The 110,521-nt window shown below is 64.7% G+C and carries 112 protein-coding genes and 5 tRNA genes (2 of these 117 cut by a window edge); 67 read left to right on the top strand and 50 right to left on the bottom strand.

Annotation, left to right across the window (positions count from 1 at the left end; translation table 11 throughout):
• Window positions 1-562, top strand: the 3' end of a protein-coding gene (pmbA, locus tag FAZ69_RS23225) for a metalloprotease PmbA (protein ID WP_136897436.1). The gene continues 809 nt to the left of window position 1, outside the view; only the last 562 of its 1,371 coding nucleotides appear in the window; its start codon lies off the left edge, out of view; it ends in the stop codon at window positions 560-562.
• 459 nt (window positions 563-1,021) lie between these two features.
• On the opposite strand, the gene FAZ69_RS23220 is transcribed toward pmbA, so the two are convergent.
• The 10 genes from FAZ69_RS23220 to FAZ69_RS34035 all read right to left on the bottom strand — a co-directional run bounded on the left by FAZ69_RS23220 (window position 1,022) and on the right by FAZ69_RS34035 (window position 10,606).
• A complete protein-coding gene (locus FAZ69_RS23220; RefSeq protein WP_136897435.1) occupies window positions 1,022-1,594 on the bottom strand; it encodes a hypothetical protein in 573 nt (190 codons plus the stop codon).
• A 465-nt stretch (window positions 1,595-2,059) separates the two neighbouring features.
• Window positions 2,060-2,566, bottom strand: a complete 507-nt coding sequence (locus FAZ69_RS23215; RefSeq protein WP_136897434.1) for a dihydrofolate reductase — start codon at window positions 2,564-2,566, stop codon at window positions 2,060-2,062.
• Between the two features lie 96 nt (window positions 2,567-2,662).
• On the bottom strand, window positions 2,663-4,174 hold the full coding sequence (locus FAZ69_RS23210; RefSeq protein ID WP_136897433.1) for a sigma-54 dependent transcriptional regulator: 1,512 nt from the start codon (window positions 4,172-4,174) through the stop codon (window positions 2,663-2,665).
• Window positions 4,174-5,598: a hypothetical protein gene (locus tag FAZ69_RS23205; RefSeq protein WP_439654791.1), complete on the bottom strand. Its 1,425-nt coding sequence runs from the start codon at window positions 5,596-5,598 to the stop codon at window positions 4,174-4,176. Before FAZ69_RS23205 ends, FAZ69_RS23210 begins: the two co-directional genes overlap by 1 nt.
• A gap of 167 nt (window positions 5,599-5,765) precedes the next feature.
• Window positions 5,766-6,590, bottom strand: a complete 825-nt coding sequence (locus FAZ69_RS23200; RefSeq protein ID WP_136897431.1) for a peptidase C39 — start codon at window positions 6,588-6,590, stop codon at window positions 5,766-5,768.
• Window positions 6,591-6,596: 6 nt separating this feature from the next.
• The gene (locus tag FAZ69_RS23195) at window positions 6,597-7,307 is read right to left on the bottom strand and encodes a C39 family peptidase (protein WP_136897430.1); all 711 of its coding nucleotides are present in this window, start codon (window positions 7,305-7,307) and stop codon (window positions 6,597-6,599) included.
• A gap of 131 nt (window positions 7,308-7,438) precedes the next feature.
• Complete coding sequence (locus FAZ69_RS23190; protein WP_136897429.1) at window positions 7,439-8,836, bottom strand: FapB/FapC family functional amyloid domain-containing protein; 1,398 nt, start codon at window positions 8,834-8,836, stop codon at window positions 7,439-7,441.
• A 23-nt stretch (window positions 8,837-8,859) separates the two neighbouring features.
• Entirely contained in the window at window positions 8,860-9,504 is a 645-nt protein-coding gene (locus FAZ69_RS23185) for a FapB/FapC family functional amyloid domain-containing protein (protein WP_136897428.1), read from the bottom strand.
• Window positions 9,501-9,992: a FapA family amyloid fibril periplasmic chaperone gene (locus FAZ69_RS23180; protein ID WP_136897427.1), complete on the bottom strand. Its 492-nt coding sequence runs from the start codon at window positions 9,990-9,992 to the stop codon at window positions 9,501-9,503. Before FAZ69_RS23180 ends, FAZ69_RS23185 begins: the two co-directional genes overlap by 4 nt.
• 116 nt (window positions 9,993-10,108) lie before the next feature.
• Complete coding sequence (locus FAZ69_RS34035; RefSeq protein ID WP_240702428.1) at window positions 10,109-10,606, bottom strand: hypothetical protein; 498 nt, start codon at window positions 10,604-10,606, stop codon at window positions 10,109-10,111.
• A 547-nt stretch (window positions 10,607-11,153) separates the two neighbouring features.
• Here FAZ69_RS34035 and FAZ69_RS23170 point away from each other — a divergent pair.
• Both FAZ69_RS23170 and FAZ69_RS23165 read left to right on the top strand, forming a co-directional pair.
• The gene (locus tag FAZ69_RS23170; protein WP_136897426.1) at window positions 11,154-12,518 is read left to right on the top strand and encodes a sigma-54 dependent transcriptional regulator; all 1,365 of its coding nucleotides are present in this window, start codon (window positions 11,154-11,156) and stop codon (window positions 12,516-12,518) included.
• A gap of 170 nt (window positions 12,519-12,688) precedes the next feature.
• Window positions 12,689-13,660 (top strand): thymidylate synthase, encoded by a 972-nt coding sequence (locus FAZ69_RS23165; protein ID WP_136897425.1) that lies wholly within the window; start codon window positions 12,689-12,691, stop codon window positions 13,658-13,660.
• 100 nt (window positions 13,661-13,760) lie between these two features.
• Here FAZ69_RS23165 and FAZ69_RS23160 read toward each other — a convergent pair whose 3' ends face one another.
• Entirely contained in the window at window positions 13,761-16,421 is a 2,661-nt protein-coding gene (locus tag FAZ69_RS23160; protein WP_136897424.1) for a DUF6600 domain-containing protein, read from the bottom strand.
• Between the two features lie 174 nt (window positions 16,422-16,595).
• The gene (locus tag FAZ69_RS23155; protein WP_136897465.1) at window positions 16,596-17,312 is read right to left on the bottom strand and encodes an ArsR/SmtB family transcription factor; all 717 of its coding nucleotides are present in this window, start codon (window positions 17,310-17,312) and stop codon (window positions 16,596-16,598) included.
• 248 nt (window positions 17,313-17,560) lie between these two features.
• Here FAZ69_RS23155 and FAZ69_RS33380 point away from each other — a divergent pair, with 248 nt between their 5' ends.
• The gene (locus FAZ69_RS33380) at window positions 17,561-17,710 is read left to right on the top strand and encodes a hypothetical protein (RefSeq protein WP_169708737.1); all 150 of its coding nucleotides are present in this window, start codon (window positions 17,561-17,563) and stop codon (window positions 17,708-17,710) included.
• 66 nt (window positions 17,711-17,776) lie between these two features.
• Here FAZ69_RS33380 and FAZ69_RS23150 read toward each other — a convergent pair whose 3' ends face one another.
• A complete protein-coding gene (locus FAZ69_RS23150; protein WP_169708736.1) occupies window positions 17,777-20,020 on the bottom strand; it encodes a PAS domain-containing sensor histidine kinase in 2,244 nt (747 codons plus the stop codon).
• A gap of 235 nt (window positions 20,021-20,255) precedes the next feature.
• Between FAZ69_RS23150 and FAZ69_RS23145 the strand changes: the two genes are divergently transcribed.
• Together FAZ69_RS23145 and FAZ69_RS23140 are read left to right on the top strand one after the other, a co-directional pair.
• The gene (locus tag FAZ69_RS23145) at window positions 20,256-21,284 is read left to right on the top strand and encodes a GlxA family transcriptional regulator (RefSeq protein ID WP_136897422.1); all 1,029 of its coding nucleotides are present in this window, start codon (window positions 20,256-20,258) and stop codon (window positions 21,282-21,284) included.
• 71 nt (window positions 21,285-21,355) lie between these two features.
• Complete coding sequence (locus FAZ69_RS23140) at window positions 21,356-21,859, top strand: acyl-CoA thioesterase (protein WP_136897421.1); 504 nt, start codon at window positions 21,356-21,358, stop codon at window positions 21,857-21,859.
• Between the two features lie 103 nt (window positions 21,860-21,962).
• Here the strand turns inward: FAZ69_RS23140 and fumC are convergent, their stop codons facing one another.
• The 4 genes from fumC to FAZ69_RS23120 all read right to left on the bottom strand — a co-directional run bounded on the left by fumC (window position 21,963) and on the right by FAZ69_RS23120 (window position 27,231).
• Window positions 21,963-23,363, bottom strand: coding sequence for a class II fumarate hydratase (fumC, locus tag FAZ69_RS23135; protein ID WP_136897420.1), 1,401 nt, complete (start codon window positions 23,361-23,363; stop codon window positions 21,963-21,965).
• Window positions 23,364-23,727: 364 nt separating this feature from the next.
• On the bottom strand, window positions 23,728-25,119 hold the full coding sequence (locus FAZ69_RS23130) for an MATE family efflux transporter (protein WP_136897419.1): 1,392 nt from the start codon (window positions 25,117-25,119) through the stop codon (window positions 23,728-23,730).
• 126 nt (window positions 25,120-25,245) lie between these two features.
• Entirely contained in the window at window positions 25,246-25,467 is a 222-nt protein-coding gene (locus FAZ69_RS23125) for an RNA-binding S4 domain-containing protein (RefSeq protein WP_136897418.1), read from the bottom strand.
• A gap of 81 nt (window positions 25,468-25,548) precedes the next feature.
• Window positions 25,549-27,231 carry a SulP family inorganic anion transporter gene (locus FAZ69_RS23120; RefSeq protein WP_136897417.1) on the bottom strand — a complete coding sequence of 561 codons (1,683 nt, stop codon included), beginning with the start codon at window positions 27,229-27,231 and terminating at the stop codon, window positions 25,549-25,551.
• A gap of 305 nt (window positions 27,232-27,536) precedes the next feature.
• On the opposite strand from FAZ69_RS23120, the gene glnH reads away from it, so the two are divergent.
• From glnH to glnQ, 3 genes are all read left to right on the top strand, one after another.
• The gene (gene glnH, locus FAZ69_RS23115) at window positions 27,537-28,289 is read left to right on the top strand and encodes a glutamine ABC transporter substrate-binding protein GlnH (protein WP_136897416.1); all 753 of its coding nucleotides are present in this window, start codon (window positions 27,537-27,539) and stop codon (window positions 28,287-28,289) included.
• Window positions 28,290-28,377: 88 nt separating this feature from the next.
• Window positions 28,378-29,034, top strand: a complete 657-nt coding sequence (gene glnP, locus FAZ69_RS23110) for a glutamine ABC transporter permease GlnP (RefSeq protein WP_136897415.1) — start codon at window positions 28,378-28,380, stop codon at window positions 29,032-29,034.
• A complete protein-coding gene (gene glnQ / locus FAZ69_RS23105) occupies window positions 29,031-29,759 on the top strand; it encodes a glutamine ABC transporter ATP-binding protein GlnQ (RefSeq protein ID WP_169708735.1) in 729 nt (242 codons plus the stop codon). The genes glnP and glnQ overlap by 4 nt, the downstream gene beginning before the upstream one ends.
• Before the next feature lie 54 nt (window positions 29,760-29,813).
• On the opposite strand, the gene FAZ69_RS23100 is transcribed toward glnQ, so the two are convergent.
• From FAZ69_RS23100 to FAZ69_RS23090, 3 genes are all read right to left on the bottom strand, one after another.
• On the bottom strand, window positions 29,814-30,323 hold the full coding sequence (locus FAZ69_RS23100) for a DUF1269 domain-containing protein (RefSeq protein WP_136897414.1): 510 nt from the start codon (window positions 30,321-30,323) through the stop codon (window positions 29,814-29,816).
• A gap of 387 nt (window positions 30,324-30,710) precedes the next feature.
• Complete coding sequence (locus FAZ69_RS23095; protein WP_136897413.1) at window positions 30,711-31,859, bottom strand: branched-chain amino acid ABC transporter substrate-binding protein; 1,149 nt, start codon at window positions 31,857-31,859, stop codon at window positions 30,711-30,713.
• A 48-nt stretch (window positions 31,860-31,907) separates the two neighbouring features.
• Complete coding sequence (locus FAZ69_RS23090; protein ID WP_136897463.1) at window positions 31,908-33,140, bottom strand: NAD(P)/FAD-dependent oxidoreductase; 1,233 nt, start codon at window positions 33,138-33,140, stop codon at window positions 31,908-31,910.
• A 352-nt stretch (window positions 33,141-33,492) separates the two neighbouring features.
• On the opposite strand from FAZ69_RS23090, the gene FAZ69_RS23085 reads away from it, so the two are divergent.
• The gene (locus tag FAZ69_RS23085; RefSeq protein WP_136897412.1) at window positions 33,493-34,914 is read left to right on the top strand and encodes an aminotransferase-like domain-containing protein; all 1,422 of its coding nucleotides are present in this window, start codon (window positions 33,493-33,495) and stop codon (window positions 34,912-34,914) included.
• 55 nt (window positions 34,915-34,969) lie between these two features.
• Here FAZ69_RS23085 and FAZ69_RS23080 read toward each other — a convergent pair whose 3' ends face one another.
• The 9 genes from FAZ69_RS23080 to fdxA all read right to left on the bottom strand — a co-directional run bounded on the left by FAZ69_RS23080 (window position 34,970) and on the right by fdxA (window position 39,967).
• Window positions 34,970-35,737, bottom strand: coding sequence for a DUF4088 domain-containing protein (locus FAZ69_RS23080; protein ID WP_136897411.1), 768 nt, complete (start codon window positions 35,735-35,737; stop codon window positions 34,970-34,972).
• Between the two features lie 258 nt (window positions 35,738-35,995).
• Entirely contained in the window at window positions 35,996-36,319 is a 324-nt protein-coding gene (locus FAZ69_RS23075; protein ID WP_136897410.1) for an AzlD domain-containing protein, read from the bottom strand.
• Entirely contained in the window at window positions 36,316-36,987 is a 672-nt protein-coding gene (locus FAZ69_RS23070; RefSeq protein WP_136897462.1) for an AzlC family ABC transporter permease, read from the bottom strand. The genes FAZ69_RS23075 and FAZ69_RS23070 overlap by 4 nt, the downstream gene beginning before the upstream one ends.
• Window positions 36,988-37,120: 133 nt before the next feature.
• Window positions 37,121-37,990, bottom strand: coding sequence for a helix-turn-helix transcriptional regulator (locus FAZ69_RS23065; protein ID WP_136897409.1), 870 nt, complete (start codon window positions 37,988-37,990; stop codon window positions 37,121-37,123).
• 30 nt (window positions 37,991-38,020) lie between these two features.
• Window positions 38,021-38,614, bottom strand: coding sequence for a DUF4865 family protein (locus tag FAZ69_RS23060; protein WP_136897408.1), 594 nt, complete (start codon window positions 38,612-38,614; stop codon window positions 38,021-38,023).
• A gap of 70 nt (window positions 38,615-38,684) precedes the next feature.
• Complete coding sequence (locus tag FAZ69_RS23055; protein ID WP_136897407.1) at window positions 38,685-39,167, bottom strand: CreA family protein; 483 nt, start codon at window positions 39,165-39,167, stop codon at window positions 38,685-38,687.
• Window positions 39,168-39,311: 144 nt separating this feature from the next.
• Window positions 39,312-39,387 (bottom strand) — tRNA-Asn (locus FAZ69_RS23050).
• Window positions 39,388-39,465: 78 nt separating this feature from the next.
• Window positions 39,466-39,541 (bottom strand) — tRNA-Asn (locus FAZ69_RS23045).
• A 102-nt stretch (window positions 39,542-39,643) separates the two neighbouring features.
• Window positions 39,644-39,967 (bottom strand): ferredoxin FdxA, encoded by a 324-nt coding sequence (fdxA, locus tag FAZ69_RS23040; RefSeq protein WP_136897406.1) that lies wholly within the window; start codon window positions 39,965-39,967, stop codon window positions 39,644-39,646.
• A gap of 300 nt (window positions 39,968-40,267) precedes the next feature.
• On the opposite strand from fdxA, the gene pncB reads away from it, so the two are divergent.
• The 5 genes from pncB (at window position 40,268) to FAZ69_RS23010 (ending at window position 46,331) form a co-directional block, all read left to right on the top strand.
• Entirely contained in the window at window positions 40,268-41,467 is a 1,200-nt protein-coding gene (gene pncB / locus FAZ69_RS23030; protein ID WP_136897405.1) for a nicotinate phosphoribosyltransferase, read from the top strand.
• A 123-nt stretch (window positions 41,468-41,590) separates the two neighbouring features.
• A complete protein-coding gene (locus FAZ69_RS23025) occupies window positions 41,591-42,253 on the top strand; it encodes a LutC/YkgG family protein (protein WP_136897404.1) in 663 nt (220 codons plus the stop codon).
• Window positions 42,254-42,325: 72 nt separating this feature from the next.
• Window positions 42,326-43,750, top strand: coding sequence for a sodium:proton antiporter (locus tag FAZ69_RS23020; protein ID WP_136897461.1), 1,425 nt, complete (start codon window positions 42,326-42,328; stop codon window positions 43,748-43,750).
• A gap of 107 nt (window positions 43,751-43,857) precedes the next feature.
• Entirely contained in the window at window positions 43,858-44,847 is a 990-nt protein-coding gene (locus FAZ69_RS23015; RefSeq protein WP_136897403.1) for a 2-hydroxyacid dehydrogenase, read from the top strand.
• Entirely contained in the window at window positions 44,844-46,331 is a 1,488-nt protein-coding gene (locus FAZ69_RS23010) for a DNA recombination protein RmuC (RefSeq protein WP_136897402.1), read from the top strand. The genes FAZ69_RS23015 and FAZ69_RS23010 overlap by 4 nt, the downstream gene beginning before the upstream one ends.
• 81 nt (window positions 46,332-46,412) lie before the next feature.
• Here FAZ69_RS23010 and FAZ69_RS23005 read toward each other — a convergent pair whose 3' ends face one another.
• The 6 genes from FAZ69_RS23005 to FAZ69_RS22980 all read right to left on the bottom strand — a co-directional run bounded on the left by FAZ69_RS23005 (window position 46,413) and on the right by FAZ69_RS22980 (window position 53,710).
• The gene (locus tag FAZ69_RS23005) at window positions 46,413-46,919 is read right to left on the bottom strand and encodes a GNAT family N-acetyltransferase (protein WP_136897401.1); all 507 of its coding nucleotides are present in this window, start codon (window positions 46,917-46,919) and stop codon (window positions 46,413-46,415) included.
• A complete protein-coding gene (locus tag FAZ69_RS23000; protein WP_136897400.1) occupies window positions 46,919-47,194 on the bottom strand; it encodes a hypothetical protein in 276 nt (91 codons plus the stop codon). Before FAZ69_RS23000 ends, FAZ69_RS23005 begins: the two co-directional genes overlap by 1 nt.
• 42 nt (window positions 47,195-47,236) lie before the next feature.
• The gene (gene moeA, locus FAZ69_RS22995; RefSeq protein WP_136897399.1) at window positions 47,237-48,559 is read right to left on the bottom strand and encodes a molybdopterin molybdotransferase MoeA; all 1,323 of its coding nucleotides are present in this window, start codon (window positions 48,557-48,559) and stop codon (window positions 47,237-47,239) included.
• Window positions 48,560-48,676: 117 nt separating this feature from the next.
• Window positions 48,677-49,294 carry a molybdenum cofactor guanylyltransferase MobA gene (gene mobA, locus FAZ69_RS22990; protein ID WP_136897398.1) on the bottom strand — a complete coding sequence of 206 codons (618 nt, stop codon included), beginning with the start codon at window positions 49,292-49,294 and terminating at the stop codon, window positions 48,677-48,679.
• 23 nt (window positions 49,295-49,317) lie between these two features.
• Window positions 49,318-50,421, bottom strand: a complete 1,104-nt coding sequence (gene moaA, locus FAZ69_RS22985) for a GTP 3',8-cyclase MoaA (protein WP_136897397.1) — start codon at window positions 50,419-50,421, stop codon at window positions 49,318-49,320.
• A gap of 169 nt (window positions 50,422-50,590) precedes the next feature.
• The gene (locus FAZ69_RS22980; RefSeq protein WP_136897396.1) at window positions 50,591-53,710 is read right to left on the bottom strand and encodes a ribonuclease E/G; all 3,120 of its coding nucleotides are present in this window, start codon (window positions 53,708-53,710) and stop codon (window positions 50,591-50,593) included.
• Between the two features lie 721 nt (window positions 53,711-54,431).
• Between FAZ69_RS22980 and FAZ69_RS22975 the strand changes: the two genes are divergently transcribed.
• Genes FAZ69_RS22975 through FAZ69_RS22960 form a run of 4 tightly spaced genes read left to right on the top strand, consistent with a single transcriptional unit; the run spans window position 54,432 to window position 57,556 of the window.
• Window positions 54,432-55,433 (top strand): RluA family pseudouridine synthase, encoded by a 1,002-nt coding sequence (locus tag FAZ69_RS22975; protein WP_136897395.1) that lies wholly within the window; start codon window positions 54,432-54,434, stop codon window positions 55,431-55,433.
• A gap of 33 nt (window positions 55,434-55,466) precedes the next feature.
• Entirely contained in the window at window positions 55,467-56,126 is a 660-nt protein-coding gene (locus FAZ69_RS22970; RefSeq protein ID WP_136897394.1) for an HAD family hydrolase, read from the top strand.
• Window positions 56,123-56,527 (top strand): Rieske (2Fe-2S) protein, encoded by a 405-nt coding sequence (locus FAZ69_RS22965; protein ID WP_136897393.1) that lies wholly within the window; start codon window positions 56,123-56,125, stop codon window positions 56,525-56,527. Before FAZ69_RS22970 ends, FAZ69_RS22965 begins: the two co-directional genes overlap by 4 nt.
• 6 nt (window positions 56,528-56,533) lie before the next feature.
• Window positions 56,534-57,556 carry a S49 family peptidase gene (locus FAZ69_RS22960; protein ID WP_136897392.1) on the top strand — a complete coding sequence of 341 codons (1,023 nt, stop codon included), beginning with the start codon at window positions 56,534-56,536 and terminating at the stop codon, window positions 57,554-57,556.
• Between the two features lie 43 nt (window positions 57,557-57,599).
• Here FAZ69_RS22960 and FAZ69_RS22955 read toward each other — a convergent pair whose 3' ends face one another.
• Window positions 57,600-58,319, bottom strand: coding sequence for an SAM-dependent methyltransferase (locus FAZ69_RS22955; RefSeq protein WP_136897391.1), 720 nt, complete (start codon window positions 58,317-58,319; stop codon window positions 57,600-57,602).
• The gene (locus tag FAZ69_RS22950; RefSeq protein WP_136897390.1) at window positions 58,316-58,930 is read right to left on the bottom strand and encodes a Maf-like protein; all 615 of its coding nucleotides are present in this window, start codon (window positions 58,928-58,930) and stop codon (window positions 58,316-58,318) included. Before FAZ69_RS22950 ends, FAZ69_RS22955 begins: the two co-directional genes overlap by 4 nt.
• A 235-nt stretch (window positions 58,931-59,165) precedes the next feature.
• Here FAZ69_RS22950 and FAZ69_RS22945 point away from each other — a divergent pair, with 235 nt between their 5' ends.
• The 22 genes from FAZ69_RS22945 to nagZ all read left to right on the top strand — a co-directional run bounded on the left by FAZ69_RS22945 (window position 59,166) and on the right by nagZ (window position 79,238).
• Complete coding sequence (locus FAZ69_RS22945) at window positions 59,166-59,807, top strand: DUF177 domain-containing protein (RefSeq protein WP_136897389.1); 642 nt, start codon at window positions 59,166-59,168, stop codon at window positions 59,805-59,807.
• Window positions 59,808-59,916: 109 nt separating this feature from the next.
• The gene (gene rpmF / locus FAZ69_RS22940) at window positions 59,917-60,096 is read left to right on the top strand and encodes a 50S ribosomal protein L32 (protein WP_074263835.1); all 180 of its coding nucleotides are present in this window, start codon (window positions 59,917-59,919) and stop codon (window positions 60,094-60,096) included.
• A gap of 226 nt (window positions 60,097-60,322) precedes the next feature.
• Entirely contained in the window at window positions 60,323-61,429 is a 1,107-nt protein-coding gene (gene plsX, locus FAZ69_RS22930) for a phosphate acyltransferase PlsX (RefSeq protein WP_136897387.1), read from the top strand.
• A complete protein-coding gene (locus FAZ69_RS22925) occupies window positions 61,429-62,418 on the top strand; it encodes a beta-ketoacyl-ACP synthase III (protein ID WP_136897386.1) in 990 nt (329 codons plus the stop codon). Before plsX ends, FAZ69_RS22925 begins: the two co-directional genes overlap by 1 nt.
• A gap of 74 nt (window positions 62,419-62,492) precedes the next feature.
• The gene (gene fabD, locus FAZ69_RS22920; RefSeq protein ID WP_136897385.1) at window positions 62,493-63,425 is read left to right on the top strand and encodes an ACP S-malonyltransferase; all 933 of its coding nucleotides are present in this window, start codon (window positions 62,493-62,495) and stop codon (window positions 63,423-63,425) included.
• A 72-nt stretch (window positions 63,426-63,497) separates the two neighbouring features.
• Window positions 63,498-64,247: a 3-oxoacyl-ACP reductase FabG gene (fabG, locus tag FAZ69_RS22915; RefSeq protein WP_136897384.1), complete on the top strand. Its 750-nt coding sequence runs from the start codon at window positions 63,498-63,500 to the stop codon at window positions 64,245-64,247.
• Between the two features lie 149 nt (window positions 64,248-64,396).
• Complete coding sequence (gene acpP / locus FAZ69_RS22910) at window positions 64,397-64,636, top strand: acyl carrier protein (RefSeq protein WP_004197638.1); 240 nt, start codon at window positions 64,397-64,399, stop codon at window positions 64,634-64,636.
• Between the two features lie 179 nt (window positions 64,637-64,815).
• Window positions 64,816-66,054 (top strand): beta-ketoacyl-ACP synthase II, encoded by a 1,239-nt coding sequence (gene fabF / locus FAZ69_RS22905; protein ID WP_136897383.1) that lies wholly within the window; start codon window positions 64,816-64,818, stop codon window positions 66,052-66,054.
• A 4-nt stretch (window positions 66,055-66,058) separates the two neighbouring features.
• Window positions 66,059-66,517 carry a hypothetical protein gene (locus FAZ69_RS22900; protein ID WP_136897382.1) on the top strand — a complete coding sequence of 153 codons (459 nt, stop codon included), beginning with the start codon at window positions 66,059-66,061 and terminating at the stop codon, window positions 66,515-66,517.
• 102 nt (window positions 66,518-66,619) lie between these two features.
• Entirely contained in the window at window positions 66,620-67,219 is a 600-nt protein-coding gene (gene rpoE, locus FAZ69_RS22895; protein ID WP_136897381.1) for an RNA polymerase sigma factor RpoE, read from the top strand.
• A 92-nt stretch (window positions 67,220-67,311) separates the two neighbouring features.
• Complete coding sequence (locus FAZ69_RS22890; protein WP_136897380.1) at window positions 67,312-67,935, top strand: sigma-E factor negative regulatory protein; 624 nt, start codon at window positions 67,312-67,314, stop codon at window positions 67,933-67,935.
• Window positions 67,936-67,939: 4 nt separating this feature from the next.
• Window positions 67,940-68,983, top strand: a complete 1,044-nt coding sequence (locus FAZ69_RS22885) for a MucB/RseB C-terminal domain-containing protein (protein ID WP_136897379.1) — start codon at window positions 67,940-67,942, stop codon at window positions 68,981-68,983.
• 20 nt (window positions 68,984-69,003) lie between these two features.
• On the top strand, window positions 69,004-70,524 hold the full coding sequence (locus FAZ69_RS22880) for a DegQ family serine endoprotease (RefSeq protein ID WP_136897378.1): 1,521 nt from the start codon (window positions 69,004-69,006) through the stop codon (window positions 70,522-70,524).
• A complete protein-coding gene (locus FAZ69_RS22875) occupies window positions 70,524-70,790 on the top strand; it encodes a glutaredoxin family protein (RefSeq protein ID WP_136897377.1) in 267 nt (88 codons plus the stop codon). Before FAZ69_RS22880 ends, FAZ69_RS22875 begins: the two co-directional genes overlap by 1 nt.
• Before the next feature lie 201 nt (window positions 70,791-70,991).
• On the top strand, window positions 70,992-72,785 hold the full coding sequence (lepA, locus tag FAZ69_RS22870; protein ID WP_136897376.1) for a translation elongation factor 4: 1,794 nt from the start codon (window positions 70,992-70,994) through the stop codon (window positions 72,783-72,785).
• 18 nt (window positions 72,786-72,803) lie between these two features.
• Entirely contained in the window at window positions 72,804-73,697 is an 894-nt protein-coding gene (lepB, locus tag FAZ69_RS22865; protein ID WP_136897375.1) for a signal peptidase I, read from the top strand.
• 153 nt (window positions 73,698-73,850) lie between these two features.
• Window positions 73,851-75,107: a ribonuclease III gene (gene rnc / locus FAZ69_RS22860; RefSeq protein WP_136897374.1), complete on the top strand. Its 1,257-nt coding sequence runs from the start codon at window positions 73,851-73,853 to the stop codon at window positions 75,105-75,107.
• Between the two features lie 88 nt (window positions 75,108-75,195).
• Window positions 75,196-76,095 carry a GTPase Era gene (gene era, locus FAZ69_RS22855; protein ID WP_136897373.1) on the top strand — a complete coding sequence of 300 codons (900 nt, stop codon included), beginning with the start codon at window positions 75,196-75,198 and terminating at the stop codon, window positions 76,093-76,095.
• Window positions 76,082-76,930, top strand: a complete 849-nt coding sequence (gene recO, locus FAZ69_RS22850; RefSeq protein ID WP_136897372.1) for a DNA repair protein RecO — start codon at window positions 76,082-76,084, stop codon at window positions 76,928-76,930. Before era ends, recO begins: the two co-directional genes overlap by 14 nt.
• Complete coding sequence (gene pdxJ, locus FAZ69_RS22845) at window positions 76,927-77,691, top strand: pyridoxine 5'-phosphate synthase (RefSeq protein WP_136897371.1); 765 nt, start codon at window positions 76,927-76,929, stop codon at window positions 77,689-77,691. Before recO ends, pdxJ begins: the two co-directional genes overlap by 4 nt.
• A 9-nt stretch (window positions 77,692-77,700) precedes the next feature.
• On the top strand, window positions 77,701-78,108 hold the full coding sequence (gene acpS / locus FAZ69_RS22840; protein ID WP_136897370.1) for a holo-ACP synthase: 408 nt from the start codon (window positions 77,701-77,703) through the stop codon (window positions 78,106-78,108).
• Between the two features lie 101 nt (window positions 78,109-78,209).
• Window positions 78,210-79,238, top strand: a complete 1,029-nt coding sequence (gene nagZ, locus FAZ69_RS22835; RefSeq protein ID WP_136897369.1) for a beta-N-acetylhexosaminidase — start codon at window positions 78,210-78,212, stop codon at window positions 79,236-79,238.
• Window positions 79,239-79,307: 69 nt separating this feature from the next.
• On the opposite strand, the gene FAZ69_RS22830 is transcribed toward nagZ, so the two are convergent.
• The 3 genes from FAZ69_RS22830 to earP all read right to left on the bottom strand — a co-directional run bounded on the left by FAZ69_RS22830 (window position 79,308) and on the right by earP (window position 82,919).
• Window positions 79,308-80,693: a sigma-54-dependent transcriptional regulator gene (locus FAZ69_RS22830; protein WP_136897368.1), complete on the bottom strand. Its 1,386-nt coding sequence runs from the start codon at window positions 80,691-80,693 to the stop codon at window positions 79,308-79,310.
• A 370-nt stretch (window positions 80,694-81,063) separates the two neighbouring features.
• Entirely contained in the window at window positions 81,064-81,621 is a 558-nt protein-coding gene (gene efp / locus FAZ69_RS22825) for an elongation factor P (protein WP_136897367.1), read from the bottom strand.
• 83 nt (window positions 81,622-81,704) lie between these two features.
• The gene (earP, locus tag FAZ69_RS22820; RefSeq protein WP_136897366.1) at window positions 81,705-82,919 is read right to left on the bottom strand and encodes an elongation factor P maturation arginine rhamnosyltransferase EarP; all 1,215 of its coding nucleotides are present in this window, start codon (window positions 82,917-82,919) and stop codon (window positions 81,705-81,707) included.
• Between the two features lie 161 nt (window positions 82,920-83,080).
• Here earP and uvrC point away from each other — a divergent pair, with 161 nt between their 5' ends.
• From uvrC to FAZ69_RS22790, 6 genes are all read left to right on the top strand, one after another.
• The gene (gene uvrC / locus FAZ69_RS22815) at window positions 83,081-85,246 is read left to right on the top strand and encodes an excinuclease ABC subunit UvrC (protein WP_136897365.1); all 2,166 of its coding nucleotides are present in this window, start codon (window positions 83,081-83,083) and stop codon (window positions 85,244-85,246) included.
• A gap of 118 nt (window positions 85,247-85,364) precedes the next feature.
• Window positions 85,365-85,955 carry a CDP-diacylglycerol--glycerol-3-phosphate 3-phosphatidyltransferase gene (gene pgsA / locus FAZ69_RS22810; RefSeq protein ID WP_136897460.1) on the top strand — a complete coding sequence of 197 codons (591 nt, stop codon included), beginning with the start codon at window positions 85,365-85,367 and terminating at the stop codon, window positions 85,953-85,955.
• Window positions 85,956-86,068: 113 nt separating this feature from the next.
• A tRNA-Gly gene (locus FAZ69_RS22805) sits at window positions 86,069-86,144 on the top strand.
• 64 nt (window positions 86,145-86,208) lie between these two features.
• Window positions 86,209-86,284: transfer RNA gene (locus FAZ69_RS22800), tRNA-Gly, on the top strand.
• A gap of 115 nt (window positions 86,285-86,399) precedes the next feature.
• A tRNA-Cys gene (locus tag FAZ69_RS22795) sits at window positions 86,400-86,473 on the top strand.
• A gap of 160 nt (window positions 86,474-86,633) precedes the next feature.
• Window positions 86,634-87,827, top strand: a complete 1,194-nt coding sequence (locus FAZ69_RS22790) for a site-specific integrase (protein ID WP_136897364.1) — start codon at window positions 86,634-86,636, stop codon at window positions 87,825-87,827.
• A gap of 29 nt (window positions 87,828-87,856) precedes the next feature.
• Here the strand turns inward: FAZ69_RS22790 and FAZ69_RS22785 are convergent, their stop codons facing one another.
• The 8 genes from FAZ69_RS22785 to FAZ69_RS22750 form a co-directional block, all read right to left on the bottom strand.
• Entirely contained in the window at window positions 87,857-88,210 is a 354-nt protein-coding gene (locus tag FAZ69_RS22785; protein WP_240702427.1) for a helix-turn-helix domain-containing protein, read from the bottom strand.
• Entirely contained in the window at window positions 88,207-89,124 is a 918-nt protein-coding gene (locus FAZ69_RS22780) for a hypothetical protein (protein ID WP_206171232.1), read from the bottom strand. The genes FAZ69_RS22785 and FAZ69_RS22780 overlap by 4 nt, the downstream gene beginning before the upstream one ends.
• Window positions 89,121-89,567: a hypothetical protein gene (locus tag FAZ69_RS22775; protein ID WP_240702426.1), complete on the bottom strand. Its 447-nt coding sequence runs from the start codon at window positions 89,565-89,567 to the stop codon at window positions 89,121-89,123. The genes FAZ69_RS22780 and FAZ69_RS22775 overlap by 4 nt, the downstream gene beginning before the upstream one ends.
• On the bottom strand, window positions 89,564-91,087 hold the full coding sequence (locus tag FAZ69_RS22770; protein WP_136897363.1) for a ParB/RepB/Spo0J family partition protein: 1,524 nt from the start codon (window positions 91,085-91,087) through the stop codon (window positions 89,564-89,566). Before FAZ69_RS22770 ends, FAZ69_RS22775 begins: the two co-directional genes overlap by 4 nt.
• Complete coding sequence (locus FAZ69_RS22765) at window positions 91,087-91,536, bottom strand: ACP synthase (RefSeq protein WP_136897362.1); 450 nt, start codon at window positions 91,534-91,536, stop codon at window positions 91,087-91,089. Before FAZ69_RS22765 ends, FAZ69_RS22770 begins: the two co-directional genes overlap by 1 nt.
• Window positions 91,533-92,132, bottom strand: coding sequence for a hypothetical protein (locus FAZ69_RS22760; protein WP_136897361.1), 600 nt, complete (start codon window positions 92,130-92,132; stop codon window positions 91,533-91,535). The genes FAZ69_RS22765 and FAZ69_RS22760 overlap by 4 nt, the downstream gene beginning before the upstream one ends.
• Window positions 92,129-92,485: a beta-hexosaminidase gene (locus FAZ69_RS22755; RefSeq protein ID WP_136897360.1), complete on the bottom strand. Its 357-nt coding sequence runs from the start codon at window positions 92,483-92,485 to the stop codon at window positions 92,129-92,131. Before FAZ69_RS22755 ends, FAZ69_RS22760 begins: the two co-directional genes overlap by 4 nt.
• 227 nt (window positions 92,486-92,712) lie before the next feature.
• Window positions 92,713-93,075, bottom strand: a complete 363-nt coding sequence (locus FAZ69_RS22750; protein ID WP_136897359.1) for a hypothetical protein — start codon at window positions 93,073-93,075, stop codon at window positions 92,713-92,715.
• A gap of 748 nt (window positions 93,076-93,823) precedes the next feature.
• On the opposite strand from FAZ69_RS22750, the gene FAZ69_RS34470 reads away from it, so the two are divergent.
• Window positions 93,824-94,222: a LysR family transcriptional regulator gene (locus FAZ69_RS34470; protein ID WP_136897358.1), complete on the top strand. Its 399-nt coding sequence runs from the start codon at window positions 93,824-93,826 to the stop codon at window positions 94,220-94,222.
• Between the two features lie 27 nt (window positions 94,223-94,249).
• Here the strand turns inward: FAZ69_RS34470 and FAZ69_RS33375 are convergent, their stop codons facing one another.
• Window positions 94,250-94,810, bottom strand: coding sequence for a helix-turn-helix domain-containing protein (locus FAZ69_RS33375; protein ID WP_169708730.1), 561 nt, complete (start codon window positions 94,808-94,810; stop codon window positions 94,250-94,252).
• On the opposite strand from FAZ69_RS33375, the gene FAZ69_RS22735 reads away from it, so the two are divergent.
• The gene (locus FAZ69_RS22735; protein WP_136897356.1) at window positions 94,754-95,044 is read left to right on the top strand and encodes a transcriptional regulator; all 291 of its coding nucleotides are present in this window, start codon (window positions 94,754-94,756) and stop codon (window positions 95,042-95,044) included. The two genes, FAZ69_RS33375 and FAZ69_RS22735, sit on opposite strands and share 57 nt — an antisense overlap.
• Before the next feature lie 7 nt (window positions 95,045-95,051).
• Here FAZ69_RS22735 and FAZ69_RS22730 read toward each other — a convergent pair whose 3' ends face one another.
• Window positions 95,052-95,300 (bottom strand): hypothetical protein, encoded by a 249-nt coding sequence (locus FAZ69_RS22730; protein ID WP_136897355.1) that lies wholly within the window; start codon window positions 95,298-95,300, stop codon window positions 95,052-95,054.
• A 254-nt stretch (window positions 95,301-95,554) separates the two neighbouring features.
• On the opposite strand from FAZ69_RS22730, the gene FAZ69_RS22725 reads away from it, so the two are divergent.
• The 18 genes from FAZ69_RS22725 to FAZ69_RS22640 form a co-directional block, all read left to right on the top strand.
• Window positions 95,555-96,082 (top strand): phage regulatory CII family protein, encoded by a 528-nt coding sequence (locus FAZ69_RS22725; RefSeq protein WP_136897354.1) that lies wholly within the window; start codon window positions 95,555-95,557, stop codon window positions 96,080-96,082.
• Between the two features lies 1 nt (window position 96,083).
• Window positions 96,084-96,467, top strand: coding sequence for a hypothetical protein (locus tag FAZ69_RS22720; protein WP_136897353.1), 384 nt, complete (start codon window positions 96,084-96,086; stop codon window positions 96,465-96,467).
• Window positions 96,468-96,625: 158 nt separating this feature from the next.
• Complete coding sequence (locus FAZ69_RS22715) at window positions 96,626-99,124, top strand: virulence-associated E family protein (RefSeq protein WP_136897352.1); 2,499 nt, start codon at window positions 96,626-96,628, stop codon at window positions 99,122-99,124.
• Between the two features lie 214 nt (window positions 99,125-99,338).
• A complete protein-coding gene (locus FAZ69_RS22710; protein WP_136897351.1) occupies window positions 99,339-99,926 on the top strand; it encodes a DnaJ-like cysteine-rich domain-containing protein in 588 nt (195 codons plus the stop codon).
• 784 nt (window positions 99,927-100,710) lie between these two features.
• On the top strand, window positions 100,711-101,280 hold the full coding sequence (locus FAZ69_RS33370) for a MarR family transcriptional regulator (protein WP_169708734.1): 570 nt from the start codon (window positions 100,711-100,713) through the stop codon (window positions 101,278-101,280).
• Window positions 101,165-103,231, top strand: coding sequence for a phage terminase large subunit family protein (locus FAZ69_RS22700; RefSeq protein ID WP_369407761.1), 2,067 nt, complete (start codon window positions 101,165-101,167; stop codon window positions 103,229-103,231). Before FAZ69_RS33370 ends, FAZ69_RS22700 begins: the two co-directional genes overlap by 116 nt.
• Before the next feature lie 13 nt (window positions 103,232-103,244).
• Entirely contained in the window at window positions 103,245-103,451 is a 207-nt protein-coding gene (locus FAZ69_RS22695; protein ID WP_136897348.1) for a phage head-tail joining protein, read from the top strand.
• The gene (locus FAZ69_RS22690) at window positions 103,448-104,941 is read left to right on the top strand and encodes a phage portal protein (protein WP_136897347.1); all 1,494 of its coding nucleotides are present in this window, start codon (window positions 103,448-103,450) and stop codon (window positions 104,939-104,941) included. The genes FAZ69_RS22695 and FAZ69_RS22690 overlap by 4 nt, the downstream gene beginning before the upstream one ends.
• On the top strand, window positions 104,931-106,025 hold the full coding sequence (locus tag FAZ69_RS22685) for a head maturation protease, ClpP-related (RefSeq protein ID WP_136897346.1): 1,095 nt from the start codon (window positions 104,931-104,933) through the stop codon (window positions 106,023-106,025). The genes FAZ69_RS22690 and FAZ69_RS22685 overlap by 11 nt, the downstream gene beginning before the upstream one ends.
• Window positions 106,026-106,037: 12 nt before the next feature.
• Window positions 106,038-106,382: a head decoration protein gene (locus FAZ69_RS22680; protein ID WP_136897345.1), complete on the top strand. Its 345-nt coding sequence runs from the start codon at window positions 106,038-106,040 to the stop codon at window positions 106,380-106,382.
• A gap of 70 nt (window positions 106,383-106,452) precedes the next feature.
• Window positions 106,453-107,448, top strand: coding sequence for a major capsid protein (locus FAZ69_RS22675; protein ID WP_136897344.1), 996 nt, complete (start codon window positions 106,453-106,455; stop codon window positions 107,446-107,448).
• Between the two features lies 1 nt (window position 107,449).
• Window positions 107,450-107,740 (top strand): head-tail joining protein, encoded by a 291-nt coding sequence (locus FAZ69_RS22670; RefSeq protein WP_136897343.1) that lies wholly within the window; start codon window positions 107,450-107,452, stop codon window positions 107,738-107,740.
• A 5-nt stretch (window positions 107,741-107,745) separates the two neighbouring features.
• Window positions 107,746-108,273, top strand: a complete 528-nt coding sequence (locus FAZ69_RS22665) for a phage tail protein (RefSeq protein ID WP_136897342.1) — start codon at window positions 107,746-107,748, stop codon at window positions 108,271-108,273.
• Window positions 108,266-108,793, top strand: coding sequence for a hypothetical protein (locus FAZ69_RS22660; protein ID WP_136897341.1), 528 nt, complete (start codon window positions 108,266-108,268; stop codon window positions 108,791-108,793). Before FAZ69_RS22665 ends, FAZ69_RS22660 begins: the two co-directional genes overlap by 8 nt.
• Entirely contained in the window at window positions 108,790-109,467 is a 678-nt protein-coding gene (locus tag FAZ69_RS22655) for a phage baseplate assembly protein V (RefSeq protein ID WP_136897340.1), read from the top strand. The genes FAZ69_RS22660 and FAZ69_RS22655 overlap by 4 nt, the downstream gene beginning before the upstream one ends.
• Before the next feature lie 63 nt (window positions 109,468-109,530).
• On the top strand, window positions 109,531-109,737 hold the full coding sequence (locus tag FAZ69_RS22650; protein ID WP_136897339.1) for a hypothetical protein: 207 nt from the start codon (window positions 109,531-109,533) through the stop codon (window positions 109,735-109,737).
• On the top strand, window positions 109,734-110,078 hold the full coding sequence (locus tag FAZ69_RS22645; RefSeq protein ID WP_136897338.1) for a GPW/gp25 family protein: 345 nt from the start codon (window positions 109,734-109,736) through the stop codon (window positions 110,076-110,078). The genes FAZ69_RS22650 and FAZ69_RS22645 overlap by 4 nt, the downstream gene beginning before the upstream one ends.
• On the top strand, window positions 110,075-110,521 hold the beginning of the coding sequence (locus tag FAZ69_RS22640) for a baseplate assembly protein (protein WP_136897337.1). 447 nt of this gene lie beyond the right edge of the window; the window shows 447 of its 894 coding nt (coding positions 1-447); its start codon is at window positions 110,075-110,077; its stop codon lies off the right edge, out of view. The genes FAZ69_RS22645 and FAZ69_RS22640 overlap by 4 nt, the downstream gene beginning before the upstream one ends.

Raw genomic sequence — 110,521 nt, 5'->3', positions numbered from 1 at the left:
GCTCTACCGCAAGACCTCGTTCCTCGTCGACAGCCTCGGCAAGCCGGTGTTCGCGCCGCACGTGCAGATCACCGAAGACCCGCACGTGGCGCGCGCGATGGGCAGCTCGCCGTTCGACGAAGAGGGCGTTCGCACGAAGCAGCGCGCGGTGGTGAAGGACGGCGTGGTCGAAGGCTATTTCCTGTCGACGTATTCCGCGCGCAAGCTCGGCATGCAGACGACGGGCAACGCGGGCGGCTCGCACAACCTGTCGCTGACGAGCTCCGCGACGCGTCCCGAGGACGACTTCGAGGCGATGCTGAAGAAGCTCGGCACGGGCCTGTTGCTGACCGAGCTGATGGGGCAGGGCGTGAACTATGTCACGGGCGATTATTCGCGCGGCGCGTCGGGCTTCTGGGTCGAGAACGGCAAGATCCAGTATCCGGTCGAGGAGATCACGGTCGCGAGCACGCTCCAGGAGATGTTCCGGCACATCGTCGCGATCGGCGCCGATACGATCGTGCGCGGCACCAAGCAGACGGGCTCGGTGCTGATCGAACGGATGACGGTGGCGGGACAGTAAGGCAATGGGCGCTGCCGCGTTACGAATGCCGAGCCCATTCAGATCGCGGATAGTCCGGGCAAGCGCGCGCTTGCCCGGACACGCAAAACGGCCAAAGCTTGGGGGCGACCACGACGGTCGACGTACCGTTGATCTGCGAGAAGCCGGCGCCGTGGCTGGCATGCAGTGAGGAAATTCGCTTGAGTCAATCCGGCCGGCACCATCGTATCGGTCGCAGCTTGACCTAGCTAGGTAACGCCCGGAGATCAGCGTTCCGCTCAGCAAGACGGCCTGATTACCGTTTGCGAAATTGACCGTGACGTTATAACTGAAGGCGCTCGTTTCACCATCCGACCATAGGTACGTGATTTGACCGGGGCCTCCGGCAAGCAGGTCGGTGCAGGAAATTGTCCGCGTGACGGAGTAGTTGGCGGACGCACTTCTTATGCCGGACCCGTCCTAAGAGCGTGCCGCAGGACACTACAATTTTGGCGCGATCACAAGCGTTGCTGTGCCCCTGAGCTGATTGATGCCGGGGCCGGCACAGGCACTGAGGGCATTCGCCTGGCTTAGTCCGCTGCTGATAACGAAAGTGGTGATGGCCGTTTGACCGAGGTAACGCCCCGCCGTGATCGTTCCGCTGAATAAAATGACGGCGTTGCCCGCTGCGAAATTATCCGAAACGGTGTAACTGTACGCACTGGTCTCGCCGTCCGACCACTGAATCACATGCATTCCCGGGCCGCCGGTAACGTCCGTGCAAGCGAGATTCCGTGTTACCGAGTAATTGGCGGAGGCGCCGGTAATGCCGGAGCCATCCAGTACCTCGCACTTTGAATATTGTTCCGATACTTGAATTTGCTCCGATTGCTCGGTATTGATCAGCGGTGGGGAATAGGTTGCTAAATCCGTTCCGTTGCATACCACGGGATTTAGCGTAATTTGTGCGAGTGCCGGCGTCGTGAGGCTTGCGAGGCCAAGCAAAAGCAACGGGACGCATAACACTGCAGCAGTGGCCTTTACAATCCGCATGCATAGGGTGCTCATCAGCATGATCGACTCCTGAGTAAGGCTGAGGCATTAAGCTGATTTCGGTCTCGGCATTAGGCGGCGCAACTGCGGATGTGACAACCAAGGATTCTCCGTCAGCCGCGCCGTGCTCGTTCATGACGCAAAGCGAATCAATTCTCCCGGCTTCGAGCGTCCAATCGATAAGTAAATGCTCGTTAAAATCTCTTCGGATGAAAAGCCGAAATGAAATGCTTGATGGTAAATTGAAATGTGAAAAGACGTGTTTGTATCGTTGAGGTTGCGGCTATTTGGCGAGGTTTGTAAGCGCGTAGTGCTGGTTGCGGACGAGTCGAAATATAGCAGGTAATTTATCGAAGTAAAGATAAAGCTCGCCGATTTAATTCGCGTCGGCGAGCGGAAGTGATTGTTGCGTAAAATTGGATTGATGGTGAATTTGATGCGGCGGGTGAAACGACCGGTTGGCAAGCCGTCTTTGCCGCCTGACGTTCAATAGCTGCGGCGCTTGCGCCGATAAACCACGAACGCGTAATCGAAGTTATTCGGCGCGTGCGCGTGATGCGCCTCGCGCGACACCTCTTCCCATTCGTCAGGGTCCGGCGACGGAAACGTCGCGTCGCCGTCGAAGTCTTCGAGGATCTCGGTGATGATCATCTTGTCCGCCAGCGCCGCGCCTTCGGCGTAGAGCTGCGCGCCGCCGATCAGGAACGCCTCGGGCGCCTGGTCCTCGGCCGCGAGCGCCAGCGCCGCGCGCAGATCGGTGACCGTATCGCAGCCGTTGAAGCGCCGCGCCGCATCGCGCGTCACGACGACGTTGCGCCGTCCCGGCAGCGGCCGGCCGATCGATTCGTGCGTCTTGCGTCCCATGATGATGGGCGCGCCCATCGTCGTGCGCTTGAAGTGCCTGAGGTCTTCAGGCAAGTGCCAGGGCAGCTGGTTGTCGCGGCCGATCACGCCGTTGCTGGCGCGAGCGACGATCAGGGTCAGTGTCGTCATCGAGAAAATAGGGAGCCGTAATCCTGACGATTCTACCCGAGCCGATGAGCGCGCCCGGCGCTCGCCCGGCCGCGCCCGCCTTCGCACCGATTTGCGTCACTTGTGGGCGTCGCCATCCCCGTCGCCCGCGGCGGGCGGTTTGTCTTCCGAGGCCGTCGCGTCGCGCAGCCCGTGCGCGCCCATCAGCCGGTACAGCGTGACCCGCGAGATCCCGAGGTCCTGCGCCGCCTCGTTGAGCCGGTGCCGGTGCCGCAAGAGCGCCGATTCGATCGCGCGCTTCTCGGCGGCCTCGCGCGCCTGCGCGAGCGTCATCGCTTCCTGCCCGCTGTACTGCTCGAGGTCGAGGTCTTCGGCCGAGATCAGCTTGCTTTCCGCCATCACGATCGCGCGCCGCACACGGTTGATCAGCTCGCGCACGTTGCCGGGCCAGCCGTAGTTGTGCAGCGCCTCGATCGCCGATGGCGCGAAGCCGCGGATCTTGCGCGAGCTGTCGGTCTTGAACTTGTGCAGGATGTGGTGCGCGAGGATTTCGATGTCCTTGCCGCGCGCGCGCAGCGGCGGCTCGTCGACGCGCAGCACGCACAGGCGATGGAACAGGTCCGCGCGAAAGCGTCCGTCGCGCATCGCGGCGTCGAGGTCGACGTGCGTCGCCGAGATCACGCGCACGTCCACCGGAATCGATTCGTGGCCGCCGAGCCGCTCGATCTTGCCTTCCTGCAGGAAGCGCAACAGGCTCGCCTGGCTTTCGAGCGGCAGGTCGCCGATCTCGTCGAGAAAGAGCGTGCCGCCGTTGGCCGCCTCGACGCGGCCGATCTTGCGCTGGTTCGCGCCGGTGAACGCGCCGCGCTCGTAGCCGAACAGCTCCGATTGCAAGAGATGGTGCGGGATCGCGCCGCAGTTGATCGCGACGAACGGCGCCTTGCGCCGCGGCGAGCGCTCGTGGATCGCGACCGCGGTCAGCTCCTTGCCCGTGCCCGACTCGCCGGAGATGAAGACGGTCGCGTCGGTGTTCGCGACCTTGCGGATCGTGCGAAAGAGCTGCTGCATCGCGTCGCAGGTGCCGACCATCTCGTCGTCGCCGGCGCTCGCCACGCCGGCGACGAAGTCGAGGTCGCAGAGCGTCACCATGCCGTACGCGTGGCCGACGAGATAGTCGATCGTCGGGCTCGCAGCCGGCAGCTTCACGAAGTCGAAGCAGTAGTGACGGATGATGCGGCGCACCTCGCCGTCTTCGAGCTGCCCGGGGTCCGCGAGCGCGATCCAGCCGACCTGCTGCTGGCGCAGGCTCCCTTCGAGGCACGTCAGCTCGCGCGTGGTCATGCGCGTGACGTCGACGATCCCCGCATACGGCGCATCCGGCCGGATGGCGCGGGCGGCATCGGCGGCCGAGCGGGCCACCGACACGTGCCAGCCGCGCGAGCGCAGATGCTCGAGCAGCGCATCGTCGGGCACGCGCGCCACGTAGATCAGTGCTCGTTCGGCTTGCCCATTCACGTTCCGGACTTCCTTGGGATGCGCGATCGACAGGTGGGAAGGTGCCCCCGCGAACGGCGCTGCCGATGTCAAATGTGGTGATTCACGCACGATGACCCCGTTGTCGTCAGACATCAAAAAGTGTAGGGAAACCGCACGCCGACCACGAAGTTCGGCGCGTCGGGCGTGAGGCCGATCGACACCGATCCTTCGATGGTCAGGTGCTTGTTGACCACATGGTTCAAGCCGAAATTCAGGGCCGAGGCGACGGTCTCGCTGCCCGGCACCTTCTGCCATCCTTGCCCGGGCGCCTGCGTCTCGCTCTCGGGCTCGATCGCCATGGTGTAGGAGATGCTGGCCGAGTCCTTGTCGGAGAACGCGATGGCGACGCCGCTGCCCCACTGGATGATGTCGCCCAGCTTCACCTTCGCGGGCTCGACCTGGCCTTGCACCGCCGAGATGTCGGAGAACGAGCGCGCGACGTTGTACGTGTACGAGAGACTGCCGAACAGCACGACCGGATCGTAGGTCTTCAGCAGCGATACGCCCGCCGTGATGTTCCAGAAGCCGGTGCCCGTGGGCAGCTTGGAGGGCGCGACGAGGCTCGTGTTGTTCGGGTCGACCTGCTCGAGCTTGATGCCGAACGGCGACGTGCCCGTCGGCGCCTTCACGCGCAGGCTGCCGACCACGTCGGGCAGGTTGTTGGTCTCTTTCAGGAACTGGTAGTAGATCCCGAAGTTGACGTCGCCGAGGTTGCTCGATGTCGCGGACGCGTCGGACAACTGGCTCGCCGCGCCGCCCGCGCCGCCGACGATGAAGTTGCTGTGCCGGTAGACATAGGGCACGTCGACGTCGACGCTCAAGCGGTCGGTCAGGCCGTAGCGCGTGTCGACATCGGCCATCAGCTGGTGCGACTTCGTCTCGCCGAGGTTGATGTTGCCGAGGAAGATCGCATCGAGCGCGAGGAAGCCCGACAGCTGCAATTGGCGGCGGTCGTAGTAGGTGTCGCTGATCCCCCAGTCCACCGTGAGCTTGTGATCGAAGAGCGGTGCATGCTCGCGCTGCACGACGGCGTTTTCCGCCTCGGTGCGCTGCGGCTCCGCGGCCTTCTGCGTGGTGCCGATGGTGCCGTCGGAGGGAGCCGCCGCCGCGCTGCCGCCCGATTGCGGCACGGGCGGGTTGGCTTGCACGCCGGTCGCCGTGCTGGTGCCGCCGCTCGGCCCGGGTGCGCCGGGTGCGACCTGCGCGATTTGCGCGAGCGGCGGCAGCGGCGCCGGCAAGCCGTCCTCGCCGGGAGGCGCGGCGACTGCGGCGTTTTCGTCGGCCGCGCCGCCAGTCAATCCGCGTCCGCGCTGTGACATCTCCAGATTGGTCACCTGGCGCTCGAGCACCTGGATCTGCCGCTGCTGCTCGTCGACGACGCGCATCAGCGTGTCGAGCCTGTCCTCCAGCGATTGATTGCCGAGTGCCTGCGCGTGCGCGCCCTGCGAGAGCGCGAACAGCAGCACCGCTGCTGGTATTGCCGCCAGCGCGCTTGACGGCGCGCGCCTTGCTGACATCTTGGTCATTGTGTTCCCCCCGGTGGGCCGGCGGCTCGCCGTCAGGTCTCCTCTCGTGCGCGCCGCCGCCATTGACTTTTTGTTGCCGTACTACCCGGTCCTGCCATCGGTCCTTCCTGCTGCCCGGTCCTTAGTGCCATTGGCGGGTTGCGGCCCGCCGAGCGTGGTCATCTCCCCGGCATCGAGCGGTTCTGCAGTGCCTGCATCACGCCGAGTTGCCGCAGCAGGTTGCCCGACATCTGCTGGGTCTGCAGGTGCAGTTGCAGCGCATTGCTGACGGCCTGGTTGTTGCCCGCGATCTGCAGCAACTGCGCGACCGCCCCGGCTTGTTGTGTGTTGTTGGGGGCGACGCTCTGTGCGGCGAGGCCGGCCGGCGTCTTTAGCGCAACCGTCACGCCGCCGCTGTCGAACGCGATGCTGGCCTTGATGCTGCCGGATGCGTTGCTGGCGTTGGCGCTAGGCGAGTTCGCGCCGCCCGGTATCGACGGAATCGATGCGTTACTGAAATCGATGGTCGTCGAGTTCGAGCCGACGTTGCCGTTGCCTGCCACTTGAGTCACTTGCGAGACGCCGTTGACCGAGATGTTCTGGCCGCCGGTCGCGATCGCATGCGGGTTGGCGCCGTTCGAGCCGGCGTTCGTACGGTCATGCACGTGCGCCGACGTGCGCACTTGCGCCGACATCTGGTCGTCGGCGTTGGCGGTCACGGCAAGCGAACCTTGCGCGACTGCCGTCGCGCCGTCTGGCAAATGCCATTGAGAAAGCAGGTTCAGGACGAACCCGGAAATCATGGATGAGCCGGCGTATTTGCCGGTCTGGCTGGCGAGCACGTCGTCGTCGACCGCCTGCCATTTGACGGCTTGCGATGCAGCTCCGGTCGACAGGAATCCGGGCGACGCCATCGCGGTGTTCTCCGATGCCGACACACCGCTTGCGACGCTGCACGCCGAGAGGCAAAGCGCGAGGCCGAGAGGCGAAAATGGGTGCTTCATGGTGGTTCAGAACCAGTCTGCCTTGGACAATCCGTAATCGACGAAAGGCGTCGCGGCCGAGCTGGTCGCCAGTGCGCTTTCGCGCAGCTTCAGGGCCAGCGACACGTTGTCCTGCAACAGCGGGGAATCCTCCCTGAACGGTTTGCCGAGGACCGCGAAGACGAGTCCGTTCCAGGTCTTCACGAAGTCCTCTTCCAATACGACGCGATTGCCGAGCGCCGGGTCGGCGATGAAGATGCGGCCTTCCTCGGCATGCTTGACGATGACGAAGTGCTCGTAGCCGTTGATGTCCATCAGCACCATGACGGGAATCTGCAGGTGATACAGCGCATCGGCGTTGACCCGGAAGCCGCGTCCGCGCAGCCCGATCGTCTCGACGAACTTCTTCATGTCGAGCATCGAGAAGCCGTTCTTCACGACGACTTCGGGCGTGGAGAACGCCATCATGCGGTGAATCAGTTCGGTTTCCGGAATATCGATGCCGTAGCCGTACTTGAGGAGCGTCGCCAGGGCGGCCGCACCGCAGCTGTAGTCGAACTGCTGGCTGACGATGTGGCCATAGCGGATGTCTCGCATCGAGCGCACCGTTTTCGTGAGAGGCACGCCTGCAAGATTAGTCGTATCGATGGTCGACTGTGAGTGGCTTGCCGCACACATCAAGCTGCAAGCCATCCCCACAGCGAGCCGCCATGCCGAGAACCGGTCAAGCCCGGACATGCTGGTCTCCATACTCTGGTCCCATGCAACGCTGTCTTCTGTGCGCCGGCCCTCGTAACGAAGGCCGGCGCGAACTCCCGACCGCTTAGGTCACAGCTGCGCTACCGCTGACGCGGTGCCGATCGACTGGCTCAGTGGCTCATGCTCGTCGAAGCGATGGCAAGCCCGTTGTGCTGGACGTTGCCCGCGCCGCCGGCGATGTTGATGCCGATGTTGCCTTGCGCGCCTTGCAGCGAGCTGGCGCCGAGCCTGGCCGTGCCGCCCATCGAGCCGGAGAAGTCCATGCCGGCCTTCTGGTCGTTGTCGTCGGTGGCGACCATCGCGACGGCCGAAGCGCTACCCGGCGACACCATCGAGGTCGACGCGGCAAGGCTGTTGTTCTGCGCGTTGCCGACACCCGAAGCCACGTTCACGCCAACGTTGCCGGACACTTGACCGAGCGAGTTGTCGCCGATCGACGCGTTGAACACGTATTTATCCACATGTGCTTTGCCACCGGTGCTCTGATTGCTGAAGATCTGCGCGTTGCCGAACACATCGCCGACATCGACTGCGGCGAGCGACACGTCGTTGCTTTGCGCGTTGTCGACGCCTTCCGTGATGTTGAGGCCGAGGTTGCCCGATATGCCGCTGCCCGCGTTATCGCCCGTGGTTGCCGTCAGCGTGGTCGGGTCGCGCGTGTCGATGTAGGTCGTGACACTGCCGGAGACGGAGACGCTCGACTCATCGATGTTCTTGCTGAAGCTCCAGGACTTGCCTTCGCTCTCACGCGACTTCATGGATTCGACTTCATAGCCCGACGACTTCTCGGAGTACGATTGGCTGCCCGAGCCCGACTCGTTCTCGTAGCTCCAGCTGTTGCGCTCGCCAGAGCCTTCCGCGGCGTTGAACTTGCCATGGATGCCCGACTCGTTCTCATAGCTCGATGCCTTGTAGCCGGCCGAGAAGCCGCCTTGCGCATGGAAGCCATTGACGGTATGGCCCGGATCGTTGTCGGAGAAGGTCGTCACGACGCCGCCCGCCTTGCCGCCCGCCGAAATGTGCGCGCCCGAGCTTTCCTTCTCCTTGCTGAACCAGCCGCCGATCGACGCGTTCTGCTCGCTGTAGTTGTACCCGCCGCCCGAGGCTTCCTTGCTCTTTTCCGAATAGGAGTAGGACGACGACTTCGAATAGCCCGAGGCTTCCTTCGATGCGTAGAAGCTGTTGCTCCATTCCGTGCTGGACTTGGAGCCGCTGCCGCTGACCGAGGAATGGCTGACGTCGAACGTGGTCGTGACCGAACCCTTCGTGTAGGAGCCCGACAGCGGGTCGAGGTCGACATTGGCCCAGACGCTCTGGTTGTTCTGGATCACGGCGCCCGCGGTGCTCGACACGTTCACGCAGCCGAACAGCGCGACCCAGCCTTCGATGCCGACCCTTTCGCCGACCGCGGTGTAGTTGAAGATGAACGAGTCTTTGTCACGGTCATGCGCAAACGCGCTGCTCGTGGCGATCGCGAGGACTGCTGCTGCAATAAGAGTGCGCTTCATGATGACGCTCCGATACGACTAAGTTAAAAAAAAGTGCCCGCCGGGGGACGGAGCACAAAACTATTTGCCGTGGCATTACCGGCGCCGGCCGTCTGGTTGATTTGCGCGACTCCGTTGACGTTCTTGAAGGCGTCGTTGCTGATGATCGCCTCGCGTGCGTCGTGGGCTCCCGCTCGTGGCCCCAGACCTCCTTGCTTGGGGGCCGTCGCGGACAGCTCGCTGTCCGAGACGGTCTCCATCCCTGACACTGCAGCGCCAAGGCCGACGCTGTTGCGCTGGAGATTTGCTGCGCCCGCAGACTGGTTCACCATCACCGCTCCGGACGTATTCGAAAATGCGTTGCCTTCTATGCTTGCGTGCGCGCTTGTCACGCGCGCCGCCGCGCTCGCGCTTTGCGAGCCGCCGTTGTAGACGCCGCCGTTGGGCGTGCCGCTGACGATCGCCAGTTGATTGCTTTGCGCGTTGTTCAGGCCGGCGGTCTCGTTGACCGTGAGCGCGCCGTTTGCGCCGTTCAGCGCGCCCGGCGCAATCGACGCGTCGCCGGTGACCACGGCGGCTTGCGCGAGGGCGTGATGGGGCGCGGCGAAGGTGAGGGCGGCAACGCCCGCAAGGCAGGTCAGCGCGCAGTTGGCGAGCCGGCGGCGCTCGGTGGTGAGCGGTGCTTTCATTTCAACGCTCCCAGCGCGGCGCCGAGCGGCGCGAGCGCGCCCGTCACCGACATCGAAATCTGTCCACCCACGCCCACGCTCGGCTGCGGCAGCGCATTGGCGCCCACCGCGACATTGCTGCCCGTCGCCGAGCCGGACAAGAGCTTGGTGATCCCCTGCAGGCCGGCTTCGCTGCCGTTCAGGTTGCCGGCCGACACGCCGTTCGAGCCGTGCGCGTTGGTCAGGTCGAGATCGGAGACGACCGAGGCCATCATCGGATTGAAGGTCGTGGCCGGGAACGTCGTGGCCCTGACCGCGACCGGGTCCTGGTTTCTCGGCACCGGAGCAAACGCGTCGCGCGGCGTGACAGTGCGCTCGACGATGATGTCGCCGGGATTGCCGCTTTGCTGGGCGTCGGCGCTCTGTGCCGCGCCGGCGAGTGCGGTGACGAGCGTGGTGACAAGCGCGAGTGCACGAGGCGCGCGCTTGGGAAAGCGTGAGGCGGTCATGTCGTATTCCCCCGCAACGGCCGAACGTGTCGGTTTCTTGTTGCTGTTGAAAAATCGGTCCCGCGAGTTCGTCTGGTTACTTTCCGTTCCTTGCTTGTTGCTGCTCGTTGCCGCGCCTACTTGCGCGTGTAGCTCGCGACGTTGCCTTGCGCGGAGCGTCCCTGGTCGACGGGAACGGGCAGCGGGGCGGGCGGGGCGATTTCGTCCCACAGCGTTACGGCGTTGGCGCCGTGCATCAGCTGCGGCGTCGCGGCGATCATCACCATGCCGACTCGTCCGCCGCGCTGCCGCGACAGCACTTGGTCGTCGAGCTGCGGCGTGTCGAGCGGCACGGCGCTGCCGTTGTCGGCGCCGGCTTCGAGCGCGTCGCCGTCTTCGGTCATGGCCGGTGCGGCGTCGAACTCCAGCACTGCGGGCGTCGCGGCCAGGCTGTGCGGCAGAGGCGCCAGCATCGGCCAGGCGCTCGCGACGGCGAGGCTCGCGGCCTGCACCGAACTCGCATCGGCGGCTTCCTGTGCGCCGGCCGCGAGCGGCAACGCAAACGGGACGAGCGCGGCGAGGAGTCTTGCCAGGGCGAGACGCTTACGCAGAGAAAGGAAGGAAACGATGGACATGGCGTTGTCTCCGGTGTGCCGGATATTTAGCGAGAGCCATGCCATCGGCCGCAAACCGTTGCCGCAATTGACGGCCCGAAAAATGCCGCAATGCGGAATGCAGGAAAATCAGGGAAAGTGTTTCAGCGCTGAAACGGGGACAAATTGCACTGCAATTTCATATTGGCGAGTGCTTACAAAATCACTTCGAGCCGTTCCGGGATTTCGGGGAAAAATGCATTTATTAGTTGTATGAAGAATGATGGATTTATAGCGGAGACGCTTATGGGCAGGGCCTTTTCGAATAATTTCTTCGCATAATTGTGTTCGTGGACTCGGCGGTATAGTAAGCTCTCAAAACAGCTTCAGCCTTCTAAATAAGACCATTTCGATGGTCATCAGCGTTACACACGCCGCTTACGGGGATCCGCTTTCCACACGGAATGGAATGGAAAGGCCGTTCGGTATTCGTATTCATATACGAATACCGAGGAGTTTCAGCGGGCTCGCGCCAGGTGATTCGAGCGCGTCGTCATCCTTGGCGTTTGTCGACGAGAGGATCTGAAGAATGGAATCCGCAATGCGGCAACTGATTTATGTGACTCGGGACCCCAGCGCACGGCTGAATTTGGAGTTCCACCAGCGCGGCTGGCATGTGGATGTCGCCGGCAGCGCGCGCGATGTGCGTCGCGCTGTGCGCAGCGACATGGCGGCAGGAGGCCTGCTGGATCTTTCGAGCCGCTTTCAGCAGCACGAAATCGTCGCGTTCGAGTCGTGCCTGACGATGCCCAACGTCGGCTGGGTCGCGACCACTTCGCCCGGCCAACTGCAGGACGCCGCGGTGCGGCGCTTGATACGCGACTACTGTTTCGATTACGTGACCATGCCGTACGCCGAGGATCGCATCGTCGATTCGGTGGGGCACGCATATGGGATGGTGTCGCTCGACGAGGCTCCGGCGTCGAACGATGCGGCGCGTGTCGGCGAAGGCGAGATGGTCGGCTCGTGCGACGCGATGATGGCGCTGTTCCGCTCGATCCGCAAAGTCGCGTTGACCGATGCGCCCGTGTTCATCTCGGGTGAATCGGGCACCGGCAAGGAGCTGACGGCGGTCGCGATCCACGAGCGCTCGTCGCGGCGCGCCGCACCGTTCGTCGCGATCAACTGCGGCGCGATTCCTCCTCACTTGCTGCAATCGGAGCTGTTCGGCTACGAGCGCGGCGCGTTCACGGGCGCGAACCAGCGCAAGATCGGCCGCGTCGAGGCGGCCAACGGCGGCACGCTTTTTCTCGACGAGATCGGCGACCTGCCGCTCGAAAGCCAGGCGAGCCTGTTGCGCTTCCTGCAGGAAGGCAAGATCGAGCGGCTCGGCGGGCATGCGTCGGTGCCGGTGGACGTGCGCATCATCTCGGCGACGCACGTCGACATGCATCAGGCGATGCTCGAAGGGCGTTTTCGCGCGGACCTCTATCACCGCCTGTGCGTGCTGCAGATCGACGAGCCGCCGCTGCGCGCGCGCGGCAAGGACATCGAGCTGCTTGCGCGGCACATGCTCGAGCGCTTCAAGAAGGACGCGAGCCGGCGCTTGCGCGGCTTCTCGCCCGACGCGATCGCCGCGCTCCACAACTACGGCTGGCCCGGCAACGTGCGCGAGCTGATCAATCGCGTGCGGCGCGCGATCGTGATGTCGGAGGGACGCTCGATCACGGCGCACGACCTCGAGTTGTCCGAGTATGTGGAGATCGTGCCGGTGTCGCTCGCGCAGGCGCGCGAGGCGGCCGAGCGGCAGGCGATCGAGCTGGCGCTCCTGCGCCATCGCGGACGCCTGGGCGACGCCGCCCAGGAGCTCGGCATCTCGCGCGTGACGCTGTATCGCCTGCTGTGCGCGCACGGGATGCGGCATATGGAGGAGGAATCGGTGTCGGGCCGATGAGGCTTCGGTGACGTGTCGATGCGGCGCGTGCGGCGCTGTTCACCCGCTCGCGTGCGGTGAGCGTTGCCGCGCCGCTTGTTAGAATCGGGGCTATCGCTAAAAAAGCCGTGGCCGCCTCGCGCCGCGGACCGCCTGCGCGGCCTCGCGCGCCGCGCCGAAGGAAACCCCGAATGAAACAGTACCTGGACCTCGTCCGCACGATTCTCGACACCGGCACCTGGCAGGAAAACCGCACCGGCATCCGCACGATCAGCATCCCCGGCGCGATGATGCGCTTCGATCTGCAGCAGGGCTTTCCGGCTGTCACGACGAAGAAGCTCGCGTTCAAGTCGGCGATCGGCGAGATGATCGGCTTCCTGCGCGCATCGCGCAGCGCCGCCGATTTCCGCGATCTCGGCTGCAAAGTATGGGACGCGAACGCGAACGACAATCCGCAGTGGCTGGCCAATCCCTATCGCGAAGGCCCCGACGACCTTGGCGACGTCTACGGCGTGCAATGGCGCCGGTGGCCGGCCTACAAGCTGCTGAACGCGGATGCCGCCGCGCAGATCGCCGACGCGACCGCGCGCGGCTATCGCATCGTCACGCAGTTCGACGAGGACGGGCAGGGCAAGGTGCTGCTCTACAAGGCCGTCGACCAGTTGCGCCAATGTCTCGACACGATCATGCAGAACCCGGGCGACCGGCGCATTTTGTTTCACGGCTGGAATCCCGCGCTGCTCGACCAGATCGCGCTGCCGGCGTGTCATCTGCTCTACCAGTTCCTGCCGAACGCCGCGCGCCGCGAGATTTCGCTGTGCCTGTACATCCGCAGCAACGACGTCGGCCTGGGCACGCCGTTCAACCTGACCGAAGGCGCGGCGCTGCTGTCGCTCGTCGGACGCTTGACGGGCTATGCGCCGCGCTGGTTCAGCTATTTCATCGGCGACGCGCATATCTATGAAAACCAGCTCGACATGCTCAGGCGCCAGCTCGAGCGCGAGCCGTACGAAAGCCCGAAGCTCGCGATTTCGGAGCGTGTGCCGAGCTACGCCGAGACGGGCGTCTACGAGCCCGAGTGGCTCGAGAAGGTCGAGCCGGCGGATTTTTCGCTGGTCGGCTACCGGCACCATGAACCGTTGACGGCGCCGATGGCGGTGTGATGCCGGCGATCGGCTTGGAATAAGCCGCGATGTAGCGGCAGCAAGATGCAAAAAGCCCGCGGACGGTGCCGCGGGCTTTTTGCTGTTTACAACGCGCGGGTCACTGTTGCTTGTGCTCGTCGCGACCGCCGGCGGCGTGCTGCTCCGGATGCGGCTGGGGCTGCGGGCGCGGTTCGGCGTGCGCCTGCGGCTGGGGCTGCGGACGCGGCTCGGCGTGTACCTGCGGTTGAGGCTGGGGCTGCGGACGCGGCTCGGCATGCACTTGCGGTTGAGGCTGGGGCTGCGGACGCGGCTCGGCATGCACTTGCGGTTGAGGTTGGGGTTGCGGACGCGGCTCGGCATGTACCTGCGGTTGAGGCTGGGGCTGCGGACGCGGCTCGGCATGCGCCTGCGGTTGAGGCTGCAGTTGCGGTTGCGGACGCGGTTCCGGGCGAGCCTGCGGCTGCTGCTCGGCGTGCTGCTGGACCTCCGGACGCGGCGGTTGCGGCTGTTCCACACGCTGTTGCTGCTGGAACTGCGGCCGCGGCTCGCCGCCCTGCGGCGCGCGCGCTTCCTGACGAGGCACGCCGCCCTGCGGCGCCTGCGCACCCGGATGCGGCACCTGCTGCTGCGCCTCGCGACCCGGCATGGCGCCAGGCTCGCCGCGCTGCTGCGCCATCGGCGCGTGCGGCTCCTGTGCGCCCGGCACGTGGGGACCTTCGTGCGGCGCGCCGTTCACGTTCCCCATCATTTGTTGCTGCGGCGGGCGCGGCACGCCGTTGTTGCCCGGCTGGCCGTGCTCGACCGCCATCGGCGTGTGCGGCAAGGCCTGGCCGAGTTCGGGGCGCGGCGCGTTCGGCGCAGCGTTGCCCGGCTGGCCGTGCTCGACGGCCATCGGCGTGTGCGGCAAGGCTTGGCCGAGTTCGGGGCGCGGCGCGTTCGGCGCAGCGTTGCCCGGCTGGCCGTGCTCGACGGCCATCGGCGAATGCGGCGCGGCTTGTCCGAGTTCCGGACGCTGGGCGTTCGGCATGCCCGGCGCCGGACGCTCGCTCGCCTGCGCCGGACCATGCATCGGCGCCACGACCGGCGAATGCATGTTGACGAGCCGCACGTCGCGCGCCGGCGCCGCGCCAGGCGCTCCCGGCGCGCCATGCGCCTGTTGACCGGCGAAGCCCGCCGGCGGCGCGGTGCGCACGACCGGGGCGCCGGCGCCCGGCACCTGGCCGCCGCCTTGCGCGAAGCGCTGTGCGAGGTGGTCGTGGAACGCCGCCGGCACGACCGGGTTGCGCGTCGCGACGATCTGACGCGCCATCGCGGTTTCCGGCGGGCGATAGTTCGCCTGGCGCAGCCCCGATCCGAAGCTCTGGCTGACCGGTGCGATGCCCGGCGCGCCCGCGCTGATCCGCGCGTTGCGCAATTGCTGCGGATCGACCTTCTGGGCGAAGCGCATGACCGGCTGACCGTGCACGAACGCCGTCGCAGGCACCGCCGTCACCGCGCCCGGCACGCGGTAGTTGACGTACGTGTTGTGGATGTTGTTGATGTTCGTGATGTTGGTGACGTTCACGTTGTTGTTGACGATCACCGTCTGGTTCACGCGCTCGTAGTAGCGCGGGCTCCAGCCGCCCCAGCTCGGGTGCCAGACTTCGCCCGGGCCGAGCGGGAACCACGCGCAACCCGCTGCTGCCGCGCCGCCGATCGTGAGGCTGACGCTCCAGTCCACGCCGCCGCCCCCGCCGCCGACGAACGCGACGAGCGCCGGCGCATAGACGGGCGGCTCGCTGACGACGACCGGCCCCGGCACCCAGCCCCAGCGGTCGCCGACGTACGCCCAGCGGCCGTAGTGATAGGGCGCGAAGCCCCACGGCGCGTCGTCGACCCAGGTCCAGCCCCACGGCGCCTGCCAGACCCAGTGGCCTTCGTGATACGGCGCCCAGCCTGCGGGCACCGAGTTCGGCACCCAGACCGCGCCGTACTGAGGATCGTTGTTCCAGGTGCCGTTCGCGTCGAGGTCTTGGTAGCCGGGAATGTCGCGCGACACGTAGCGTGCGGAAATCGAGCGGTTTTCGGCGGCGTTGCGGTTTTCGGCCCATTGATCGAACGCGTCGGGCGGCGGCACGTCGTTGTTCGCCACTTGCTGCAGATTGGTGCCGGCGAACGTGACCTGCTGGCCGCCCTGCATCGGGATCTGGCCGCCGTCGCCGTACACGGTGACCGAGCCGTCGCGGACCGTCACCGTCGTCGAGCTGCCGTCGGGCGCGACGTCGACGCGATAGTCGCCGGGGCCGGTCACGCCGACTGCGACGTTCGGCGTATCGATCTCATACGAGGAACCGGGCTGCAATTGGCGCACGTGCGTCGACAGCGTGCCTTGCGCGACCTTGAGTTGCGCGCTGGTGTCGTCGAGGTTGAGGATGTCGAGGCTCGTCGAGTTGGACAGGCGCACCGCCGTCGAGCCGATGTGCAGCTCCGAGCGCGCGTTGGTGTCGTTCCAGAGCTGGTCGCCCGTGGTGAGCGGCCGGTTGAGCGTGGCGTAGGACCAGTCGGTCGCGCCGGCGGGTTCGGTCGTCACGGCGCCCGCCATGTAGTTCAGGCGCGCGACGCGGCTCGGCGGATCGACGCTCTGGGTGGCCGGCGCGGTTTGCGGCGGCATGTCCTGCGGTGGCTCGGTCTGGGCGAACGCCGCGTGCGAGGCGAGCGCGAACGGCGCGGTGGCGAGCAGCACGTAACCCGTCAGGCGACGGAGGGTCAATCGAGGCGATGTGGTTATTGGCGTTTTCATGATGGTCCGGTTTCCGAGACGGGTGGATGCTACGGGATTCCGTGACTTCACTCTAGCCTTTGCCCATATTTCAAAGCGCTCTGTTTTGTAAGTCTCCTGTCGCCTTCTGTAACAAAGATTGTCCAGTCCCCAAATGCGTAATTCGGCTCGAAGCGCCCCGTAATACAAGGGCTTTCAGGCGGTAAGGATGGCGTCGAACTGGCGATGTCCGGCCGGCGTGATGCGCAGTACGCGCGGCTTTTCGGCGCGCTCGATCCAGCCTTGCTCCGACCAGCTCGCGAGCAGTGCCGCGCCGAGCGCGCCGCCAAGGTGGGCGCGCCGCTCGCTCCAGTCTAGGCAGGTGCAGGCGAAGCGCCGGCGCTTGCCGCGCTCGCGACCGATGTCGACGCCCAGGCGCGCGAGCCGGCCGGCGCCGCATTCGGTCGCCTCGATCGCGTCGCCGTCCTGGACCAGCCAGCCGTCGCCGAGCATCTTCTCGAAGACGCGCACCGCGAGCTCGCCCGCCATGTGGTCGTAGCAGGTGCGCGCGTAGCGCATCTCGAGCGGCACCGTGCGGGCGGGGCGCGGCGTCGCGCGCTGTGACGCGCTCGCCTGCGCGAGGTTGGCGAGCGCCTCGATCGACGCGGCGACGTCGGGCGTCGCGATCCGGTAGTAGCGATGCCGCCCGCGCACTTCGAGCGCGAGCAGACCGCCTTCGCTGAGCCGCGCGAGATGGCCGCTCGCCGCCGACGGCGAGAGCCCCGCGATCAGCGTCAGCTCGCCGGCGGGGCGGGCGCTGCCATCCATCAGCGCCCAGAGCATCGCGGCTCGGCCAGGATCGGCGAGCAGCGCGCCGATGCGGCTCAAGCCGGGAAAATGGCCTTCGTCGTGGTCTGGGAGGGGGGCGGGCATGGTGGTCTCCGGATTGGCGATGCCGGCTACGGCAGGGTGGTTCATGCCGATACTCTAGCGTCGTCGTGCATTCGATGTTTCAGCTTGGCGCGAAATGTGGGATGCGCCCCGCTGGGGGCGATGGCGGGGAGATTCGACCGGCGATAAGCGGCAGGCGCCGCCAGCCGGACGCGAATCTGAGCCGGTATACCCCGCTGCGCTAGAATCGATTTCTTCCTTCGCGCAAGGCGACGAACAAGGTCTCGGTCATGAAAGCGTTTCTGGCGGCGTTATTGTTGCTCTCGGCCGTTCTGCTGTGCGGCGCGTGCGCGCAAGGCGGCAGCCCGGCGTCCGGCGCCGGATCGGGCAGCATCACGATGTACGGCACGATCGACGAGGGCATCACGTTCCACAAGTAGCCGGGCTGCGGTCAAGCGGGGCTCATCGGCCCCTCATCGGCCCCTCATCGGCCCCTCATCGGCCCCTCATCGGCCCATCTCCCGCCCCGGCTGCCGCACGGGCACGCGCACATTGATCACCGTGCCCGCGCCGCGCGAGCTGGCGACCGTGATCTTCCCGCCCAGCATCATCACGCGCTCCTTCATCCCCGCGAGCCCGAACGAATTCCGGCGGATCGCGTCCGGATCGAATCCCCGGCCGTCGTCGCGCACTTCCAGCACGCAATCGTCGCCTGCCTGCCGCAGCCCGATCACCACTTCGCTGGCGCCAGCGTGCCGGGCCACGTTGGTCAGCGCCTCCTGAACGATCCGAAAGAGCGCGATGGCCCGGTCCTCGTCGAGCGGGATGCCTTCTTCCGGTATGAGCAGGCGGCATTGCGCGCCGCCGTCGCGCGAAAACTCCGCGGCCAGCCACTCGAGCGCCGCGACGATGCCGGCATCCATCGCCGTCGGGCGCAGCGAGGTCACGACTTCGCGCAGCACCTCGATGGTCCGGTCGTTGACCGCGAGGAGCTTCTGAATGTGCTCAGCCAGCGCCGGGTTGTCGCGCGCGAACACGATGCGCAGCGTCGACACCCCCATGCGCAAGCCCGTGAGCTGCTGTCCGAGCTCGTCGTGCAATTCGCGGGCGATGCGCGTGCGCTCCTCTTCGCGAGCGGTTTCCCGGCGCGAAGTCAGCTCCCGCAGCATCTCGTACGATTCGCGCAGGCGACGCTCCGCCTCTTTGTGCGCCGTGATGTCGTGCCACACCGTCAGCACGCTCTGGATCGCGCCGTCGGCGCCGAATTCGGGCACTGCCTGGATGTACCAGCAGCGCTCCTTGACGCCGTCGTCCCAGACCAGCTCGAACTTGGTCGTCACGCCGGATTGCATGATCTCGTGCAGCATCGCCTTGAGCCGCTCCGCGACTTGCGGCGAACCGCGCCCTTCGCCCGCCGGCTTGCCGAGCAGCAGGCTCGCGTCGAGGCCGGCCAAGCGCTCGAACTCCGGATTCACGTAGGTGCGCAGGCACGCCCGGTCATAGCGGACGATCGGGTCGGGCGCGTTTTCCGCGAGCGTGCGGAACGCCCGCTCGCTGTCGCGCAGCGCCTGCTCGGTCGCTCTCAGCCGCGTGATGTCGCGTGCCACGCCGAGCACGCTGACGACCCGGCCTTCGGGCGTCATCTCCGGAATGTGCCGGACCTCGAATATGCGTTCGCCCTCGAGCGTGATCCAGGTCACTTCCTGGCAATTCTCCTTGCCCTCGGAAAACGCGCGCCGGATTGCCGCTTCGAGCAGTCTGTTCTTGTCGACGTCGCCAGGCGATGCCATATCGCTGGGCTGCTTACCGATGAAGCGCTCGAGCGGAGTGCCCATCACCCGGATGACGGCCGGATTGACATAGGTGAAGCGGCACTCGCGGTCGAACCGGCAGATGAAGTCGGGAAAATTTTCGGCGAGCGCGCGGAACAGCTGTTCGTTGCGCTTGAGCTCGTCGACGTCGCGATAGATCGCGAGCATGCTCGCGACCTTGCCGTCGGACCCGAACTCCGGAACGACGCGCATGTGGCCCCAGTGAAAGGCGCCGCTCGTATCCTTGAGCAGCATCTCCCCGACGGCCTGGGTCCCGGTCTCGACGACGCGGCGCAGCAACGCCATGTAGTGGGCCCGGTCGACGAAAAGCGACACCTCGGCCGGAGTCTTGCCGAGCAGTTCGCCCGCGCTGCACTCCATCAGCGAGAGCAGCGCCGGGTTCGCGTAGATGCGGCGATAGTCGAGGTCGTAGCGGGCGATGTAGTCGGGTGAGTGCTCGACCACGGCGCGAAAGGTTTGCTCGTTCGCGTGCGGCCGCTCCTCGGCGTGCTTGTGCGCGGTGATGTCGCGCGCGATGCCCGCGATGCGCAGCACGTTGCCGGACGCGTCGAGCTCCGGCATCAATGTCGAGCGGCAATGCAGCTGGCCGCGCGGCAGGTCGAGCGTGAGCTCCTCGTCGCGCTTCGCCGCCGCCGACGCGCAGCGCCGGTACGCATCGCAGAGCACGCTCGCCGCCTTCGACGGCAGCGCTTCGTCGACGAAGCTCCCGAGCAGCGCCTCGCGCGGCGCGCCGAACAGCCTCTCGCAGGCCGGATTGACTTCGAGCATGCGAAAGCGCCCCTCAGGGGCCGCCTCGACCACATAGAGCGCGTCCGACACGTTCTCGAAGATCTGCCGATAGCGCGCCTCGCTTTCGCGCAGGGCTTGCTGCGCTCGCTGGGTGCTGACGGCTGTCTCGTCGCGCTGTGACTCGCTCATGTTCCACCTGCAGTGATGCCGGGAGGGCGCCGCCTGTCTCCCCGCAACGCCGTGGCGACACCAGCGCCAGTGTAAGCGTGGCCCGCTGTATTGTCTGCATGGGGTTGACGCTCGCGCCGGCCCGGTGTCCGGGGGGCCGGCCACCATCTCGCCGCTGGCAGAAATTGATGCATCATTGGCGCAACTGCCAACCGCGAGCGTGGGATGATCCCGCCATCGCCACCGAGGGTTCGCCATGCCTGATGTGCCGCCGGATGAAGTCCGCCATGTCGTCTTCGCCGTCGCGCCCGATCTCGTGCTGCTCGACGCGGCCGGTCCGCTCGAGGCGTTCTGGCGCGCCGAGCTGACCGCGCGCGCGAGCGGCCAGGGCAAGCACGGCGCGCCGGCCGCGTACCGGACGACGGTGGCTTCGATCGACGGCGGCGCGCTCGAGACCTACCCCGGGCTGCCGATCGTCACCGAACGGCTCGACGCGTTCGACGAGACGCCGATCGATACGCTGATCGTCCCAGGCGTTCCCGCCGACGAAGGCCTCGTGCTGCAACCGGCGCTCGTCGACTGGATCGCGCGCCGCGCGCCGCGGATCCGGCGCGTCTGCTCGGTCTGCACCGGCGCGTTCTACCTTGCGGCGGCGGGCGTGCTCGACGGCCGCCGCGCGACGACCCACTGGCGCAGCGCCGAGCGTCTCGCGCGGCGCTTCCCGGCCGTGCAGGTGGACGCCGACCCGATCTTCATCCGCGACGTGCGCGACGGCCGCGCCGTCTGGACCTCGGCGGGCGTCACGGCGGGTATCGACCTGTCGCTCGCGCTGATCGAAGAAGATCTCGGCCACGACGTCGCGATGCAGGCTGCGCGGCGGCTCGTCGTGTTCATGAAGCGGCCCGGCGGCCAGTCGCAATTCAGCGCGGCGCTCAACGCGCAGGCGTCCGCGGGCGGCGCGTTCGACGCGCTTCACAGCTGGATGACGGAGAACCTGCACGACGACCTGTCGGTGGAGCGGCTCGCCGAAGAGGCGCGGATGAGCCCGCGGACCTTCGCGCGGCGCTATGTCGACGAAGTCGGGCGCACGCCGGCCAAGACCGTGGCGGCGCTGCGCCTGGAGGCGGCCTCGCGCGCGCTCGCGCAATCGGCGCGGCCGCTCAAGCGCATCGCGCTCGAGTGCGGCTTCGGCAGCGAGCAGAATCTGCGGCGCGCTTTCGTGCGCTGCTTCGGCGTGCTGCCGCTCGATTACCGCGAGCGTTTTGCATCGCCGCATTCGGGTTGATGCCCTCGAGCGCGCGACATTTTGCCCCTTTATAATCGGCTCCTTTCGATCCTTGCCTGACCGGAGTCACGATGAGCACGCCCGCCGCTTCACTGGACCGTTCCGAAACCACCTTTCGCTTTCTCGCGGAACCGACGTCCGTCAATTTCGGCGGCAAGGTGCACGGCGGCGCGCTGATGAAGTGGATCGACGAGACCGCCTACGCGTGCGCAGCCGTCTGGTCAGGCCGCTACTGCGTGACGGTGAGCGTCGGCAACATCCGCTTTCGCCGGCCGATCCTGGTCGGCAACCTGGTCGAGCTGCGTGCGCGCGTCGTCGCGACGGGGCGCACCAGCATGCACATCCACGTCTCGGTTCATGCCGGCGACCCGAAGAGCGGCCAACTGCGCTTGACGACCGATTGCCTGATCGTCTTCGTCGCCGTCGACGAGACCGGCACGCCGATCCCGGTGCCGACCTTCGTGCCCGAGACCGACGAGCAGAAGCGCGTCGCGAAGTACGCGATGGATGTGAAGGCGGCGCTCGACGCGATCGTCGAGTTGAAGCCTGACGAAATCGCCAAAGGGAAGATCTGATGGCAGGCGTGGTTCAGGCCACGCCCGCTGATTCGTGCCGGTTTGAATTCGCGCGCCGCGATGGTCCATGACTGCCGCGGCGCGCTTGCTTTCGCTTGCGCCGCTATTGCTGCGCGTTTCCCACCATGTCCTGGGGGCGCACCCAATCGTCGAACTGCTGCTCGGTGACATAGCCGAGCGCCAGCGCCGACGCCTTCAGCGTCGTGCCTTCCTTGTGCGCCTTCTTCGCGATCTGCGCGGCCTTGTCGTAGCCGATGTGCGGATTGAGCGCCGTCACGAGCATCAGCGATTCGTTCAAGAGCGTATCGATGCGCTCGCGATTCGGCTCGATGCCGACCGCGCAATGATCGTTGAAGCTCTGCGCGCCGTCGGCGAGCAGCCGGATCGATTGCAGCACGTTGTGCGCAATCATGGGACGGAACACGTTCAGCTCGAAGTTGCCGCTCGCGCCGCCGATGTTGATCGCGACGTCGTTGCCGAACACTTGGCAGCACAGCATCGTCAGCGCCTCGGACTGCGTCGGGTTGACCTTGCCCGGCATGATCGAGCTGCCCGGCTCGTTTTCCGGAATCGACAGCTCGCCGAGGCCGCAGCGCGGCCCGCTCGCGAGCCAGCGGATGTCGTTGGCGATCTTCATGAGGCTTGCCGCGACGGTCTTGAGCGCGCCGTGGGCGAACACGAGCGCGTCGGCGGCCGCCATCACCTCGAACTTGTTGGGCGCGGTCACGAACGGCAGGCCCGTGAGCTTGCCGATCGTCTGCGCGACGCTGTGCGCGAACTGCGGATGCGCATTGAGCCCCGTGCCGACCGCCGTGCCGCCCTGCGCCAGCTCGCAGAGGTGCGGCAGCGCCGATTCGACGTGCCGGATGCCCTGGTCGAGCTGCGCGACGTAGCCGGAGAACTCTTGGCCGAGCGTGAGCGGCGTCGCGTCCTGCAGGTGTGTGCGGCCGATCTTCACGATCTCGGCGAAGGCGCGCGACTTGGCGTCGAGCGTCGCGCGCAGCGTCTTCAGCGCGGGCAGCAGGTGCTTGACGATGCCGTACGCCGCGGCGACGTGCATCGCCGTCGGAAACACGTCGTTCGACGATTGCCCCCGGTTCACGTCGTCGTTCGGATGGACCTTGCGCGCCTCGCCGCGCTCGCCGCCGAGCAGTTCGCTTGCGCGGTTCGCGATCACCTCGTTGAGGTTCATGTTGGTCTGGGTGCCGGAGCCCGTCTGCCAGACGGCAAGCGGGAATTCGCCCGGATGCTTGCCGGCGATGATCTCGTCGGCGGCCTGCATGATCGCGCGCGCCTTCTCTTCGGGCAGCACGCTTAAGCCCAGATTCACCTCGGCCGCCGCGCGCTTGATGACGGCCAGCGCGTTGATCAGCTCGGGCGACTGTTTTTCCGTCGAGATCTTGAAGTTCTGCAGCGAGCGCTGGGTTTGCGCGCCCCATAGCTGCGCGTTCGGCACGGCGATCTCGCCGAAGGTGTCGCGTTCCATGCGTACGTCTTCAGTCATCTTTGACTCCAGTGTCCAATCAACAGAGGGTTGGGATTCGGCGCGCTGCGAGCAAGACGTCACAGATCCGAATGACAGGCAACAACAAGAATAGACCCGCCAGCGTGTTCCGGTAGAGACCGGCTTCGGGGTCGAGGGTCCAGGATTTCAGGTACGGGCCGGCATTGCCGGAGCGCCGCGTGTGCGGCCGCTGGGGCGGCGGGGCGGAGGGGCGGAGGCGGCCGGACGCAGGCCGCAGCGAAGACCAAAACCGCCGCGCAAAAAAGAAGGCCCGCTAGCAGCGCGGGCCAAACACCCTGTCAGAGGAGTCGGTTTCATCCTACGCGGCGATGCGCCGCGCGCCAACCAAGAAAGGATGCTTTGCTTATGCCTCTTCGCCGCCCGGTCGATGCAGGCTCTTGCGGTGGAAGCGCAGCGTCAGCAGCACCGCGACGCTCGCGAGCCCGGCCGCGAGCCCCCACCACAAGCCGCGCGCGCCGAGGCCGAAGTGGAACGCGAGCGTATAGCCGGTCGGAAAGCCGACCCCCCAATACCCGAAGGCCGCCGCGATCATCGGAACGCGTGTGTCCTTGAGGCCGCGCAGGCATCCGGCGGCGACTGTCTGCATGCCGTCGACGATCTGGAACACGGCGGCCACGCCGAGCAGCGACGCCGCGAGCGTGACGGTCGGCGCCGCGGACGGATCGTCGAGATGCAGGTAGAGCCCGACGATCCAGTGCGGCGCGACGATCAGCACGAGGCCCGACAGCGACATGAACGCGACGCCGAGCCCGAGCGCGACGAAACCCGCGTGCCGCGCCGCGAGCGGCTGCCCGGCGCCCTCCCAGTAGCCGACGCGCACGTTGGCGGCCTGGCCGATCGCGAGCGGCACCATGAACGCCACCGACGCGACGTTCAGCGCGATCTGGTGCGCGGCGAGCTGCGCCTGCCCGAGCAGGCCGACCATCAGGCCGGTGGCGAGGAAGAGCGTCGACTCGACGCCGTAGGTGATCGCGACGGGCCAGCCGATGCCGAACAGCTCGCCCATCAGCGGCACGTTCGGGCGCGCCGCGGTGACGAAGCGCCGGTAGCGCTCGCGGCCGTGCAGCAGGATCACGAGCGCGATCGCGGTGAGCCAGATGGTGCAGGTGGTCGCCACCGCCGAGCCGAGGAAGCCGAGCCGCGGCAGGCCGTAGGCGCCGTGAATGAGGCCGTAGTTGAGCACCGCGTTCACGACGACGCCCGCGAGCGACACCCACAAGAGACGCTTGGCCGCGCCGATGGCGGGCAGGAACGAGCGCATCATGCCGATCCCGATCATGCTGCCCAGCGCGGCCCAGCGCAGGATGTTCGCGTATTCGCCGACGTCGCGCGCCAGCGTGGCGGGCTCGCCGAAGGCGAGCAGGATCGGATGCGCGAACGAGAGCAGCACGAACGCGGGCACGGCGAGGAGGAACGAGAGCGCGAGGCCCGTCCAATAGATGTGCGGCACGCGATGCTCGGCCTTCGCGCCGCGCGCATGGGCGACGCTGACGGAGACCGAGGTCAGCACGCCTTGCAGCAGCGTCACGACGACGAAGAAGAGCGTCGCGCCAAGGCCGCCGGCGGCGAGCGCGTCGGGGCCGAGAGAGCCGAGCAGGATGGTATCGGTGACGCCCATCGCCATCTGCGAAAGCTGCGCGATGGCGAGCGGCGCGGCGAGACGGGCGGTGTCGGCGGCGTGGCGGGTGAGGCTCGGCGGCGCAACGGCCGGGCGCGAGAGAGGGGAGTGAGACATAGGGGCCTGGAGGGACCTGCGGGCGCGAACCTTGCGCGCACCTTTCTTGTGGCAAAGATTGACAGGATATTGCGCGGGCTGGCGGCTGTCGATGGGACGAGCGGTTTAGCGAGCCGCGGCGAGCCGCTAAGGCGCTTCGTGCACCGCGATGCGCGTGTCGCCGAGCATGACGACCTGCCCTGCGCGGATCTTGCAGGTCTTGCGCAGTTCGACCTGGCCGTCGACCGTGACCGCGCCCGAGGCGACGAGCGCCTTCGCCGAGCCGCCGCTATCCGCGAGGCCCGTGAGCTTCAGCAGGTTGTTCAGTTCGACGAAGTCGCCCGTGAGCGTGAAGTTGAGATTGGCCATGACGGGAACATCGAAAAGAGGAGAAGGGCCCGCATCATAAGCCATTCGCCGCATCGGGCCTTGCATCGGGGTGAATGGCGCCTAGGACTCCTGCCGCGCATGGACGCTCTCGTCGGCCTCGACCACGGCCAGCGCTTCATGCAGCGTGGCGAAGATGCGCGTCTCGCCGATCACCCCGGCGATGCCGTGGCGGACCATGTCGGAACGCAGGTACTGATTGACGCGCGCGAACACGATCTGCACCCGGCGCTGCGTCAACGCCTCGCAGAGCTCGGCCACCGAGCGCGCCGCCGAGTAGTCGAGATCGGTGATCGCGCCCGCATCGACCACGAACCAGCGCACGGGGCTCGGTGCGCGGTCGACGAGCTGCCGGACCTCGTCGACGAAGAAGTGATCGTTCGCGTAGAAGAGATCGGAGCCGAAGCGATAGACGATGAGCCCCGGCGCGGTCTCGGCGCCGGGCGTCGCGGGTGCGGGCAGCCAGCGCGAGTCGGGGCCGGGCTCGAGCATCGTCGTGTGCGGGCGATAGCTATGGCGCACGTGCCGCAGGAGCGACAGCGCGACCGCGAGCAGGATGCCCTGCTCGACACCGATCAGCACCACCGAGGCCGCCGTGAAGAGCGCGAGCGTGAATTCGCCCGGACTCTCGCTGCGGATCGCCTGGAGGCTCTGCACGTTGATGAGCCCGATCGCGATCGTAAACACGATGCCCGCGAGCACGCAGTGCGGCAGGTACTGGAGCGTGCCGGAGAGGAACAGCAGCACCGCGATCACCACGGCCGCGAACGTCAGTTGCGCGAGCTGGCTGCGCGCGCCGGCGCGCTCGGCCATCGCGGTTTGCGTCGGGCTGCCGTTGACGACGAACGCGCCCGTCACCGCCGCGGCCGCATTGGCGGCGGCGAGGCCGAGGATGTCGGAATCGGTGTCGACGGGCTCGTGATAGCGCTGTGCGAACGCGCGGCTCGCCGCGGCGCTCTGCGCGATGATCATCGCGAAGCACGAGGCGGACGTGGGCAAAAGCTCGAGCGACTCGCGCCAGCCGACGAGCGGCCAGGTGAGCGACGGCAGGCCGCCCGCAACCGGCCCGATCACCGAGATGCCGTGACCGGCGAAGTCGTACGCCTTGCTCGCGGCGATCGAGGCCACCACGGCGACGAGCGCGACGGGCAGCCTCGGCACGACCTGCTTGAAGCCGAGGATGCAGGCGACCACGAGCGCCGAGATCGCGAGCGTGGGGACCTGGGCGTGCGGCAGGTGGTCCAGCACGATGCCCAGCTGCTCGACCGAATGCCGCGACGACACGGCGATGCCGAGCATGTCGCCGAGCATCGCTATGCTGACCTGCACGCCGACGCCCGCCAGGAAGCCGACCAGCACCGTGCGCGACAGAAAATCGGCGAGAAAGCCGAGCTTGAAGATGCGCGCGATCAGGAGCAGCACGGCCGTCTGCATCGCCACGACGCCGGCAAGCGCGGCGTACTTGGCGCTCGCGACGGGCGCCATGGTCGCGAGGCGGCTGGCGAAGATGGTGGCGGTGGCCGAGTCGGCGGCGACGACGAGGTGGCGCGACGCGCCGAAGACCGCGAACGCCACGAGCGGCAGGAGGACGGTGTAGAGCCCCGTCACGGCGGGCATCCCGGCGATGCGCGCATAGCCGAGCACCTGGGGGATGTTCATGGAGGCGAGCGTCGCGCCCGCCAGCGCGTCGCGCAGGGCGGCAGCCCGCTCGAGCGGCAGGATTCCCTTCAAGAGACTCAGTCGCATTACCGGCTTTCCAATAGAGATGTCGCAGGCGCAAGAGGCGCGGAAACAGTATGAACGTTCCGCGTATCGTGCCGCGATTCGCACTGGAAAAGCAAGGCAGAGGGCGAATCGAGGCGAACGGCCGTTTGCAAAATTCCGCTTGACGACCTTTTTTGGCCGGGTACTATCTGTTTCAACAACAAATGTTGTTGAAATCGTAAATTAAACAGCGTGTGTTGATGTTTGCGCGCCGTATCGTCATTGCCTGCTTGGCCGACGCGGACGGTGTCGGAAAAGCGTCGCCCACACCAATGGAGGTTGTCCGCATGAAACGTCGTGCTTTCTTTCTTTCGCTGCTCGCGGCAGCGGTTCTGGGGGCAGGTGCAGCCCATGCCGAGGACAAGACGCTCGTCGTCGGCACCGATACATCGTTCATGCCGTTCGAGTTCAAGCAGGGCGATAAATATGTGGGATTCGATCTCGACCTGTGGGCCGAGATCGCGAAAGACCTGAAGCTCAAGTACACGATCCAGCCCATGGACTTCGCCGGCCTGATTCCGGCGCTGCAGACCAGCAACATCGACGTGGCGCTCTCGGGCATGACGATCAAGGAAGAACGCAAGAAAGTCATCGATTTCTCCGACCCGTACTACGACAGCGGCCTGGCGGCGATGGTCCGCACCGACAACACGACGATTCATTCGATCGACGACCTGAACGGCAAAGTCGTCGCCGCGAAGACGGGCACCGCGACCATCGACTGGATCAAGGCGCATCTGAAGCCGGCGGAGATCCGCCAGTTCCCGAATACCGACGAGGCCTATATGGCCCTCGAAGCCGGACGCGTCGATGCCGCCATGCACGACACGCCGAATGTTCAGTTCTTCGTGAACACGGCGGGCAAGGGCAAAGTGAAGGTGGCGGGTACGCCGGTGAGCGGGGACAAGTACGGCATCGGTTTCCCGAAAGGCAGCCCGCTCGTCCCGCAAGTCAACGCGGAATTGGCGCGCATGAAGGCGGACGGGCGCTACGCGCAGCTGTACCGGAAATGGTTTGGCTCGGAGCCGCCGAAATCCTAAGCGCTATTGGCAGGGATGCGCGAAGGCGGCGGGCGCTTGAGGCGCCGCCGCCTCGCGCAGCATTCAGTCATCGAGAAGGAGCCTGGTTGTGGATTTCGATTGGTCGGTCATCGCGAGCGCGCTGCCGGATTTGCTGGACGGCGTGAAGCTGACGGTGATCATTGCCGCGCTGGGATTGTTGGGAGGGTCGCTGATCGGGCTGGTTGCGGGGCTGTGCCGCGCATACGGCCCGGTGGCGTTGAACGTTGCCGCGCAGGTCTATATCGAGCTGATTCGCGGCACGCCTATCGTCGTGCAGGTGATGTTCCTCTATTTCGCGCTGCCTCTCCTCGCGCATATCCGGATCGACGGCATGACGGCGGCTGTCGTTTCGATCGCGGTGAATTCAGGTGCTTATCTGGGCGAGGTCGTGCGAGGCGCGTTTCTTTCGATTCCCAAGGGGCTGGCCGAGGCCGGTCTCGCGATGGGGCTGTCGATGCCGCGCGTGCTGTTGAAGATCGTCGGCCCGCTGGCATTCCGCCGTCTCATCCCGCCGTTCGGGAACCAGTGCATCGTGAGCCTGAAGGACACGTCGCTGTTCATCGTGATCGGCGTGGGCGAGCTGACGCGCAAGGGGCAGGAAATCATCGCCGGCAACTTCCGGGCCGTCGAAATATGGACTGCTGTGGCCTGCATTTACCTGGTTCTCACCGGAATCATGACGCTGTCGCTGCGTGTCGTCGAAAAGAGGATGCGAATCCTATGAGCATGGTCGAATTCAAGTCGGTCACGAAGAGCTACGGTTCGGTCAACGTGTTGCGCGACATCGATCTGAAGATCGATGCGGGCGAGGTCGTGGTGGTGGTCGGCCCGTCGGGATCCGGAAAATCGACGATGCTTCGCTGCATCAACGCGCTCGAAAAAATCTCCGGCGGTGATCTGATCGTCGACGGATTGAGCGTGAAAGGCAAGACGTCCGACATTCATCAGATCCGGCTCGAGGCGGGCATGGTGTTTCAGCAGTTCAATCTGTTCCCGCAGATGACCGCGCTGGAAAACGTGATGTTCGGCCCGTTGCAGGTGCGCAATGCGACGCGCGCCGAGGCGCGCGACCTGGCGCTCGGGCTGCTGGCGAAGGTCGGCTTGAGCGAGCGTGCGAACCACTATCCGTCGGAGCTGTCGGGCGGGCAGCAGCAGCGCGTGGCGATTGCGCGTGCGCTCGCGATCAAGCCCAAGCTGATGCTGTTCGACGAGCCGACCTCGGCGCTCGATCCGGAGCTGCGTCACGAAGTGCTGAAGGTCATGCAGGATCTGGCGGCGGAGGGCATGACGATGATCGTGGTCACGCACGAGATCGGCTTTGCGCGCCGCGTCGGCACGCGGCTGCTGTTCATGGACAACGGCGGCATCGCGCACGACGGTCAGCCTGCCGAGTTGATCGATAGTCCGCCGAGTGCGCGTTTGCAGGACTTTCTGAAGCACGTCGCCTGAACCTTGCCGAAGAGGGCGCGTGACGCGTGACCTCCCGCGGACCCGCCGGGCGGTTTACGGAAACGCCGGTATCGTCGGGTCCGTGCCTTCGATATCCGCTTCCGGATGATGGCTTTTGACCAGCGCTTCGATCTCTTCGACGCGGGCCTTCGGGACGTCCACCATCATCAGCAGTTCACCTTTCTCGATCGCGGCCTCGAAGCGTTTGAGGCGCGTGTTCGGCACGTCGACGCCGATCATCGACGCCGCCCACGCCCCGAAGCCCGCGCTCGCGAGCGTCATCAGCACTACGACGCCGCCCGCGATCGTGAGCCCCGCCGGCGGAAACGCCATCGCGACAAGACCCGCGAGCGCGCCCGTGGCGCCGCCGGCGGCCGTGCCTCGCGCGAGCGCGGGCAAGAGGTCGCTGCGTTGCGCGAGCGTGCATTCGGGCAGGTCTTCGAGCGGAATGCCGGGACGGGCGAGCACGTGGATATGCCGCCATTCGACGCGCTTGATCAACAGCTCGTCGATGATGCTCTTCGCGCTTGGCACGCTGGGCAGGAGGAAGTAGATGCGGCGCATGATGGGCCTCCTTCGGGATTCCTTGGAGGGAATACCCGCAAGCCCCGCACCCGGCTTCGGCCGACAGCTTTGCATGGGACGGGAGTAGGCGCTGAAGCGCCAACTCCAGTCGACAGCTTTGCATGGGACTGGAGTAGGCGCTGAAGCGCCAACTCCAGTCGACAGCGACAGGGCCTTATCGACCAATATAGTCGCTATCGCGGGAAAGCACCTGCGGCATGGTCGAAGACGCTCGAGGTCACGCGCCGCGCGTGGGCGCTCGCGGCTTGACGCGGCACTCGCGAGCATGACCTGCGGGCTCATGACGCCGTGGCTGCAAGCCGACGCTCGGGGCGTTGCGGCGGCCCGCAGCTCTTGCCGCAGGCCGCGGCTGCCTGCAACGCGCGCTCAGGCGCCGCTGCCGCCCACTGTGCGCTGACTCTTCCATTGCCCCTGCTGGACTTCGAACAGCGTGTACGGCGGCTTGATGAGGTCGCCGTTCGGATCGAACGCGATCTTGCCCGTCACGCCCGAGACCATCACCTTCGGGAACGCCGCGACGACCTTCGCGCGATCGAGCGAGTCGGCGTCGTGGATGGCCTTGAGCATGGCGAGCGCGGCGTCATAGGCGAACGGCGCATAGAGCTCGACGTCCTGGTTGAAATGCGCCTTGTAGCGCTTGGCGAAATCCTGCGCCGCGGGCAGCTTGTCGAGCGCCGGACCCGGCTCGAGATCCTGCGTCCCTTCGCCCGCGGTGCCCGCGATCTGCAGGAACGCGTTGCTCTTCAGCGCGCCCGCGCCGAACAAGAGCGACGGCATGCCGAGCGAGCGCATCTGCTTGACGAGCATCGCACCTTGCTCATCGAGCCCGCCGAAGAAGATCACGTCGACGTTCTTTTCCTTCAGCGTGGTCAGGATCGCGCGGAAGTCGACGGCCTTGTCGTTGGTGAACTCGCGATCGACGACGTTGCCGTTCGCCTGCTTCGCGCCTTTCTCGAACGCATCGGCGAGTCCCTGGCCGAACGCGGTGCGGTCGTCGATGATGCCGATGCGCTTCGCTTTCAGCTGCTGCACCGCGAACTGCCCGGCGATGACGCCGCCGATGCCGTCGTGACCCATCGTGCGGAACACGTTCGCGAAGCCCTGATGCGTGAGCGCCGGATTGGTCGAGCCCGGCGTGATCATCGCGATGTTCGCCGTGTGGTAGACGGCCGACGCCGGAATGCTGCAGCCCGAGTTGTAGTGGCCGATCACGCCGACCACGCCGTCGTCCGCCATCTTCTGCGCGACCTGGATCGCCGTGCGCGGGTCGGCCTGGTCGTCCTGCACGTCGAGCACGAACTTGACGGGCTTGCCGCCGATCGTCGGGTTCTTCGCGTTTTCTTCATCGAGCGCGAGCTGCGCGCCGTTTTCCAGATCCTTGCCGACGCGGGCGACCGGGCCCGTCAGCGGCGCTGCAAAACCGATCTTGACGATCTGGGGCTCCGCGCCGTACGACGGCGCATGCGCGCACAGGACCCCAAGTGCGAGTGCGATTACCAGGTTTCGGCGTTTCATGATGTCCGTCCTCTTTTGTGCAGACAGTTGCGGTGGTTGAAGGCGATGCTAAAAACGGCGCGGGCTGTAAGGCTCGAGATCGAGCGGGCAGGCGCGGCCGGCGACGAGATCGGCGACGACGCTGCCCGTCACGCCGCCCAGCGTGACGCCCAGGTGCTGGTGCCCGAACGCGTAGACGGCACGCGGCGAGGCGCTCGAGCGCCCGACGACCGGCAGGCCGTCGGGCAGGCTCGGCCGGAAGCCGAGCCAGGTGCTGTCCGGCTGTTGCAGCGCCGGCAGCGCTTCTTGTGCGGAAGTGGTGATGAGGTTCAGCAGCGCGGGGTTCTTGCGCGGCCCGTAGCCGCCTAGCTCGACTGTGCCCGCGGCGCGGATGCCGCCGTCCATCGGCACCATGTAGAAGCCGCGTTCGGCCCAGCCGCAAGGACGCGAGATCAGCGGCGCGGTGCCGGGAAAGCGCACGTGATAGCCGCGCTCGGTATCGAGCGGCACGCGATCGCCGCATTGCTGCGCGAAGCGGCGCGACGATGCGCCCGTGCAGATGATCGCGTGCCCGGCGTCGTGCATGCGGCCGGATTCGTCGACGAGGCGCACGCTGCCCGAACGCGGCTCGAGCGAGCGGATCGCGATGCGCTCGTGCCGCAGGCCTTGGCTCATCATCGAGGCATGGAGCATTTGCAGAAAGCCGCGCGGATCGCTCAGGAACCAGCTGTCGCCGAACAGCGTGCCGTTGGCGAAGATCGGCGCGAGATTCGGTTCGAGCGCTTGAATGCCGTCGCGCTCGATGTTCTGGAAACGCACGCCGAGCGAGCGCCGCAGCGCGAGCGAGCGCTGCGCTGCCTGGAACGAGGCGGCGTTCGAGTAGAGGTACAGGCATTCGCGTTGCCGCACGAAGCTCGACAGGCCATCGACGGCGAGCATCTCCCGGTATCCCTCGAAGGCGCGCGAGAGCAGGCTCGCCAGTGCCCTGGCGCTCGCTTCGCAGCGCTTGGGCGTCGCCGCGAGCAAAAAGCGCGCAAGCCACGGCGCGAGGTGCGGCACGTATCCCCAGCGGATCCTGAACGGGCTCGTGGCCGAGAACAGCAGGTTCGGCAGGTTGCGGAACACGTCCGGATTGTTGACGGGGATGCATCCGTAGTTCGCGAACGTGCCTGCGTTGCCGTAGGACGCGGCTTCGCCGGGGCCGAGCGGATCGAACAGCGTCACGCGGTGCCCGTCGCGCAATAGCCAATAAGCGCTCGAGAGGCCGATGAAGCCGGCGCCGAGGACAGCGACTTCGGCCATCATGCCCCCCGCGTGGCCACGAACGTGCGAGGCGATTGCTGCGGCGTGGTGGGCTGCTCGTGGGTCACAAGCGTCTCCGGCTGTACTACAGTTCGGGATCGTGCCGTTGATCTGGCATCGTACAAAGCTTGAATTCATACTCACACAAAGTTTTTTTGTGTGCAAATGATTTGTCTTTGTGTGGACTTAGGTATTTTCCCCGAGCTTACAACGCTGGTCTTGGTGGACGATCAATAAGTGCTTGCTGTGCATCCCCGTAAAAGGTTTAGTATCTGATCCGTGCAGATGCCCAGTGCATCGTCCGGTGAGGTGTCTGCGGTCGAACGCGTTTTTGTATGGAGTTTTTGCCTGAATGAAGACCGAGATAAACCACACAAATGGCGAAGAGTCTCTCCAGACAAAGGGGCGTCAAGCCACTTATCTCGAGGTGTCGCGCAGTCTCGAGGAGAAAGTGCGCAGCGGGCTCTACCCGCCCGGCAGCCGCTTGCCTCCGCAGCGTGACTTGGCCTCGGAGCTCGGCATCAACGTGTCGACCGTGTCGCGGGCGTACAAGGAGCTGCAGGCGCGCGGTCTGATCGTCGCGAGCAAGCGGCGCGGCTCGATCGTCACCGGGGGCGCGATGCCGGCGGTGCACGCCCGGACGGAGAGCGCGGCGAGCGTGGCCAGTCCGAATGCGGTGATCGACCTGACCGTCAACCGGCCTGCGACCGGCGAATTTCTCGCGCAGCTCGCGCGCACGATGGCGGTCATCGCGCGCGATCCGCGCTATCCGGAGACCCAGGAATATCAGCCGCCGCAAGGTCCGGAGTGGGCGCGCGCGGCGGGCGCGCAATGGATCGCCGCGCCGGGATTCGCGCCGGCGGCTGATAACGTCGTCGTCACGAGCGGTGCGCAGCACGGTCTCTATGCGGTGCTGAGCAGCCTGATGGGGCACGAGGGCGTGATCCTCTCGGACCAGTTGACCTACTACGGCCTGAAAGCGCTCGCGCCGGTGTTCCAGTTCGAGCTGGCCGGCATCCCGAGCGACGCCGAAGGGCTGCTGCCGGAGCGGCTCGAAGACGCCTGCAAGCGCATGCGCGTGAAAGCGATCTTCACCGTGCCGAACCTGCAGAATCCGACCGTCGTCACGATGAGCCTCGCGCGCCGCGCGGCGCTCGTCGATATCGCACGGCGCCATCACATCGCGATCATCGAGGACGATGTCTACGGTCCGCTGGTGCGCTCGCGTCTGCCGACGATCGCGAGCCTGTGTCCGGAGCTGACGTTCCACGTCACGTCGACGTCGAAGATCCTGGCGCCCGGACTGCGTATCGGCTATCTGCTGACGCCGCCGCACGGCGCCGCGCTCGCCGCCGAGGCCGTGCGCACGACTGCCTGGATGCCCGCGCCGCTGTCGACGCTGATCGCCACGCGCTGGATCGAGGACGGCACCGCGCAAACGATCCTCGAGGCGCAGCGCACGGAGCTCCAGGCCCGCCAGGCGCTCGCGCGCGAGCTGCTGCCGGCCGAGCACCTGCAAAGCGATCCGGCATGCATGTTCGTCTGGCTGAGGGTGCCGCCGCCGTGGCGCTCCGACGACTACGCGGCGAACGCTCTGGCGCGCGGTGTCAACACGATGCCGGCGTCGGCGTTTGCCGTCGACCGTTCGACGGTCGAGCATGGCGTGCGGATCAATCTCGCGTGCGCGGCGTCGCGCGAGCAGCTCACGCGCGCGCTGCAGATCCTCGCGCACACGCTGCGGGACCGGCCGCGGGCGTTGTTCGGGACGATTTAGGTTCAGGGCCTGTCATCGGCATGAGCAGGCCCCAAGGGGAGGGTGTGGATGCGCTTCAGCGCGTCCGGCGCTGTTCGGCCTGCTGCGGCTGGCGCGGCGCCATGAAGAAATTGCGCAGCCAGCTGGCCATGCGCGAAAAGATGTCGTCGGGCTCTTCGACGAAGATCTCCGGCTTGAGCAGCCGCAGGAATTCCATCATCTGCTGCGCCTCCTGCTTCTGGAACGAGCCGTGCGCGAGGCCGAGCTTGAGCAGCCCGCGCAGTTCCCCGAGCTTCTCGCGCGCGGTGCTGCCCGTGCTCATCTCGCAGGCGATCTTCGCTTCATAGACGCGCTGCCGCAGCGATTCCGCCAGCCGCCATGCGGGCGTCTGCATCATTTCCTCGAGCGTCTGGATGTCCTGCGCGGCGGCCTTGATCTGCGCCGAGAGCGGGTCGATCAGCGCCTGGTCGCCGCCCGCCTCGTTGACGATCGCCGACGCCCACTCGCGGCAGGCCTTGGCGAGCTCGTCGGGTGTCCACTCCGAGCGCACCGCGAAGCCGAAGCCGAATTCGGTGGCCTGCCGCATCAGGATCGCCACGACGTCGGGAAACTCCTTGTCGAGCGTGCGCTTGGCCCAGGCATACTGGCCGCCTTGCAGCATCCGCGACACGGCGTTCTCGGTCAACGGCACCATGTTGTCGAGCAGCTTGGCGCGCAGGAAGTCCTCGAACGACGGCGTCGCGAATTGCGGGTCGAGCTTCAGCGACACGCGCACGAAGGCCTCGAAGTCCTTGCGCAGCGACGTGATGGTGTCGTCCTTCAGTGTGAGGGTGATCTGACCCATGTGTAGTCCCGATGGCGCGTCGTGCGCGGGATTCCTGCCGCCTCGCGCGAACTTCGGCGCGGCGGCGCGGATTCCCGATGCGCGTCCGGCTGTCAGCCTCCCCGTGCCGAACGGCGTTGCGCGTGCGGCGCCCGTAATCCATTGCGGATCGCGTTTTGCGGCGGCGCGGCAAAGCCGGTGTCCGCCGATAAACGCATCTCGTCTATTTATCGGCGGACCGGGGCGGAACTTGAGGCAAATTAATCGTATGTAACGGCCCTAGCGCAGCACGACGCCTTGCCAGAGGAAGAACACCGCCAGACCGGCGGCGATCGTCACGAGCGGCCGGCGCGTCGCGATGCAGACCGCGCACGACGCCAGCGCGCCGACGAGCTGCGGATTGCGCCAGGTCAGCTCGGGGCTGCCGCCGTGCGGCGAGACGGCCATCGGCACGATGATCGCGGTCAGCACGGTGACCGGCACGAAGCTGAGCGCGGTGCGCACGAGGGGCGGGAAGGCGATGCGGTCGCCGAGCACGAACACCGTCGAGCGGATCACATAGGTGATCAGCGTCATCCCGAGAATCAGGAAAACGTAGCTCATTGCGCTACTCCCGCAGCGCGCGAGCGCACCAGACTCGCGTGTGACAGCACGACGCCGGCCGCGACGCCCGCGGCCACGGCGGCGAGCAGGCCGAGCTTGTACGGCCAGTCCTGAAACACGCAGGCGAGGACGCCCGCGGTCGCCGCCGCCGCGATGAAGCGCAGCGCGACGAGTTGCGGGATCACGATGGCGATGAAGGTCGTGACCATCGCGAAATCGAGCCCGAGCGACTGCAGCCGGGGGAAGGCGGCGCCGAACAGCAGGCCGGCTAGCGTCCAGGCTTGCCAGTTCAGGTACATGGCGACGCCCGCGCCGAGGAAGTAGTGCGGGCCGGTCGCGCCGGGCGGCTTGTGCCGGTAGTGCGCGTAGGCGACGGCGAAGACCTCGTCGGTGAGCAGCGCGCCGAGCGTCCAGCGCCAGCGCGCGGGCAGATGGGCGACGTAGGGCGCGAGCGTCGCGCTGTAGAGCACGTGCCGCAGGTTGACGATCAGCGTCGTGGCGAGCACGACCGCGAAGCTCGCGTGGCTCGCGATCAGACCGAGCGCGATGAACTGGGCAGAGCCGGCAAACACCGACAGCGACATCAACTGGCCGTGCCACGGCGAGAGCGGGCCGGACGTGACGAGCGTGCCGAAAATCACGCCGAACGGCGCTGCGCCGACCATCATCGGGATGATGTCGCGCGCGCCGTCGGCGAATTCGTTCAATGGGCGGGGTTGATCCAAGATGTCCTCCTCGAGCGAGGGAGGATAGCGGGGGCGCCCGAGCGGGTCTTGTACGTTCTTGCGCTTGGCGCTGCCGTTATGGCGATTGCCAGCGCCCCGGCGGCACGCCGAACATGCGGCGGAAATGACGCGTGAAGTGGCTCTGGTCGGTAAAGCCGCTCGCCGCGGCGACCTCCGCCACCGAGACGCCCGCGCGCAGCGGGCCGAGCGCGCGCTGCAGGCGGACCTGGTTGCGCCATGCGTGGGGCGCAAGGCCAGTCGCGCGCGTGAAGAGCCGCGCGGCGTGGAAGGCCGACAGGTCCACCGCCTGGGCCAGTTCGGTCAGCGTGAGGGGCTCGGCGAGATCGGCGGTAAGCCGTGCCTTCATGGTCTCGATGCGCGGATTGTCCGCCGCGAGCCGCGCTGGTTGCGGGTCGGTGGAGGCGTGGCGGACGATCAGCGTCGAGATCGCGTCGATCAGGGCGGCTTCGGCGGCAAGCGGATCGCCGCCCCGCGGATCGCCGCCCGGCGGATGGCCGCCCCGCGGATCGCCGCCGGCTTCGAGCAGCCGGTGCGCACGCAGGACACGGCGCGCCAGATCGGGGTCGCGGATGGTCTCGGCCGGAAACCACGGCAGCGGCTGCGGTCGTCCGGCGATGTCATCGGCGAGCCGCTGCACGAAATCGACCGGCACATAGCCGACGCGATACCGCCACCCGTCCTCGGTGGCGCGCGAGCCCGTATGCAGCTCGCCCGGGTTGATGACCGGCACCGTGCCGGTCTCGGCGACGTGCAGCGAGCCCCGGTAGTCGTACATCTCCGCGCCCGCTTCGATGACGGGGATCGTGTACGCGTCGTGCCAGTGCGGCGCGAATTCGTGATCGAGGTATTCGGCCGTCACCATGTCGGCGCCCGGCAGGAGCGGGGTGCGCCAGTAGCGGACGGAATTGCGAAAGCGTGTGTTCATGGCGTCGACGCGGATCGGTTCATTCGTCGCTCATTCGTCGTTAATGGGCTGAAGCGCCTGCCACTCCGGCGTCGACACATGCAGCACCTCGTAGCGTGCGGCCGTGGCGGAGTGGGCGATATCGGCGCCGGCCCACAGCTCGGTGCGCACTGCCGTCCAGGTGCCGGCCTCGAGCGACACGGCTCGCGCCAGCAGTCCGGCTTCGTCGATGCGTGCGAGATGGAGCTCGGTTTCGTCGGCGGCCCATCCCGCGAGGTCGATGCCGGGCCGCAGCGCAATCCGCTCGACGGTCATGCTGCGCGCCGCGCGAAACACGCTCTCGTCGGCCGTCAGGTGCAGGGCGGTGACGATCCCCTGGAACACGGCGGGGCGTCCGAACGACTGCACGACGCCGTCGAACTTCGGGCCCAGCAGGAAATCGCGCGTGGCGAACGGCTGCGTCCAGATGTAGAACGGCGCGTATTCGTTGACGTGCGCGCCCGACTCGCGCTCGCGGATGAGAAACGCCTTGAAGCCAAGCCCCGCCAGCGTGTCGAACGGCGCGTGCCGTTCGGCGACGCGGTGCCGGATGATCGACATGTCGTAGTCCGCCGGAAGCGTGATCGGATAGTGCAGCGTGAGCATGGGTGGCCCTCCGGTTGCTTGGTCGTCCAGTGTAGAGCAGAGGGCGCGTCGTTGCTGAGGGTAGGCCGGCCTACCTGACGGGGATCGTCACGCCGGCCGGCATCGGCACTGCGGTGACGCTGTTTTTCGCGCTGCCGGACACGACCCGGTCGCTGTAGGTCAGATAGACGAGCGTATTGCGTTTCGCGTCGACGATCCGCACCACATGCAGGGTCTTGAAGATCAGCGACATGCGCTCGGTGAACACGTCGGTCTGCTGCTTGAGCGGCTGGGCGATCGTGACCGGGCCGACCTGGCGGCAGGCGATCGACGCCTCGGTCGGGTCTTCGGCCACGCCGAGCGTGCCCTTGATCCCGCCCGTGCGTGCGCGCGACACATAGCAGGTGACGCCGGCGACGAGCGGATCGTCGTACGCCTCGACGACGACGCGGTCGGACCCGGTGATGCGAAAGTTCGTGTTGACGCTCGCGACTTCCTCGCTGTGCGCGAAAGGGATGGCGAGCATCAAGGCGAGGGCGCTGCTGATGGACGGCAAGAGCAAGTGGCGTTTCATGAGGGAATCTGTGAGGAGAGCGGAGGCGTGATGCGCGCCACAGTACCACACCGGGTAACTCGGAATGGGAGGGCAAGCGAGGCGCACTGCGCGCGCCGCAAATGCAAAAAGGCCCGTCATTGCTGACGGGCCTTTTTATGCTCTTGGCTCCCCGACCTGGGCTCGAACCAGGGACCTACGGATTAACAGTCCGGCGCTCTACCGACTGAGCTATCGGGGAACAGCTGCTACTCACACTTTACGTAAAAAGGCCCGTCATCGATAACGGGCCTTCAGGCATCCTGCTCTGCAATGTATTTGGCTCCCCGACCTGGGCTCGAACCAGGGACCTACGGATTAACAGTCCGGCGCTCTACCGACTGAGCTATCGGGGAACAACAACAGCAGAGAAGCGAGATTCTATGGGCTGCGGCCCAACCTGTCAACACCCAACGATCATCTCATTGATAAGGGCGGGGCTGGCAGGGTCTGCGGGCTTAGCGCTCGAGCAGGTTGAGCTTGTCCTTCACGTCTTTCCACTCGTCGGCTTCCGGCAGCGGAGCCTTGGTCTTGGTGATGCTCGGCCAACCCTTTGCGAGTTCCGCATTGAGCGCCGTGAAATGCTGTTGATCACCGGGGACGTCTTCCTCGGCGTAGATCGCGTTCACCGGGCATTCGGCGACGCAGACGGCGCAGTCGATGCATTCATCGGGGTCGATCGCGAGGAAGTTGGGACCTTCGCGAAAGCAGTCCACCGGGCATACGTCGACGCAATCGGTGTAGCGGCATTTGATGCAGCTTTCGGTCACAACGTGAGTCATTCAAGCTCCTGCACTCAGGGGAGAGATATTGGTGGGGAGGCGGATTGCCAAAAAAGCTATTGTAGCGTAACGGCTAAAACCACATGCAATTGCGTTCCCCGGGTCTTTTATACCGATTGGTGATTAGTTTATGTGACGGTTTGCGCAGTCGGGGCGGACCGGCAGGGACGCCGGGTTGCGCCGTGCTCCGGCCCGCATTCGGGTAACATGGCTGGAAAGCCGGGTCGCGGGCGGCGCTCGAAGAGGAAGAGGCGCCGAGCCGGGCAATCTGGTCCGAACGTTCGCAGTCCGGTTGAAATCATGATCATTACTTCGCTGCTCGACACCGATCTGTACAAGTTCACGATGATGCAGGTCGTGCTGCATCATTTTCCCGCCGCCAACGTGGAGTACCGGTTCCGGTGCCGCACGCCGGGGGTGAATCTCGTGCCGTATATCGACGAGATCCACGGCGAGATCAAGAAGCTCTGCGAACTGCGCTTCGCCGGCGACGAGCTCGACTACCTGCGCCGGATGCGCTTCATCAAGAGCGATTTCGTCGATTTCCTCGCGCTCTTTCACCTGAACGAAAAGTACATCTCCATCAAGCCGTCGGAGAAGGGCAACGGCGAGATCGACATTGAGATCAAGGGTCCGTGGCTGCACACGATCCTGTTCGAGATTCCCGTGCTCGCGATCGTCAACGAGGTGTACTTCCGCAATACGCAAAAGCATCCCGACTACGCGAGCGGCCGCGAGCGGCTGCGCGACAAGATCGTGCTGCTCGGCGCGCGCCCCGAGTTCGCGGACTGCAAGATCGCCGACTACGGCACGCGCCGGCGCTTCTCGAAGACGTGGCACGAAGAGGTGATCCTCACGCTGAAGGAAGGCATTCCCGATCAGTTTACCGGCACGAGCAACGTCTTCTACGCGAGGAAGCACGGCCTGACGCCGCTCGGCACGATGGCGCACGAGTACCTGCAGGCGTGCCAGGCGCTCGGCCCGCGCCTGCGCGACTCGCAGATCTACGGCTTCGAGATGTGGGCGAAGGAGTATCGCGGCGACCTCGGCATCGCGCTCTCCGATGTCTATGGTATGCAGGCGTTCCTGCGCGATTTCGACATGTATTTCTGCAAGCTTTTCGACGGCGCGCGCCACGACTCGGGCGATCCGTTCGACTGGGGCGAGCGCCTGCTGCGCCACTACGAAGAAAACCGGTGCGACCCGCGCACCAAGGTGCTCGTGTTCTCCGACGCGCTCGATATTCCCAAGGTGCTGCAGCTCTACGAGCGTTTTCGCGGGCGCTGCCGGCTCGCGTTCGGCGTCGGCACGAATCTCACCAACGATCTCGGCTACGACCCGTTGCAGATCGTCATCAAGATGGTCCGCTGCAACGGCCAGCCGGTCGCGAAGCTGTCCGATTCGCCGGGCAAGAACATGTGCGACGACAAGGCCTATCTCGCCTATCTGCGCCAGGTGTTCGGCATCGAAACGCCGGCCGAGGACGACTGCGGGAAGTAAGCCGCGCGGCGCGCCCGCATCGGCATCCGGCCGATGCGAAACCGGCGCCGAAGCGGCGCTCGGGCCGAGAGGCGCTCGGTATAATCGCGTCTGTCACGAACGGCATCGTCAAAAGGATCGCACATGGATACATCGGCCGCCCGCCGCAATATCCTGGCGCGCATACGCGCTGCCCAGGGCCGACCGGCGCAACCCGACGCTGCCGAACGCGAAGCGGCGGCCGACTATCTCGCGCGGCATCCCGAAGGGCCGCGTCCGCCGATGCCGGACGATCTCGTCGCGCGCTTCATCGCAGAGGCCCGGCAGCTGTCGACCACGATCGATGAAGTCGCGTCGATCGACGAGGCGCCTGCGGCGGCGCATCGCTATCTGTCCGAGCATGGCCTGCCGGCCACGGCCATCGCCTGGCAGACGCTCGAAGGCTTGCCCTGGGGCGCAGCGGGCCTCGCGGTCGAGTTCCGCAAGCCGCAAGACGCCGATCTCGTCGGCATCACCGGCTGCTTCTGCGCGACGGCGGAGACGGGCTCGCTCGTGCTGCTGTCGGGGCCGCAAACCTACGCCTCGGCGGGCCTTCTGCCGGAGACGCATATCGCGATCGTGCCGGCGTCGCGCATCGTCGCGGGCCACGAAGAGGCGTTCGCGCTGATCCGCGCCGAACGCGGCGAGCTGCCGCGCGCGGTCAATTTCGTGTCGGGGCCGTCGCGCACCGGCGACATCGAACAGACCATCGTCCTTGGCGCGCATGGGCCGTACCGCGTGCACGTGATCATCGTGCGCGGCGCTTGAGCCGGTCCGATGTCGCTGGATGAAACCAACCGGCCGGTCTCCAAGGCCATCCTCAAGATCAAGAGTGGAAACATGAAACGGCTTGCCGCATCGGCGTGCATGGCGCTGGTTGTGCTGTCGGGTGTCTGGCCCGCCGTCGCAGCGGCCGCGACTGTCGACGGCGCCACGCTGTCGGCGCTCTGGAGTGTCCCGTTCGCGGGCATCCTGCTGTCGATCGCGATTTTTCCGCTCGTCGCGCCGATCTTTTGGCACGACCACTTCGGCAAGATCGCCGCCGCGTGGGGCGCGCTGTTCCTCGTGCCGTTCGGCTTCGCCTTTGGCTCGGGCGCCGCGCTCGGCACGCTCGCGCACGCGCTGCTCGAGGAATACGTGCCGTTCATCGTGCTCTTGACCGCGCTCTATACGATCGCCGGCGGCATCTGCGTGCGCGGCAACCTGCACGGCTCGCCGAAGCTCAACACGGCCATTCTCGCGCTCGGCACCGTGCTTGCGAGCATCATGGGCACGACGGGTGCGGCGATGCTGCTGATCCGGCCGCTTCTGCGCGCGAACGACAATCGCAAGCATGTCGTGCATGTCGTCGTGTTCTTCATCTTTCTCGTGGCTAACGCGGGTGGCTCGCTGTCGCCGCTTGGCGATCCGCCGCTCTTCCTCGGCTTTCTCAACGGCGTGAGCTTCTTCTGGACGACGCAGCATCTCGCGCTGCCGATGCTGTTCATCTGTGTCGTGCTGCTCGCGCTGTTCTATGCGCTCGACGCGTATTACTTCCATTGCCAAAGCGAAGAGCGCTCGCCGTTTCTCGATCCGACGCCCGATACGCACGGCATGTCGATCGAGGGCAAGATCAACTTCGTGCTGCTGGCCATGGTGATCGGACTCGTGCTGATGAGCGGCATGTGGAAGCCGGGCATCGATTTCAACGTGCTCGGCACGCACGTCGCGCTGCAGAATGCGGTGCGCGACGCGGCGCTGATCGTGCTGACGCTGGGGTCGCTCGCGTTGACGCCGCGCGCCGCGCGCGCGGGCAACGCCTTCAACTGGGCGCCGATCGAAGAGGTGGCGAAGCTCTTCGCGGGCATCTTCGTGACGATCGCGCCCGTCATCATGATTCTGCGCGCCGGACCTGACGGCGCGTTCGCGCGCGTGACGAGCCTCGTCACCGATGCGCACGGCCAGCCGATCGACGCGATGTACTTTTGGGCGACGGGTCTTTTATCGTCGTTCCTCGACAACGCGCCGACCTATCTCGTGTTTTTCAACCTCGCGGGCGGCCATGCGCCGACGCTCATGACCACCGGCGCGACCACGCTCGCCGCGATTTCCGCCGGCGCGGTCTTCATGGGCGCGAACAGCTACATCGGCAACGCGCCGAACTTCATGGTGAAGGCGATCGCCGAATCGCGCGGCGTGCGGATGCCAGGTTTCTTCGCCTACCTGTTGTGGTCGGGCGCGGTGCTGGTGCCCGTGTTCCTGGTGACGACGTGGCTATTTTTTTGACGTGACGTGCGGTGTTCCGGCCCTGGTGGCCCGACGGCCCGGCGGCGCGGTTTGGGTTGATCGCGCGCGGCGCTTTCATGGCGCGGCGCGCTCATCGGAGACAAGCAATGCAGAAGATCCTGGTCGCGCGTCCGATTTTTCCGGACGTGATCGAGCGGCTCAAGCAGCATTTCGACGTGGACTGGAATCAGGGCGAGGTGCTGTCGGCCACCGAGCTGGCGCAGCGTCTCGCCGACAAGGACGGCGCACTGACCGCGGGCGACCCGGTCGGCGCGGCGGCTATCGCGGCGGCACCGCGCCTGCGCGTGGTGTCGAACATGGCGGTCGGCTTCAACAACTTCGACATGGCGGCGTTCAACGCGGCGAACGTGCTCGGCACCAACACGCCGGAGGTGCTCAACGAATCGACGGCCGATTTCGGCTGGGCGCTGATGATGGCGGCGGCGCGCCGCGTGACCGAATCGGAGCATTGGCTGCGTGCCGGCAAGTGGCAGAAGTGGGCGTACGACGGCTTCCTCGGCAGCGACATCCATGGCTCGACGCTTGGCATCATCGGCATGGGCCGCATCGGTCAGGCGCTCGCGCGCCGCGCGCGCGGCTTCAACATGCGCGTGATCTACCACAACCGCTCACGCGTGGCGCCGCAGATCGAGGCGGAGCTGGATGCCGAGTATGTCTCGAAGGAGCAGCTGTTGAAGCGCGCCGATCACGTCGTCCTGGTGCTTCCGTACACGGCCGAGAACCACCACACGATCGGCGCGGCCGAGCTCGCGCTGATGAAGCCGGCCGCGACGCTCACCAACATCGCGCGCGGCGGCATCGTCGACGACGCGGCGCTCGCCGAAGCCTTGCGCGCGAAGCGCATCGGCGCGGCCGGCCTCGACGTGTACGAAGGCGAGCCGCGCGTCAATCCCGCGTTGCTCTCGGTGCCGAACGTCGTGCTGACGCCGCATATCGCGAGCGCGACCGAAGCGACGCGCCGCGCGATGGCGAACCTCGCCGCGGACAACCTGATCGCCGCATTGGGCGAGGGGCCGCGCGCGGGTAATCCGCCGAATCCGATCAATCCCGAAGTCATCGGCAGGGCGCGCGCATGACGACGATTCTGGTGATCGCCGTCGCGGTTCTCGCGGTGGCGCTGGCGATCGCGCTCGCAATGCTGATGAAGGGCGCGGGCCGGGCGAACGGGCACGCGCTCGCGGAGCTCGGCGAGCAGATGTCCGAAGGGGCCGAGAAGCAGGCGCGCGCGTACGAGCGTCTCGAGCGCGAAGTGCGCGGCGAGATTGCCGAGAGCGCTCGCCAGTCGCGCACCGAGCTGGGCACGCGTTTCGCCGAGATTCAGCAACTGCTTGCCGCGCAGCTCACGAGCATGGCGACGGTGCAGAACAACAAGATCGAGGACTTCGCCTTGCGCCTTGGTCAACTGACCGAAAGCAATGGCAAGCAGCTCGACGCGGTGCGCGAGAGTCTGCAACAGCAGGCGCAGCAGGCGCGCGAAGAGCAGGGCGTCACGCTCAAGCGCTTCGGCGAAACGCTCTCGACACAGCTCGTCCAACTCACCGAATCGAACGACAAGCGCTTTGCCGAAGTGCGCGCGACGATCGAGCAGCGCCTGAAGGACATCGAAGCCAACAACGCGACCAAGCTCGAAGAGATGCGCCGCACCGTCGACGAGAAGCTGCATGCGACGCTCGAGCAGCGCCTCGGCGAGTCGTTCAAGCTCGTCTCGGACCGGCTCGAGCAGGTGCATCGCGGGCTCGGCGAGATGCAGACGCTGGCGGCCGGCGTCGGCGACTTGAAGAAGGTGCTGACCAACGTGAAGACGCGCGGCACCTGGGGCGAAGTGCAGCTCGAAGCGCTGCTCGAGCAGATGCTGACGCCGGACCAGTACGCGAAGAACGTCGCGACGGTGCCCAAGAGCAGCGAGCGCGTCGAGTTCGCGATCAAGCTGCCGGGGCGCGAGGAGAGCGCGGACGGGAAGGGCGCGACGGCGCCGGTCTGGCTGCCGATCGACGCCAAGTTTCCGCGCGAGGACTACGAACGCCTGGTCGATGCGCAGGACCGCGCCGATCCGGTCGCGGTCGAAGAAGCCTCGCGCGCGCTCGAGACGCGCGTGCGCAACGAGGCGCGCACGATCGCCGAGAAATACATTGCGCCGCCGCACACGACCGATTTCGCGCTGCTGTTCCTGCCGACCGAAGGTCTCTACGCGGAGATCCTGCGCCGCCCCGGCCTGACCGACCTGCTGCAGCGCGACTACCGCGTGACGATCGCCGGGCCGACGACGCTCACTGCCTTGCTCAACAGTCTGCAGATGGGCTTCAGGACGCTCGCGATCGAGAAGCGCTCGAGCGAAGTCTGGCAGGTGCTCGGCGCGGTGAAGACGGAGTTCGGCAAGTTCGGCGACGTGCTGGCGAAGACGAAGTCGCAGCTCGAGACGGTCACGCGCTCGATCGAGCAGGCGGAAGTGCGCACGCGCGCGATGAACCGCAAGCTGCGCGACGTCGAGGCGCTGCCCGGGGAGCAGGCAAGCGGCCTGCTGGGCGATGCATATTCGAATGCGGAAACCGAAGAGCCCTGAAACGCCAGGGCAATCGCGGATAGTGACAGGCCGGGCGCTCCCCCGGCCTTTTTTTGTCGACCCGAGTTGGCGCTTTAGCGCTTACTCGGGTCCCATGCTACGCGATGCCTCGCCGCTGGCGAGTTGGGCAAGCGCGTCGCCTGTCATGCGGACGATGCGCCAATCGGGCAGCACGGTCGCGCCCATCTTCTCGTAGAAATCGATCGCGTTCTGATTCCAGTCGAGCACCGTCCACTCGAAGCGGCCGCATTGACGCTCGATCGCCATGGCCGCGAGCCGCTGCAGCATCGCGCGGCCGAGACCGCTGCCGCGCTGCGACGGCTGCACGTACAGGTCTTCGAGATACAAGCCGCGTCGGCCAAGAAAGGTCGAGAAATTGTGGAAGAAGAGCGCATAGCCGACGATCTTGCCGCCGGCTTCCGCCACCAGCGCCTCCGCAGCGGGCCGCTCGCCGAACAGTGCATCGCGCACGCCGGCCTCGGTCGCGACGAACAGGTGCGTGAGCTTTTCGAATTCGGCCAGCTCCAGCATCAGCGCGAAGATCGAGCCGACGTCGGCAGGCGTCGCGGGACGGATCACCGCGCTCATCAGGCTTCCTCGGGCACGTCGGAGAGCACGATCTCGATGCCGCCGAAGCGCGACGCCACCCAGTTGTAGGCATGGCAGGCAATCCACAGCAGCACGAAACCGAGGATCGCGTTCAGGATCAGCGCGCTGAAGATCGTGCTCAGCTCCACCGAGCCGAAGCGGATGAACGCCACGAGAATGCCGAGCAGCACGATCGGCACGCTGAACGTCAGGTAGACGAGGATGAGCGCTTTGGCGGTCTGCCCGGCCGCGATCGACGAGATTTGTTTTTTCATTGCGTGAAGCCCCGTAAAAATGGTGATTCTAAAGTCGATGATTCAGATGAGCCCGTCAAAGGGCATGATGTCGACGGCTTCCCCTGTGTCGACGTCGGTTCGATCGTGTGCCAGCACGATAAAGCAATTGGCTTCGCTCATCGAGCTCAAGACCCCTGAGCTCTGCGAGCGGGTCGGCGCAACGCGCCAGCGGCCGTCCGGGCCGCGCGTGGCGACGCCGCGCAGGAACTCGGTGCGGCCTGCGCGTTTCCCGAGCGGCTGCGTGCTCGAGGCGGCAATCAAAAGCGGCGCTTGGGATTCGGCCCCCGACATCGCGACGAGCGCTTCGCGCACGATCTGGTAGAACGTGACCATCACCGCCACCGGGTTGCCCGGCAAGCCGAAAAAGAGCGCCGGGCGCCCTTCGCCGGAACGTCCGCCGGACCAGATGCGGCCGAACGCGAGCGGGCGGCCGGGGCGCATCGCGAGACTCCAGAACGCGACATCGCCGAACGTCTGCAGCATCTTGCGCGTGAAATCCGCCTCGCCGACCGACACGCCGCCCGAGGTCAGCACCACGTCGGCGCTTTCCGCCGCCGATCGCAGCGCCGCTTCGAGCGCGGCGGGCTCGTCGCGGACCACGCCGAGATCGAGCGTGTCGACGTTCAGGCGCTCGAGCATCGCGAAGAGCGTATAGCGATTGCTGTCGTAGACGCAGCCCGTGGGCAGAGGCTCGCCGATCGAGCGCAGCTCGTCGCCGGTCGACATGAACGCGACGCGCAGACGCCGCCGCACCGTCACTTCGCCGATGCCGAGCGACGCCAGCAACCCGAGGTCCGACGCGCGCAGCACGCGGCCTGTCTGCAGCGCGGACTGCCCTTTGGCAAGATCCTCGCCAGCATGGCGGCAATTCGCGCCGCGCGCGAAGCGCTGGGCCTCGAAGCTAATACGTTCGTTTTGCCCGCGTGTGACGAATTCTTGAGGAACGACGGTGTCGCAGCCCGAGGGCATCGCCGCGCCCGTCATGATGCGTACGCATTCGCCAGCGGCGATTGCATGCTCGAACGGGTGGCCGGCGAACGCCTGGCCTGCGACGCGCAGCGTCAGTAGCGGCTCGCCCTCTGGCGGAGCATTGCCGGCGAGGGTGGCAAGCACTGCGCCGTCGAACGCGTAGCCGTCCATGGCGGAGTTGTCGTGCGCGGGAACGTCGATCGGGGAGGCGATGTTCTCCGCCAGCACCCGGTTCAGCGCGGAGCGCAGCGCGACCCGCTCGGTCGTTGCGACCGGCGTCGCCCATTGGCGCACGATCGCCTGCGCGCCGTGAACCGGCATCGCGTTGGGATCGAATTGGGCGATACAGCTGGAAAGATCGTTGAGCGTGGTCATCGGTGGTGAGGCGCCGCTTGCGGCTTTGCTTTCATGCCGCGTCTGCGGCGGCGCCGGGCGCTGGCGGTGCGAATCGGATCGGGGGCGCACGGCGGAGCATGGCGGCGGGCGAACACTTCACGCGCGCTCTAGGTCGGCGAGTTCCTGCAAAGAGTTGACATTGTAAAACGCACCCTCATTGCTAAAACCCACTTCGACTGTCATGTGGCGCGCGTACCACGCGCGAACCTTGCGTCCGCCGCCATCCAGGTAGGCGGCGAGGTCGTCGGCGAGTGACGTGCGCAGGAGCGCGAAAACGGGGTGAATCGACGGCTCGCTCCGATCGCCGCCCGTCGTGACGGTCGCGATGTCGGCCCGGTTTGCGTCAAGGGGGGCGGCCAGGCAGGTCGCGAGATCCGCTGGGAGATACGGCGAATCGCACGGCGCGCAGAGCACGAGTTCGGTGCACGCGGCGCGCAGCCCCGCGAGGATGCCGGCCAGCGGCCCGGAAAAGTCGCTCGACGCATCGGCGACGACCGTCGCGCCAAACGGCGCGCCGAGCGCCTGATAGGCGTCGAGATGGCGGTTTGCGCTGATGACGAGGTCGCTCGTCTGCAAAGCGATGCGTCTCGCCACGTGCAGCGCGAGCGGTTCGCCGTGCAGCAGCTGCAATCCCTTGTCGACGCCGCCCATGCGCATGCCGCGTCCGCCTGCGAGGATCAGGCCGGTGATGCGGCGGGTGTCGGGGGAGGTCATCGGGCGGTGTCGCGCGGTGTGCCCTAGCCGCCGATGTACGACATCTCGACGCGATGCGCGCCCAGCTCTTGCGCCGCAGCGCTGCCGCGCAGCTGCGAGTAGCGGTCGTCGCGCGCCTGCCAGATATGGGCGATCGCGGAGGCAATATCGGCATCGGTGGCGCCGCTGCGCAGCATCGCGCGCAGATCGTGGCCCGCCGACGCGAACAGGCACAAGTACAGCTTGCCTTCGGTCGACAGCCGCGCGCGCGTGCAAGCGCCGCAAAAAGCACGCGTGACGCTCGAAATGACGCCGATCTCGCCGCCGCCGTCCGCGTATCCCCAGCGCTGCGCGGTTTCCGCCGCGCTGTGCGCCTCGAGCGGCACGAGCGGGAAATGCTCGGCGACGCGCGCGACGACTTCGGCCGACGGCAGCACTTCCGCCATGTTCCAGCCGTTCGAGGTGCCGACGTCCATGTATTCGATGAAGCGCAGCACGACGCCCGAGCCCTTGAAGTGCCGCGCCATCGGCAGGATCTCGCCGTCGTTGGTGCCGCGCTTGACGACCATGTTCACCTTGAGCGGCGCGAGCCCCGCTGCCTGCGCCGCGGCGATGCCGTCGAGCACGTTGGAAGCCGAATAGCCGGCGTCGTTCATGCGCTGGAAGAGGGCGTCGTCGAGGGCGTCGAGGCTGACGGTGACGCGCGTGAGGCCGGCGTCCTTGAGCGCGCGGGCTTTGCGCTCGAGCAGCGAGCCGTTGGTCGTGAGCGTCAGGTCGAGGGGACGTCCGTCCGGCGTGGTCAGCGTCGCGAGCCGTTCGATCAGGTGCTCGAGGTTCTTGCGCAGCAGCGGCTCGCCGCCCGTGAGCCGGATCTTCTCGACGCCGTGCGCGACGAAAAGCCGCGCCAGCCGCTCGATTTCCTCGAAGCTCAGGAGGGCGGCGTGCGGCAGGAACGGGTAGTCCTTGTCGAAGACCGCGCGCGGCATGCAGTAGACGCAGCGGAAGTTGCAGCGGTCCGTCACCGAAATGCGCAGGTCGCGCAGGGGCCGCGCCAGCGTATCGGCGAGCGCGCCGGTCGGCGCGAGCGTGACCGCCGGAACGGCGGGCATGGCGCTGACCTCGGCAACAGGGATGATGCGTCGCTGCATGATGATCGATGGGGACGTTAGACCATCATTTTAGCGGATGGGGCGTCGCCCGGCCGGTCGGGCAGCTGGGCTTGGCGGCCATATTCGGGATAACACTCAGAGGGTGCGCGGGCAAGAAAAAGCCCGCCTTGGCGGGGCGGGCTTTTTCGGTACGGCCGAACGGCAGTGCTTAATCGTGCTTGGCCGTTTCCACTTGCTGCATCGGCGCGGTGTCCGCCGGCGGTAGCGGCTTGCGCTCACGCGGCACGCGGGCCGGTTTCACCGCCTGCGCGGCGGCTTCCTGTGCTGCGCGCAGCTTGTCGGCGTTGGTGTTGACCCAGACCAGGCCGGCCGATTCCAGCATCGGCTGCAAGTCCGTCGCCGCCAAGCCGTTCTTGTGTTGCGCTGGAGCATGCGCCACGGCGGGTTCGAGCGGGGCCGGGGCTTCCGTTTGCGTCTCGACAGCGACCGGCGCTGCCTGGGTGACTTCCGCAACCGTTTCGGCTTCGGCCGGCTGAGCGGTGCTTGCCGGCTGCGTTTCCACGGCGGGCGCCGTGAAGTCGTCGGCGGATGCCGGCACGGCGGCTTCGACTGGCGCGGCCGGCATGGCCGGTGCAGGCGCCGGAGCGGCTTCAGCGGCGGGGTGTTGCGGTTCGACGGCAGCTGCTGCCGGGACCGGCTCGGCTTGAACGGCTTCGGCAACCGCTTCGCGCACGGCGTGCGGTGCGGGGGCCTCGGTCAATTCGGTGGCGACCGGTGCCGGGGTCTCGACTGGCGTCACCACCGCCTCGGTTTGCGCGACGGTTTCAACCGGGGCCGGCACTTCGCGCGGTGTAACCACCGGCTCGATGGCATGCGCGTGCTCGGGAGCCGCTGCCGGAACGGCAGCGACTGCGCCCTCGGCTTCGGCGATATCGGCCGCGTGCGTCACGTTCACACCTTCGTCCTCGCGCTCGCGACGGCCGCCACGACGACCGCGGCGGCGGCGGCGGCGTTCTTCACCATCCCGCGCGGCGCCTTCCTGCTCGAACGGTGCGTCGGCTTGGCCAGCGGCGGCGGACGCCGCCGCTGCCTCGTCGGCCGCGAGCGCTTCGCTGCGGGCAGCAGCTTCGGCGGCGACTTCCGGCTGCGGCTTGCGGCGCTCACCGCGTTCCACACGCTCGACGCGTTCGCCGCGCTCGCGACGCTCGCCGCGGTCCTGGCGCTCGCCGCGCGTCGCGGCTTCGGTCTCGCCACGCTCGGCGCGTTCCACACGTTCGCCGCGCTCCTGCTGACGTTCACGGCTCTCGCGGCCTTCGCGCGGCTCGCGACCCTCACGCGGTTCACGGCCTTCGCGTTGCTGCTCGCGCTGATCGCGGCCGCCACGGGCTTCGCGCTGCTCCTTCTGCTCGTCGCGGCGCTGCGACGGCTGGGCCTGACGGCCGCCGATCGCGGTTTCGCCGCGCGCTGCCGCGCCTTCGCGGCCTGCGCCGCCGCGGCGATTGCGATTGCGGTCGCCGCCGCGCTCGCCGGTGCGCTCAGCACGCGCCGGACGCACAGGCTCTTCGATCACAGGCGCCGGAGCGGGCGCTGCAGGCGCCATGCCGAACAGGTTCTTCAGCCAGCCGATGAATCCGCCGCCCGCCGGCGTAACCGCGACAGGCGCGGGCGTGGCGGCGGGAGCCGGCTTCACGGGCGCGCTCGGCGCCGGCTTCTCGGGCGTGATGCCCTTGACCGCCGCTTCCTGCTTCGGCTTCACCTCTTCGGTACGCTTGCTATAGCCGGTTTCCGACTCGAGCTCGCGGGCCGCTTCCTCGGCCATCTTCCAGGATGCGCGCGGGTCGTCGAGGCGCGCGTCGTCGTGACGCAGGCGCTCGAGCTTGTAGTGCGGGGTATCGAGGTGCTTGTTCGGGATCAACACGACGTTGACCTTGAAGCGCGACTCGATCTTGTTGATTTCCTGACGCTTTTCGTTGAGCAGGAAGGCGGTCACCTCGACCGGCACCTGGCAGTGGATCGCCGCGGTGTTTTCCTTCATCGCTTCTTCCTGAATGATCCGCAGCACTTGCAGCGCGGACGATTCGGTGTCGCGGATATGGCCGGTGCCGTTGCAGCGCGGGCAGGTGACGTGGCTGCCCTCGGAGAGCGCCGGACGCAGGCGCTGGCGCGACAGCTCCATCAGGCCGAAGCGCGAGATCTTGCCCATCTGCACGCGCGCGCGGTCGTGCTTGAGCGCATCCTTCAGGCGCTGCTCGACTTCGCGCTGGCTCTTGGCCGATTCCATGTCGATGAAGTCGATCACGATCAGGCCGCCCAGATCGCGCAGGCGCAGCTGGCGGGCGACTTCGTCGGCGGCTTCGAGGTTCGTGCGCGCGGCTGTTTCCTCGATGTCGGCGCCCTTGGTGGCGCGCGCCGAGTTCACGTCGATCGCGACGAGCGCCTCGGTGTGGTCGATCACGATCGCGCCGCCCGACGGCAGCGGCACCGTGCGCGAGTACGCAGTCTCGATCTGGTGCTCGATCTGGAAGCGCGAGAAGAGGGGGACGTCGTCGTGGTAACGCTTGACCTTGTTGACATTGTCCGGCATCACGATATCCATGAAGGCGCGCGCCTGGTCATGGATTTCCGTGGTGTCGATGAGGATTTCGCCGATATCGGGCTGGAAGTAGTCGCGAATCGCGCGGATCACGAGGCTCGATTCGAGATAGATCAGCATCGGCTGGCCGGCCGTGCCGTTTTGCGAGGCGGCTTCGATAGCGCGCCACAGCTGCATCAGGTAGTTCAGGTCCCACTGCAGCTCTTCGGCGGAGCGGCCGATGCCGGCCGTGCGCGCGATGATGCTCATGCCGTCCGGCAATTGCAGTTGCGACATCGTCTCGCGCAGCTCCTGGCGCTCGTCGCCCTCGATCCGGCGCGACACGCCGCCGCCGCGCGGGTTGTTCGGCATCAGCACGAGGTAGCGGCCGGCGAGCGAGATGAACGTGGTGAGGGCGGCGCCCTTGTTGCCGCGCTCTTCCTTCTCGACCTGGACGATCAGCTCCTGGCCTTCGCGCAGCGCGTCCTGGATGCGCGCGGAGCGCATGTCGACGCCTTCCCTGAAGTACTGGCGGGCGACTTCCTTGAACGGCAGGAAGCCGTGGCGGTCTTCGCCGTAGTTGACGAAGCACGCCTCGAGCGACGGCTCGATGCGGGTGACGATCCCTTTGTAGATGTTGCCTTTGCGCTGTTCGCGGCCGGCAGTCTCGATATCGATGTCGATGAGCTTTTGCCCATCGACGATGGCGACGCGCAGTTCTTCCTGCTGCGTCGCATTGAACAGCATGCGTTTCATTGAACGGCTCCAGAGCGGCTGGATACCGGCCGTCGCCGCGCGGTTGCCAGCCGCGCGGCTGCAGGCGGTACGCCGCATCCTTATTGTGTTGTCACGAGCACGCTGGAGCAGGAATGATGGCGGGGAGAATTGCCTGAAGGGGCTGGGCCCTAAACATGGACCGCAAGCCGCAAGGGCGCTGCGAACACGGCTTCAAAAAACGGCAGCGACACGCCGTGCGCCTCGAGCCGCTCGGCGCATGAACGCCGCGACTGGCGTCGCACAATGCTTGCGCGATTGTCGGCCGGGTGTGCGCTGCGCGGTAGCGCCGCAGAAACCCGACCAACGCTCGAAGGCCGCGCAGGGTGTCTCGCTCGTTTTGACGTCGCCAAGTCCCGCGCTCTCTGCGGGACACATCCGGGCGCACGCCGTTTTTTCGCAATGGGGAGCCTCGTGTTGCTGATATCGCTTGATCCCGAGGCTCGCCAGATAAATTCTTTTTTACCAAAATTCCGTTACCGTCGGAGCCGATCCTGACCGAACGCGCCTGTGGGCGCCGTCCCTGCCGGGCGCAGGTTCCGTGCGTGCAACTCGTTGCTTCTCGTTTTTTAAGGGCGAGCAACCAGCCCTCGGTGCAAGTAAGCAAGTAAAATAACGATTTCCCGCTTGCACCTCTTGCAATCCGCCCGGTTTCCGGCAAACGCGCCGTCCACCGCAGACTGCTGGGCAAATTATATTCAGAATGAATGAGTTAGGCAAAACATCCCAGAATTCAGTCGCAAGCGACCAAGTCTCGATGATACATATCGACGACGGTTCCGCGGGGCAGCGTATCGATAATTTTTTGCTGCGCATCTGCAAGGGTGTGCCGAAAAGTCATATTTACCGCATCCTGCGCAGCGGCGAAGTGCGCGTGAACAAGGGACGGGTCGACGCGAAATACCGGCTGGCGTACGGCGACGTCGTGCGCGTGCCGCCGGTGCGCGTCGCGCGCGATTTTTCGGAAGACTTCGCGGCGCCAGTGCCGGCTGCCCATTTCGACATCTTGTTCGAGGACGAGCACCTGCTCGTGATCGACAAGCCGGCCGGCGTCGCGGTACACGGCGGCAGCGGGGTCGCCTTCGGCGTGATCGAGCAGATGCGCGAGGCGCGGCCGCAGGGCAAGTTCCTCGAGCTGGTGCATCGGCTGGATCGCGAGACCTCGGGGGTCCTGATGCTCGCCAAGAAGCGCGCAGCGCTCGTCGGTCTGCACGAGCAGATCCGCGACAGCCAAATGGACAAACGCTACTACGCCTGCGTGCATGGCGAGTGGTCGAGCGACTGGGGGCGGCGGCGCGCGGTCAAGGAGCCGCTTCACAAGTATTCGACCCCCGACGGCGAGCGGCGCGTGCGCGTCCAGGCTGACGGCCTGCCTTCGCATACGGTGTTCAACCTCATTGACCGCTGGCCCGGGTACGCGCTGCTCGAAGCGGAACTGAAGACGGGGCGTACCCATCAGATTCGCGTGCACCTGGCGCATCTTGGCTTGCCGATCGTCGGCGATGCGAAGTACGGCGATTTCGCGCTAAACAAGGCGCTGGCCCGGGCGAACGCCCGGCCGGGGATCAAGCGGATGTTCCTGCACGCGCACCGGCTGCGCCTCGTGCATCCGGTCACCGGCGAGCCGCTGCAGTTCGAGGCGCCGCTGCCCGCCGACTGCCGCAGCTTCATCGACCAGTTGACTGAGCTGCGCGGCGCACACTGAACCGTAAGAAAAAAGGGACGAGGACCGACACGCATGGCCCGACAGCAATTTGACCTGATCGTCTTCGACTGGGACGGCACGCTGATGAATTCGACTGCGCACATCACGCGCAGCATTCAGGCTGCGTGCCGCGATCTCGGCCTGCCGGTACCCGCCGACGAGGCGGCGAGCTACGTGATCGGCCTGGGCTTGCGCGACGCGCTGCAGATCGCCGCGCCGACGCTCGATCCGTCGGAATATCCGCGCCTCGCCGAGCGCTATCGCTACCACTATCTTGCGAAGGACCAGTACCAGGAGCTGTTCGTGGGCGTGCGCGAGATGCTTCAGGAGCTGCGCGACGTCGGCTATCTGCTGGGCGTCGCGACTGGCAAGAGTCGCGTTGGGTTGAATCGTGCGCTCGACCAGATGCACCTGACGAGCCTCTTCGACGGCACCCGCTGTGCGGACGAAACGTTCTCGAAGCCGCATCCGGCCATGCTTCAGGAGCTGACCCGCGAATTGGGGCAGGATCTCGATCGCACGGTGATGATCGGCGACACGACTCACGATCTGCAGATGGCGACCAACGCAGGCGCGGCGAGCGTGGCCGTGACCTACGGCGCTCATCCCGCCGAGGCGCTGGCTGCGCTCGAGCCGCGTTTCGTCGCCGATTCCGTCACGTCGCTCGCGGCGTGGCTCAGGGAGTACGCATGAGCGAGGCGGCGGTGGAGCCGGTGCGCGTCTGCCCGTCCGACGAACTCGTCGACGGCGGGGCGGGCGTGCGCCTGACGGCTTCCTATCTGGGTGGCGAGGCGGTCGTGTTCTTCGTGCGCTACGACGGCCAGGCCTACGGTTACCTGAACCGCTGCGCCCATGTGCCGATGGAGCTCGACTGGGTGGAAGGGCAGTTCTTCGAATCGTCAGGGTTATACTTGATGTGCGCCACTCACGGCGCGATCTACGCGCCGGACACGGGGCGCTGCATCGGCGGCCCGTGCCGTGGCGGCAGGCTGCGTCCCGTTCGGGTCGACGAGCGGGATACGCCGGAAGGCCGCGCTGTATTCTGGCTGCCCGACGGCGACTTGCGTCCGGCCACCCATCGAATTCCAGATTGACCGAGCATGGCCGACAACCTCCATCCCGACTCAAGCGAATCTTCCGGTCCCCCCTCGGCGCCTGATAACAGCGGTGCGCGCGCCAAAGAGCGCGAGCCGAACTGGGAGCGCGCGGCGCTCGAGCGCATCGCGCTGGCCGCGATCAACGAGCAGCGCGCGGCGCGCCGCTGGAAGATCTTTTTCCGGTTTGCCTTCCTCGCGGTGCTGATGATCGTTGCATGGGGGCTCGTGGATTTCTCCGGCGACAAGGTCTCGACGACCGGCCGCCACACCGCGCTCGTCTCGCTCGACGGCGAGATTTCGTCGGGTACCAACGCGAACGCCGAAGACATCAACACGGCGCTGGACAACGCTTTCGACGACGACGGCACGGTCGGCGTGATCCTGCGCATCAACAGCCCTGGCGGCAGTCCGGTGCAGGCGGGCATCATCAACCGCGAGATCCGCCGGCTGCGCGCCAAGTACCCGGGCAAGCCGTTCTACGTGGTGGTCGGCGACATGTGCGCGTCGGGCGGCTATTACGTGGCCGCCGCGGCCGACAAGATCTATGTCGACAAGGCGAGCATCGTCGGCTCGATCGGCGTGCTGATGGACGGCTTCGGGTTCACGGGCCTGATGGACAAGCTCGGCATCCAGCGGCGCCTGCGCACGTCGGGAGAAAACAAGGGGTTCTACGACCCGTTCTCGCCCGATACCCCGGCGATGGACGCGCACGCGCAAGCCATGCTCGACCAGATCCACCAGCAATTCATCGACGCGGTGCGCGAGGGGCGCGGCAAGCGCCTGCGCGAGACGCCCGAAATCTTCTCCGGGCTGTTCTGGACTGGAGAGAAGAGCGTCGAGCTGGGCTTGGCCGACGGCTTCGGCGATACCGACTATGTCGCACGCGAAGTCATCAAGGCGCCGGATCTCGTCGATTACACGGTGAAGGAAAGCATTACCGATCGCGTCGCGCGGAAGTTCGGCGCTTCCGTTGGCAATGCCGCCGTGCATGCGTTGCTGCTCGGCGGGAAATTGCAATTGCGCTGAGGCGCATCGCCGGGCCTTGCGGGCGGCCCGGCGTAGGCTGTTGTCAAGCTGCCAGCAGCAGGAAGATCGCCGGCCGCTTGTGCAAGTCGAGCGTCGGCGCTTTTTTCCACTCGGCAGCCGGGCGGCTCGCGATCGTCTCCGTTTCCAGCGTCAGGTCTGCTGCTACGCAAATGAGCGTCGACGGCGCGCACGTTGCGATCAGCGTATCGAGGAGCGCACGGTTGCGGTAGGGTGTTTCGATGAAAATCTGCGTTTGCTTTGCCTTGCGCGACTGCTGCTCCAAATCTCGCAGGCGCTTTGCCCGCTCCGCCGGATCGACCGGCAAATAGCCATGGAACGCAAAGCTCTGGCCGTTCAGGCCCGAGGCCATCAGCGCAAGCAGGATCGAGCTCGGGCCGACGAGCGGCACGACTTTGACGCCGCGCTCGTGGGCGCGCCGTACGAGCAAGGCGCCGGGATCGGCGACGGCCGGGCAGCCGGCTTCCGAGACCAGCCCCGCATCGGCTCCGGCCAGGACCGGTGCGAGCAGGCGGTCGATTTCGCCCGCGGGGGTGTTGACGTTCAATTCGCGAATTTCGATTTCCTGGATCGGCTTTTCCGTGCCGACTTTCTTGAGAAACGCGCGGGTAGTCTTCGCGTTTTCGCCGATGTAGTAGCCGAGCGTGGCGGCGCGCGATCGCACGGCTGCTGGCAGGACGGCGGCGAGCGCGTCGGCGTCGCCTTCGCCGAGCGTATTCGGGATCAGATAGAGGACGCCGCTCATTGCGCACCCCGCAACAGGGGATAGCCTGCCGTACGCAGCATGCGGGTCAGCGCGATCAGTGGCAGGCCGACGAGCGCGGTCGGGTCGCTGGAGTCGATCGCGTCGAGAAGCGCGATGCCGAGTCCTTCGGACTTGGCGCTGCCGGCGACGTCGTATGGCGTCTCGGCGCGCAGATAGGCATCGAGCTCGGCGTCGGAAAGATCGCGAAACCGGACCCGCGTGATCACATCTTCGACCTGCGTGGAACCGTCGCGGCTATTTAGCAGGCACAGGGCGCTATGGAATTCGACTTCGCGTCCGCGCATGGTTCGCAATTGAGCGAGCGCTTTTTCGTGCGTGCCGGGCTTGCCGATCTGGTTGCCGCCGAACGTGGCGACCTGGTCCGAGCCGATCACCAGCGCGTGGTCCCCGGCGCCTGCCGCGACGGCGCGCGCCTTCGCTTCGGCGAGCCGCAGCGCGGTGGTGGCTGGCGTTTCGCCGACAAGCGGGGTTTCGTCGATGGCGGGCACGGCCATTTCATAAGGGAGGCGAAGGCGTTCGAGCAGTTCGCGGCGATAGCGGGAGCTGGAAGCGAGGATCAGCCGAGGAGGGTGTTCGAGGGAATCCGGCATGGTCTGAAGGCGATTGGGATGACAGGCGAAAGCAGCGCGCGCAGTGTGCCCTTAAGTATTTGACTCGTAAAGGTAAAGCGGATATGATGCTGGGCTTTTCATCGATGTGCTATGCGCGCGTGAATGCAATTTCCTTACCGGATTGCCCTTTGGCGCTCGTCAGCATGCCGATAAATCTGGTTTAACCCGCCGGCCGAGAGGTTTGAGTCTGGCTCGAAGCGAGACAGGAGCGCACATGACCGAACATCCTGGCAAACCTGTTGGCGCCGTCGACCCGCGTGAATTCGATGTATTCGAGTTCGCTCGCAGTGGGCGGCAGGCTGCGGGTGCCGTGCGCGTGTCGCAACTGCCGCGCATGTTAAACGAAGTCCCTGAGGAAGCGCCAGATCGCGACACTGTGTTCACCTGGCAAGCCGAAGGTTCGACGCAGCCGGAATTGCAGGACGACGGCACCGAAGGGCAGCAGCCTTATCTGCGGCTCGCCGTGCACGGGTCCGCGTGGCTCGAATGTCAGCGCTGCCTCTCGCCATACGAGCAGGCGTTCGATATCGACGCGACTTACCGGCTCGCGGCCACCGAGGCGGAAGTGGAGGAGTTTCCGCTCGACGACGATGAAGTCGATGTGATCGTAGGCTCGCGCCAGTTCGATCTCGTCGACTTGATCGAAGAGGATCTGCTGCTTGCTCTTCCGCTGGTGCCGAAGCACGAGGTGTGTCCGCAGGTGCACGAGAGTCTCGTCTCGGGCGTCGGCGGAGCCGACGAGGACGAGGATGCCGAAGAATCATCGGATGAGCCCGATGGCGAATCCGACAAGCCGAATCCGTTCGCTGCGCTCGAAGCGCTAAAGCGCGGCGGCCCCGATGGTCAAAAGCATTGAAGGCATCAAAGAGTTGCAGGAGTAGCGCGATTGGGCGCCCTGGCCATCCGGCCAGTGGCTATGCCCCAGTCGGGCTGTGTTAGAATTCGGAAAATTTTTAGGAGTTACCATGGCAGTCCAACAAAACAAGAAGTCGCCGTCGAAGCGCGGCATGCACCGCTCGCACGATTTTCTGAGCGCTGCGCCTCTGGCCGTCGAGCCGAGCACCGGTGAAGTGCATCTGCGTCACCACGTCAGCCCGAATGGCTACTACCGCGGCAAGAAAGTCGTCAAGACGAAGAACGACTAATCGTTTCAGCGCGCGGCATCCGCTGTATTCATCAGTGGTTTCGCGCGCGGCGATCGGCTCGCTTGACATTTTCCCGGCTCGGCAAAAAGGCGGCATTCAATTGCCGCTTTTTTGTGTCGATCGGAGTTGTTGGTGCTTCAGTACTTACTCCGGTCCGATGCATCGCAGTTAGCGCTTTAGCGGTTACTGCGATCCCATGCAGAGCGCCTGAAATTCGTCGCACTCCATGACCATAAAGCTCACGATTGATTGCATGGGAGGCGACCACGGCCCATCCGTGACCGTTCCCGCGGCCGTCAATTTCGTTCGTTCGCATCCCGATGCGCAGCTCATGCTCGTCGGCATCGAAACGGCGATTCGTGCCCAACTCAAGAAGTGTAAAGCACTGGATGAAGCGGCGCTGATCGTTGTTCCGGCCTCCGAAGTGGTCGAGATGGACGATCCTGTGGAAGTCGCGCTGCGCAAGAAAAAAGACTCGTCGATGCGCGTCGCGCTCAACCGCGTCAAGGAAGAAGAAGCGCAGGCCTGCATCTCAGCCGGCAACACTGGGGCGCTGATGGCCGTTTCCCGCTATGTGCTGAAAACGCTGCCCGGCATCGAGCGCCCGGCGATTGCATCCGCGCTGCCGAATCTGGCCGGCTACACAACGATGCTGGATCTCGGCGCCAACGTCGATTGCGAGCCTCAGCACCTGCTGCAGTTTGCCGAGATGGGGCATGCGCTCGTGTCCGCGCTCGAAGGCAAGGAGCGGCCGACGATCGGTCTCCTCAACATCGGCGAAGAAGTCATCAAGGGCAACGACACGATCAAGCGTGCGGGCGAGTTGCTGCGTACGAGCACGCTGAACTTCCGCGGCAACGTCGAAGGCAACGATATCTACAAAGGCACGGTCGACGTCATCGTTTGCGACGGTTTCGTCGGCAACGTCGCGCTGAAGACGTCGGAAGGCCTCGCGCAGATGCTCGCCGGGATCATTCGCGAGGAATTCGGCCGCTCACTGCTCTCCAAGCTGATGGCGCTCATCGCGATGCCGGTATTGATGCGCTTCAAGAAACGCGTCGACCCCCGGCGGTACAACGGCGCGGCGCTCCTCGGCCTGCGCGGCCTCGTCATCAAGAGTCACGGCTCCGCGGATGCTTACTCGTTTGAGCGAGCTATCAAACGCGGGTATGATGCCGTCAAAAACGGCGTGCTGGAGCGCCTCGTGCGCGCGATGGAGGAGAACGCGTCCCCCCTCGAGCAGGCGGCGCGCGACGCAAACGGTGCGGGTTACGCAAGCCCTGCCGCCGGCCAGCCAGCCGAGCCCTACGCAGCGCAATCCTCGAAGGCATAATGGCTCAATCGAAAATTTATTCCCGCGTGCTCGGCACGGGCAGCTATCTGCCGCCTGGCCGCGTCACGAATCAGGAGTTGGCGGATCGTCTCGCCAAGAACGGCATCGAGACGAGTGACGAATGGATCGTTGCCCGGACGGGCATCCATGCGCGTCATTTCGCCGAACCCCATGTGACTACGAGCGATCTCGCGCTGATCGCCTCGCAACGCGCGATCGAAGCGGCGGACATCGATCCGCAGTCCATCGACCTCATCATCGTCGCCACGTCCACGCCCGATTTCGTGTTTCCGAGTTCGGCGTGCCTGTTGCAGAACAAGCTCGGCATCAAGAACAACGGCGCCGCCTTCGACGTGCAGGCAGTCTGCTCGGGCTTCGCGTATGCGCTCTCGACGGCCGACAACTTCATCAAGAGCGGGCAGCACCGCACGGCGCTCGTCGTCGGCGCGGAAACGTTCTCGCGAATTCTCGACTTCAACGACCGCACGACTTGCGTGCTGTTCGGCGACGGCGCCGGCGCCGTGCTGCTGCAGGCGTCGGATGAGCCGGGCGTGCTCGCGAGTGCGCTGCATGCCGACGGTAGCCATTCGGACATTCTCTGCACGCCGGGTCACGTGAACGGCGGCGTCGTTGCGGGTAGCGCATTCCTGCATATGGACGGCCAGGCGGTGTTCAAGCTCGCCGTCAACGTGCTCGAGAAGGTCGCGATCGAGGCCTTGAACAAGGCCGATCTGGCTCCGGAACAGGTCGATTGGCTGATTCCGCACCAGGCCAATATCCGTATCATGACCAGTACCTGCCGCAAGCTCGGCTTGCCGCAGGAGCGGATGGTCGTCACGGTGGGCGAGCACGGTAATACCTCGGCCGCGTCCATCCCGCTCGCGCTCGACGTCGCGGTTCGCGACGGGCGCATCAAGCGCGGTCAGAACGTGCTGATCGAAGGCGTCGGTGGCGGCTTTACCTGGGGTGCATCCGTCCTTCGCTACTGATGGCGGTCGCGCGCGCCCGCAGCGGCGCCGCTGCGCGTACGCTTGACTCACCGAATTCACAAATTGGGGACGATATGAAATTTGCGTTCGTTTTTCCTGGGCAGGGCTCGCAGTCGGTCGGCATGCTCAACGCATTCGCCGATCTCGCCATCGTGCGCGAGACCGTTCAGGAAGCGTCCGACGCACTCGGCCAGGATCTCGGCAAGCTGATCGCCGAAGGCCCGGCCGACGATCTGAATCTCACGACGAATACCCAGCCCGTCATGCTGACCGCCGCTTACGCGTGCCATCGCGCGTGGCAGCAGGCCGGCGGCCCGGCACCGTTGATCGTTGCGGGGCACAGCCTCGGCGAATATACGGCGCTGGTTGCGGCGGGCGCGCTCAAGTTTCGAGATGCGGTGCCGCTCGTGCGCTTTCGTGCGCAAGCGATGCAGACGGCGGTGCCGGTTGGTGTCGGCGGCATGGCGGCGATCCTCGGCCTTGATGACGACACCGTGCGCGCGGCATGTGCCGAAGCGTCGGGCGAGGGCGTCGTCGAAGCGGTCAATTTCAATGCGCCGGCGCAGGTCGTGATCGCTGGGAACAAGACCGCGGTCGAGAAAGCGTGCGAAATCGCCAAGGCCAAGGGTGCGAAACGCGCGCTGCCGCTGCCGGTCTCGGCGCCGTTCCACTCGTCGCTGCTCAAGCCGGCTTCGGACCAGTTGCGCGAATACCTGGCCGGCGTCGAAGTCAACGTGCCGCAGATCCCGGTCGTGAACAACGTGGACGTTGCGCAGGTCGTCGAGCCGGCTGCAATCAAGGACGCGCTGGTGCGTCAGGCTGCGGGCCCGGTGCGCTGGGTCGAATGCGTGCACGCGATCGCCAAGCAAGGCGCGACGCACGTGATCGAGTGCGGTCCGGGCAAGGTGCTCGCAGGGCTGACGAAGCGCATCGACGGCGCCCTGGTTGGCGGTGCGATCACCGATCCGGCATCGCTCGACGAAATGCTGAGGCTGGTTTCGGCTTGAGTTGCATCAAGCAATATCGACAATCGCCGGGGCGGAGTCCAATTCGCCCGCAGGCAGGCAATCCGGATGAACATGGCAAAGACTCTCGATAAACAGATCGCAATCGTGACGGGCGCATCGCGCGGCATTGGCCGCGCCATCGCGCTGGAGCTGGCGCGTCAAGGCGCGACCGTGATTGGCACCGCGACGAGCGAGTCCGGCGCGAGCGGCATCAGCGAAGCGTTCGCGAGCGAAGATCTCGCGGGCCGCGGTGCGGTGTTGAACGTCAACGATGCGGCTGCGGTGGAAGCGCTCATCGAGGCGACGGTGAAGGAGTTCGGCGCGCTGAACGTACTCGTCAACAACGCGGGCATCACCCAGGATCAACTTGCGATGCGCATGAAGGACGAAGACTGGGACGCGGTGATCGACACTAACCTGAAGGCTGTCTTCCGCTTGTCGCGCGCGGTGCTGCGCCCAATGATGAAGGCGCGCGGAGGCCGGATCATCAACATCACTTCGGTGGTCGGCTCCGCCGGCAATCCGGGGCAAGTCAACTATGCGGCGGCCAAGGCCGGTGTCGCGGGAATGACGCGCGCGCTGGCGCGCGAAATCGGCAGCCGCAACATCACCGTGAATTGCGTCGCACCGGGTTTCATCGACACCGACATGACGAAGGTCCTGCCGGAAGAGCAGCAAACCGCGCTGAAGGCGCAAATTCCGCTGGGCCGTCTGGGCAGCCCGGATGACATCGCGCACGCCGTCGCTTTCCTAGCATCGCCGCAGGCCGGATACATCACCGGCACGACGTTGCACGTGAACGGCGGCATGTTCATGTCGTAACGAAATTCGTTTATTATCCGCGCCTTGGTACGTTCGCAAGAACACTTGGCGCCAGCCTTACCACGCACCTTGTGCGCGCTTTTTTGCTTGAGCAAACCTGATAAAATGCGCGCACTCGTATTTTTGAACTACTTTCCCTCGGAGGGGTGATGGACAATATCGAACAGCGCGTCAAGAAGATCGTCGCAGAACAACTGGGCGTCGCCGAAGCTGAGATCAAGAACGAAGCGTCGTTCGTGAATGACCTCGGCGCAGACTCGCTGGACACGGTCGAGCTCGTGATGGCGCTGGAAGACGAATTCGGCATGGAAATTCCGGATGAGGAAGCCGAGAAGATCACGACCGTCCAGCAAGCGATCGACTACGCTCGCGCCAACGTCAAGGCGTAACGTCCGCTGCACGGCAAGTTACGCGCTCGTTGCCACGTTGGCTGCGCTTGACGCGTTGACACGTCGGCTGCCGCACAGGTGCCGCGTGGGTACCGAACTAACAGCCACAGGGCTTACAGGGCAACATCCTGTGGCCGCTGTGGCTTTTGTTTTTGTCATTCTATGGAAAAGGGGTTACCGTGAGCCGCCGTCGTGTTGTTGTTACTGGCCTCGGGCTGATTTCGCCTATTGGCAATAATGTTGCCGACGGCTGGGCCAATCTGGTGGCCGGCAAGTCCGGCATCGCCAACATCACGAAGTTCGACGCAACGAACTTCTCGACCCGTTTCGCTGGCGAGGTCAAGGGCTTCAATATCGAAGACTACATCCCGGCAAAAGAAGCACGCCACATGGATACCTTCATCCATTACGGCGTGGCCGCAGGCATCCAGGCGATGCAGGACAGCGGCTTCGAAGTCACCGAGGAGAATGCGGAACGTGTCGGCGTCGTCGTCGGCTCGGGCATCGGCGGCCTGCCTATGATCGAGGCCACGCAGACGGAGTTGCTCAATCGCGGTCCGCGCCGGATTTCCCCGTTCTTCGTGCCGGCTTCGATCATCAACATGATCTCCGGCCATCTGTCGATCAAGTTCGGCTTCAAGGGCCCGAATCTTTCGATCGTCACGGCCTGCACCACCGGGCTGCATTGCATCGGCGAAGCGTCGCGGCTGATCGAGTACGGCGATGCCGACGTGATGATCGCGGGTGGAGCCGAGTCGACCGTGTCGCCTCTCGGCATCGGCGGCTTCGCGGCGGCGCGGGCGCTGTCGCAGCGCAACGACGATCCGGCCACGGCGAGCCGTCCCTGGGACAAGGACCGCGACGGCTTCGTGCTCGGCGAGGGCGCCGGCGTGATGGTGCTCGAGGAATACGAGCATGCTAAGGCGCGCGGCGCGAAGATCTACGCGGAAATCGGCGGCTACGGGATGAGCGGCGACGCCTATCACATGACCGCCCCGCTGGAAGACGGCGACGGCGCGCGCCGCTGCATGTTGGCCGCGATGAAGAACGCAGGCGTCAACGGCGACCAGGTGAACTACCTCAATGCGCACGGCACGTCGACGCCGCTCGGTGACCTGGCCGAGACGACCGGCATCAAGCGCGCGTTCGGCGATCATGCGAAGAAGCTGGTCGTGAACTCGACAAAGTCGATGACCGGGCACCTGCTCGGCGGCGCGGGCGGCCTGGAATCGGTGTATACCGTGCTGGCCGTGCACAATCAGGTGTCGCCGCCGACCATCAACATCCTCAACCAGGACCCGGAATGCGATCTCGACTACTGCGCGAACACGGCGCGGGAGATGAAGATCGACGTTGCGCTGAAGAACTCGTTCGGGTTCGGCGGCACGAACGGCACGCTGGTGATCAAGCGCGTCTGAGTCCTTGACTGGCGATCCGCACGTTGAGTCCCATGCCGGATCGCCGCAGCCCATTATGCTGCGGCGATCCACCGCGCTGCGCGTGGCGATGGCCGCGTTTGCACTTCTCGTTTCCTGCGCGGTCTGCGGGGCAGCCGCACCACACTGCGGCATCTTGCAAGCAGTGGGGTTTGCGGTCGCAACGCTCGCGATCCTGATGTTGGGCATGCTCGCCTACGAGCGCCGGCAACCCTTCGTTCTTAAAATCGGGCCGGATGGTGTTGCGGCTTTCAGTCGCGCTGGTGAGGCGTTGCTCGCGGGGCACATCGTGGGCTTTTCGCAGTGGCCCCATCTCTTTCTCGTCATGGCGATTGCCGGCTGCGACGGAAAAGGGCGAGTCCACCCGCTTCTGATTCCGGCCGATTCCCTGTCTCCCGATTCATTTCGCGAGCTGGCTGTGAAGGCCCGTCGCGGCGCGCGCTGAGCTGTAACGACTGTAACGCCTGTAACGCGCGTAACGCCGGGCAATCTTGGGGACGCTACAATAGCGCTCCGCGGGGCACTCCACAGTGAACGGATTTATCAGGTGAGCGAAAAAGAAATTGATCAGGTCTTGGTCGAGCGCGTCCAGAAGGGCGACAAGGCGGCGTTCGAACTGCTGGTCACCAAATACCACCGCAAGATCATTCGGCTGATCTCGCGCCTCGTCCGGGATCCGGCCGAGGTCGAGGACGTGGCCCAGGATGCCTTCATCAAGGCGTATCGCGCACTGCCTCAGTTTCGCGGCGAATCGGCGTTCTATACGTGGTTGTACCGGATTGCGGTCAATACCGCCAAGAATTACCTTGCGACCCAGGGTCGGCGGGCGCCCACTTCGACTGAAGCGGATGCCGAGGAAGCTGAAACTTTCTCGGATGCCGACCAACTAAGGGATATCAACACGCCCGAGTCGATGTTGATGAGCAAGCAGATCGCACAGACGGTCAATGCTGCGATGGCGGTTTTACCGGAAGAGCTGCGCACCGCCATTACTCTTCGTGAAATTGAAGGTCTGAGCTACGAAGAAATCGCCGAAATGATGGGGTGCCCGATCGGCACCGTCAGGTCGCGTATTTTTCGTGCTCGCGAAGCCATTGCGGCGAAATTGCGTCCCTTGCTGGACACACCCGAGGGCAAACGCTGGTAGAGCGAGGCTGACCGGCGGTGCTGACAGGGGCAGGGCGCAAGTAACTGGGTTAGGTGGTGTCACTACGGGGTGTCGTAAGAATGGGGAGCATCATGGGGTCGGTCTCGATGCAATCGCAAGCGTGCTCGCGAAGCGAGCACCTGTCCGCTTTTGTCGACGGTGAGTCGCTGGGCGAAATCGAGGGTTTGGGTCATTTCCTTTCCGAATTGAATAGCGAAGATCGCGCCGCATGGTCGAGCTACCACCTGATCGGCGACGCGCTGCGTTCCGACGACTTGGCGGTGAGTCCGGCAACGAGCAGCGCGTTTCTCGCAGGATTTGCGTTGCGCCTCGAAGCCGAGCCACACGTGCTCGCGCCGGCCGCGCTGCCGGCGTCGAAGAAACGGCTATCGGCACTGCGCCGCCGCGTGGTGCCCGTGTTCGCCGTGGCGGCTGCCGCGGCGACGTTGACGTGGATTGTCGTGCCGCAACTGCAGCGTGTGGATGGCGCGTCCGCTGGCGTGCAGATGGCGTCGGTGGGATCGGACGCCGTGCAGCGCGTCGCGATGGCGCCCGTGCCGACGGGCACGGAGCGTCCCGCGCAAGACACGAACATCATCCGCGATGCGAGCCTCGACCAATATCTGGAAGCGCATCAGCAATTCGCCCAGCAACCGGTCGTGCCGGGCTCGATGCCGCTGATCCGTGCGGCTGCTGTCACTACGCAGGGCCAATAGACTGATGCGGAACCTGCGGTTGAACAAAACCATTGCTTGGGGGCGGCTGCCGGTATTTCTGTTCTGTGCAGCCGCTTTGTTGTCCGTTACGCCGCGGGTTTTCGCGCAAGCCAGCGATTCGCTTGCCGCTCGCAAGGGCGCCGCGGAGTGGCTCGATCGAATCCACCAGGCCGCGCAGCAGCAGAACTACGAAGGCACCTTCGTTTATCAGCGCGGCCCGTTCGTGCAGTCGTCGCGCATCTCGCACTATGCGACGCACAACGACGGCGAATTCGAGCAGCTCGAAAGTCTCGACGGCCAGCCGCGCAAACTGCTTCGCCATAACGACGAGCTCTACACGTTCGTCCCGGAGCGGCGCCTGTGCGTCATTGAAAAGCGGCAGAACAAGGATTCCTTTCCCGCCTTGCTCAGTACGAGCGCCGATCAGGTCCTGACCGTCTACGATCCGAAGCTGCTCGGCCCTGACCGCGTGGCGGGCATCGACGCGACGGTCATGGAGCTCGATCCGAAGGATAGCTACCGCTTTGCCTACAAGTTCTGGGCCGACGCCAAGACGGGCCTGTTGCTGCGCGCCCAGACGCTCGATACAAGCGGGCAGGTACTCGAGCAGATCTCGTTTACGCAATTGCGCATCGGTGGCCCGGCGGAGAAGGCTTCGATCGCTGCCGGGATTCGCAACACCGCCGGCTGGACGCTCGTGCGGCCGCCGGTCGAGCCGGTCGACATGGAAGCGCAAGGCTGGCAGATGACGCCGAGCGTGCCTGGCTTCAAAAAGATCCGTGAATTGCGTCGGCCGATGGCCGCGCGCGATGCCGGCGACCCGCCGATCCCGGTCGATCAAGCCGTGTTTTCGGATGGCCTCTCGGCCGTCTCCGTCTTCATCGAACCCGCCGAAAAGAATTCGCGCAAGGAAGGGACGGGCAACAGCGGCGCGACGCATGTCCTCGTCAAGCGGTATGGCGGCTTCTGGATCACGCTGCTCGGCGAAGTTCCACAAACGACCTTGCAGCAGTTCGCGTCTGCCATAGAATACAAGGCTCCCAAGTAAATTCCCCGGTTTTCCTCCTTATGACGAATCTCTCGGTGCGCAAATTTTTCGCGGCCGCGTTGGTGGCAGTCTGCTTGCCGCTCGTGCCCCATTCGGCGTCGGCGATGCCGGCAGCCAATCTGCCCGATTTCACGGATCTCGTCGACAAGGTAGGGCCGGCCGTCGTCAACATCCGCACGACGACGCGTGTGACGAGCGACAATAGCGGCTCGCGCGCCTTGCCGCCGGGTATGGACGACGGCGATATGTCGGAGTTCTTCCGCCGCTTCTTCGGCATTCCGCTGCCGCAGCCGGGCACGCCCCGCGGCGGGAACGGCGGCGGCAGTGGAAACAACGACAACGGCGGCAGTTCGGATGCACCGGACAACGCCGACGCCGAGCAGAACAGCGGGGTCGGCTCCGGCTTCATTCTGTCATCGGATGGCTACGTGATGACGAACGCCCACGTGGTCGACGACGCCGACAACATCTACGTCACGCTGACCGACAAGCGCGAATTCAAGGCGAAGCTGATCGGCGTCGACGACCGGACGGACGTCGCGGTCGTCAAGATCACTGCCAGCAGCCTGCCGACCGTTACGATCGGCGACTCGAACAAGGTGCGCGTCGGCGAGTGGGTTGTCGCGATCGGCTCGCCGTTCGGGCTCGACAATACCGTGACGGCGGGCATCGTCAGCGCGAAGGGGCGCGACACCGGCGATTACCTGCCGTTCATCCAGACAGACGTCGCGGTGAATCCCGGCAACTCGGGCGGTCCGCTGATCAACATGCAGGGCGAGGTGATCGGCATCAACTCGCAGATATACAGCCGTACCGGCGGCTTCATGGGTATTTCCTTCGCGATTCCGATCGACGAGGCGATGCGCGTCGCCGACCAGCTGAAAGCGACCGGCAAGGTGACGCGGGGGCGGATCGCGGTGGCGATCGGCGAGGTGACCAAGGACGTCGCCGATTCGCTCGGCCTGCCGAAATCGCAGGGCGCGCTCGTCAGCAGCGTCGAGCCGGGCGGTCCGGCGGACAAGGCGGGCATTCAGCCGGGCGACATCATCCTCAAGTTCAACGGGCAGCCGGTCGATATGGCTACCGACTTGCCGCGGATGGTCGGCGATACGAAGCCGGGCACGAAGGCGACCGTCACGGTCTGGCGCAAGGGGCAGGTGCGTGACCTGCCTATTACGGTCGCCGAGATGCAGCCGGAAAAAGTCGCCAAGACCGACCAGCGCAAGACGCCGTCGCCGAAGCAGCGGGCGAACAACGTGCTTGGCATCGCAGTCGTCGATATTCCCGCAGATCAGCAAAAGACGCTGAAGCTGCGCAACGGCGGCGTGCAGGTCGACGTCGTCGATGGGCCTGCTGCGCGCGTCGGGCTGCAGCGGGGCGACATCATTCTGCGCGTCGGCGATACCGACATCTCGAGCGCCAAGCAATTCGACGACGTCACGGCTCACCTCGATCCACAGAAGATGGTCGCGGTGCTCGTGCGGCGTGGCGAAAACACGCAGTTCGTGCCGATCCGGCCGCGCGCTCCGGCGCAGAAGTAATGGCCGCGTCGCACGCACCACGGCTGACGTTGTATGGGCGCGCGTGGTGTCATCTGTGCGACGAGATGCGGGCCGAGCTCGAGCCGCTCCTGGCTGAGTTCGGCGCGCAGGTGACCGTGGTCGACGTCGATACTGACCCGGTGCTCGTGGCGCTCTACGACGAGTTGGTTCCGGTGCTGGTGTGCGATGGCGTCGAGCTGTGCCATTACCGGTTCGACGCGGCGCGGGTGCGCGCCGCTCTCGCAATCCGGGCGGCGCGGATTTGAACCGTTTTCCGTTGCGCGTGTGCGGATCAGCGTCGCGAGCGGCTTGCCGCTCGGCAGTCGAGGCGCCACGCGCTACGCTCGCCGCCTGCCAAAATCCGCCGTCAGGATGCCTTTTCGGCTAAAATAGACAAGTTTTTCATTTACTTACAAGGCGTGCTCCGCAGTCGTCCGAGCGCGCCTTTTTCGCTTGATCGGCACTGAATGGATCATATTCGTAACTTTTCGATCATTGCGCACATCGACCATGGCAAGTCGACGCTCGCCGATCGCATCATCCAGATTTGCGGCGGTCTCTCCGATCGCGAAATGGAATCGCAGGTGCTCGATTCGATGGACCTCGAACGCGAGCGCGGCATCACGATCAAGGCGCAGACTGCGGCGCTTTCCTATCGCGCGCGCGATGGGAAGGTCTACAACCTGAACCTGATCGACACGCCGGGGCACGTCGATTTCTCGTATGAAGTCAGCCGATCGCTGTCGGCATGCGAAGGCGCGCTGCTCGTCGTCGATGCGAGCCAGGGCGTCGAGGCGCAGACCGTCGCGAACTGCTACACGGCAATCGAGCTGGGCGTCGAAGTGGTGCCCGTGCTGAACAAGATCGACTTGCCCGCGGCCAATCCGGAAAACGCGATCGCCGAGATCGAGGACGTGATCGGCATCGATGCCGGCGACGCCACGCATTGCAGCGCGAAAACGGGGCAGGGCGTTGAGGACGTGCTCGAAGCGCTGATCGCCAGGGTGCCGCCGCCGAAGGGCGATCCCGACGCGCCGCTGCAGGCGCTCATCATCGATTCGTGGTTCGACAACTATGTCGGCGTCGTGATGCTCGTGCGCATTGTCAACGGCACGCTGCGCCCGAAGGACAAGATCAAGATGATGGCGACCGGCGCGCAATACCCGGTCGAGCATATCGGCGTGTTCACGCCGAAGTCGAAGAATCTAGAGGAGCTTGCGGCCGGGCAGGTGGGCTTCATCATCGCCGGCATCAAGGAGCTGACTGCGGCGAAGGTCGGCGATACGGTCACGCTCGCGAACAAGCCGGCGCCGGAGCCGCTGCCCGGTTTCAAGGAAGTGAAGCCGCAGGTGTTCGCGGGCCTCTATCCGGTCGAGGCGAACCAGTACGACGCGCTGCGCGAATCGCTCGAAAAGCTGAAGCTCAACGACGCTTCGCTGCAATACGAGCCGGAAGTCTCGCAGGCGCTGGGCTTCGGTTTCCGCTGCGGCTTCCTCGGCCTCCTGCACATGGAGATCGTGCAGGAGCGGCTCGAGCGCGAGTTCGACATGGACCTCATCACCACTGCGCCGACGGTGGTCTATGAGGTCGTGCAGCGCGACGGCTCGATCATCAAGGTCGAGAACCCGGCCAAGATGCCGGAGCCGTCGAAGATCGAGGAGGTCCGCGAGCCGATCGTCATCGTGAACCTGTACATGCCGCAGGATTACGTCGGCTCGGTCATCACGCTTTGTACGCAAAAGCGCGGCTCGCAGATCAACATGCAGTACCACGGCCGTCAGGTGCAGCTGACCTACGAAATCCCGATGGCGGAGATCGTGCTCGACTTCTTCGACCGCTTGAAGTCGGTGTCGCGCGGCTATGCGTCGATGGACTACGAGTTCAAGGAGTACCGCGCGTCGGACGTCGTCAAGGTCGACATGCTGATCAACGGCGACAAGGTCGATGCGTTGTCGGTGATCGTTCACCGTTCGCAGTCGCAGTATCGCGGCCGCGAAGTGGCAGCGAAGATGCGCGAGATCATCCCGCGCCAGATGTACGACGTGGCGATCCAGGCGACGATCGGCGCGCACATCATCGCGCGCGAGAACATCAAGGCGCTGCGCAAGAACGTGCTCGCGAAGTGCTACGGCGGCGACATCACGCGGAAGAAGAAGCTGCTGGAGAAACAAAAAGAAGGCAAGAAGCGAATGAAGCAGGTCGGGTCCGTGGAGATCCCGCAGGAGGCTTTCCTCGCAATCTTGCGCGTCGAAGACAAATAACGGGATCTCTCTAACAATATGAATTTTGCGCTGATTCTTTTTGTGCTCGTCATTTTGACGGGTATCGCGTGGGTAGCAGACAAACTCGTTTTTCAGCCACAACGGCGCCGTGCCGCGGATGCCGCAGTCGCGGAGTTCGACCGGCAGCAGCAGCGCGTCGGCGAGCGCTTCGCCGACGAAAACGCGCCGCAGACGCGCGCCCGCATCCGTGACGAGAAGCTGCGCCAGCCCTGGTGGCTCGAGTACACGGCAAGCTTCTTCCCGGTGATCCTGGTGGTGTTCGTGGTGCGCTCGTTCATCGTCGAGCCGTTCAAGATTCCGTCGGGCTCGATGGTGCCGACGCTGCTCGTCGGTGACTTCATCCTCGTCAACAAGTTCGACTATGGCCTGCGCCTGCCGATCACCAATACAAAGGTCACACGGGGCCGTCCGCTCGAACGCGGCGACGTCGTCGTGTTCCGCTACCCGAAGGACGAGTCGGTCGACTACATCAAGCGCGTGATCGGCTTGCCCGGCGATGTGATCGCTTATCAGGACAAGAAGCTGACGATCAACGGCAAGCCCGTGCCGGAAACGTCGCTGCCTGATTACTTCGATGAAGAGCGCATCGGCTATGCGAAGCAGTTCGAAGAGGACCTCAACGGCCGCAAGAACGCTGTCCTGAACAATCCGGCCGTGCCGCCGTTCGTGGTCGGCGCCGACGATTACCCGTTTCGCGACAACTGCCAATACAACAGCGAAGGCGTGATCTGCAAGGTGCCGCCGGGCAGCTACTTCATGATGGGCGACAATCGCGACAACAGCGCGGACAGCCGCTATTGGGGCTTCGTGCCGGACCAAAACATCGTTGGCCGCGCGTTCTTCATCTGGATGAACTTCAGCAATCTGAAGCGCATCGGCTCGTTCAACTGATCGCCGGTCCAGATATCCAGCGTGTCGCGTCGATCGAATGCGGCGCGCTTGCCACGCTACTTTAAGAAAGTGCGGTAACGCTGTTTCGCCGCGCTTTTTTCGTGTCCGGTCTCACCAGTTCGACGGGTCTGGCGCCCGCGTTATACTTTGCACATGCCCCTCTCTCCGCTGGAAAGCCGGTTGCGCTACGAATTTCGCAATGCGGAATTGTTGCGCCAGGCTTTGACCCACCGCAGTCACAGTGCCACGCACAACGAACGGCTCGAATTTCTCGGCGATTCCGTTCTCAATTGCGCGGTGGCCGCCCTATTGTTCCAGCGGTTCGGCAAGCTGGACGAGGGCGATTTGTCCCGAGTGCGGGCCAATCTGGTCAAGCAGCAGTCGCTGTACGAAATCGCTCAGGCCCTGAATATCTCCGAAGGGCTGCGCCTCGGCGAGGGCGAGTTGCGCAGCGGCGGCTTCCGGCGCCCGTCCATCCTGGCCGACACGCTCGAGGCGATCCTCGGCGCGATCTTCCTGGATGGCGGCTTCGAGGCTGCGCAGACGGTCATCAAGCGGCTTTATGTGCCGATTCTCGACCATATCGATCCGCGCACGCTCGGCAAGGACTCCAAGACGCTCCTCCAGGAATACCTGCAAGGCCACAAGATTGCCTTGCCGACCTATACGGTCATCGCCACGCATGGTGCGGCGCACAATCAGCAATTCGAAGTCGAATGCACGGTGCCGAAGCTGGACATCAAGGTGTCCGGCTCGGGAGCGAGCCGCCGGGCGGCCGAGCAGGCCGCGGCGAAAAAGGCGCTCGACGAGGTGATGGCCGTCGCGCCGGCGCTGGCCGCCAAGCCGAAGCGTTCGAAAGGCGCACGCACCGCCAAGCATGTCGAGCCGGAAATCGTGCCGGGCGTGACCGGCGTGCAGGCAGCGCTCGATTTGCGCTCGCCAGAGCCGAAGCGGGAGCGGGACCGGGCGGCTCGCTCGGAGCTGAAGCCGGCGCATCCCGAGGCGGTGGCCGAGCGTGCCGTGACAGGGCCGGTCGCCGTGATTCGCGCGTCGCATGTCGAGCACAGCCAAGATCGCGCGGAGCGCGCCGAGAAGACGGAGAAGGGCGAGCGAAACGACAAGGCGGATCGTCTCGACAAGCCGTCGCCGGACAAGGCCGCCGCGAAGGCGGCTGAGAAGCCGGTCGCGCTCGACAAGGCCGGCGAGAAGCCTGGCGAAGCCGCTGCCGCAAAGACACCTGACGAAGGCGCGATCGCAAAGGCTCAAGCCAACGGAATCGAGAAAGACGCCGAACCCGCAGAACCCTTTGGGCACGCGTCCGAAATACCCGTGCCGCCTCGCGACACGCCCGCCGACAACGCCGTGGCAGCCGCGATCGAGCCCGGCGCCGCCGGCCCCGGTCATCCATGAACTGAACGCGTCCGCGGAATCCGCGCCTGCTCCCGGCGATCCGCTGTACGTCTCGCTCTGCATTTCATCTGATATGCCGCAGCCCACTATGAACAATTCCTCCTCCACCGGTTTTCGCTGCGGCACAGTTGCGATCATCGGCCGACCGAACGTCGGGAAATCGACGCTGATGAACGCGCTGGTTGGCCAAAAGGTCAGCATCACCTCGCGCAAGGCGCAGACGACGCGCCATCGCATCACCGGCATCCACACCTTCGACGACGCGCAATACATCTTCGTCGATACGCCGGGCTTCCAGACGCGCCACAGCGGCGCGCTGAACCGCTCGCTCAATCGCGCCGTGACGTCGACGCTGACCGCGGTCGACGCGATCCTCTTCGTCATCGAGGCGGGGCGCTTCGGTCCCGACGACCAGAAGGTGCTCGACCTGATCCCGCCGTCGGCGCCGACGCTCTTGGTCGCCAACAAGCTCGATCGCGTGTCGGACAAGGACACGCTCTTTCCCTTCATGCAGCAGATGAGTGCGCTGCGCGAGTTCAAGGAGATCGTGCCGCTGTCGGCGAAGAACCCCGACGACATCAAGCGGCTCCTCTCGACGGTCAAGCCGTATCTGCCGGAAGGCGAGCCGATCTACGGCGAGGACGACCTGACGGACCGCAGCGAGCGCTTCCTTGCGGCGGAGATCCTGCGCGAGAAGGTGTTCCGCTGGACCGGCGACGAGCTGCCGTACACAAGCACGGTGCTGATCGACAAGTTCGAGCAGGAGGGGCGTCTGCGGCGCGTGTTCGCGACGATTCTCGTCGAGCGCGACACGCACAAGGCGATGATCATCGGCCAGAAGGGCGCGAAGCTGAAGCAGATCAGCACCGAAGCGCGCCTTGACATGGAAAAGCTGTTCGACGGCCCGGTGTACCTGGAAACCTTCATCAAGGTGAAGAGCGGTTGGGCCGACAACGAAGCCGGACTGCGTGCCTATGGGTACGAATGACGCGTGGGTGACGCAACACGCCGACGACACGGCCGACGCTGACGCCATCTCGCCGTCCGAGCCGCGCAAGGCGGCAAGCCCGAAACCGAAGCGCGCAGCGCGCAGCTCGGAGTTCCGTATCTCCGAGCAGCCGGCATTCGTGCTGCACAGCTATCCCTATCGCGAGACGAGCCTCATCATCGACGTCCTGTCGCGCGACCACGGCCGGCTTGCGCTCGTCGCAAAAGGCGCGAAGCGCCCGCATTCCGCGCTGCGCGGCGTGCTCCAGACGTTCCAGCCGCTCGCGATGTCGTGGTCCGGCAAGTCGGAGATGCGCACGCTGACGGGCGCCGAGTGGGTCGGCGGAATGCTGCCGCTCGCGGGCGATGCGCTCCTCTGTGGTTTCTACGTCAACGAGTTGCTCGTCAAATTCTGCGCGCGCGAAGATCCGCATCCTCAACTGTTCCATCATTATGTCGTCACGCTGACGCGGCTCGCGCACGACGAGCCGCCCGTGCAGGTGCTGCGCTCGTTCGAGCGCGTGCTGCTGCGCGAGACCGGCTATGCGATGTCGCTCGATCGCACGGTCGCGCGCAAGGCCGTTGCGCCCGACGGCAAGTACGTGTTCGATCCGGAGCGCGGCGTGCGCGACGCATCCGGCGAGCTCGCGCTGCAATGGCCCTCGCATTGGCCGGTGGTCTCGGGCCAGACGTTGCTCGACATGGAGCAGGACGATTACCATCGTGCGCAGACCGTCTCGCAAAGCAAGACGCTGATGCGCTTTTTGCTCAACACCTATCTTGGCGGCGCGCCGCTCGCGACACGCCAGATCCTGATCGACCTGCAGAACCTATGAGCTTCTTTCTTACCTCGCCGAACGTCATCGACCTCGGCGTGAACATCGACCACGTCGCCACGCTGCGCAATGCGCGCGGCACGTCATATCCCGATCCGATCCGCGCGGCGCTGATGGCCGAAGAAGCGGGCGCCGACGCGATCACGCTGCATCTGCGCGAGGACCGCCGGCATATCGTGGATGCCGACGTCCGATCGTTGCGCACGCAACTGAAGACGCGCATGAACCTCGAATGCGCGATCACGCAGGAGATGCTCGATATCGCCTGCGAGGTGCGTCCGCACGATGTCTGTCTCGTGCCCGAGAAGCGCCAGGAGCTGACGACCGAAGGCGGTCTCGACGTCGCCGGGCATTTCGAATCGGTGCGCGCGGCCTGCCGCCAGCTCGCCGACGCGGGCTCGCGCGTGTCGCTCTTCATCGACCCCGACGAAGCGCAGATCCGCGCCGCGCACGAGGCGGGCGCGCCGGTCATCGAGCTGCACACCGGCCGCTATGCCGAGGCTCACGATCAAGCGGAGCAGCAGCGTGAATACGAGCGCATCGTGCGCGGTGTCGAATTCGGTGTGTCGCTCGGGCTCAAGGTCAACGCGGGGCACGGCCTGCACTACACCAACGTGCAGCAGATCGCCGCTATCGAAGGCATCGTCGAGCTGAACATCGGCCACGCGATCGTTGCGCACGCCATCTTTGCCGGCTGGGACAATGCCGTGCGCGAGATGAAGGCGATCATGGTCGCGGCGCGTCTCGCCGCCATGCACTGAGCGGCGAGCATGGCGATCTACGGCATCGGCACCGATATTGTTCAAGTGAGCCGCGTGGCGGCGGTGATGGAGCGCACGCAGGGACGCTTTGCCGAGAAGGTGCTCGGCCCCGACGAGCTGCGCGTCTACCAGGCGCGCGCCGCGCGCTCGCAAGTGCGCGGCCTCGCGTTTCTCGCGACGCGCTTTTCCGCGAAGGAAGCGTTTTCGAAAGCGATCGGCCTCGGCATGCGCTGGCCGATGACCTGGCGCGCGCTGCAGACGCTCAACGAGCCGAGCGGCAAGCCGGTTGTCGTGGCATCGGGCGAACTCGCGGACTGGCTCGCCGAGCGCAAGATCACCGCGCGCGTGACGGTCAGCGACGAGCGCGACTACGCGGTTTCCTTCGTGATCGCCGAAACGGCCGATTCCGCCGGATGATGGCGAAATCGCCTGCCTTGGCCTTCCCGATCATTGTCTTGGGCCGGCCGCGGTAGTATTGCCGCGGCTCGAGCCGTCTCTCTTGTTCCTACCTCGATCCCATGAAAAACACCCTCGGACCGGTGATGCTCGACGTGCTCGGCACGACCCTCACCGCAGACGACATGCGCCGCCTCGCGCATCCGATGACGGGCGGCGTGATCCTGTTCTCACGCCACTATGAGAACCGCGCGCAGCTCGTCGCGCTGACCGACGCCATCCGCGACGTGCGCGAGGACATCCTGATCGCCGTCGATCACGAAGGCGGCCGCGTGCAGCGCTTCCGCACGGGCGGCTTTACGGTGCTGCCGGCGATGGGCAGGCTCGGCGAGCTGTGGGACAAGGACGTGCTCTACGCGACCAAGGTGGCGACGGCGGCGGGGTACATCCTCGCGTCGGAGCTGCGCGCGTGCGGCATCGACATGAGTTTCACGCCGGTGCTCGATTTGAACCACGGCCACTCGAAGGTGATCGGCGACCGTGCCTTCCATCGCGATCCGCGCGTGGTCACGATGCTGGCGAAGAACCTGAATCACGGGCTCGCGCTCGCGGGGATGGCCAATTGCGGCAAGCATTTCCCGGGACACGGCTTTGCGGCGGCGGATTCGCACGTTGCGCTGCCCACCGACGACCGTCCGCTCGAGGAGATCCTGCGCGACGACGTGGCGCCGTACGACTGGCTCGGGATGGCGCTTACGTCGGTGATCCCGGCGCACGTGATCTACACGCAGGTCGACGCCAAGCCCGCCGGCTTTTCACGCGTGTGGCTGCAGGAGATCCTGCGCGGCAAGCTGCGCTTCACGGGCGCGATCTTCAGCGACGATCTGTCGATGGAGGCCGCGCGCGAAGGCGGGACGCTGACCGAAGCGGCTACCGCCGCGCTCGCGGCCGGCTGCGACATGGTGCTCGTCTGCAATCAGCCGAATGCGGCGGAGCAGGTGCTGGGCGAGCTGCGCTATGCGCAGTCGAAGGAGTCGCAGCGGCGCCTCAAGCGGATGCGGCCGCGCGGCAAGGCGCTCAGCTGGGACAAGCTCGTCGCGCAGCCAGAGTACCTGCAGGCGCAGGCGCTGCTGCGCAACGCGTTTGCGTGAGGGGAGCGGGGAACGGGCAAGCCGCGGGCCTGCGGTCGGCGTGACCAGGCAGGCCTCGCGGCTGGAACATCAGGAAAGCTTCATCCGCTGCAGCTTGTTGTAGAGCGTCTTCGGACTGATTCCGAGCAGCGTGGCGGCGCGATGCCGCGTGCCGCCCACGGCGTCGAGCGTCGCGCGGATCAGCAAATCCTCCACGTCGGCGAGCGGCGTGCCCACCGCTACCTGCACACTGCCGCCGTTCAGCCGGCGGCCGCCTGCCGTGCCCGCTTCGTCGGCGCGCAGCGTCTCGATCACTTCGCCCGATGCGTTATACGCGCGCCGCACGCGCTCGTGCAGCTCGCGGACGTTGCCTGGCCAGTCGTATGAGAGGCATTCGCGGATCAGGTTCGGCCCGATGCGCTTGTTCACTGTCGCAAAGCCGCTTGCGTTGACTTCGCGATTGAGGTCGTCGACGAGGCTTTCGGCGAACAGCACCGCATCCTCGCCGCGCTCGCGCAGCGGCGGCAGCATGATCGACGCCGCGTCGAGCCGCAGCCACAGGTCCTCGCGCAGCGTGCCGTCGGCCACCGCTTCGCGCACCGGCTTGCGCGTGGCCGCGATGAGCCGGAAATCCGTGACCACCTGATTCGTACCGCCGACGCGCATGAACGTCTGCGAGTCGAGCGCGCGCAATAGCGACTCCTGCTGCGCAAGCGGCAACTCGGTGATTTCGTCGAGGAAGAGCGTGCCGCTGCCCGCCTGCTCGAAGAGGCCCGGCTCGCGGCGCTCGGCGCCGGCGAACGCGCTGTGCTCGTGGCCGAAGAGGACGCCGTCGGCCGCGTGGCTCGCGCTTGCCTCGTGGGCAAACAGGCGGCAATCGAACGAGACGAACGGGCCCTTGCGGCGGCGGCTCATCTCGTGCAGCGTGCGCGCCGCGACCTCCTTGCCCGCGCCCGCTTCGCCGCAGACCAGCACGGCCGTTTCCGTCGGCGCGATCTGCTCGATGCGGTCGTAGATGTGCTGGATTGCGTCGCTGCGGCCGATCATCGGACCGAAGTGGCCCAGCCGGCGCAGCGCCGCGCGTAGCGTCTGCACTTCCTCGGTTAGCTCGTAGGGCCGGGGAATGCGCGCGAGCAGGCTGCGCAGGCGCGGAATGTTGACCGGCTTGAGCAAATAGTCCCAGATCCCGTGGCGCAGGCCCTCGATCGCGCTCTCCACCGTTGCGTTGCCGGTCATGACGATGACGGGCAGGGTGCCGTCGGGCGGCTGCGAAGGCAGGTTATGCAGCAAGTCCAGGCCGCCGCCGTCCGGCAGATTCAGGTCGACGAGCACGACATCGGGAATGAAGCGCGTCAGTGCAGCCCTGGCTTCGGCGAGCGACGTCGCGGTATCGACGGAAAAGCCGTCGGCGGCGACGATCGCGGAGAGGCCTGACAGGCTATTGGGATCGTCTTCGACAATCAGGGCGTGTGGCATGGCTGGCGCAATCAATCAAATGGTCGAAAACCCGCTGACGGCCAGTCGGCCGATGCGTCTCGCGGGAGTCATATTCAGCCGTGCGGCGCGTGCAAACGCGGTCGGCCATCCTATTTTGAGATTAGTGAGACGGCAAAATTCAGGTCAGCATATAGCGTGCCATAGGGAAATAACTATATAAAACAATGATTTGTTTCCGAATGTTGCGTCGACGGCACGATCGGAAAGGAAATTTTGAGAGGGTGGCCCGGTAAAGTTTTCTTAGAACATACACGACTCGCACCAAAAAGAAAAAGCGCCCCGAGGGGCGCTTTCCGTATCAGGTGCCGCGATCCGCGGCCTGACTGCCTGCCGTGGGCCCGTGCGGAGCTTAGGCGCGGCTGCGGTATTCGTGCGTGCGCGTGTCGATTTCGATCTTGTCGCCGATGTTGCAGAAAAGCGGCACTTGCAGTTCGAAGCCGGTGTTGATCTTGGCGTTCTTGAGCACCTTGCCCGACGACGTGTCGCCCTTCACTGCCGGTTCCGTGTAGATGATTTCGCGCACGAGGGTAGTGGGCAGCTCGACCGAGATCGCCTTCTCGTTGTAGAACACGACTTCGCACGCCATGCCGTCTTCGAGGTAGTGCAGGGCGTCGCCCATCATCTCGCCTTCGACTTCGTACTGGTTGTAGTCGGCGTCCATGAACACGTACATTGGGTCGGCGAAGTACGAGTAGCTCACTTCCTTGCGGTCGAGCACGACCACGTCGAACTTGTCGTCGGCCTTGTACACCGTTTCCATGCCTGCGCCCGTCAGCAGGTTCTTGAACTTCATCTTGACGACGGCGGCGTTGCGGCCCGATTTGTTGTATTCGGCCTTCTGCACGACCATCGCGTCGTTGCCGATCATCACGACGTTACCGGTGCGGAGTTCCTGTGCGATCTTCATAAAACTTGTCCTGTGCGAATTGAAATAGCAATGTTGCTCAACGGCATCGATGCGCAGCAGGGCGTGAGCCGTTGGATAACCGCTTATTTTAACTGAGTTTTTGAGAATTTCGCCAGATTTCCGGCGAGGTCGCCGACCAGGATCAATTCCTCTGCCCAAGCAGCTGCGCGTGCCTGGAAGGCGGCACGATGCCGCCAATAATCGGACCAATCCGGTTGCCTGCCGCCGTTCCAGGCGTGCCAGAAGCGTTCCATTGCGGCGCGCTCGGCAGCGGGGAGCTTGACGGCGTAGTGGGCCAGGGCGGCGTCGAGCTTTTGCAGATGGACGTTGTCGGCCTGCGGGTAGATCTGCCAGACGAACGGCCGCTGTGCCCATTGCGCGCGCACGAACGAGTCCTCTCCGCGCACGAAGTTGACGTGGCTCGCCCACAGGAGGGCGTCGTAGGCCGGCTGCTCGGTAAAGGCGAGCGCGTGGGCGCGAAGGCTGCCGCGTTCGGCTCGAGCGCCGGCTGCAAACGACGGCAAGCCGAAGAAGCGCGCGACAGCGCGCGAGATCCGGCCTTCGGGGACGAGCAGAATCGTCTGCTCCGCCTGGTCCCGCCACTGCTCGAGCAAGGCGTCGACGGCCGGATTTTCATAGGCGAACAGCGAGACGACGGTCGCCCCCGAATCCGGCGGAGGTCCGCCCGTCGCATGGCGCCACCAGGCGTCACGCGCTTGCGGCGACGCTTCGAACGCGTGCCGCGCCGCATCGAGCCCCCGTTCCTTCAGCACGCCGCCCGTGCCTTTGCCCAAGCCGGGAAAGAAGAAGGTCTTGAGCAGCGGATAGCGCGGGTGCGGCGAGGGGCGCAAGTGGAAATCCGCGACCCAGTCCTCGCCGCTGAGGTACTCGAGGTTGATCCAGACCGGCGCCCGCTCGCGCCGCGCCATTGCGGCGATATAGGCGGGCGGCAGCTCGCAGGCGAACGCCTCGATGACGATGTCCGCGACTTCAAGCGTATCGCCCGCGTGCGCCGGTTCGCGCCAGTGCTCGATCGCGATGCCTTCCACGGTCTGTCGCGCGAGGTTCACGTCGATCGCGCGGCACAGGCGCTGGAACGAGTGCAAGTCGTCGACTATCAGGCGCACCTGCCAGCCGTGCTCGGCCGCGAGCTGCCGTGCGAGACGCCAGCACACGCCGATATCGCCGAAATTGTCGACGACCGCGCAGAAGAGGTCGCAGGCGATGCGGTCTTCGGCAGCGGCCGCGGCGCGCGCGGAGTCAGGCCGGGGATGGGATGAGCGGGAATGAGTGGGCATGGCGGAGGCGGCCGAGCGAGGGCGGCTCGGCCGCATGCGGAATGTTCTAAACTGGCGATTTTAAAGCACATGCTCGGCGAATCCGCGTGCCGGAGGGCTTTCGAGGCCCGGCCCTCTTGCTCTCGCGCGACGCACCGTCCGAATTCTGCCCGACCCTTTGCATGACCGATAACGACGCTCTCGAACCCGTCTTCGAACCGAAAAAAATCCTCGCGCAGCTGCCGCACCTGCCCGGCGTCTATCGCTACTACGATGCGCACGGGGCCGTGCTGTACGTCGGCAAGGCGCGCGATTTGAAGAAGCGCGTGTCGAGCTATTTCACGAAGACGCAGTTGTCGCCGCGCATCGCGATGATGGTGACGCGCATCGCGCGCATCGAGACGACGGTGACGCGCTCGGAAGCCGAGGCGCTGCTGCTCGAGAACAACCTGATCAAGGCGCTCACGCCGCGCTACAACATCCTGTTTCGCGACGACAAGTCGTATCCGTACCTGAAGCTGACGGCGCATGCGTTCCCGCGCATGGCGTACTACCGCGGCGCCGTCGACAAGAAGAACCAGTACTTCGGACCGTTCCCGAGTGCCTGGGCCGTGCGCGAGAGCATTCAGATCCTGCAGCGCGTGTTTCAGCTGCGCACCTGCGAAGACTCGGTGTTCAACAACCGCACGCGGCCGTGCCTGCTGCATCAGATCGGGCGCTGCACGGCGCCGTGCGTCGGCGCGATCGGCGAGGAGGACTATGCGCGCGACGTGTCGAACGCGTCGCGTTTCCTGCTGGGCCGGCAGACCGAAGTGATGAAGGAGCTCGAAGAGAAGATGCACGCGTTCGCCGCCGAGCTGAAGTTCGAGCAGGCGGCCGCGGTGCGCAATCAGATGAGCTCGCTGTCGACGGTGCTGCATCAGCAGGCGATCGAAGTGGGCGGCGACAGCGATGCCGACATCCTTGCGGTGGTCGCGCTCGGTGGGCGCGTCTGCGTGAATCTCGCCATGGTGCGCGGCGGCCGGCATCTCGGCGACAAGGCGTATTTCCCGGCGCATGTCGAAAGCGGGCTGACGATCGACGAAGGCGGGGAGGGCGAAGCGGGCAGCGCGGAGGCCGCCGAAGGCGTGGCCGGGCGCGACTCGTCGAATGTCGTTGATACTCGCGGCGTTGCAACCGGTTCGGATTCGGGCGACGCGAGCGGCGAGCCCGACCCGCTCGCCGTCGCGCAAGAGATGCCGTCCGAGGCCGAAGCCGACGATGACGGCGCGACCGAATCCGCCGCGCGTTCACGCAAGGTCGGCATCGAAAGCGAAGTGCTCGATGCGTTCATCGCGCAGCACTATCTCGGCAACCGCGTGCCGCCGGTGCTGGTCGTGAGCCACGCGCCGGCGAATCGCGAGCTGGTCGAGCTGCTGACGGAGCAGGCGGGGCACAAGGTCACCGTTCTGCGTCAGCCGCAGGGGCAGAAGCGCGTGTGGCTCGGCATGGCCGAGCAGAACGCGCGGCTCGCGCTCGCGCGCCTGCTCTCCGAGCAGGGTTCGCAGCAGTCCCGCACGCGTGTTCTCGCCGATACGCTCAGTCTCGAATTCGAAGATCTCACGCACTTGCGCATCGAGTGCTTCGACATCAGTCACACGATGGGCGAGGCCACGCAGGCGTCATGCGTCGTCTATCACCATCACAAGATGCAGTCGGGCGAATACCGCCGCTACAACATCACGGACATCACGCCCGGCGACGACTATGCGGCGATGCGCCAGGTCCTCACGCGGCGCTACGAGAAGATGGTCGAGCAGGCCGCGCAGAATGCGGCCGATGAGGCGGCGTCGATGCAAGCCGATGCCGCCGCCGATCCGAACGCGGCTGCGGATGCTGCCGAGCCCGTCGCGGCTGGCGGCTTGCTGCCGAACATCGTGCTGATCGACGGCGGCAAAGGCCAGGTCGAGATCGCGCGCCAGGTCTTCACGGAGCTCGGTCTCGATTGCGGGATGCTGGTGGGCGTCGCGAAGGGCGAGGGCCGCAAGGTCGGCCTGGAGACGCTGATCTTCGCGGACGGCCGCGCGCCGCTCGAGCTCGGCAAGGAGAGCGCCGCGCTGATGCTCGTCGCGCAGATCCGCGACGAAGCGCACCGCTTCGCGATCACGGGGATGCGGGCCAAGCGCGCGAAGACGCGGCAGACGTCGCGTCTCGAAGAGCTGGAGGGCGTCGGCGCGAAGCGGCGTCAACGGCTGCTCGCGCGCTTCGGCGGATTGCGAGGCGTGGTGGCGGCGAGCGTCGACGACCTCGCGAGCGTCGAAGGCATCTCGCGCGCGCTGGCCGAGCAGATTTACCGGCAGCTCCATTGAACCCGTCGGCCGTGCCGTACCGCCCTGTATGGCGCCGCGAGTCGCTTCGCTTGTGGCGCCTCTGGCGACACGGCACAATGGCATCTCCTTGTCCCCCAATAATTCGCAGCGCCTGCCCATGCCGTTCAACATCCCGATTTTCCTGACGTGGCTGCGGATCGTGCTGATTCCGCTCATCGTCGGCGTGTTTTATCTGCCGGACATCATGATGAGCCCCATGCACCGCAATATCGCGGCGACGACGATCTTCGTGCTCGCGGCATTGACCGACTGGTTCGATGGCTTTCTCGCGCGCAAATGGAATCAGACGTCGGCATTCGGCGCGTTCCTCGACCCGGTCGCCGACAAGCTGATGGTGACGGCGGCGCTGCTCGTGCTCGTGCAGCTTGCGCGGATCGATTCGGCGATCGCGCTCGTGATTGTCGGCCGCGAGATCGCGATCTCGGCGCTGCGCGAATGGATGGCGCAGATCGGCGCATCGAAGAGCGTTGCCGTGAATCAGCTCGGCAAGTTCAAGACGGCCTGCCAGATGGTGGCGATCCCGATGCTGCTCTACTACGGGCCGCTGCCGCTAGGCGGGGTCGTGATGGATACACGCGTGTGGGGCTTGTGGCTCATCTATCTTGCCGCAGTGCTGACGATCTGGTCGATGCTCTACTACATGAAACTCGCATGGCCGCAGATTCGTGAGCGCGGCGGCATCGTGTGATGACGTCATGCGCCGCGCGCAAATTTGTTCGGCAGAAGGGGTTGACACGATTCTGCTGCTTATACATAATCTCGTTTCTCCGATGCACGCAGGTGCTCGGTGAGCAGCAAAACGCGGGAGTAGCTCAGTTGGTAGAGCGCAACCTTGCCAAGGTTGAGGTCGCGAGTTCGAGACTCGTCTCCCGCTCCAAGTTTCAAGCGGCGTTTTGTTGAAGCGTTGTCGGTAAGGCAATGCGCTGCACATGCAGGACCATGCGGGAGTAGCTCAGTTGGTAGAGCGCAACCTTGCCAAGGTTGAGGTCGCGAGTTCGAGACTCGTCTCCCGCTCCAGACATACGGGGAAGCAACGCTTCCCTTTTTGTTTGGTCGGCCAGCCGGCCAAACAAATCAATCTGCGAATCGTTGCGACGTCTGACGGACGGCGACGGTTAGGCAGTCCGCTTGTGGCGCGATAGCAAAGCGGTTATGCAGCGGCCTGCAAAGCCGTGTAGGCCGGTTCGACTCCGGCTCGCGCCTCCAGATAAAGCCCTGATTCGTCAGGGCTTTTCTTTTTCTCAATTCCCTTTCATCCTTGTAAGACTGTCGTCTAAAGTGGTAAAAAGTCGCCTCTAACCGACTAAAAAACACCGCCAACCACCCCTACACCGGCTAATTGGCAATCGAGGCGAGTTGACTGCGTATGGCGAACAAACGACTGCGGCCGTCAGGCACGTGGGAATACACAATCAAGCGAGCAAAGCTTTTACCAAAGCCACTTTCGCTAACGTTCCAAACCGAAGAAGAGGGCGATGCGTACGTCGCACGTCTTGAGCAACTGCTGGACGCCGGCATTGTGCCGCAGGATGTCGTAGAGCAGCGCGATGGGATCGCGACCACGTCGGACGCAATTCGCGCTTATTTGCGACGAGTGTCTGTGCCTGATTCCGATGTGCAAGTCCTAAACGCGTTGCTTGGCCGGTTAAAAGAGAAGGCACTCACGGCGATCGATTACGCATGGGCCGAGCGATGGGTAGCGGGTATGAAGCGCCAGGACCACCTATCGCCGTCGACGATTCGCCACTATGTCGGAGCGCTCGCGCGTTGCTTCGACTGGGTCGTCAGGTCGGGCACTCCGATGCTCGCTGTCAATCCGCTGCGGTTGTTGCCGAAGCGGTATGCAACCTACACGGGCGAGGATCGCATCGCGGTCGAGGCGCAAGACGTCGAGGCGCGAGAAGATGTCCACCGTGACCGGCGGCCGGATGTGGCCGAAGAGGCGGAGATCCGTCGCATTATGGCAGGAGGGAAGCCTACGGGACGTGAGCGAGCCTTCGAACTGCCGTACCGGCCGGCGCTGGTGTTTCTCTTTGAACTGGCGATAGAGTCCGCGATGCGGATGCGGGAAATGTACACCCTCGATGTCGACCAGTTCGACGTCGGTCGCCGGACGGCAGGGCTTGAGCGAACGAAGAACGGTAGCAAGCGCTCGGTGCCGTTGACGAGTGTGGCGGTCGCTGCGTATGAGCGTTATGTCGATGCCGTAACCGGTCTAGACCCGGAGATGCACGGGTTTTCGTTCGATTGTGGCCGGTTGTTCCCGTGGGTCGACGATATGGAAGCTTCGATGCGGGCCGAAAACATGCCACTTCTCAGGCAGAAGGTGCTTGCGCGCGTCACGTCGAGGTTGTCGGGGCAGTTCGGTCGGATATTCTCGGCAGCTGGCTGCTCAGATCTAGTATTTCATGATCTGCGGCATGAAGCGACATCACGCTTCTTCGAGCGGACCACGTTGAGCGATATCCAGATCGCGAAGATCACGGGCCACACTGACCCGAAAGTGCTGATGCGCTACGCGAATCTTCGTGGAAGCGATTTGGCCGCAAGGCTTTGGTAGGCCCGCCCGTCAGTGGGCGGGCAGAGATGTCACGCGGCCTGCGCGGCCGGTGTGTTGGCGGGAAGGTCTGGCAGGCGGGGTAGTGCGCGGGCGGTACGGCCGGGCTTGCGCGTCGTAGCCGGCTGGAGTTGGCGCTGAATCGCGGCATGAGTGCGGCGGTCCGTTTCCTCGTGGTCGGGGTTCGTGCGTCCCTCAAGGCGCTCAAGTGTCTGTTTCTGCGCCTGCTCACGCAGGAAGGCGACGACGTCATCCTCGAGGAACACCCAGGCGCGGCCAATGCGTGCGCCGACAATATCCCCCTGCTGCGCCAGCTTCATCGCTGTCGTCCGATCCACCTTCAGGAAGTCTGCGCACTCTTGTAAGTCGAACGTTCTCATGGTCATTCTTGATCCGGGTCTTCGTAATCAGGACAGCCTGCGGCGACGTACCAGGACGCCTTCTCGATCTTTTTGCGTGCCTCGCGGATGATGCGTTGGTTGATGTTCCACGCACCTTGGTCGATCACAGCTTCGATGTGGGTCGAGACCAATTCGTCGAGATACTGAGGCGGGAGTGCGTCCAACTCCCAGCTTGACTCTCCGAATTCGCGCAAATATGCGCTGAAGCGGGAGTCGGTGGACTTTGCCGGGTTCTCGGGCGGCTTCAGCTCCTCGACCTGCTGAATATTCAGCGCGATCCGCTTCAGGTCGAACGTATGGCCCCCGAACATCCTCAATCGCTCGACCAGGTCGCGAGTCATATCGATGCCGCTCGGGTCGTGATCGCCCAAATGCAGGACTAGACCGCTTTGCCCCTCGCGCATTGCTGGCAGAACGTCGTCGATCGCGAACTCGCGCAGAACCGTCGACGAGGGATAGCCGCGCGCGGCGAGGAGCGGCGTGTCGTATCGATGACATACACGCTCCAGCACGCCGACCAACGCTTCCTTCTCGACGATCACGAATACGCGGCGCGATTGTCCAATCCACATGTCTTGGTGGTATTGCTCGGCACACGCATCGATGATCGACGTCGGCGATGTCCAGCGACTGCGCCGGATGAAAGAGCGTGTGCGATCTTCAAGCATGTCCCAGTCGACCAGTCCTGCAAGCTTGGCGTCGTTGATAATCGCGGCTGCTCGCTTGTACTCCTGTAGGTTGTTCGGGATGATGTCGCGCGCGACGAGCTGGTAGTACAGCTGGCGTGTGGTCAGCACGTATCCCTGCGTCTCGTATTCGTCGACGATCTCATTGATCGTTTCGATGAGTGCAAGCGTGTCGGCGCGAAAACGCTTCTCTTGATAGCACTGCTTGGTCATGACTGTTCCCCGGTGATGTTTGCGCATAGCGCACGGCCGAGTTGCATCAGGCCTGTCTCTAGCGTGATGCCGGCGGTTGCAGCCCAAGTGCGTGCATCCTGCGCGGCTTTGTGGCGAGCGAATGAGCCGATCTCGTCGGCCATCAGGTCAAGCAGTTCGATGTCGGCCGCGTGCGAAACGTCTGCGATCAGTGCGCTGATCTCGATGCGAAGGGCATCAAGTCGCGCGAGCTTGCCTCGGCGGGCATCCGCCGAGGCTTCGTTCTTGCGCCGCGTGAGCGGCGCTTCGTCTCTCTGGACCGTTTTTGCAGGCGTTAGCCCGCCATAGTCCGACTGCATCGAAGTACCGTTGATGCTTGCCAGTGCGGTAGCCGCGCGCTTCTTCGCGTGTTCCCGCTTTCGCGGCAGCGGACGTGGGGTAGAAGAGGCCGGGCGCGAGGTCAATTTGCGGCTCCTTTCGGGAACGGCCATGCGGGGGCTAGGTGCAGGCCGGGCTTTGCTGATGGCGTCGGAAATGCGGAATCCAGCAAAGCGCGGCTCGACGCGATTCGACGCTTGTCCTCGATGGACGCCAACACGCCGGTCAGGTCGGGGCGCTGCCCTTGGGTCGTGGCTGTTGCAAATTCGGGTGTCCAGTCCGGGTCGGGCATGTCGCAGATCTCATTCGCCCAAGCGAGAATCCGCTGGAAGGAGGCCTGTTCCGATTTCGTCCTGCCGAGGCCGGGGCGTTCGATCGTTTTGATGAGTCGCGCGGCGCCCGAGCGAATGGCTTGAACGCGCGTCCATACTGCAAGCGTTTGCGGTGATACTTTCAGAGCGTCGCTCGCAAAGCTGGTGCCGGTGTTGTACTCGATTGAATAAATCCACGCGCCGGGAGCAGGTTGTGCGATGCGAATGTATGCCAGCGGTCCCTTGATCTTGCCAGCCCGCGCAGGGCCGTGCAGGATCTCGACCGGCTCGCACACACCGTTTTCGTTCGGCTCCGTGATGGACCAGACCTTTCCGGCGGGCGTGCCGTCAAGCAGATCGGTAAGGGGCATTAGCGCACTGTGAACCGCCTCGATGGTGGGTCGAGACAGATACCCGAAACCGCCGTCGTGCAGAACGGCCTGCAGCGCCTGCAAAAGTTGCTTTGCCTGCTTCTCGCTGATCTTGGCGGGCGAGGGTGCAATTGTGCGCGTAGGCGCTTGCGCTGGTGCCAGTGCCTCCACAGCAGCGTCCGCGGCCGTCGATGGTGCGGGTGCTGCATCGAGGTGCTTCTTCGTCACGCGGGCTTTGCCGGCCGCTGCGGCCTTTGCGGCGCCTTTCTGCAATCGATCGAGTGCCTTATCTGACCCGTGCTCGCGGATCTGTTCGATTGCGAGCGTGCCGGCGACCGCGCCGTCGCGAACCATCTGATGCAGTTCCGCCGGTGCGCGTTCAAGCAGACCGACGTCGCGAACGGTTTGGTCCGTGACGTTCAGGCGCTTGCAGATCGCCGCGATTGTCATGCCGTGAATGTCCCGCAGTTCGGCAATGACGGCGGCCAGCTCAAGCGGTGACGACCGTTTGCTTTCGTTGCTGAGGTAGCCGTCGATCACCATATCGGCACGGTTGACCTTCTTGGCGTCGAGTACGACGCACGGGATCTTGCCGAGATTCTTTTCCGCCTCGATCGCGTTACCGGCAGCGAGGTAGCGGTGCTGACCCTTGTAGACGTAGATGAGATCTTTCCCGCCGACCTTGCGGATATAGCAGTGCAGCGGCTGGCTTTTGTCGTAGCCGTTCGCGAGCATCAGGCCGGTGAGGTGTGTCACCCATTCGGGATCGACCGGCCGGATGTTGTCTCGCGGGTCATAGTGGAGCTGGTCATACGGCACCATCCACAAGTCAGCGGATGTTGCGCCCGCTGCGGCTGCGGCTGCCTTCGTATTCCCTGTCGGGATCGGTGCGGTCAGGTCGAGCGGTTGCGTGAAGTCGTCCATTACGCGGCCTCCTGCGGTTGCAAACCTCGGGCGAGTTCAGTCGAGCAGTCGAGCAGCAAACGAGACTGCGTTTTCGGACGGCGCAGCAGGAGGTTCGCGTGCCGTTGTGCAGGATCGATGCGCTCAGCGATCCAGCCGAGGGCCAGAAGCACGCGAACGGCGCGATCGGACGTTTCGCTGAAAATCCCGGTGTCAAGGCGAAGAGCCCATTTCGCCCGGCCGTACGGCCCATATTGGTCGGGGGCGCGGCAATCTTGGAGCCGCATCGAGAATTCTCCGACTGCGACGAACAAACCTTTCTCTGCGAGCAGCGCAAGGTCGCGCTCGATTGCGCGAATATGCTTTTCGGCGCGTTTCAGTTCGGCGAGACGGCGGGCGTGGGCTTCGTTCGCGTATGTGACGATCTCGTTGTAGGACGTCGGGTGCTTGTATGGCCTCAGGCGCTTCATACGGTCCTCCTGCGCTGGGTCAGTTGTTCTAGGCGAGCGACTTCGAGGTCGATGCTCTGCCGGTACAGGCGCAGGAATCGCAGCGTGCGAACGGCGGATTCCTGCAGGCAATCGGGCGTTATCTCCAGCGGATAAAGGTGCGGGAACGAGACGGCGACGTGACTGGCTCCGGATTGGGTCACAAGCGGATGGAACTCAGGACGCGTTTGCATTGAACCGGCTGCGGCCACTGTGCGTGACGATCGGCGTGGCAAGAACACGTTTTCGGTTGCGCTGGTGTACGAGCCATCCGCTTGCTTGCACGGAATCGGCAGTGGCGGAGCCGAGTCCGATCCTGGCAACCAGTACACGAAGCGGAGGTCGTGCGGGCGGGGCTGTCGGCGGAGCAATCCTCCACGGGCGAGCTTATCGATGTGCTGCGCCGCCGAGTCCGGCATGTCAGGAAAGTGCGCTTTGCATATCTCGTCGGAAGTCATCGCGTGCGTGGCGCAGCGGAACACGTCAAGGATGCGCATCGCTAGGTCTGCGCGCTGGCTGGCGGTCAGATCGACGAACGGATTGAACGGCCGCTGTGCGTTGGAACTGGTCGGCGTCATGCAGCCTCCCGAATGGTCAGTGCGCGGCGCTGGCGCGGTTTCTTCGCATTGACGATTGCCTTGGTTGCGGCCGCTTCGGCCGCATTTTTGGCGTTGTGCAGGCGCTTGATCGCATCGGCACAGTCGGCTTCGCTCGGATACGAGATTTGAGCGCCGGCAATCTCGGCGCCGTCGAAGATCAGATAGAGCGTGTGAACGCTATTTGCGAGAGGTCGTCGCGCAACGGTGTGCTTGCCGACGATCACGGGAGTAATAGGACGTCTAGCATCCCGGTCGTATCGGATGATTGTCCGCAGGTGAAGGGTGTGGCGATGTTTCATTTCGGTATGCGAAATTTCGTAGATTTGGAGCATGTTGCTTACTCGGTATCCTTAGCCGCGAGATGGTCGCAGTCCGGGATGGGGGGCGGTAAGCGGGCAACGTTTCTTCCTGGTCTCCACTCGGTTGGTCACATAAACGCGAAGAGCGGGAAGAACTGCGACCGTACGCCCGCCGATCTTGCGCATGCGGCATTCTTGAGCAAGCTCGAACTCAGTAACTTGGATGCGTTTGGTCATTGGTTGCCCGGACGATTGATCGATCAGGCGGTGATGTGTCTCCGAGCTGGCTCGGGGAGCGGTCGCTCATCGAGGACGTTTGCCACGATGACGATCAAGGCTGCGGCGAGCACGCTCTTGAAGAGAAGGGAGCGCTCAAAGTTACTTTGATAGGGTTTGGGCACGCTCGATGGCCGTTGTTGTTCGCGAAGCCATTCGTGGCGTGCCTCCGCATTTGCGTCGATATTTCGCGCCGGAATCTTCGGCTGTGGCATGAAGTCGACGGTATCGCCGTTTGCCTTGGTCCGAGATGCCTCGACTGCGTCGGTGCGGGTTACATATTCGCGGCGCAAAGAGTTATCGACCGATTGCGCGGCATGCGAACGTAAAGCGAGATGCCTATCCATAGCTACTCCTGTCATGTCGCGGCCCCTTGGGCGGGCTTGCATCAGGAGTCGCGACAGACCGAATTTAGGCAATGCCTACGGTGTTGTCAAGGCATTGCCTAAAATTAAGTAGGCAACCTCTATGAAGTGCTTATCCCGGTAAGACGCGGGCACATAGTTCGGCGAGGGTGTGAGCAAGAGCCCGTAGGGCTCGATATGGGTAGATGGCGTAGAGTCCCGATATGTCGACGTGGTCGGTGCCATCGGCGCAAGAGCGGATCGAGATGTCACCTCGGGGCGCGCTTGCTAACAGCTGGGTTGTTCGTCGTCCACGCGTTGCGTTGGCGTTGAGCGATGTAGGCAACTTTCGGTACGAATCCAAGCAAACGACATTTACCGCGTGACCGGTCTCCGCGAGTTTGTCTGGGGCACCCGATGTTTGGCTTTCCGTGCCCGGCTGATCGGGGGCTTGTGCGTTATCAGCATTGCGCAAGTCAAGTTCCTTTCTCCTCAATGTATTTTCCTCCCTGCTACGTGGTGTGACGCGGTAGGCCGCGTTGCGGCCTTCCTCCGAAGACGGGAGCGCTTAGTGCACCGTCCGGTTTAATTTCTCAAAGATTTTTGGACCTGGGAATGCAGGAGTTGGCGGTCTAGTGCGTGTCAGTAGCCGACGTTTTTGAGATATTCGAACCGCATTAAGCAAGATAAGATTGTTCTTAATTTCATTCCAAATGGATGAAAAATTTAAGACTTTCGGGAATGCGCGTTCATGATTGGATCGGCAGGGCGGAAGAGGGTGGGGCAAAAGGTCGCGTCCCCAGACGAGTTAAATTGGGACCTGCTTAGACGGTATGGGCAGGTCACGAGGCATCGGAGCTATAGCGAAGCCGCACGAGCGATTGGTGTGCAGCGGTCGACGGTCGGGCAGTGGGTGTTGGAACTCGAAGCCGAGTTCGGATGTAAATTGATTCATCGACATCCAGGTGGCCCCGAATTCGCCCTTACCCCGGACGGCGCGGCGTTGCGCCGCTGGCTGGTCGTCGCAGAGGCGCACTTGTCAAGATTACTTGGGGGGCAATCCGAAAACGATATCAAGCAGGACGACTGGCGTTACGTCGAGGATGCGCTTGTCTTGTTGAGTCACGCAAATAGGCGACGTCAGCGATAGCTAATAGGACAGGCACCTCGCGGCATGTCAAGTTTTGCGCTTGACATCATGCGGCGACGGCGTACCTACCGTGAAACTAATTTTTGTCTGGGATGCGTGCTTGGGTTGAGTGCTACCGAGTAGCAGTTCAAGCGCTTGCGCAATCCGTTCGATCTCGTCGTCGCTGCGCCCCTCCAGAATGCTTGCGATGCGCACGAGATGCCGTGGCAAACCCGGCTGCTCGATTGAGGTATCAGGTTCTTCGCCTGTTAACCACCAATTGACTGAGTGTCCAAAAACTTCAACGAGTCGTGGCAGATGTTTCTTCGCGACTCGCCCGAAATTCATCCAGTCATAGACCGACGGTGCCTTTACACCGAACAGTGCCGCTACGTCGCCAGCGCTCATGTTGCGCGTCTCCATCTCCGCGCGGAGCCGGTCGCCGATATGTTGACTTATGTGGGGGGTGTGTTGCATCGGGGCATTAGGCAACGCCGAATAATTTTCGGCAATGCCTTTACAAATCCATAGGCTTTGCCTAATATTCGCCATATGGAACATTTCCCTCCGATCAAAAAAGCATGCGAGCTGGCGGGCGGTGTCACTCACTTCGCTAAGGCTATTGGTGTCAGGCCGTCAACAGCTCATGAGTGGCTGACTGGGCGACGGCCTGTTCCGACGCGGCGTTGCGTCCAGATCGAGGCCAAGTACTGCTCGCCCGAGGTTACGCGACGCACGCTTCGCCCGTCAGACTGGTTTGAGCACTGGCCCGAACTGATTTTCTCTTCAAGCTCGATTTGCCAATCCGATCTTGGATCTCAGCCTAAAAAGGGGGGCGCATGACAAGGTCTCAATCCCGGAATCGGCTACACATCGCGTCGTGCATCTCGCGAATCTCGTCCACCTGCACATCCGCACCGTCGGTCCCGTCCGCCGTAGCTCCAATGAGCGAGGCGCACTCCGTTCGGAAATATTGAAGCGCATCTTCCCGCGTGTCGGTAGGTAGCGCACGCAACAGTGCCGAACACAGACCGAAGAGGGTGTTGATCTGCGCTTCTTGCTGCGCGATTCGGTGTTCGAGTAGCACGATTTCATCCACGGATACGTCCTCACATGTACGGGTCACAAACGTTTTGTCGGAGTTTGCATTGTGTAAATAGATTAGTTCTACATCTCATTAACAGCATAACTATTGGGGAAATTCTAATCGCAAAAAGTGTTTCGCTACAGGATGAAAACTACCGCCACCCAAAAGCCCGATATGACCAGCGAAGACGCTAGGTCGTGAGGCGTTGCTGTGACTGTCGACTCTGGCGAGCACTGATTGAGTTCAAGTTACTTTGGGGAGACTTAATGACCTGCCGATATAACAGTACCGAATGGCTGGACGTGCTCTATACGTCCGTCCGCAACACGCCGGGCGGCGTTGCCGATGCAGCTAACTATCTGACGGTCCGGAGAGACAAGCAAATTACACCGGAGTCTCTGCGATTGCGGTTGCGCGGCGTGGGCGACAGCAGGTTATCGATGGAGATGTTCGAGCTGTTGATCGAATGGATGCAGGAAAAGATCGATAGCGAGAGCTACGCGCTTGACGCATTACACGCGTTGAACGCTCGGTTCGGGCTGGTGGCGGAGCTCATTGATGATCGCGCCGAGGATGAGTTGCACGAACCCGGGGCGATGAGGCTTATATCGACGACGCTCAAACTTCAGACGCACGTCGGCATCGTTGCTGATGACGTGACGCGCGCGTTGGATGATTCGCGAATCGATGACCAGGAGGCGGAGCGCATCATCGCGACCGGGCGCAAGGGGCAGCGGCTGTTCCAGCGCTTGATTCACGCGGCCCGGAATCTCGCAACGCGCCGGCGTCGCTGACATGCTGAGGTTCAAGACCGTCATGAGATGTTGCCGTACGGAGCGCGAAGCGGTTGGTCTTTGCTGTTCGTACGAGCAACGGCTCGCGTGCGCAACAACAGCACTTGCATACCGTCTTGAGCACGCACCTGGCGACGTTGGGCGCTTTCTGTCCGATCTCATTTCCGCTTTTCCTGATCGCCTTGCCTTGCTGCTCGCAGAAGCGATGCGAGCGGAGCGGACGCGTTTGTTTGTCGAGCGTGCTGCGCGGTTGTGTGCAGCGCTTTCGACGAAAGCGGAGCGACATGCATTTCGCGATCAATTTTCCGACCAACTTTGCGCGGACGATCTTGCCGCATTCGACGATCTCATGGCGTCCGAGTGGCGGCGTCTGCGTGGGAAATAACGGGAGACCAAAGTGACTTTAACGAGCGTAAGTACCGCGTTGAGACGCCGTCATTCGACGGTGCGTCGATTGACGGTTGGGCTCAATGTGTACGGAGCTGGCCGTGCTGCGTGGCGTTCGATCCTGCGCAAGCGTGACCTCGAAAGGAGAATGGCCGCATGTCAACGCTAGACCAGATTCGCGCGCAGCTCGTGGCAGCGGGGCATCCGGAGTTGCCCGCTGGACATCCTCGCCCGAATGGCAAGCATCACCGCTATGGGCCGCGCAAGAAATACTGGTATCAGCTGCGCGAGATTTTTAGCAAAGGCGTAGTCATCGGCTACACGGGCACGTATGGGCATTTCTCGGGGGATGACCCCGGCACTGAGCGGTTCCAGTGGAATGGTGAACGTCCAAGCGATGACGTGCTCGCCGAGACGCTACGTCGTCAGGAAGCGGCGGAGCGCGAGGAGGCAGAGCGGGCCGCACGTGCAGCTCGAATGGCGGCTAATCGTGCGCGGGGTCAATGGGGAAGCGCGAGCGAGCAGGGCACGTCGGAATACCTGGAGCGTAAGCAGATCACGCCGGAGGGTGTCCGGTTCGAGGCGGACGGAACGATGTTCGTTCCAATGTTCCAGTACTGCGATGGCGCTCGCCTCGTCGGCCTGCAGAAGATCACACCCGATGGCGCGAAGCGTTTCAACAAAGGCATGGAGAAGAAGGGCGCAGCGTATCTGCTCGGTGATGTCGGCTCAGATGACCAAGTCGTGCTTGTCGGTGAAGGCTACGCGACCGGACGATCGATCCGGATGGGTACGAGCGAAGCGTTTGCATTTGGCGTCTGTTTTGACGCCAGCGGTATCTTGCCGATGGTGCGCTATCTGCGCTCCGCATATCCCGATGTTCATGTGCTGATATGTGCCGACGATGACTGGAAGATTGAGCCGCGCATGCGCGACTGGCTCGCCGAGGAGTTCGCATTCAAGGGCGATCTGGTCTATGAAGCACCGCCCGTCCGGATCGAGGCGAAGAACACGTGGTACATGGTCGCAGCGCACAAGCGTATCGACGAGAACGGCGTCGTGTACGTCGAGGTGACGTACGGCAATGACGTGATGCCGCAGCGCCGGAAGCGATTCGAGAACACGGGGCTGAAACGGGCGCACGAAGCGGCAGCAGTCGTCGACGGAGTCAGCGTCGTGCATCCGATGTTCGCGAATCGCGGGGAGCGCAAGCTGACCGACTTCAACGACCTGCACGTCGAGGAGGGGATTGCAGCCGTCGAGCGACAGATCCAGTCGGCAATCTTGGCTGTCCTCGCGCCAGCGAGCGAGGAAATCCGGCCGGCTGCGATCGACGTTCCTGCCGAGCGGCCCGCGCCGGCCGCAACGTCCGCTGCCGCAGGAGATGATCCGTGGCACGGCCACGAAGCGGAGAACGGTGCGTACACGTGGGAGCGGGATCTCGCGCGGTCCGACAAGGGTACGCTGCTGCCGACGCTCGGCAACGTCCACCTGATCCTGTCGAATCACAAGGCTTGGCGGGGCATCATCGCGCAGGACGACTTCGCGGGGCGCGTCGTCAAGCGTAAGGCGCCGCCGTTCCCGCAGGGTGCCGCGGGCGAATGGACGGACATGGACGACTATCGCTGCACGCTCTGGTTATCGCAGAAGTATGCGGTCTCGGTGCGGCCGGACATTGTCATGAGCGCCGTGCTGCTTGTTGCCGACGCGACCCACTTTCACGACGTGCGGGAGTATCTGAACGGTCTCGAATGGGACGGCGTCGAGCGCGTACGGATGATGCCATGGACATACCTGCACGTCGACGACAGCGAGTATGTACAACTCGCCTTCATGAAGTGGATGATCGCGGCCGTCGCGCGCGTCGTCGAGCCGGGCTGCAAGGTCGACAACGTGCTGATCCTCGAAGGCCGGCAGGGCTGGCGGAAATCGACCGCGCTGAAGGTTCTCGCGGGCAAGCAATGGTTCACCGACACGCCGATCCAGATCGGCAACAAAGACACGTACGCGGTCATGGCCGGGAAGTGGATCATCGAGCTGGCCGAACTGGACTCGCTTAACAAGACCGACTCGTCTGCCGCGAAGAGCTTCTTCGCAACCGAGACGGATCGATTCCGAAACTTCTACGGCAAGCGTGCGACGGACGTCCATCGTCAATGCGTGTTCGCCGGCTCGGTCAACTTCGATGCTTACCTGAAAGACGAATCGGGCAACCGACGTTACTGGCCGTTGCGCTGCGGCGGGCTTGTTGACATTGACGGCATCGCGCGCGTGCGGGATCAGCTTTGGGCTGAGGCCGTGCACCTGTACCGCGAGGGTGTCGTATGGCACGTAACCGAGGCCGAGCGGCCGTTGTTTGAGGTTGAGCAGGCCGAGCGCTACGAAGGCGATGTGTACGAGGATGTGATCGGGAAGGCGCTCGACTACGCGCACCGGACGACGATGGAGGAGATCCTGCGCGATGTCCTGAAGCTCGATTCGTCGAAATGGACGCTGCCCGAGCAACGCCGCATCGGCAAGGCTTTGAAGTCCCTCGGTTGGGTGCGCAAGCGGGAGTCGACCGGTTCTCGCGGCTGGTACTACATGCGCGAGGAGCGGGAGCCGGAAGCTGAGCGCGTACTGGTTGCGGCGGGGGATGACGATAGTCCGCTGTGATGTATTGGCGCGCTGTGTCGGCATTTTCGGCGCGCTGCTGCGCCAGCCTTGGCGCGCTGCGGACGTCCCAATGTCCCAACGTCTCAAGGCGCCGCTTCGTGTGCGGGTGCGAGCGCGCGACATGCGCGACGTGAGCGGCGCATGTCGCAGGCGCGCGCGCCTGCAAGCCTTTTCCTTTGGGACATTGGGACATTAGGACGTTAAGGAGAGAGTCATGATCGATTTGATGGAGCGGGCAGGAGTTGCAATGAACGTTCGCGGTCAGTTCGCCGACCCGATTGCCGATCCGAAAGTTACTTTGGGCGCACTGGCCTTTGCAAACGATCTCGGTCGGTTGCTGGTCCGGATCAAGGCGGGGCAGGACGCCACGCGAGCGACGATTCACCGGGCTACGTTGCTGTTGGCGCAGATGATCCGGACGTCAGGCCGGTTCAAGCGTGGTCGATTCACGGGCTTGAAGCGCGACGAACGCCGAGATCAGCGCGCGGGATACGAAATCGAGCGCGCGAAGGTCGACATCGTCGAGCGCTTCGCGTTCGTCTTGCTGGACGAGTGGATCAACGATCAATGTGTGCGTTGCGAAGGGCGCGGTGTCGTGCGTCGGGATGGTCGATACATCTGCCCGGATTGCTCTGGCTCGGGTAAGCGTCCGATTGACGAAGCAGTACGTGCGCATGCGCTCGGCATTCCGCTCGTCGAATATCGACGGCACTGGGTGCGTCGTTACCACGATATGCACGCGCTGCTCGATCATGTGAATGGATCGGTGTCCGATACAATGCGCCGACAGTTAAGAGAATGAAATGACTTCCATTCCAATAGCGGATCGCTTAAACTGCTCACATCCTTTACCGTATCACTGGATATTCGCTGGCACCGCGCGTTAGTCGTGCAAACCTCTCGGGACATAAGAATACATAGTGGAGCCCGTTAGGTCGTGTGGGGGTGTTCGTCCCTACAAAATAAATTCGAAGCCCTGGGTGCGGAAGCTCTCAGGGCTTTTTGCATTGGGGTGATTTAAAAGGCAGAGGCTCTTGTCACGATCGGTTGCGATGTTGAGCCGAGCTACACGGTTTCATCTCCAATGCGCCTTTGTAACAAGTCGCCACTGAATAGGTCCGAGCCCTGGGTTGTGTGGATGATGACCCTGTGGAGGAAGTGGGTTGCCAAGGGTTGACACGACGCTACCGCCGCATACTTCGCACCGATATATCCCTGAGTGCGGGGTTTGGGCGCCTGGGTGATGAATTGTGTCGAATTCTTGACCTTGCTCCTGGGTCAGGAAATTCCCGTACTTGTAGTAGGCCATAGTGGTCTCCTTAACGACTTAATTCGTTCGATGCTCGTAACTGAGGAAACGACACGTCGTTTATGCAACGACAATACATCTTAGGAATACGTTGTCCTCGTTTCAATGTCATTTGCAGGAAGCACGCGCATTTCGGAAGCAAATCGCATTCGGCATGATTCGCATGCATCGGGCGTTGCCAATTCGATCGGCTGGGGACCCTACAGCCGGCCCGACGCGCGGGGGCTCGTACCCGCGTCTTTTCTCTACTGGCGAGCGACCATAGGGGGTCATATTCATGCCCACTCAACAACAGATCGCCGAGCATCTCGACCTTGACCAGTCCGCCGTTTCGCGGTTCGTAGACAAGGTTCGGCTCGACTACAAAGCGGTGTCGATGGACGAGGTGCGTATCGAGTACATCCGGCACTTGCGCGAGATCGCGGCGGGCCGCGCGAGCGAGACCGGCATCGATCTCGTTGCCGAGCGTGCGATGACCGAACGCGTCGATCGCGAAATCAAGCTGCTGACGTTGGCCGAGAGGAAGGGGCAGCTCGTCAACGCAGCGCAACTCGAACAGGCGTACGGCCAGATGGTCGGCGCATTTCAAACGGAATTGCTAGCGCTGCCCGACAAGCTGGTGCAGGAGCTACGCACGCTATACGGCGTCGAGGTCGACGTCGAATGGTTGAACGAGCATGTCTATGGATGCCTTCAGCAGCTTTCTGAATACGACGCAGACGGTCCGGGCGGTGATTCACCGGATCGCGCAGCTTCTGCATCCGCCCGAGCGGATCGGGACGACGGAATGGGCGCGCAAGCATCGGCGGATGAGCGCGAAGGCGACGGCGGCGCCGGGCCGCTATAACCCGAACATCACGCCGTGGGTGTTCGGCATGCACGATGCGCTCGACGATCCGACCGTGCAGAAGGTCGTGTGTATGAAGTCGGCGCAGGTCGCGTGGACGGACGGCGTGCTGCTGAACTACATCGGCAAGCGGATCGACGTCGACCCGTGTCCGATGATCGTCATGTTCGCGAAAGAGAAGTCGGCGAAGAAGTTCAACATCGAGAAATTCGAGCCAATGGTCGAGGTAACGCCTCGCCTGTCGGCGATATTGCCCGTGCATGCTGCGCGCGACAAGAACAACCTGTGGGATCACAAAACGTTCCCGCGCGGCTTTCTGAAGTTCATCACGTCGAACGCACCGGACGACGTGAAGTCGACACCGGCCCCGGTCGTCGCGGTCGAAGAGCCGGATGACGCGAACACGAACGTGCGCGAGCAGGGCGATTCGATCACGCTGCTGGAGGAGCGGAACAAGAGCTATTCGGACAGCCGGCGCAAAGTCATTTTCGGGGGCACGCCGACCGTCGATGGTTTCTCGCGCATTCAGCAGGCGTACCTGACATCGGATCAGCGTATCTATCTGGTTCCGTGCCCCGATTGTGCCGACGAGCATGAGCTGGCGTGGGAGAACGTGACCTGGAGCGAGGACGCAGAGGTTGCGCACGAGGTGTTCGGCCGGGCGCGGCCGGATTCGGCCCGCTATACGTGCCCACATTGCGGCTCGTTGTGGGACGACTCGGCGCGCGTGCGTGCGGTCCGGCACGGTCGATGGGTTGCGACGGCGTCGTTTCACGGCGTCGCCGGCTTCCGGTTGAATGAGCTGGTGTCGCCGTTCCCCGGCTCGCGCATGGCGGAGCTGGTCAAGAAGTGGCTGACAGCCGAGAAGGCGCTGCGCGAGGGCGACGACACGAAGATGCGTTCGTTCGTGAACAACTCGCAGGGGCGGCCGTACAAGTACAAGAGCGATCTGCCTGAACTGGACGTGCTGGCCGAACGTGCGATGCCGTATGCCGCGTTCATGGTGCCGGCCGGCGGTTTGTTGCTGACGCTCGGTGTCGACGTGCAGCACGACCGGCTCGCGATCATCCTGCGTGCGTGGGGACGCGGCGAGGAAAGCTGGCTCGTTGCGTGGGACGAGATCCACGGCAATGTGCTGCATCAGGAGGCCGACGCGCTGTCGGGCGGCGTATGGGGCGCGTTGACCGCGTTGGTGACACATGGCTACCGGCACGAGACCGGCGGCATGTTGCGTGTTCGGGCGACGTCGATCGACTCGTCGGACGGCTCGACGTCGGACGCCGTATACAAATATGTGCGGGCTGCGCAGCGGGCCGGGCTGAACGTGCTGGCGATCAAGGGCAGCACGGAGGTCAATGCGGAGATTTTCAGCGTACCGAAGGCGTCGGTCGATTCGACGCGCAACAACAGCAAGGCAGCAAAGTACGGTCTGCGCCCGTACATGGTTGGGGTCAGCAAGGCAAAAGACCTGATCCTCGACAACCGGCTCAAGCTCGACGGCGACGGACCGGGGCGCATGCACTGGTACGTCGGTGTGCGTTCCGACTATCTCGCGCAGGTGACGGCGGAGGTCAAGGTGCCGGGCCGGATTGGCACGAAACGCGTCTGGCAGAAGAAGGCGGGCGGCCGTAACGAAGCGCTCGACTGCGAGGTCTACGCGCTGCACGCGGCGCGTAGCGTCAAAACGCACTTGATGACCGAGGCGCACTGGCGCGTCGAGCAGGTGCGCGTGTCGCAGGCGTCGCTGTTCGAAGCTGTCCCGATACTCGAAGCGCTGCCGTTAGCGTTGCCGGTCGACACGTTGCCGGCTGTGCAGACGGATGTCGATCCACCGCCGACGACCGAGCCGGTGCAGCCGGGCGCGAAACCAATTGGAACCCCGCCCCCGAGCGGGGTTTCGCGCATTCAGGGCCGGCGAGTCGGACGCTCGACGTACCTGAAGCGCCGCTAAACGAGGGAATCGCATGGCATACACAAAACAGGATCTGGAGCGCATCCAGTCGGCGATCGCGAAGGGCGAGATGGAGGTGCAGTACGCCGATCGTCGCGTGCGGTATCGCTCGATCGACGAACTGCGGGCGGCGCAGACTGAGGTCATTCGTGCGCTCGACGGCGCGAGCGGCCGTTCGCGCATGGTGCGCTTGCGACATGCAGGAAAGGGAATGCGATGAGCCGAACCTATCCGATGCTGTCGCAGCGCGGCTTCGTCGTGCCGACGCGGCTGAAAGCAGCGGCATACGAGTCGGCGAGCACCGGCGGGGCGCGGGCGAAATCGTGGAAAGTGTCGGGCGCGGGGCCGAATACAGCGGCGGTGCAGAACCTGCCGCTGCTTCGGCACCGTGCGCGCGATGCGATCCGGAACGACCCGTGGGCGAAGACCGCGATCGCGCGACTCGTCTCCAACACGATCGGCTCGGGCATTCAGGCGCATCCGCAGCATCCCGAAGACGCAACGCGTAAGCGCCAAAAGCAACTTTGGGACGAAAGCGGCGAGGAGATCGACGCGGACGGCCTGTTCGACCTGGCCGGACTTCAAACGCTGGCCGCGCGGGCGTTTTTCAGCGACGGCGAAGTGCTGGTGCGGCGTCGACTGCGCGGCCGACGTGATGGCCTGGCCGTGCCGATGCAGGTGCAGCTCCTCGAAGGCGATCTGTTGCCGGTCTGTAAGAACGGGCCGGTGCCCGGTGGCGAGATCGTCAACGGCGTTGAATTCGACGACAAGGGCCGGCGCGTTGCGTATCACCTGCTGCGTCGACATCCGGGCGAGTACAACCGCGCGGGCGTTGACAGCACGCAGACGGTGCGCGTGCCCGCCGACGAGATCGCGCACGTGTTTCTTGCGCTGCGGCCCGGTCAGGTGCGCGGCGTCCCGGAGCTGTCGACCGTGCTGCTGCGGCTGCATTCGCTCGACAACTTCGACGATGCCGTGCTGTTCCGGCAGGAGGTCAGCAACCTGTTTGCGGGATTCATCGTGAAGCCTCACGCCGAGCTGGGGCCGCTCGGCGATCCGGTCACGGGCGGGCCGATCGAGACCGATGTCGACGGCTTCTCGCCGGTCGTGTCACTCGAACCCGGCGGCATGCAGGAGCTGGCGCCGGGCGAAGACGTGAGGTTCGCTGCCCCGCCGGGCGCGGGGAACGACTATGCGCCGTTTATGCGGCAGCAACTGATGGCGGCAGCGGCTTCGGTCGGCATGCCGTACGAAGTGTTGACCGGCGACCTGCGTGATGTCAGCGACCGCGTGCTGCGCGTGATCCTGAACGAATTTCGCCGCTCGGTCGAGCAGCTGCAGTGGAACGTGTTCATCCATCAGTTCTGCCGTCCGGTATGGCGCTGGTGGGTCGACGCCTGCGTGCTGTCGGGTGCGATGCCAATGCCGAATTACTACCGAACGCGTCGTGACTACCTGCGGGTTCGGTGGGTGCCACAGGGCTGGCCGTACATCCATCCGGTGCAGGACGTTACGGCGAAACGGATGGAGATCCGGGCAGGGCTGGCGAGCCGCACGGGTGCGGTGCTGGCCCGAGGCGACGATCCGGAACAGGTGGACGCCGAGAGTGCGGCGGATCAAGCGCGCGAGCAGCGGCTCGGGCTTCGCTATGACACACAGGTGCCGGCCGACAGCGGGCCGGATACGACGGGAGGGCAAAGTGAAACGTAATCGAAAGTGGTGGGATATCCGTGCGCAGGAGAACGCGGAGGGGGGCAAGGTGGCCGAGATCCGGATTTACAGCGAGATCGGCTTTTGGGGCGTCGACGCCGAGCGATTCATTGCGCAGCTCGACGCGGCGGCGGCTGATGCGTCGTCGATCGTCGTCGCGATCAACTCGATGGGCGGCGACGTGTTCGACGCCTTCACCATCTACAACGCGCTGCGGCGTTATAAAGGCAAGGTGAAGGGGCGTGTCGACGGGATTGCGGCGTCGGCCGCGTCGCTGGTGCTGATGGCATGCGACGAGATCGAGATGCCGGAAAACGCGATGCTGATGATCCACCATCCGCACACGATCGCGGCGGGCGAGGCCGACGACTTCCGGCGCATCGCGGACCTGCTCGACAACGCCAGTGCCGGCATTCTCGCGGCGTACGTCAATCGCAGCGGCCTGTCGGAAGACGAGGTGCGCGCGATGATGGACTCGGAAACGTGGCTGACGGCGGCGCAGGCGAAGGAGAAGGGCTTCTGCGACACGATCGAGGCAGCCGTAAAGCTCGCCGCGTCGGCGGGCGCAGCGCCGCTGCTCGCGCGCTTCTCGTCCGTGCCCGATGTTGTCCAGGCGGCGATCGATGCGGCCGGCGATGCGCCGCCGGAGCCCGAGCTGCCGGCTTCGCCCCCCGAACCGTCGACGCCGCCCGCGCCCATTGTGCCCGACGTCGGGGCGCTCGCTACGCACGTGTTCAACACGTTGCGCGAAGCAAACCTGAGCGACTGCGCCGAGGGTGTCATTGCCGTGACGGGCCTGCGTGATCGCGACACGGTTGACCGCGCGATCCAGAGTGCGACGGACATCGCGGGGATCTGCCTCGCGGCGAATCAGATGGATCTGGCCGCGCAGTTCGTGGCGAGCGGCTTGGCGCCGGATCAAGTGCGTGCACGGCTGTTCGACCGCCTGGCGGCGTCACAGCAGCCCGTGAACGGCCGGCCGGACCCGAAATCGACGCCGATTTTGCAGGCGAGTGGTCGCACGGTGCGGTCCTCGGACATCTACGCGGCCCGCCGCGTGGTCAATTCAACTTCTCAACGCTGAAAGGAGCGCTGAATGTCGAATATCAAGACGATGGGCACCTTGCCCGGCGAATTTCTGATTTCCGAAGGGCCGGGCGCGATCTCGCGCGATGCGGTCACGGTGGCGGCCGGCCCCGCACTAGTGGCTGGCACGCTGCTCGGCGCGACCGCGACGGGCGAGTACGCGCCGTACGACAACGCTGGCGAGGATGGCGCAGAGATCGCGGTCGGCATCCTGTACTCGTGGCTGCCCGAATCGGGTGTCGCGCGTCGCGGTGTTGCGATCATGCGTCTGGCCGAGGTCGACGGGCGATTGCTGACCGGGCTGGATGCCGCCGGTCGCGACGATCTCGCATCGCATCACATCGTCATCCGCTGATCGAAGCGGCCCCCCCCTTAATCCGAAGGCCGCGCCGAGATGCGCGGCCTTTTGCATTTCAGGAACAAAAATGGCAGACATCAACCTTTTCAACGACGACGCTTTCTCGCTGTCGTCGATGACCGCGGCGATCAACGAACAGGAATACGTGCCCGGCCGCATCAGCTCGACGGGAATGTTCGACGAGGAAGGCATCACGACGACGGTTGTGCAGATCGAGCGCGACGGCGACAAGCTGGCGCTCGTTGCAGCGGGGGAGCGCGGCACGCCTGCGCCGAACGTGGCTGGCAGCAAGCCGAACCTGATCCCGTTCAACACGGTGCACCTGCCGCAGCGCGCGTCGATCAAGGCCGACGAGATCCAGAATCTGCGCGCGTTCGGTTCGGATGGTGAGCTGGAAACGCTGCAGAACTATGTCAACCGTCGCCTGGCGAAGATGCGGCGCATGCTCGACGCCACGCACGAATATCACCGTCTCGGCGCGATTCGCGGCGTGATTTTCGATGCGGACGGCAAGCGCGTCGTCGCGAACCTGCGCGACAGCTTCGGCATCGAGCAGCAGGTCGTCGAATACGAGCTTTCGGGCGCGAAGACCGAGATTCGGATCAAGAACGAAGACACGCTCGAAGCGATCGAAGACGCGCTCGGCAATGTCCCTTTCACGGGTGCCCGCGCGTTTTGCGGCAGCAATTTCTGGCGCAAGCTGCTGACACTGCCGACCGTCAAGGAAACGTTCCTGAACACGGCGGCCGCCGCTGCGCTGCGCGGCGATCCGCGCGGTTCGATCGAACTGGACGGCATCGTGTTCGAGCGGTATCGCGGTGCAGTCGGCGGCGTCCCGTTCGTCGGTCCCGATGAGGCGTATGCGGTGCCAGAGGGCGTGCCGGATCTGTTCATTTCGCGCTTCGCACCGGGCGACTACACCGACGCCGTCAACACGATCGGCCTGCCGTACTATGCGCGGCAGGAACTGATGCCGTTCAACAAGGGCGTCGAGATCGAGGCGCAGTCGAATCCGATCCACCTCTGCACGCGTCCGCGCGCGTGCATCCGTCTGAAGGCGTGACATGGCTTTCCGGGATCTGATCGCGGACGTCGACGCTGCGGTGCTGCGCGACCTTGGCGACACGGGCACCACGATCGACGGCAAGCCTGTCGACGGGATGTTCGCGGCGCCTTGGCTCGGGCCGGATCTTGGCAGTCAGCGCACGCAGCTGGTAGCGCCCGTGTTTCATCTTCGCGACGGCGATGCGGGCGTCGTGCGGCAGGGCAGCATCCTGATCGCGAACGGCGAACGGTATCGCGTGCTTGAGGCGCATCCGGACGGGACAGGCTGGACGGTTCTCATTCTCCAGTAGGCCATATGGACAACATGCAGATCGAGATCGACATCAAGGAGGCGACTGCCGTTCTGCACGGGCTGCCGCCTTCCGCGATGCAGGCTGCGTGGCGGCGGACGTTGCGCAAGACGTCAGCGTGGATCAAGAGCCAGACCGCTAAAGAGGTCGGAGCGGCGACGAAAATCCCGCAGAAGGTGATTCGTCACCGCATTTATTTTTTCCTGCGCTCGTCAGATACCGGCAAGGTGTGGCTCGGCCTGAACCCGATCGAGGCGCATCGCCTCGGTAACGCGACCAGGACGCGCAAGGGGATGCGAGTCGGCCGCCAGTCGTTCGAGGGCGCGTGGCGGCAGTCGAAGCGAAATCCGCGCGGGCCGATCTACGAGCGTGTCGGCAAGGAACGCATGCCGTACCGGCTGGTGACGGTCGCATGGCAGCAGGCGGGCGACCCGGCATTCAGACGCGCTGCGAAGGCGTGCGAGGCCCGGCTGATGGTCATTCTCCGCCAGGAAGTGAACTACGAACTGCAGAAGGTGATGCGTCGTGCTTGAGAACCTGAAAGAGTTGCACGCCGCGATCGAGTGCGGGATGCGGGCGAAGCTGCCGAAGATGAGGCGGATCGAGGCATACCCGCGCCTGGGCCAGAAGATCGAGACGCCCCTGATCGCGATCGAACTGAGCGAGTTCGAACCCGGTCAAGACGATGGGACCGGCGGCGTTGCGCTGATCGCGCGCATGCAGGCGCGTGTCGTATTCGACCCGATCGACGAGGGGGCCGAGCTGGCCGTGCGCGAGGTCGCGGCGCGTGTCGCGATGGTGGTACACGCGAATACATGGGGGTTGCCGATTACGCCCGGCAAGGTTGTGCAGGTTGCGGAAGATCCGTTCCGGCCGCAGTTCGACACGTATTGCGTCTGGCTTGTCGAATGGACGCACGAATTCGGACTTGGGATCGAGCTGGACGAGATTCCGGACGGGCGGACGATCCTGTGGGGAGTCGCCCCGGACACCGGCCCCGGAAACGAGGGGCAGTATTGGGACTCGACGGATGCCGGGGGGGCAGAGGCATGATCGATTACGAGCTGGGCGAGATCGATCGCCGCATGGCTTGCCTGACGCAATCGGCAGTCGTCGAGGCGATCACGTACGACCCGCCGCGCGTGAAGGTGCGCGTGGGCGATTGGGTGAGTGATTGGTTCAAATGGCAGGCCGGCGCGGCCGGCAAGGTCAGGGTCTGGCGTCCGCCGTCGATCGACGAGGAAGTCGCGGTATGGGCTCCGTCCGGCGATCTCGCGAGCGCGTTCGTTGCACCGGGCTACTACACCGATCAACACGGTGGGGCCGGCCGGTCGAGTCCCGACGAGACGGCGACCGATTACCCAGATGGTGCGTCCGAAGTCTACGACCATGAGCGACACGAGTATCGCGTCGACGTTCCGGCCGGTGGCCGAATCCTGTTTCGGATTGGAGACACCGAGCTGGAACTGCGTGCGGACGGCGTGACCCTGCGCACGCAGCAACTGCTCGGGGACATCCCGGATTCGACTTTCACGGGCAACACGACGACCGAGAAGCGGTTGACGTTCAATGGCGGGATGCAGGGCAAGGGGGGCGACGGCGGTCCCGCTGTCCAGGTGGAAGGCGGCGCGCGTTACACGGACGACATCGAGATTGGCGGCAAGTCGTTCATCAAGCACTCGCACATGGAGCAGGGTGACGGTGCGCCCGTGTCCCCGCCGCTGTAATGCGCACATTCGCAAAGTTGCTTTGCCCCGCTTCGGCGGGGTTTTGTTTTTGAGGGAGTCACCATGACAAAAGACACTCCGCAGACCGTTAGCCGGCCCGCCCCGGCCCGTGCGACGTTTCTCGATACGCGGTTTCGTAGCCGCGTGATCGTGTTCCCGAGCGGCGACGTTCTGCACGTCCAGTCTGGCGAAGCGGTCGCGACGACCGCCGCGCAAATCGAATATCTCGATGCGCATCCGGACTTCAAGCGGCTCAAGGAGCGCGGATGAGCCGGTCCGGGACGCTCGTCGGCATGGACCGATGGACAGGTGCCCCGATCAGCGGCGTTGCCCATCTGAAACAAAGTCTCGGTGACATTCTCGGCACGCGCAAGGGTAGTCGCCGCGAGCTGCCCGAGTACGGTTCGGATCTTCCGCTGATGGTAGACCTTCCGATTACGCGAGGCTGGATATCAGCGGCCCAGGCGGAGGCCGCCCGCGCGATCGGCCGATGGGAGCCGCGAATCAAACTTGCTCAGGTCAAGGTGCTGTCGGTCATCGACGGTAGGGCAACGTTCGCGATTCGCGGGGAATACGACGGCACTGCCGTTGAAATCGAGGTGCCAACATGACGATCATCGATCTCGCTTCACTGGATCCTCCCGATCTCGTCGACGTGCTCGACTTCGAGGCTACGTTCCAGATGAAGCTGGAATTTTTCAAATCGATCTATCCCGATTGGACGGCGGCGCTGAAGTCGGATCCTGTGGTCAAGCTGATTGAGCTGGCGGCCTATGACGAGATCCGCGCTGCTGCGCGCGTCAACGATGCGGCCCGCGCAGTCATGCTCGCGTTCTCGACCGGGGCGGACCTGGAGCATCTGGCGGCGTTGCTGGACACTGAGCGCGCAGTGGTCGACCCTGGCGATCCGGAAGCCAATCCACCAGTCGAACGCCAGATGGAATCGGACGACCGGCTGAAGCTTCGGTCGCAGATGTCGATGGAGCGCGCGACTGTTGCGGGACCGTTCGCGGCATATCGCGCGTTGGCGATGGATGCGTCGGCCGACGTGCTC

This window comes from Trinickia terrae (assembly GCF_005144415.1).
In the GTDB taxonomy this organism is placed as follows: domain Bacteria; phylum Pseudomonadota; class Gammaproteobacteria; order Burkholderiales; family Burkholderiaceae; genus Trinickia_A; species Trinickia_A terrae.
This window is presented reverse-complemented; position numbering and strand designations above follow the sequence as displayed.

Excerpts from the sequence above, each read along its gene's own strand:
- FAZ69_RS23220 (WP_136897435.1), bottom strand. The coding sequence starts at position 1,594 with ATGCTGATGAGCACCCTATGCATGCGGATTGTAAAGGCCACTGCTGCA.
- FAZ69_RS23215 (WP_136897434.1), bottom strand. The coding sequence starts at position 2,566 with ATGACGACACTGACCCTGATCGTCGCTCGCGCCAGCAACGGCGTGATC.
- FAZ69_RS23210 (WP_136897433.1), bottom strand. The coding sequence starts at position 4,174 with ATGTCTGACGACAACGGGGTCATCGTGCGTGAATCACCACATTTGACA.
- FAZ69_RS23205 (WP_439654791.1), bottom strand. The coding sequence starts at position 5,598 with ATGTCAGCAAGGCGCGCGCCGTCAAGCGCGCTGGCGGCAATACCAGCA.
- FAZ69_RS23200 (WP_136897431.1), bottom strand. The coding sequence starts at position 6,590 with ATGAAGCACCCATTTTCGCCTCTCGGCCTCGCGCTTTGCCTCTCGGCG.
- FAZ69_RS23195 (WP_136897430.1), bottom strand. The coding sequence starts at position 7,307 with ATGTCCGGGCTTGACCGGTTCTCGGCATGGCGGCTCGCTGTGGGGATG.
- FAZ69_RS23190 (WP_136897429.1), bottom strand. The coding sequence starts at position 8,836 with ATGAAGCGCACTCTTATTGCAGCAGCAGTCCTCGCGATCGCCACGAGC.
- FAZ69_RS23185 (WP_136897428.1), bottom strand. The coding sequence starts at position 9,504 with ATGAAAGCACCGCTCACCACCGAGCGCCGCCGGCTCGCCAACTGCGCG.
- FAZ69_RS23180 (WP_136897427.1), bottom strand. The coding sequence starts at position 9,992 with ATGACCGCCTCACGCTTTCCCAAGCGCGCGCCTCGTGCACTCGCGCTT.
- FAZ69_RS34035 (WP_240702428.1), bottom strand. The coding sequence starts at position 10,606 with ATGTCCATCGTTTCCTTCCTTTCTCTGCGTAAGCGTCTCGCCCTGGCA.
- FAZ69_RS23170 (WP_136897426.1), top strand. The coding sequence starts at position 11,154 with ATGGAATCCGCAATGCGGCAACTGATTTATGTGACTCGGGACCCCAGC.
- FAZ69_RS23165 (WP_136897425.1), top strand. The coding sequence starts at position 12,689 with ATGAAACAGTACCTGGACCTCGTCCGCACGATTCTCGACACCGGCACC.
- FAZ69_RS23160 (WP_136897424.1), bottom strand. The coding sequence starts at position 16,421 with ATGAAAACGCCAATAACCACATCGCCTCGATTGACCCTCCGTCGCCTG.
- FAZ69_RS23155 (WP_136897465.1), bottom strand. The coding sequence starts at position 17,312 with ATGCCCGCCCCCCTCCCAGACCACGACGAAGGCCATTTTCCCGGCTTG.
- FAZ69_RS33380 (WP_169708737.1), top strand. The coding sequence starts at position 17,561 with ATGAAAGCGTTTCTGGCGGCGTTATTGTTGCTCTCGGCCGTTCTGCTG.
- FAZ69_RS23150 (WP_169708736.1), bottom strand. The coding sequence starts at position 20,020 with ATGAGCGAGTCACAGCGCGACGAGACAGCCGTCAGCACCCAGCGAGCG.
- FAZ69_RS23145 (WP_136897422.1), top strand. The coding sequence starts at position 20,256 with ATGCCTGATGTGCCGCCGGATGAAGTCCGCCATGTCGTCTTCGCCGTC.
- FAZ69_RS23140 (WP_136897421.1), top strand. The coding sequence starts at position 21,356 with ATGAGCACGCCCGCCGCTTCACTGGACCGTTCCGAAACCACCTTTCGC.
- fumC (WP_136897420.1), bottom strand. The coding sequence starts at position 23,363 with ATGACTGAAGACGTACGCATGGAACGCGACACCTTCGGCGAGATCGCC.
- FAZ69_RS23130 (WP_136897419.1), bottom strand. The coding sequence starts at position 25,119 with ATGTCTCACTCCCCTCTCTCGCGCCCGGCCGTTGCGCCGCCGAGCCTC.
- FAZ69_RS23125 (WP_136897418.1), bottom strand. The coding sequence starts at position 25,467 with ATGGCCAATCTCAACTTCACGCTCACGGGCGACTTCGTCGAACTGAAC.
- FAZ69_RS23120 (WP_136897417.1), bottom strand. The coding sequence starts at position 27,231 with ATGCGACTGAGTCTCTTGAAGGGAATCCTGCCGCTCGAGCGGGCTGCC.
- glnH (WP_136897416.1), top strand. The coding sequence starts at position 27,537 with ATGAAACGTCGTGCTTTCTTTCTTTCGCTGCTCGCGGCAGCGGTTCTG.
- glnQ (WP_169708735.1), top strand. The coding sequence starts at position 29,031 with ATGAGCATGGTCGAATTCAAGTCGGTCACGAAGAGCTACGGTTCGGTC.
- FAZ69_RS23100 (WP_136897414.1), bottom strand. The coding sequence starts at position 30,323 with ATGCGCCGCATCTACTTCCTCCTGCCCAGCGTGCCAAGCGCGAAGAGC.
- FAZ69_RS23095 (WP_136897413.1), bottom strand. The coding sequence starts at position 31,859 with ATGAAACGCCGAAACCTGGTAATCGCACTCGCACTTGGGGTCCTGTGC.
- FAZ69_RS23090 (WP_136897463.1), bottom strand. The coding sequence starts at position 33,140 with ATGGCCGAAGTCGCTGTCCTCGGCGCCGGCTTCATCGGCCTCTCGAGC.
- FAZ69_RS23085 (WP_136897412.1), top strand. The coding sequence starts at position 33,493 with ATGAAGACCGAGATAAACCACACAAATGGCGAAGAGTCTCTCCAGACA.
- FAZ69_RS23080 (WP_136897411.1), bottom strand. The coding sequence starts at position 35,737 with ATGGGTCAGATCACCCTCACACTGAAGGACGACACCATCACGTCGCTG.
- FAZ69_RS23075 (WP_136897410.1), bottom strand. The coding sequence starts at position 36,319 with ATGAGCTACGTTTTCCTGATTCTCGGGATGACGCTGATCACCTATGTG.
- FAZ69_RS23070 (WP_136897462.1), bottom strand. The coding sequence starts at position 36,987 with ATGATGGTCGGCGCAGCGCCGTTCGGCGTGATTTTCGGCACGCTCGTC.
- FAZ69_RS23065 (WP_136897409.1), bottom strand. The coding sequence starts at position 37,990 with ATGAACACACGCTTTCGCAATTCCGTCCGCTACTGGCGCACCCCGCTC.
- FAZ69_RS23060 (WP_136897408.1), bottom strand. The coding sequence starts at position 38,614 with ATGCTCACGCTGCACTATCCGATCACGCTTCCGGCGGACTACGACATG.
- FAZ69_RS23055 (WP_136897407.1), bottom strand. The coding sequence starts at position 39,167 with ATGAAACGCCACTTGCTCTTGCCGTCCATCAGCAGCGCCCTCGCCTTG.
- fdxA (WP_136897406.1), bottom strand. The coding sequence starts at position 39,967 with ATGACTCACGTTGTGACCGAAAGCTGCATCAAATGCCGCTACACCGAT.
- pncB (WP_136897405.1), top strand. The coding sequence starts at position 40,268 with ATGATCATTACTTCGCTGCTCGACACCGATCTGTACAAGTTCACGATG.
- FAZ69_RS23025 (WP_136897404.1), top strand. The coding sequence starts at position 41,591 with ATGGATACATCGGCCGCCCGCCGCAATATCCTGGCGCGCATACGCGCT.
- FAZ69_RS23020 (WP_136897461.1), top strand. The coding sequence starts at position 42,326 with ATGAAACGGCTTGCCGCATCGGCGTGCATGGCGCTGGTTGTGCTGTCG.
- FAZ69_RS23015 (WP_136897403.1), top strand. The coding sequence starts at position 43,858 with ATGCAGAAGATCCTGGTCGCGCGTCCGATTTTTCCGGACGTGATCGAG.
- FAZ69_RS23010 (WP_136897402.1), top strand. The coding sequence starts at position 44,844 with ATGACGACGATTCTGGTGATCGCCGTCGCGGTTCTCGCGGTGGCGCTG.
- FAZ69_RS23005 (WP_136897401.1), bottom strand. The coding sequence starts at position 46,919 with ATGAGCGCGGTGATCCGTCCCGCGACGCCTGCCGACGTCGGCTCGATC.
- FAZ69_RS23000 (WP_136897400.1), bottom strand. The coding sequence starts at position 47,194 with ATGAAAAAACAAATCTCGTCGATCGCGGCCGGGCAGACCGCCAAAGCG.
- moeA (WP_136897399.1), bottom strand. The coding sequence starts at position 48,559 with ATGACCACGCTCAACGATCTTTCCAGCTGTATCGCCCAATTCGATCCC.
- mobA (WP_136897398.1), bottom strand. The coding sequence starts at position 49,294 with ATGACCTCCCCCGACACCCGCCGCATCACCGGCCTGATCCTCGCAGGC.
- moaA (WP_136897397.1), bottom strand. The coding sequence starts at position 50,421 with ATGCAGCGACGCATCATCCCTGTTGCCGAGGTCAGCGCCATGCCCGCC.
- FAZ69_RS22980 (WP_136897396.1), bottom strand. The coding sequence starts at position 53,710 with ATGAAACGCATGCTGTTCAATGCGACGCAGCAGGAAGAACTGCGCGTC.
- FAZ69_RS22975 (WP_136897395.1), top strand. The coding sequence starts at position 54,432 with ATGAATGAGTTAGGCAAAACATCCCAGAATTCAGTCGCAAGCGACCAA.
- FAZ69_RS22970 (WP_136897394.1), top strand. The coding sequence starts at position 55,467 with ATGGCCCGACAGCAATTTGACCTGATCGTCTTCGACTGGGACGGCACG.
- FAZ69_RS22965 (WP_136897393.1), top strand. The coding sequence starts at position 56,123 with ATGAGCGAGGCGGCGGTGGAGCCGGTGCGCGTCTGCCCGTCCGACGAA.
- FAZ69_RS22960 (WP_136897392.1), top strand. The coding sequence starts at position 56,534 with ATGGCCGACAACCTCCATCCCGACTCAAGCGAATCTTCCGGTCCCCCC.
- FAZ69_RS22955 (WP_136897391.1), bottom strand. The coding sequence starts at position 58,319 with ATGAGCGGCGTCCTCTATCTGATCCCGAATACGCTCGGCGAAGGCGAC.
- FAZ69_RS22950 (WP_136897390.1), bottom strand. The coding sequence starts at position 58,930 with ATGCCGGATTCCCTCGAACACCCTCCTCGGCTGATCCTCGCTTCCAGC.
- FAZ69_RS22945 (WP_136897389.1), top strand. The coding sequence starts at position 59,166 with ATGACCGAACATCCTGGCAAACCTGTTGGCGCCGTCGACCCGCGTGAA.
- rpmF (WP_074263835.1), top strand. The coding sequence starts at position 59,917 with ATGGCAGTCCAACAAAACAAGAAGTCGCCGTCGAAGCGCGGCATGCAC.
- plsX (WP_136897387.1), top strand. The coding sequence starts at position 60,323 with ATGACCATAAAGCTCACGATTGATTGCATGGGAGGCGACCACGGCCCA.
- FAZ69_RS22925 (WP_136897386.1), top strand. The coding sequence starts at position 61,429 with ATGGCTCAATCGAAAATTTATTCCCGCGTGCTCGGCACGGGCAGCTAT.
- fabD (WP_136897385.1), top strand. The coding sequence starts at position 62,493 with ATGAAATTTGCGTTCGTTTTTCCTGGGCAGGGCTCGCAGTCGGTCGGC.
- fabG (WP_136897384.1), top strand. The coding sequence starts at position 63,498 with ATGGCAAAGACTCTCGATAAACAGATCGCAATCGTGACGGGCGCATCG.
- acpP (WP_004197638.1), top strand. The coding sequence starts at position 64,397 with ATGGACAATATCGAACAGCGCGTCAAGAAGATCGTCGCAGAACAACTG.
- FAZ69_RS22890 (WP_136897380.1), top strand. The coding sequence starts at position 67,312 with ATGGGGTCGGTCTCGATGCAATCGCAAGCGTGCTCGCGAAGCGAGCAC.
- FAZ69_RS22885 (WP_136897379.1), top strand. The coding sequence starts at position 67,940 with ATGCGGAACCTGCGGTTGAACAAAACCATTGCTTGGGGGCGGCTGCCG.
- FAZ69_RS22880 (WP_136897378.1), top strand. The coding sequence starts at position 69,004 with ATGACGAATCTCTCGGTGCGCAAATTTTTCGCGGCCGCGTTGGTGGCA.
- FAZ69_RS22875 (WP_136897377.1), top strand. The coding sequence starts at position 70,524 with ATGGCCGCGTCGCACGCACCACGGCTGACGTTGTATGGGCGCGCGTGG.
- lepA (WP_136897376.1), top strand. The coding sequence starts at position 70,992 with ATGGATCATATTCGTAACTTTTCGATCATTGCGCACATCGACCATGGC.
- lepB (WP_136897375.1), top strand. The coding sequence starts at position 72,804 with ATGAATTTTGCGCTGATTCTTTTTGTGCTCGTCATTTTGACGGGTATC.
- rnc (WP_136897374.1), top strand. The coding sequence starts at position 73,851 with ATGCCCCTCTCTCCGCTGGAAAGCCGGTTGCGCTACGAATTTCGCAAT.
- era (WP_136897373.1), top strand. The coding sequence starts at position 75,196 with ATGAACAATTCCTCCTCCACCGGTTTTCGCTGCGGCACAGTTGCGATC.
- recO (WP_136897372.1), top strand. The coding sequence starts at position 76,082 with ATGGGTACGAATGACGCGTGGGTGACGCAACACGCCGACGACACGGCC.
- pdxJ (WP_136897371.1), top strand. The coding sequence starts at position 76,927 with ATGAGCTTCTTTCTTACCTCGCCGAACGTCATCGACCTCGGCGTGAAC.
- acpS (WP_136897370.1), top strand. The coding sequence starts at position 77,701 with ATGGCGATCTACGGCATCGGCACCGATATTGTTCAAGTGAGCCGCGTG.
- nagZ (WP_136897369.1), top strand. The coding sequence starts at position 78,210 with ATGAAAAACACCCTCGGACCGGTGATGCTCGACGTGCTCGGCACGACC.
- FAZ69_RS22830 (WP_136897368.1), bottom strand. The coding sequence starts at position 80,693 with ATGCCACACGCCCTGATTGTCGAAGACGATCCCAATAGCCTGTCAGGC.
- efp (WP_136897367.1), bottom strand. The coding sequence starts at position 81,621 with ATGAAGATCGCACAGGAACTCCGCACCGGTAACGTCGTGATGATCGGC.
- earP (WP_136897366.1), bottom strand. The coding sequence starts at position 82,919 with ATGCCCACTCATTCCCGCTCATCCCATCCCCGGCCTGACTCCGCGCGC.
- uvrC (WP_136897365.1), top strand. The coding sequence starts at position 83,081 with ATGACCGATAACGACGCTCTCGAACCCGTCTTCGAACCGAAAAAAATC.
- pgsA (WP_136897460.1), top strand. The coding sequence starts at position 85,365 with ATGCCGTTCAACATCCCGATTTTCCTGACGTGGCTGCGGATCGTGCTG.
- FAZ69_RS22790 (WP_136897364.1), top strand. The coding sequence starts at position 86,634 with ATGGCGAACAAACGACTGCGGCCGTCAGGCACGTGGGAATACACAATC.
- FAZ69_RS22785 (WP_240702427.1), bottom strand. The coding sequence starts at position 88,210 with ATGACCATGAGAACGTTCGACTTACAAGAGTGCGCAGACTTCCTGAAG.
- FAZ69_RS22780 (WP_206171232.1), bottom strand. The coding sequence starts at position 89,124 with ATGACCAAGCAGTGCTATCAAGAGAAGCGTTTTCGCGCCGACACGCTT.
- FAZ69_RS22770 (WP_136897363.1), bottom strand. The coding sequence starts at position 91,087 with ATGGACGACTTCACGCAACCGCTCGACCTGACCGCACCGATCCCGACA.
- FAZ69_RS22765 (WP_136897362.1), bottom strand. The coding sequence starts at position 91,536 with ATGAAGCGCCTGAGGCCATACAAGCACCCGACGTCCTACAACGAGATC.
- FAZ69_RS22760 (WP_136897361.1), bottom strand. The coding sequence starts at position 92,132 with ATGACGCCGACCAGTTCCAACGCACAGCGGCCGTTCAATCCGTTCGTC.
- FAZ69_RS22755 (WP_136897360.1), bottom strand. The coding sequence starts at position 92,485 with ATGCTCCAAATCTACGAAATTTCGCATACCGAAATGAAACATCGCCAC.
- FAZ69_RS22750 (WP_136897359.1), bottom strand. The coding sequence starts at position 93,075 with ATGGATAGGCATCTCGCTTTACGTTCGCATGCCGCGCAATCGGTCGAT.
- FAZ69_RS34470 (WP_136897358.1), top strand. The coding sequence starts at position 93,824 with ATGATTGGATCGGCAGGGCGGAAGAGGGTGGGGCAAAAGGTCGCGTCC.
- FAZ69_RS22735 (WP_136897356.1), top strand. The coding sequence starts at position 94,754 with ATGGAACATTTCCCTCCGATCAAAAAAGCATGCGAGCTGGCGGGCGGT.
- FAZ69_RS22725 (WP_136897354.1), top strand. The coding sequence starts at position 95,555 with ATGACCTGCCGATATAACAGTACCGAATGGCTGGACGTGCTCTATACG.
- FAZ69_RS22720 (WP_136897353.1), top strand. The coding sequence starts at position 96,084 with ATGCTGAGGTTCAAGACCGTCATGAGATGTTGCCGTACGGAGCGCGAA.
- FAZ69_RS22715 (WP_136897352.1), top strand. The coding sequence starts at position 96,626 with ATGTCAACGCTAGACCAGATTCGCGCGCAGCTCGTGGCAGCGGGGCAT.
- FAZ69_RS22710 (WP_136897351.1), top strand. The coding sequence starts at position 99,339 with ATGATCGATTTGATGGAGCGGGCAGGAGTTGCAATGAACGTTCGCGGT.
- FAZ69_RS33370 (WP_169708734.1), top strand. The coding sequence starts at position 100,711 with ATGCCCACTCAACAACAGATCGCCGAGCATCTCGACCTTGACCAGTCC.
- FAZ69_RS22695 (WP_136897348.1), top strand. The coding sequence starts at position 103,245 with ATGGCATACACAAAACAGGATCTGGAGCGCATCCAGTCGGCGATCGCG.
- FAZ69_RS22690 (WP_136897347.1), top strand. The coding sequence starts at position 103,448 with ATGAGCCGAACCTATCCGATGCTGTCGCAGCGCGGCTTCGTCGTGCCG.
- FAZ69_RS22680 (WP_136897345.1), top strand. The coding sequence starts at position 106,038 with ATGTCGAATATCAAGACGATGGGCACCTTGCCCGGCGAATTTCTGATT.
- FAZ69_RS22675 (WP_136897344.1), top strand. The coding sequence starts at position 106,453 with ATGGCAGACATCAACCTTTTCAACGACGACGCTTTCTCGCTGTCGTCG.
- FAZ69_RS22670 (WP_136897343.1), top strand. The coding sequence starts at position 107,450 with ATGGCTTTCCGGGATCTGATCGCGGACGTCGACGCTGCGGTGCTGCGC.
- FAZ69_RS22665 (WP_136897342.1), top strand. The coding sequence starts at position 107,746 with ATGGACAACATGCAGATCGAGATCGACATCAAGGAGGCGACTGCCGTT.
- FAZ69_RS22655 (WP_136897340.1), top strand. The coding sequence starts at position 108,790 with ATGATCGATTACGAGCTGGGCGAGATCGATCGCCGCATGGCTTGCCTG.
- FAZ69_RS22650 (WP_136897339.1), top strand. The coding sequence starts at position 109,531 with ATGACAAAAGACACTCCGCAGACCGTTAGCCGGCCCGCCCCGGCCCGT.
- FAZ69_RS22645 (WP_136897338.1), top strand. The coding sequence starts at position 109,734 with ATGAGCCGGTCCGGGACGCTCGTCGGCATGGACCGATGGACAGGTGCC.